Here is a 115,343-nt window from a genome sequence, read left to right as displayed (position 1 = left end):
ACCGGCTGATCGGCCGCGGCGGCATGGGCCAGGTCTATCTGGGGCATCGCGCCGATGGCGCCTACGCGCGCGAGGTGGCGATCAAGCTGATTGCCGCGACGGGACTGGATGCGCAGCAGCGGGCGGTGTTCGAGTTCGAATGCCGTCTGCTGGCGCAGATGCAGCATCCGGCGATCGCGCAGATCCACGACGCCGGCACCGATGCGCAGGGGCGGCCGTACCTGGTGATGGAATACATCCGCGGCGAGCCGTTGACCCGCTGGTGCGGGCAGCGGGGGCTGTCGCTGCGCGCGCGGATCGAGCTGTTGGTGCGGGTCGGCGAGGGCGTGCAGCACGCGCACCAGAAGGGCGTGATCCATCGCGATCTCAAGCCGAACAATGTGCTGGTCGGCGAGGTGGATGGGCGCCCGGCACCGAGCATCATCGATTTCGGCATCGCCGTGGAGACCGCGCAGCCGTCGCGCAATCCGGCCGGCGCCAGCGGGACGCCTGGCTACATGAGTCCGGAGCAGGCGCAGGGCGACGATGGCGGAGTGGATGCGCGCAGCGATGTGTATTCGCTGGGCGCGCTGCTCTACGAGCTGATCTGCGGGGTACGCCCGGAGCTGTTCGAGGCGGGCGTGCCGGAAGCGCCCTCGCGCTGGATCCAGGCGCAGCCGCTGCCGCAGCAGCGCGAGCTGGCGCAACAACGCGGGGTGTCGCTGGCGCAGTTGCTGCGCGGACTGCACGACGGCCTGGACGCGATCGTGCTGCAGGCGATGGCGCCGGATCGTGCGGCGCGTTACGCGTCGGTGTCCTCGTTGCTCGACGACCTGCGTCGCTGGCTCGGCGACTATCCGCCGCGCGCGCTGCCCCGCTCTTTGCGCCGCGACGCGCGCAAGTTCGTACAGCGCAACCGCGGTGCGGTGTTGGCCTCGCTGCTGGTGTTGACCGCGTTGTTCGGCGGGCTGGCCAGCACGCTGTGGTCGTTGCGCAATGCGCAGCGCGAGGCGCAGCGGGCGCAGGTGACGGCGGACTTCCTTGGCTCGCTGCTGTCCAGCGTTGATCCGTCGGTCGCCCAGGACAAGGACAAGACCCTGCTGTTGCAGGTGATGGACCAGGCCTCGCAGCGCGCCACGCGCGAACTGGCAAGCCAGCCGCAGGCCCTGGTGGAGGTGGAACTGACCATCGGCACCAGTCTGATCGCGCTGGGCGAGTACAAGCGCGCGGTGACCCAGCTCGAGGCGGCGCGGCGCCATGCACAGGCGGACTCGGGCGCCTACAGCGAAGACGAGCTGCAGATCATGCGGCTGCTCGGCGAGGCGCTGGTGAACGTGGGCGCGCCGAAGCGCGCGGAAGCCATCCTGCGCGAGGGCATCGCGCAGGTGCGCCTGCGCCTTGGCGCCGACGCGTCGCTGGGTTACGACATGCAGTCGCGGCTGAGTTGGGCGCTGCGCGCGCAGGGCGAGGCCAAGGCGGCGTTGCGCGAGAGCCGGCAGGCCTACACGGGCATCCTGCGGGTATTGCCGGCCGACGACCAGAGCGTGCTGAGCGCGGGCGATCGCTACGCCGCCACGCTGGCCGACGGCGGCGACTACGACCAGGCGATCGCCCTGATCCGTGACCTGATCGCGCGCCGTAGCGCGCGCCTGGGTGCGGACCATCCCCTGACCCTGTCGATGCGCAACAGCCTGGCGGTCTATCTGCTGATGAAGCGCGACTACCCCGCCGCCGAGCGCGAACTGAGGGCCTTGCAGCCGATCATGATCCGCCTGTACGGGGAGAACGGCTGGGATACCCAGATGATCTACAACAACCTGGCCGGGGCGCTGCGCCAGCAGGGCAAGGTCGCCGAATCCGGACCCTACTACCGCAAGGCGCTGGACAGTGCGCGCGCGCGCTACCCCGAGGACCATCCCACCACCATCATGGCGCGCACCAACCATGCGTTCTGGTTGCTTGACGACGGCCAGGCGCAGGCCGCCGCCGCCGAGCAGCGGGCGGCCCTGGCCGATGCCGAGCGTGTCCTCGGCGACAAGCACGAGGTGACCGCGGAAATCCTGCGCGGCCTAGCCGAGGCGGAGATCGCCCTGGGGCAGCGCGCACAGGCGCGCGCGCATGCCGAACGCACGCGCGACATCCTGGTCGGGCTGTACGGCGATGCGCCCGGGCCGCTGGCGCAGGTGCGCGAGACGCTGGCCAAGCTGGACGCGCCGGATGCGCCGCGCTCGGCAGTGGTGGCTGAGACGAAATGACGGGTCGCGCGCCGCCGCGCGCGCCAAGCTGGACGCCTGGCCACTGCGCTATCGGCTCCGCATGCAACCTGCCGCCCGCCTCACCGATCTGCACGTCTGCCCGATGGTCACCGGCGTGGTGCCGCACGTGGGTGGGCCGATCACGGCGCCCGGTGCGCCGGCGGTGCTGATCGGCGGGCTGCCGGCGGCGCGGATCGGCGACATGGCGGTGTGCGTGGGGCCGCCGGACAGCATCGTGTCCGGCGCACCGACCGTGCTGATCGCGGGCATGCCTGCGGCGCGGCTGGGCGACAGCACCGCGCACGGCGGGGCGATCGTGCTGGGGTGTTTCACCGTCTTGATCGGATAAGGGGAGCGGGGCGATGCAGCAGGCGGGGGCCGCGCTGGCGCGGCATGGGGATGCGGAAGCGGTCGCGGCCGGCATGGGGATGCCGGCCGCGCCGACGCTGGCGCAGACGATCGCCGTGCACCGGGCCGGCGACCTGGACGCGGCCGAGCGCGGCTATCGCGACCTGCTCGCGCAGCACGCCGCGCATGCCGACGCGCTGCACTTCCTCGGCGTGCTGTGCCACCAGCGTGGGCGCAGCGACGAAGCGCAGCGACTGATCGAGCGCGCATTGACGCTGATCTCCGCCTACCCGGACGCGCACAACAACCTCGGCAACGTGCACAAGGAATGCGCGCGCCTGGCCGAGGCCGAGGCCTGCTACCGGCGCGCGCTGGCCTGCGCGCCGTCGCACCACAACGCACTGAGCAACCTGGCGGTGGTGCTGGAAGCGCAGGCGCGGCTGGACGAGGCGTTCCTGGCCTATGCGCAGCTGCTGCAGCAGGTGCCCGGGTTCGCGCACGGCCACTATCTGTTCGGCTTGTTCCTGCGCAACCACGCGCAGCAGCACGAGCATCTGGAGCAATCGGCCGAGTGCTTCCGCACCGCGTGGCAGCTGGATCCGGCCAACCTGCGCGCGCTGGAGGCGCTTGGCACCGCCTGGTATCTGCTCGGCCGCCACGACGAAGCGGTGGCGGTGTACCGCGACTGGCTGGTGCGCGATCCGCACAATGCGGTGGCCCGGCACATGCTGGCCGCGTGCGGCGGCAGCGCCGCGCCGCCGCGCGCCGACGACGCCTACGTGCGCGAAGTGTTCGATGGCTTCGCCGAGAGCTTCGACGAGCAACTGCTGAACAATCTCGAGTACCGCGCGCCACAGCTGCTGGCCACGGAGCTGGCGCAGGTACTGCATGCGCCGAGCGCGGCGCTGGACGTGCTCGACGCCGGCTGCGGCACCGGCCTGTGCGCGCCGCTGCTGCGGCCGCATGCGCGGCAGCTGGCCGGGGTGGACCTGTCCGGCGGCATGATCGACAAGGCGCGCCAGCGTGGCGGCTACGACGCGTTGGTGGTCGGCGAACTGACCGCGTATCTGCAGGCGCAGCCGCAGGCGTGGGACGTGGTGGTCTCGGCCGATACGCTGGTGTACTTCGGCGATCTGCGCGAGGTCTGCGCGGCCGCGCACGCGGCATTGCGCGGCGACGGCTGGCTGGCCTTCACCGTGGAGGCGCTGGACGCTGCGGACGATCGGGTGCAGCTCGGTGCGAGCGGGCGCTACCGGCACAGCCGCGCGCACGTGCAGGCCGCGCTGGCGCAGGCCGGCTTCGCCCGCGTGCAGCTCCGCGCCGACCAGTTGCGCAAGGAGGGCGGTGCGCCGGTGCAGGGCTGGGTGGTGCTGGCACGCCGCTAGCGCCGCGCGCTCCGGCACCGGTATGCGGCGAGGACGCGCGCCGCATACCGCTGCAGCGCTGAGACGAAATGTCGGCTTTCGCGCCGGGCGCCGTGTGAGTATCGCCCTGCCGGCAGCGCACGGGGGCGGCGTTCGGGCCGGTGCCGGCGTTGCGCGCCGCACCGCGAACGCCGCTCGCGATCGCCGGCCCAGGTCCGCATTGCGCGGCGCTCGACTTCCCGGACACCACGATGCCCACGCCCATGATGACGCTGCACTCCGACCTTGGCGATGCGCTGCTGTTCTGGCGCATGCAGGCGACGGAAGCGTTGGGCGACCTGTTCGAGTACCGCCTGACCGCGCTCAGCACGCAGCCGCGGCCGGACCTGCGCGCGCTGCTCGGCACCTCGATGGCGGTGCAGCTGAAGGCGGGCGAGGGCCATGTGCGCTGGTACCACGGCATCGTCGCGCACGTCGCGCAGACCGGCTTCCATGTCGTCGACCGGCTCAGCTACGCGGTGCTGGAGGTGACCCTGGTACCCAAGCCGTGGCTGCTGACCCAGCGCCGCGACTGCCGCATCTTCACCGCGCAGAGCGTGCCGGAGATCGTGCGCACGGTGCTCGACGGCATCGGCTACGGCGATGTGACCCTGAGCCTGAGCGGCACCTATCCCAAGCGCGACTATTGCGTGCAGTACCGCGAGGACGATTTCAATTTCATCAGCCGCCTGCTCGAGCAGGAAGGCATCTATTACTTCTTCACCCACAGCCAGACCACGCACACGCTGGTGCTGGCCGATGCGCTGGGCGCGCACGCCAGCAGCAGCGGTTTCGAGACCCTGCCGTACGTGCCGCCAGGGCAGCATGCCAACGGGATGGGCGCCACCATCAGCCAATGGCAGCTGGCGCGCCGCGTGCACACCAGCGCGCAGCAGCTCACCGACTACGATCCGTTGCGCCCGCGTGCGTCGCTGGCGGTGGACGAGGACATCGGCCACGGCGGCGATTTGCATCCGGTCAGCGGCTTGACCGCCTTCGACTACCCCGGCGCGCATGTGCTGGTCGCCGATGGCAAGCGCTACGCGCAGGTGCGTGCGGAAGCGCACAACGTGCAGCGTTCGCGCTATCGCGGCGACAGCGACGCGGTGGGGTTGCGCGTGGGCGCGCTGTTCTCGCTGAAGGCGTTCCCGCGCCCGGAATGGAACCAGGAATACCTGGTGATCGGCGCGCAGACCGCGCTGGAAGCGCCAGGCTACGCCTCCGGCGAAGGCAGCGGCGCGGCGCCATTCGCGTGCCGCTTCGAGGCGATCGAGAGCAAGCTGCCGTTCCGCAACGCGGCGCGGGCGCGGCAGCCGCTGATCGCCGGCCTGCAGACCGCGGTGGTGACCGGCAGCGACACCGACGAGGACATCGTGGTCGACCAGTACGGGCGCATCCAGGTCACCTTCCATTGGAACACGTCGGCGCGCGACGGCAGCAAGCCGTCGTGCCCGGTGCGGGTGGCCTCGTCGTGGGCCGGCAAGGGCTGGGGCGCGATGAGCCTGCCGCGGGTCGGGCAGGAGGTGGTGGTCAGTTTCCTGGAAGGCGACCCGGACCGCCCGCTGGTGATCGGCAGCGTCTACAACGCCGATCACATGCCGCCGTTCGCGCTGCCGGACAACAAGACCCAGAGCGGGGTGCGCAGCCGCAGCGCCGGCGGCGGCGCCGCGGACTTCAACGAGATCCGCTTCGAGGACAAGCTCGGCAGCGAGGAACTGTTCGTGCATGCGCAGAAGGACCTGCGCGAGGAAGTGGAGCACGACCACTTCGCCACCGTCGACAACGACCAGACCAGCACCGTCAAGCACGACCGCAAGCACAAGGTCGACAACGACGAGACGCTGGACGTCGGCAACAACGCCACGCACGCGATCGGACAGAAGTTCAAGCTCAGTGCGGGCAGCGAGATCGAACTGGTCACCGGCGCGTCGAGCATCGTGATGAAGAGCAGCGGCGAGATCGAGATCAAGGGCGTGACCATCACCGTCACCGGCAACAACGCGGTGAACGTGGAAGGCAAGGTGCAGGTGGCGATCAAGGGCGGGGCGACCGTGGACATGGGCGCCGGCGCCAGCGTCAAGGTGCACTCGGACGCGATGCTGGCGCTGGAGGGCGGGGCGATGGGCACGCTGAAGGCGCCGATGCTCAGCCTCAAGGCCGACGCGCTGCACCAGATCGGTGGCGCGCTGATCATGATCGGTTGAGGGCACGGCGATGAATGCGATCGAGAAGGCCTGCGTGGACATGGAGCTGTCGGCGCCGGCGCGCGCGCAGCTGGACACCGCGCAGCCGGCGCAGGCCGCGGTGCGCGTGCTGCTCGACGGCGGCCAACCGCAGGATGCGCTGAAGCTGCTGGCGCGGTTGCTGCCCAAGCGCTACGTGGTCGCCTGGCTGTGCCAGTGCGCGCGCGGCGAAGCCTTGTCGCCGGAAGACCGCGCCGGCGCGGCGCTGGCGGAGAAATGGGTACGCGAGCCGAACGAAGCCAATCGCCGCGCCGCGTCTGCCTTCGCCCAGGCCGGCGGCTATGCCTCGCTGGGCGCGTGGCTGGCGGCGGCGGTGGCCTGGTCAGGCGGCAGCCTGGCGCCGCCGACCCAGGACACGCCGGTACCGCCGGCCGAGCACCTGACCGCGCGCGCGGCGGTGGCGGCGATCAACCTGCTCGCCGCGCAGCAACCGGCGCAGTTCGAGGCGCGCCGCCATGGCTATGCGCTGCACGCGCTGGAATTGCTGGCCGGCGGAGCGGCGGCATGAGCGCGGTCATGCTGCGCCGCCGCGCGCACGCGGCAATGCCGCGCCGATCCGTACCAGCGTGTCCGCGGCTGCGCCGCGCCACCCGATCCGAAGGAAGCGCCACGTGTCCCTACCGTCCAAACTGACTCTCACCGTCGCCGGCCAGGCCGCCGCCCAGTTCGGCGCGCGCGCGCAGATGGCGTTCGCGCAGCGCGGCGGCAGCATCGGCCGCGCCGACGACAGCGACTGGGTGCTGGCGGCGCCCGGCGTGTCGCGCACGCATGCAGTGGTGCGCTATCTCAACGGCATGTATTTCATCGAGGACCGCAGCACCAACGGCATGCTGCTCAACGGCGCCGCGCTGCAACGCGGCGACCCGGCCGCGCTCGGCGACGGCGACCGCCTGCAGCTGGACAGCTTCGAGATCCAGGTGCAGCTGCAGGCCGACGCGCCCGCCGCCCCGCCGCCGCCCGCCGTGGCAGTGCCGGACGACGCGTCGGACCTGACCCAGGTGGTGCCGGCGCCGCTGCCGCCGCACCCAGCCAGCAGTGCACCCGGCGCCGCCGGCGCGTTCGATTTCGACTTCGGCCTGCCGGGATTCGGCAGCGCTGCCGCGCCCGCGGGCGGCGCCTACGACGATGCGCTGCTCGGCGATCTCGGCGTGCCGGGCGCGGCCGGCGAACTGGACCCGCTGCGCCTGCTCGATCCGCTGCCGGCACCGCCGGTGCCGCCGCAGCCGACGCACAGCTGGAACCACAGCGATGCGGGCCACGACCATTTCCGCGTTCCAGCGCCGCCCGCAGCGGCCGCGGCGCGCGGCTTCGAACTGCCGGAAAACTGGGATCTGACCACCGGCGATTTCGCGCCGGCGGCGCCGCCAGTGGCGAGCGCAGCGGCCACGCCTGCCGCACCTCCACCGTTCGCGGCGCAGGCCGCGCCATCCGCGCAGATGCCGGACGACGTGGCGCGGATCTTCGAGATCGTCGTCGATGGGGTGATGGAGGTGCTGCGCGCGCGCGCCGAGATCAAGAACACCTTCCGCCTGCCGGTGACGGTGATCCAGCGTTCGGAGAACAACCCGCTGAAGTTCGCCGCCACGCCCGAGGACGCGCTGCAGAAGCTGCTGGCGCCGCCGAGTCCGGCGTTCCTGTCCGGCGTGGCCGCGTTCGACGATGCGTTCGACGACATCCGCTGCCACCAGATGGCGATGCTGGCCGGCATGCGCGCCGCGTTCGAATCGATGCTGTTCCACTTCAGCCCCGACCGGCTGGAGCAGGAGGTGGACGCCAGCGGCAAACGCCTGGCGTTCGCCGGCAAGGGCCGCTACTGGGAGCGCTATCGCGACAACTTCCAGGCCCTGGCCAAGGACCCGGACGAATGCTTCCGGCGCCTGTTCGGCGACGAGTTCGCCCGCGCCTACGAGGCGCAACTGGCGCGGCTGAAGTCGGCGCGGCGCGCGGGGAAGTCCCCCCTGTAGGAGCGGCTTCAGCCGCGACAGGGAGTGTCCGCAGCACGTGTCGCGGCTGAAGCCGCTCCTGCAAAAAGCCGCCGTGGCGGCAGCTACAGGAACGTACGCACGGCGCATGCCGCCGGCGCCGTGGTGCAGGTGGCCTGCAGGGCGTCGGCCGCGGCATCGGCGATATGCGGCAGCGGCAACGCACCGCGTCGGCGCCGCGGTGCATGTCGGCGCACGACACCAGGACATCGGCGGCGCCGGTCTGCAATGCGCGCGCAGCGGTCGGCATCGTTGCGTAGACGATCTTCTCGAGCGCAGCGCAGCGCCGCGGCGTCCCCGCCGCCCTGAGACGAATTGTCGGGTAGCGCGCATCCGCGCTGGCCACACTGCATCCCGCCAGCCTGGACTGCGCGCGCCGCGCGCCGCGTCCGGGCCGTCGGCAAGGGGATCGCACATTGGGGTCGGCTGCTGCGTCCATCGCCGCGGCCGCATCGCCATCGACAGCAGCGGACACGGCGGATCATGCACAACAACAAGGTCGTCTGGAGCGAGGGGCTGTTTCTGCGCCCCCAGCATCTGCAGCAGCAGGAGCGCTACCTGGAGCGCTACGTGGAGCTGCGCGCCGGCGGCCTGCATCCCCATGCCTGGGGCTTCTCCGAACTGGAACTGGAAACCGATCTGCTGGCGATCGGCAAGCTCGGCATCCGCCGCGCGCGCGGGGTGTTTCCCGACGGCACGCCGTTCGCGATGCCGGGCGACGATCCGCTGCCGCCGGCGCTGGACGTGGAGCCGAACTGGCGCGACCAGACCGTGTACCTGACCCTGCCGCTGCGCGCGGCGGCGCAGGCCGACGTGGGCCGCGCCGAGGCGCCGCCGGACCAACTGTTCCGCTACCGGGTGCGCGAGACCGAAGTCGACGACGCCTCCGGCAGCATGCAGGGCGCGGTGCTGATGGAAGTGGGCGGGATGAGCACGCGCCTGCTGCCGCAGTCGCAGCCGCTGGACGGGCTGACCCGGATGCCGCTGGCGCGCATCGTCGAATCGCGCGCCGATCGCCAGGTGACGCTGGACGAGGCGTTCGTGCCGACCGCGCTGGCCTGCCAGGCGGCGCCGCGGCTGGCCACGTTCCTGGTCGAGCTGCTCGGCCTGCTGCACCAGCGCGGCGAAGCGCTGGCCGCGCGGGTGTCGGTCGGCGACCGCGGCGGCGCGGCGGAAATCGCCGATTTCCTGCTGCTGCAGGTGGTCAACCGGTGGCAGCCGCTGGTCGCGCACTGGGCGTCGGCGCCGCTGCTGCATCCGCAGGATCTGTATGCGGCGCTGATCGCGCTGGCCGGCGAACTGAGCACCTTCACCACGCCGGGCAAGCGCCCGCCGGCATGGCCGGCGTATCGCCACGACGCGCTGCAGCCGAGCTTCGAGCCGGTGATCGCCAGCCTGCGCGGCAGCCTCAGCGCGGTGCTCGAACAGACCGCGCTGCCGATCCCGGTGCAGGCGCGCAAGTTCGGCGTGTGGGTGGCGATGGTGCCGGATGCGGCCTTGTTCGACAGCGCCGCGTTCGTGCTCGCGGCCAAGGCCGACGTGCCCGCCGAAGAGTTGCGCCGGCAATTGCCGCTGCAGGCCAAGATCGGCCCGGTGGAGAAGATCCGCGACCTGGTCAATCTGCAGCTGCCCGGTATCGCGGCGATGCCGATGCCGGTGGCGCCGCGGCAGATTCCGTACCACGCCGGCTATCTGTATTTCGAATTCGACAAGCAGTCGCCGCTGTGGCGCACGTTGAAGGGCTCCGGCGGCATCGCGTTCCACTTCGGCAGCGAGTTCGCCGGGCTGGACCTGCAGCTGTGGGCGATCCGGAGCTGAGCGCATGAATGCACGACCGCCTGTCGATCCGTTGAGCGATGCCACCGTCATGCGCCCGCAGCGCGGCGCCGCGCCGTTCGCCACGCCAACGGGCGCGGCGGCGCCCGCTGCCGGCGATGCCGACATCAGCGAATTCCTCGGCCGCAGCGTCAATCCGCTGGTGCAGGCGGCCAGTCCGCTGTTGCTGCTGGCGGTGCAACTGCGCCACAGCGTGGCGTTGCCGGACGTGGCGCGGCTGCGCGAGCAGGTGACCGCGCAGGTGCGGCGCTTCGAGCAGCGCGCGCGCGACGGTGGCGCGGCGCCGGAAGCGGTGACCGCGGCGCGCTACGTGCTGTGCGCGATGCTCGACGAGGCGGTGCTCAATGCGCCGTGGGGCGAGCACAGCGGCTGGTCGCAGAAGACCTTGCTGGTGGTGTTCCATGGCGAGTCCTACGGCGGCGCCAAGTTCTTCCAGATCCTCGAACGCCTGTGCGCGGACGTGCCGCGCCACGTCGACCTGATCGAGCTGATGTACCTGTGCCTGGCGCTGGGCTTCTGCGGCCGCTACCAGATCGAGGCCGGCGGCCGCGCCAGGTTGGCCGAGATCCAGGACGACCTGTACCGGCGCATCCGTGCCCAGCGCGGCGCCGCGGCGGACACGCTGGCGCCGCATTGGCAGGGCGTGGACGACCGCCGCCGGCGCCTGGCGCGCTACCTGCCGCTGTGGGTGGCCGCGTTGGGCATGGCCTGCATCGTGCTGCTGGCGTTCGCGTGGTTCAACGCGCGGCTCAATGCGCTGTCGGCGCCGATCAGCGCCGCCGCCGCGCAGATCGGCCTGCAGCGCGGCACGCCGCCGGACGCGCTGCGGCCGCCGCCGCCGCGGGTCACGCTCAAGCAGCTGCTGGCGCCGCAGGAGCGCGCCGGCCTGCTCGTCGTCGAAGAGCAGGCCAACGGCCAGGCGCGGGTGCGGCTCAACGCCAACGCGATGTTCGCCTCCGGCGGGGTCGAGGTCGATCCGGACCAGCTGCCGTTGCTGGGCAAGATCGCCGCGGCGCTGGAGCAGTTGCCGGGGCGGGTGATCGTGGTCGGGCATACCGACGACCAGCCGCTGCGTTCGCTGCGCTTCAAGGACAACTACGCGCTGTCGGCGGCGCGCGCCGACGCGGTGGCGCAATTGCTGGGACAGCGCCTGTCGGTGCCGGGGCGGATCGAATCGGCCGGCGCCGGCGATTCGCAGCCGGTGGCCGTGCCGCCGGACCTGGCGGCCAACCGGACGCGCAACCGCCGCGTCGAAATCCTGTTCCAACCGGGGGAGTGAGCGCCGTGGGCAAGCTGCTGGGAACGCTGCGATCCGGCTGGGTCGTGACCATGGTCGGGCTGCTGCTGGCGGCGCTGCTGATCTGGCTGATCGGCCCCTACATCGGCATCGCCGGACACCAGCCGCTGGCCGGCGCGGTGCCGCGGCTGCTGCTGATCCTGCTGCTGGTCGGCGCGTGGGCCGGCTGGCTGCAGTGGCAGCAACTGCGCGCGCGCCGGCACAGCCGCCAGCTGGCCACCGAGATGGCCACGCCGTCGGCGCTGGACGCGCTCGGCGACGACCGCCAGGCGCGCGGCGCCGACGAACGCGAGCAATTGCAGGCGCGCTTCCACGAGGCGGTGCAGGTCCTGCGCAAGCGCCGCGGCGGCGGCGACCTGTACACGCTGCCGTGGTACGTGGTGATCGGCCCGCCGGGCTCGGGCAAGAGCACCTTGCTGCAGCATTCCGGGCTGCATTTCCCGCTCGCCGCGCGTTTCGGCCAGCAGGCGCTGCGCGGCATCGGCGGCACCCGCAACTGCGATTGGTGGTTCACCGACGAAGCGGTGTTCCTGGATACCGCCGGCCGCTACACCACGCAGGATTCCGACCGCCAGGTCGATGCCGGCGCGTGGATCGATTTCCTGCGCCTGCTGCGCCGCTACCGCCGCCGCCGTCCGCTCAACGGCGTGCTGGTGACGATGAGCATGTCCGACCTGCTGCTGCTCGACGATGCCGAGCGCGACCTGCACGTGCAGGCGATCCGGCGCCGCCTGGACGAACTCAGCGAGCAGCTGAAGATGAGCGTGCCGGTGTACCTGGTGTTCACCAAGTGCGACCTGATCGGCGGCTTCGGCGAGTTCTTCGACGATCTCAATCCCGAGCAGCGCGCGCAGGTGTGGGGCGTGTCGTTCCCGCTGCCGCGCAGCCTCGACGGCAGTGCCGCGCGCGGCTTCGCCGACGAATACGCGCTGCTGCAGGAGCGGCTCAACGCGCGCCTGTTCGAACGCATGCACGTGGAGCGCGACCGCGCCCGGCGCGCGGCGATCCTGTCGTTCCCGCAGCAGTTCGCCGCGCTCGGTGAAGCGGCGCGGCAGTTCGTCGAAGGCGTGTTCGCCGGCACCGCCTACGGCACGCCGCCGCTGCTGCGCGGCGTGTACCTGACCTCGGGCACCCAGGAAGGCACCCCGATCGACCGCATGATGGGCGCGGTGGCGCGCACCTTCGGCCTGGCCGAGGCCAGCGTGCAGGCGCCGGGCGCGCAGCGCCGCACCTTCTTCGTCGAACGCCTGCTCAGCCAGGTGCTGCTGCGCGAATCCGGCCTGGCCGGGCGCGCGCCGGCGCTGGAGCGGCGCCGCGCCTGGCTGCAGGTCGCCGGCTACGCCGGTATCGCGCTGCTCGGCGCGCTGCTGCTGGGCGGACTTGCCGGCAGCTATCTGGGCAATCGCGCCTACCTGCAACAGGTGCGCACGGCGCTGGATGCGCGCCCGCACAGCCCGGATCCGGACAGCGCGGCGACCACGCCGCAGTACTTCGCGCTGGCGCTGCAGCAACTGGAAGGCACCCGCGCGCTGGCGCAGGTCGCGCAGCAATACCGCGACGGCGCGCCGTGGTCGATGCGGATGGGCCTGTACCAGGGCGATGCGGTCGGCGAGGAACTGCACGACGCCTACCTGCGCCAGCTCAATGGCACCCTGGTGCCGGGCGTGGCGCTGCGCCTGCGCCAGGGCATGGCCGAGAACGCGGGCGCGCCGCAGGCGCTGTACTACTACCTCAAGGGCTACCTGATGCTGGGCCAGCCGCAGCATCTGGACGCGCCGCAGCTGACCGCGCTGAGCGCGATCGAATGGCGCAAGCTGTTTCCCGCCGACACGGTGCTGCAGCAAGCCCTGGCCGGGCATTTCCAGGCGCTGCTCGACGAACCTGGACGGCTGCGCGCGTTGTCGCTGGATCCGGCGCTGCTGGAGCAGGCGCGCAACACGCTGCGTTCGGCCGACCTGGCCACGCTGGTGTACGGCAACCTCAAGCTGTCGCAACCGCAGGCCGGCGCCGAGCCGCTGCAGCTGGACAAGGCGCTGGGCCTGCTCGGCAACGTGTTCCAGCGCAGCAGCGGCACCGCACTGTCCGAACCGTTGCCGGCGCTGTACACGCAACCGGTGTTCGCCGCGTTGGCCGGGCAGGGCATCGGCGAGGCGGTCGAACAGTTCGTGCGCGACGACTGGGTGTTCGGCCCGCGCCGCATCGACGCGCTGGGCAAGGCGCGGTTGGCGCAGCAGGTGCGCGTGCTCTACGAACAGGACTACATCCGCTACTGGGACGGACTGCTGGCCGACCTGCAGCTGCAGCCGGCCGCCGACCTGCAGCAGGCCAGCGCGATCGCGGCCAAGCTGGCCGGGCCCAGTTCGCCGCTGCGGCTGCTGCTCGGCGTGGTCCGCGACAACACCCAGCAGTTGCTGCGCGCGCCGCCGCCCAAGCCGGGGCAGGACGCGGCGAGCAAGGCCGCGGGCAAGGCCGGCGCGAAGCTGGTGGCCAAGCTGCCCGGCGGCAACGCGGCCATGGCCGCGGCGCTGGCCGCCAGCGGCGACGCCGGCGATGCCGGTGCCGCGCCGCCCGGCGAGGCCATCGCCAGCCATTTCGCCGCGCTCAACGCGCTCGCCAGCGGTGCGCCCGGCGCCACGCCGCTGGACCACCTGCTCGGCGTGCTCGACCAGCTCAGCAAGACCCTGCTGACCATGACCGATCCGGCCACCGCCACGCCGCAGCCCAATGCGCAATTGCTGCTGGCGCGGCAGGAAGCGGCGCAACTGCCGCCGCCGCTGTCGGGCTGGCTGCAGGCGTTGACCGGCAGCAGCGCCGCGCTGATGACGCGCGGCGCGCAGACCGCGCTGGACGCGCAGGTGCAGCAGGCGGTGGGCGTGGTCTGCGCCGAATTCGTCAAGGGCCGCTATCCGTTCGATCCGGCCAGCGCGCAGGAGATCCCGCTGCAGAACTTCGGCGAGCTGTTCGGCGTCGGCGGGCGCTTCGACGCGCTGTACCGCGACGCGCTGCAGAAGCTGCTCGACACCAGCGGCCGCGACTGGCGCTGGAAGAGCGGCCCGGATGCGCTGGCCGGCGCGCCGGGCTTGCCGGCGCAGCTGCAGCTGGCCGAGCGCATCAAGCAGAAATACTTCCGCGGCGCGGCGCAGCCGGAGGTCGGCTTCACCGTGCTGGCGCCGATCCTGGATGCCGGTGTGGCGCGGCTGACCGTGGACATCGAAGGCCAGCGCTTCGACTACACCGCCGGCGGCGTGGACAGCATGCCGATGAAATGGCCCGGGCCCACCCCCGGCCACGTCAGCATCGCCGCCTTCGGCGCCGATGGCGCGGCGCTGGGCCGGCTCGACTACCAGGGCGACTGGGCGCTGTTCCGCGCCCTGCAGGCCGGCGACCTGCAGAACCCGTCCGACCTGCGCTTCGTCGCCCATTTCGATGTCGGGGGACATGCGGTGCAACTGCCGCTGCGCGCCGGCAACCTGCGCCATCCCTTCCTCGACGCCGACGTGCGTCGTTTCGCGTGTGGGGGTTGAGGATGCCGCAGGCCATGCAGCCCGGATTCTTCGGCAAGCTGCCGAGCGCCGGCGACTTCGTGCAGCGGCGGCTGCCGCCGGCGTTCGTCGAACCGTGGGACCGGCATTTTTCGCAGCTGATCGCCGGCGCGCGCGACCAGCTCGGCACGCAGTGGGCGCCGGCCTACCGCGGCAGCGGCCTGCATGCGTTCGTGCTCGGCAGCGGCCTGTGCGGCGCGGGGGCCTGGGCCGGCGTGCTGGGGCCGGGCGAGGACCGGGTCGGCCGCTGCTTCCCGCTGGCGATCGCGCTGCCGCTGGCGCAGGCCGCGCCGGACCGCAGTTGGTATGCGCGTGCGGCCACGCTGCTCGGCCAGGCGCTGGCCGACCGCACGCTGGGCGTGGAGGCGTTCGACGCGCAGCTGCAGGCGCTGGCGCCGGATCCGGACGCCACCGCCATTCCCAATGCGCCGCGCGCGTTGGCCGGGCAGGCGTTGTGGTGGAGCGGCGACGGCGTGGTGCAGCACAGCGTCGGCCTGTTGTCCGCGCACGACTACCTGGGCTGGCTGGCGCCGGCCGCGCTCGCGCTGCCGGAGGCCACGCGCTGATGGCCGCGCTGCACTACCGCTCCGCCGGACATACCGAAGTCGGCAAGGTGCGCCGCCACAACGAGGACGCGCTGCTGCTGCGCGACGACGCCGGGCTGTGGGTGGTCGCCGACGGCCTCGGCGGGCATGCCGCCGGCGACTACGCCAGCGGCTTGATCGTCGAGCGCCTGGCGACGCTGCCGCGCGCGGCCGACGTATGCGATTTCATCGAAGCGATCGAAGACGCGCTGGCGCAGATCAACACCGAGTTGCTGCGCTGCGCCGAGCAGCGCCAGGTCGACATGATCGCCTCCACCGTGGTGCTGCTGGTGCACGATCCGGATTTCATGCTGTACGGCTGGGTCGGCGACAGCCGCGGTTACGGCCGCCTCGAGGGGCCGCTGCGCCAGCTCACCCGCGACCACGTGCACGGGGTCAAGGACGACGCCACCCAGTTCGCGCAGGCCGGCGCCAGCGCCGAGCCGGCCGCCAACGCCGGCGTGCTGACCCGCGCGGTCGGCGCGCAGGAACCGCTGTTCGTGGACTGGGTGCTGGCGCCCAGCGCGTCCGGCGCGCAGTTCCTGCTGTGCAGCGACGGCATCAACAAGGAAATCCCCGACCCGGAGCTGGATGCCGAGTGCCGCCTGCATGGCGAGCCGCAGGCGCTGCTGACGCGGTTGTTCGAATTGGCGATGGGCCGGGCGGCGCGCGACAACGTCACCGCCGTCGTCGTCCGCCTGCAGGAGTGAAGGACGTGCATGAAGATACCGCTACCGTCGTCGAGCTGGTCGCCGCGATGCGCACCGGCGAGCTGGACCTGAAGGCCGTGCTCGACGCATTGGCCAGACGCAGCGCCGTGCCCGAAGCCGATTACCGGGCCGGGGTGGAAACGCTGTGGCAGCTGCGCCAGCAGCACCTGCTCGACGACGTCACCGTGACCACGCTGGTGACCCGCCTCGACGCCTTGCGCGCGGACGGCGGCAGCGCGCCCGTGGCCGCGCCGATCGACGACGACGCCACTGTGGTGATGCCGCGCCGCATCGCGCCGCCGCCGGCGGCCGCGGTCGAGGACGATGCCACCCGCGTGCAACCGGCGATGCCGCTGCCGCAGGCCGGCGCCGACAGCACCGGCGCCACCGGCACCGGCGGGGCGACCGGCACCGCGGGCACCGCCAGCCTGTCCAGCTGGCAGCGCCTGGCCGATGCCGCCGGCGGCGACTACGCCACGGTTGGCACGCTGCTGAAGGGCCGCTTCTACCTGAAGCGCGAACTCGGCCGCGGCGGCATGGGCGTGGTCTACCTGGCGCGCGACGAACGCAAGGTCGAGGCGCGCGACCGCGACCCGTGGCTGGCGGTGAAGGTGCTCAGCGACGAGTTCCGCCGCCATCCCGATTCGTTGATCGCGCTGCAGCGCGAGGCGCGGCGCTCGCAGAAGCTGGCCCACGACAACATCGTGCGCGTCTACGACTTCGACAAGGACCGCACCCTGGTCTTCATGACCATGGAGTACATCGACGGTTGCGACCTGAAGACGCTGATCCGCGAGCAGGCCTACAACGGCATGCCGCTGGCGCGCGCGCGGCCGCTGATCGAAGGCATGGCCCGGGCCCTGGCGCGGGCGCATGCCGCCGGCGTGGTGCATTCGGATTTCAAGCCGGGCAACGTGATGGTCACCCGCGACGGCGTGGCCAAGGTGTTCGACTTCGGCATCGCCCGCGCCGGCAAGCACGCCGCCGACGTGGCCGGCGAGCAGACCGTGTTCGACGCGGCCACGCTCGGCGCGCTGACCCCCGCCTACGCCAGCCTGGAGATGATCCGCGGCCAGGAACCCACGCCGGCCGACGACATCTACGCGCTGGGCTGCGTGTGCTTCGAACTGCTCACCGGCAAGCATCCGTTCGACAAGCTCAGCGCCGAAGTGGCCTTGCGCGACAAGCGCGTGCCGCCGCCGGTGCCGGGCCTGACCAGGCGCCAGTACCAGACCCTGTGCGCAGCGGTGGCGTTTCCCGCCGCGCAGCGCCTGAGCAAGGTGGAGGCGCTGCTGGACGGCCTGCGCGAGGTGCCGCTGCGCGAGCGCGCGCTGCCGCTGCTCGGCTACGGCACCGCGGCGCTGGTGCTGGTCGGGGCCGGCGGCTGGGGCGTCTCGCGCTATCTGCACCAGCGCCATCTGGAGCAGGTCACCGCGCGCTTCGGCGCGGCCGATCCGCAGCGCTACGTCGACGAGACCCAGGCGATGCAGGCGCTGGCCAGCCTCGACGACGACGACCGCCGGCGCCTGCTGGTGGACCGCGGCGACCTGATCCAGGATTTCCTGCTGCGCCGGCTGGATGCGCTGTGGAACCCGGCCAGCGGGCGCTACGACTACCGCGGCGCGCTGCAGGTGTTCGCGTTGCGCGACCGGCTGCGGCTGTATTCGCCGGCGCTGGACGCGCGCCGCGAGAGCATGGAGCGCGAGAAGAACGAACGCCTCAACGCGCTGGATACCGCGCTCAACGCGCAGATCGCCGCCGGCGCCATCTTCCGCGACCGCGCCGACAACGCATTGGCCACGCTGGACCAGGTGCGGCGCATCGATCCGAACAGCGCCCTGCTGCGCCACCCGGAACTGGAGTTGCGCCTGGACGCGGCGATCCAGCAGTCGGCCGACACGCAGCAGTGGGCGCAGGCGCGCACCCGCCTGCAACAGGCGCGTGCGGCGCTGCCCGATTCGCTGCGCCTGCAGTTGCGCGGCGCGCAGCTGGAACTGGCGCAGCACCATGCCAGCCAGCCCGCGGCAGCGGCGTTGCACGATCCGGCGCAGGCGCGCAAGGCGCTGGCGACGCTGCTGGCCGAGCCTTCCGCCGACCCGGACTGGCAGGACAACGTGGAAGCGGCGCTGGCGGTGCTGCCGGCGGCCGAGCGCGATGCGCAGGACGCGGCGCTGGCGGCGGCGATCGCCGCGACGGTCGCGCCGCAGAGCGATCCGCTGCAGTTGCCTGGCGCGCAGGCCCTGGTCGATTTCGGCCTGACCCAGGCGCCGCAGGCGCCGCAGCTGCTGGCCCAGCGCGCGCGCCTGCAGACCCTGCAGCAACAGTTGCAGACCATGCTGGCGCGCGAGAGCGCCGAGGCCGAAGTGACCTCGCGGATCGAATCGATGCGCCGCGCCGCGGCCGCCAACGACCTGGACAAGGCGCGCCAGGCGCTGGCGCGCATCGGCGCGCTGCAGCCGCAACATCCGTTCCTGCAGAAGGAAGCGCCGCAGCTGCTGGCCGGGGTCTATCTCGGCAACGCCGCCGGCGCGTTCCGCCAGGGCCGTTATCGCCAGGCCGCCGACGTGCTCGGCCAGGGCGTCGCCGCACTCGGCGACCGCGCCGAACTGCGTGCCGCGCAGGCCCGCTACGACGTCGTCGCGGCGGTGATGGACGCTGCGACGCCGTCCCTGCCCGCTGCCGAACGGCAGCGCCTGGGCCAGCGCCTGGAGGAGCTGTACCGCAGCGATGCGCAGGCGATGGCGCAGCTGGAGGCCGACCTGAAGGCGCGCGGGCAGCTGCCCGAAGGCACGCTCGGCGCGCGCCTGCAGCGCCAGGCCGGCAGCGATGCGCCGAGTTCCGATGCAGTGGTGCCGACGGCGGCCGCGGCGACCGAGCCCGTCGCCAAGGATGCCATGCGCAAGCCGGCGACCGGCAAGCCCGCCGCCAAGCCGGCGACCGCGCCTGCGGCCAGCGCACGCGCGCCCGCCGCCGGCGCGGCGAGCGACGAGGACCCGTTGCCGCCGGTGCCGACCGGCCCCGATCCTTGCGCCGCCGCCGCACCCGGACGCGGCAGGGCCTGCTTCGATGCGCTCGGCGCGCAGCGCGGGCCGATGCTGGTGGTGGTGCCCGGCCTGGCCGGCGGCAAGCCCTACGCGCTGTCGCGCGCGGAAGTGGCGGTGGCCGATTTCAACCTGTTCTGCCAGGCCACCGGCAAGTGCACCGCGCAACCGGCCGGGGACCTGGAACTGGCGCGTGCGCCGGTGCGCAACATCAGCCTGACCCAGGCCCGTGCCTACCTGCGCTGGCTGACCATCGCCAGCGGCGGCTGGCGCTATCGCCTGCCCACCGATGCCGAATGGCAGCACGCCGCGCAGGCCGGCAGCGACTGGCGGCAAGCGGAGGACAGCAATTGCGTGCCGCCCACCGCCAGCGCCGGCGATGCCAGCCGCGCACCGTTGCCGCCGCGCGGCCGCGAACCTAATCCGTGGGGGCTGGTCAATGTCACCGGCAACGTCTGGGAATGGGTGTCCAGCGGCGCCGGAGTGCAGGCGCGCGGCGGCAGTTTCGCCAGCTATTGGGCCGATTGCACGGTGCAGGCGCGGCGCGCCGACAACGGCTCGGCGCAGCCGGACGTGGGCCTGCGCGTGCTGCGGGAGCTGCCATGAACGAGGCCCAGCAACTGGCCAACGCGCACTTGCAGGCCCTGGCCGAGGCCTACCAGCACGGCCGCATCGGCCGCGACGAATACCGCGCGCGCCGGCGCAACGTGCTGGCCTCCGTGCGCGGCGCCGGGCAGGGGGTGACCCATCGCAATGCGTTGCGGCCGACCATCGTCGTCGCCGCGCCGGACGCCACGCGCGCCGCGCACGAGCCGCTGCGGGCGCTGTTCGCCGACGCGCCGGCACGCCGCCGCCGGCGCTGGCTCGTCGTGTTTATTTTCGTGACGCTGCTCGCATTTCTGCTGCTATTCTTCGCTGGCGCCGTGCCCGCATTCGCAGGGCAGGCGCAAGCGACGGCCGCTCCCGATCCGCGCGCGCATCGCCTCGTCGATGCCGCAAGGCCCGGGACGCAGTGGGGCGAGGCCGGCGCACGACAGGGAATCGTTCCAGGGGAAATCGCATGCGTATGACGTGTCTGGCCGCGGCCGTGTCCGCGTGGCTCGCCGCCGTTCCGGCGTGGGCGCAGTTGCCGCCTGCCGCCGCCGACACCGGCATAGCGGCCAGCGGCGCCAGCGCCACGCTGCCGCCGCTGAAGGATCGCGAGGACAACGCGGTGACCTTGCAGGTCCGCGGCTTCCGCGTGCGCGACGTCGGCGAACACGCCAAGGCCGGCATCACCCCGGCCAGCGTGCAGGCGCTGGCCGATGCGCAATTCCAGGCACTGGCGCAGGGTCAGCCGGTGGTGGCGCTGCGTTTCGAACAACTGCAGGCGGTGGCCGACGCGATCACCCGCGCCTACCGCCTGTCCGGCTTCATCGTCAGCACCGCCTACCTGCCGGCGCAGACCCCGGGGCTGGAACAGATCGTCGAGATCCGCGTGCTCGAAGGCCGCGTCGGCCAGGTCGAGGTTAAGGGCGCATCGCGTTACCGCGCCAGCACCCTGGCCGCGCCGCTGCAGGCATTGCAGGGGCGGGCACTGCGCAAGCAGGACGTGGACAGCGCGTTGCTGTACGTGCGCGACCTGCCGGGCGTGTCGGTGTCCTCGGTGCTGCAGCCGGGCCAGCACGAAGGCGAGACCGACGTGCTGCTGGTCGCCAGCGAAGCGCCGCGCCCGTATGCGATCAGCCTTGGCGGCAACAACTACGGCACCGAGTTGACCGGCCGCTACCGCGCCCAGCTCGGCCTGGCCTGGAACAGCCCGCTCGGCCTGGGCGATGTGCTTTCCGCCAACTACGCCTATTCGCTGGACCCGCGGCAGAGCCGGATCGGCGCGCTGTCCTACGCGCTGCCGGTGCCGGCGGTGCCCGGGTTCGGCGCGGTGATCGGTGCCAGCCGCAGCGAACTGGAAGTGCGCAACGGCGTGTTCGCCACGCTCGGCCTGCAGGGTCCGACCTCGGTGGTCTACCTCGGCAGCGACTGGAAGTTCGTCAATCGCGAGAACCTGCAATGGCAGGCCTCGGCGCGCTACCTGCGCGAGCAGTCGCGGCTCAGCGCCGCCGGCATCCAGCTGTCCGACCAGAAGTTCGACGTGGTCGAGCTGAGCACCGCGCTGCGCCGCACCGACCTGCGCTGGCGCGGCATCGACCTGCTGCAGCTTAGCCTGCGCCAGTCGCTGAAGGACCGCTCGGCGACGCCGGACCTGGTCAGCCCGGAGCACGACAGCCACTTCAGCATCGCGCGGCTGAGCTATACGCGCATGCAGTACCTCAGCCGCACCCAGCGCCTGTACCTCAAGCTCAACGGCCAGTACAGCGACGACGCGTTGACTCCGATGGAACAGTTCGCGGTCGGCGGGCCGGACAGCGTGCGCGCCTACCCGGTGTCCGACGCGCTCGGCGACCGCGGCTACTACGCCGCGCTGGAGTACCACGTCGATGCGCCCGGCTTCGCCGACGCCGCCTCGCCGTTCAACGGCCGGCCGTGGCGCGAGGTGCTGGAGCTGGACGTGTTCGCCGACCACGCGCAGGTCTATCCGGCGGGCGGCAACCGCGCGACCACCGCGGCGGTGACCACGTTCGACGGCGTCGGTGCCGGCGTCACCGTGCGCGTGCCGCAATGGAAGAGCTTCGAGCTGCGGCTCAGCGCCGCAAAGCCGACCGGCGGGCGCGATGCGTCCGACGGACGCGACGTCCGTTTCTATTCGCGTTTCGGTTTCACCTTTTGAGGAATCCGCTCATGTCCGCCATCGCCCAGACTTCGCTCGCCACCCGTGCCGCACGCTCGCGCGCGTTGCGCCATTCGCCGCTCGCGCTGGCCCTGGCGGTCGCGCTCGGCGCGGCGCCGGGCATGGCGGCGGCGCAGGTGGCGAGCACCCAGCTGCCGACCGGCGGCAGCATCGCCGGCGGCACCGGCACCATCAACGCGGCCAGCGGCGCGACCCTGACCATCGACCAGACCTCCAGCCGGATGGCGTTGAACTGGTCCACGTTCGACATCGGCTCGGCGGCGACAGTGACATTCAACCAGCCGTCCACCAGCGCCGCGGTGCTGAACCTGGTGCAGGGCGGCAATCCCACGCAGATCTTCGGGAATCTCAACTCCAACGGCCAGGTGTTCCTGATCAACCCCAACGGGATCATCTTCGGCAGCACCGCGCAGTTCAACGTCGGCGGGCTGGTGGCCAGCACCCTGGGCACCACCGCCTCCAACTTCATGAGCGGCAACGACGTGCTCGACGCCGGCGGCAACACGGTCGCGCTGATGTCCAACAGCGGCACCATCAACGCCGCCGCCGGCGCGGTCGACCTGATCGGCGGCAAGGTGGTCAACAGCGGCACCATCACCGCCAGCGCCGGCAACATCAACCTGGTCGGCGCCGACAAGGTCACCCTGACCTTCGAAAGCGGCGGCTTCGGCGTCGTCGTCGACAAGGCGCTGCAGCTGCAACTGGACACGCTGGCGGTGGACAACAGCGGCAGCCTCAGCGCGCCCGGCGGCATCATCACCCTGCAGGCGCGCGCCGCGCAGGGTATGTTCGACCAGTTGATCAACAACAGCGGCACCATCACCGCCGCCGCCCTCAGCAGCGGCAGCGACGGCAGCGTGTCGCTGGTCGCCAACGGCGCCGGCCAGACCGGCATCGGCGGCAGCGGCAGCATCGACGTGGGCAGCGGCGCGATCAGCATCAGCACCGAGCGCAGCGTGCAGCAGAGCGGCACCTACACCGCCGGCACCCTGAGCGGCAGCATCGGCGGCAACGCCAGCTTCAGCGGCAGCAACCGCATTGCCGCACTCGGCACGCTGGACGTGAGCGGCAACCTGAGCCTGTCCAATGCCATCGACCTGACGCAGTCGGGTGCGTTGACGGTGGGCGGCAGCAGCAGCTTCTCGCTGGGCAGCCATGCGCTGACGCTGGACAATGCCGGCAACGACTTCGGCCAGGCGGTCGGCCTGAGCAGCGGGACCACCACGATCGTCGACAGCAACGCGCTGACCCTGGGCACGCTGGCCACCGGCAATCTCACGGCGACCAGCAGCGGCGCACTCAATCTCGGCAGCGGCACGGTGAGCGGCACGCTGGCCGCGACCAGCAACGGCGGCGCAATCACACAGTCCGCGAGCAATGCGCTGACCGTGACCGGCACCAGCAATCTCAACGCCGGTACCGGCTCGATCACTCTGCAGCGCGCCGCTAACGATTTCGGCGGCGCGGTGTCGCTGACCGGCAGCGGTATCGCCCTAACCGACGCCAACAACCTGACCATCGCCGCGTTGACCCTGGGCAGCAACAGCGCGCTGTCGCTGTCCGCGGCCGGTACGCTGACCTTGCCGGGCAGCGCGATCGCCACCGGCAGCGCCAACCTGAGCCTGCACAGCGGCAACGTCCTGGCCACCGCCGCGGCGCTGTCAGGCAGCAACGTGAGCCTGAGCGGCGACGCCGGCATCGCCCTGGCGCACGACGTCACCGCGACCGGCACGCTGGCGCTGAGCGCCGTCAACAGCGCGATCGTGCAGAGCGCCGGCGCAGTGACGGTGACCGGCACCAGCAGCGTCAACGCCGGCAGCGGCACGATCGCCTTGAGTGGCGCCGGCAACCACTTCGGCCAGGCGGTCAGCCTGACCGGCGGCACCACCGCGATCACCGACAGCGGCGCGCTCACCCTCGGCACGCTGGCGACCGGCAACCTGACCGCGACCGGCACCGGCGCGCTCAACCTGGGCCGCGGCACGGTGACCGGCGCGTTGTCGGCGACCAGCAACGGCGGTGCGATCACCCAGTCCACCAGCAACCCGCTCACCGTCACCGGCACCAGCACCCTCAATGCCGGCACCGGCGCCATCACCCTGACCACCAGCGGCAACGATTTCGGCCAGGCGGTCAGCCTGACCGGCGGCATCACCCAGATCACCGACAGCAATGCGCTGACCCTGGGCACGCTGGCCACCGGCAACCTCACCGCGACCAGCAGCGGCGCCTTGAACCTGGGCGGCGGCAGCGTGACCGGCACGCTGGATGCGACCAGCAACGGCGGGGCGATCGGTCAAAGCAACGCGCTGACCGTCACCGGCCTGGCCGAGATCGACGCCGGCACCGGCGCGATCGCGCTGGGTAACGCCGGCAACGATTTTCAGGCGGCGGTGACGCTGACCGGCGGCACCACGGCGATCACCGACGGCGGCGCATTGACCCTCGGCCCCCTGACCACCGGCAATCTCACCGCGACCAGCACTGGCGCACTGAACCTGGGCCACGGCACGGTGACCGGCACCTTGGCTGCGACCAGCAACGGCGGCGCGATCACCCAGTCCGCAAGCAATCCGCTGACCGTCACCGGCACCAGCACCCTCAATGCCGGTAGTGGCGCGATCACACTGGACGACGTCGCCAACGACTTCGGCGGCGCCGTGTCGCTGACCGGCAGCGGCATCCGCCTGGCCGACGGCAACGACCTGGACGTGTCCGCGCTGACCCTGGGCAACAACAGCGCGCTGTCCCTGTCTGCGGCCGGCACGCTGACCTTGCCGAGCAGCGCGATCGCCACCGGCAGTGCCAACCTGAGCCTGCACAGCGGCAACGCGCTGGCCACGGCCGCAGCGCTGTCCGGCAGCAACGTCAGCCTGAGCGGCGACGACGGCCTCACCCTGGCGCACGACGTCACCGCCACCGGCACGCTGACGCTGACCACCGTCGACAGCGCGATCGCCCAGAGCGCCGGCGCAATCACCGCCTCCGCCACCAGCAGCGTCAATGCGGGCAGCGGCGCGATCACGTTGACCGGCGCGGGCAACCACTTCGGGCAGGCGGTCAGCCTGACCGGCGGCGCCACGGCGATCACCGACAGCGGTGCACTGACCCTGGGCACGTTGAGCACCGGCAACCTCGCTGCGACCAGCAACGGCGCTTTGAACCTGGGTAGCGGTACGGTGACAGGCACCTTGGCCGCGACCAGCAATGGCGGCGCGATCGTTCAATCCACCAGCAACCCATTGACGGTCACCGGCACCAGCAATCTCAATGCCGGTAGCGGCGCGATCACCCTGACCACCAGCGGCAACGACTTCGGCCAGACGATCAGCCTCACCGGCGGCACCACCCAGATCACCGACAGCAATGCGCTGACCCTGGGCACGCTGGCGACCGGCGATCTCACCGTCACCAGCAGCGGCGCCTTGAATCTGGGCAGCGGCAGCGTGACCGGCACCCTGGCCGCGACCAGCAACGGCAATGCGATCACCCAATCCACCACCAACGCACTCGGCGTCACGGGCACCAGCAATCTCAACGCCGGCGCCGGATCGATCACCCTGACCACCAACGGCAACGACTTCGGCCAGGCGATCAGCCTCACCGGTGGCATCACCCAGATCACCGACAGCAACGCGCTGACGCTCGGCACGCTGGCCACCGGCAACCTCACCGCGACCAGCAGCGGCGCACTGGACCTGGGCAGCGGCACGGTCAACGGCGCGCTGACTGCGACCAGCAACGGCGGCGCGATCACCCAGTCCACCACCAACGCACTCGGCGTCACCGGCACCAGCAACGTCAATGCCGGCAGCGGCGCCATCACCCTGACCACCAGCGGCAACGATTTCGGCCAGGCGGTCAGCCTCACCGGCGGCGGCACCCAGATCGCCGACAGCAACGCGCTGATGCTCGGCACGCTGACCACCGGCAACCTCACCGCGACCAGCGCCGGTGCCTTGAACCTGGGCAGCGGCACGGTGACCGGCACCCTCGCCGCGACCAGCAATGGCGGTGCGATCACCCAGTCCACCACCAATGCACTGGTCGTCACCGGCGCCGGCACCCTCAACGCCGGCGCCGGATCGATCACCCTGACCACCAGCGGCAACGACTTCGGCCAGGCGGTCAGCTTGACCGGCGGCAGCGTCGCGATCGCCGACAGCAACGCGCTGACGCTCGGCACGTTGACCACCGGCAACCTCGTCGCGACCAGCAACGGCGCGCTGAACCTGGGCAGCGGCACGGTCAATGGCGCATTGACCGCGACCAGCAACGGTGGCGCGATCACCCAGTCCACCATCAACGCATTGGCCGTCACCGGCAGCAGCAACCTCGACGCCGGTAGCGGATCGATCACGCTGGCCACTGCCGGCAACGACTTCGGCCAGGCGGTCAGCTTGACCGGCGGCAGCAGCGCGATCACCGACAGCAACGCGCTGACCCTGGGCACGCTGACCACCGGCAACCTCACCGCGACCAGCAGCGGCGCGCTGAATCTGGGCAGCGGCACGATCAACGGCGCGCTGACCGCGACCAGCAACGGCGGCGCCATCATCCAATCCGCCAGCAGCCCGCTCACGGTCGCCGGCACCAGCACGCTCGATGCCGGCAGCGGGTCGATCGTGCTCGCCAACGCCGGCAACGACTTCGTCGGCGCGGTCGATCTCAGCGGCAGCGGCATCCAGCTCGCCGACCGCAACGACCTGAGCATCGCCGCCGTCCACAACGGCAACAACGCCGCGCTGTCGCTGCTCGCCGACGGTTCGCTCGACCTGCCGGGCGGCGCGATCGACACCGGCAGCGGCGATCTGAGCCTGATCGCCCGCCACGGCACCCTGCATCTGGGCGGCGCGCTGAGCGGCCACAACCTGACCCTCGGCGGTGGCAGCGGCCTGAGCCTGGCCGACGACGTCGCCGCGACCGGCACCCTGCAGCTGAGCACGGACAACGCGGCCATCGTGCAGTCGGGCGGTGCGCTGACCGTCGGCGGCAGCAGCACCCTGTCCACCGGCAGCGGCAGCATCGCCCTGACCGGTGCCGGCAACCATTTCGCCGGCAGCGTCGACATCGCCGGCGGCGCGGTGCAACTGCATGACAGCGGCGCGCTGACGTTGGGCACGCTGTCGGTCGACAGCCTGGCGGTGAGCAGCGGCGGCGCGCTGAACCTCGGCAGCGGCAGCGTACGCGGCGCCCTGCAGGCCGACAGCGGCAACGCCGCGATCGGCCAGAGCGGCGCGCTCGACATCGGCGGCGCCACCCGCCTGGCGGCCGGCAGCGGCGCGATCACGCTGGACCAGGCCAACCGCTTCGCCGGCACGCTGGCATTCGACGGTGGCGCCGTCCGCATCGACGCGCTCGACGCGCTGACCCTGGGCGCCTCCACCGCCACCGCGTTGCAGCTCGCCACCACCGGTGCGCTGAGCCAGAACGGCGCATTGATCGTGACCGGCGATACCGCGATCGCTACCGGCAGCGGCGCCATCGCGCTCGACAACGCCGGCAACGACTTCCAGGGCCTGCTAGCGCTCAGCGGCGGTGCCGCGCGCATCCGCGACGTCAACGCGTTGTCCCTGGGGACGCTGTCGCTGGGCGCGCTGGACGTCGGCAGCCAAGGCGCACTGAACCTGGGCGAAGGCAGCATCGCCGGCGACCTGGTCGCCGCCAGCGGCGGCGGCGCAGTGACCCAGCGCGGCGCGCTGCAGGTGGGCGGCAGCACCACGATCGACAGCGGCGGCGGCGCGATCGCGTTGGACACGGCCGGCAACGACTTCCAGGGCGAGGTGAACCTCGCCGGCGGCGCCGTTACCCTGCGCGACCGCAACGCACTGGCGCTGGGCAGCGTGGCGGTCGCCGCGCTGAACGTGACCAGCGGCGGCGCCTTGTCGCTGGGCCAGGGCCGCATCGGCGGCGATCTGGTCGCACGCAGCGACGCTGGCGGCGGCACCACCTCCAGCATCGTCACCGCCAGCGCCGCCACGCCGGCGGCGAGCGGCGGCGGCATCGGCCAGCGCGGCGCGCTGACCGTCGCCGGCGCCACCACCCTGGATGCCGGCAGCGGCGCGATCGCGCTGACCGATACCGGCAACGATTTCCAGGGCACAGTGCAGGCCAGCGGCGGCGACATCGCCATCGCCGATCGCAACGATTTGACGGTGGCGGCGCAGGCCAGCGGCAGCCTGGCGCTGAGCGCGGCCGGCGCGCTGCGCACGGCCGGCGCGTTGCGCGGCAGCAGCATCGGCTTGAGCGCCGGTGGCGACCTGGGCCTGGGCCACGACGTGAGCAGCGGCGGCAGCCTGCAATTGCACAGCGGCGGCGCGATCGCGCAGACCGCCGGCACGCTCAGTGCCGCGTCGCTGAGCGGCAGTTCCGGCGGCGCCACCAGCCTGACCGGCGCCAACGCCATCGCCGCGCTCGGCGCCTTCGACGCAACCCAACTGAGCCTGCGCACGCTGGGCGACCTGAGCGTGACCGGTCCGGTCGCGGTCGCCGGTGCGCTGCGCCTGGATGCGGGCGGCGATCTGGCGATCGGCAGCGCGCTCAGCGGCCAGAGCGTCTGGCTGCAGGCCGGCGGCGACCTGAGCGAAACCGGCGGCGGCCGCATCAGCGCCGACACGCTGAGCGGCAGCGTCGGCGGCAGCACCCGGCTGGGCGCCGCCGGTGCGGCGATCGACAACCGCATCGGCACCCTGGGCGATTTTTCCTCGCCCGGCGGCTTCAGCCTGACCAATGGCCAGAGCCTGACCCTGTCCGCGCTCAACGGCAGCGCCTACACCGTCAATGCCGGCACCTCGGCGCTGTACCTGGCGGTGCTCGGCGACCTGCTGCAGGCCGATACCACCTGGCTGTACGACGGCGCCGGCACCTTCTCGGCCAGCGGCCGCATCGGCACCGCCGCCAATCCGATCTACGTGCTGGGCGTGCGCAACCAGACCGTGGCGGCGATCGGCCTGCCGCCGGCGTACTTCTACGCGCTCGCCGCCGACGGCAGCCTGCTCGGCGTGGTTGGCGAGTCGGGCATCAACGTACCGACCTCGGCGTTCGCCAGCCGCGCGCAGAGTTCCAGCAACCGCACCATCGCCTACGTGGACCTGAGCGCGGCCAACGCCAACTACCGCGCGTTCGGCCTGGTCAAGCCGGGCCTGCGCCTGCCGGCCGACCAGCAGCCGGCCTGCGACGCCGACGATCCGGATGCGCAATGCACGCAGGAATGAGCGCACCGCGCCGCCGTCCCGTTTCCCTGCCGGCGTGTGCCCTCGCCACGCCGGCCGCATCCGCCCCGGAGTGATTGCGCATGAGCACCGAACAGACCCTCGAGACGCTGCTGGCGCCGATCGCCGACGACGCGGCGTCCGGCCCGGACCTGGAATACGACCCCGACTTCCTGGCGCTGGACCGCGCCGCGGCGAACAAGGCCGAGCGCGCGGTCGGCGACAGCGTGATCGCCGCCGAGGAGCCGGACTGGGACAAGGTGCAGACGCTGGCGCTGACGCTGTTCCGCCGCAGCCACGACCTGCGCGTGGCGATCCACCTGAGCGCGGCCTGGCTGCGCCTGCGCGGCCTGCCCGGCTGGGCCGACGGCCTGGCCCTGGTGCACGCGCTGCTGGCGCAGCGCTGGGACAGCGTGCACCCGCAGCTGGACGCCGAGGACGACGACGACCCGACCGCGCGGGTCAACGCGGTGGTCGCGCTGGGCGATCCGCTGGGCCTGCTCGGCGCGCTGCGCAGCACCGCCTTCGTGCAATCGCCGCGGCTGGGCCGCTTCAGCCTGCGCGACCTGCGCGTGGCCAACGGCAGCGTGAAGCCGGCCAATGCCGGCGACAGCGTGCCGTCGCTGACCGAGATCGAGGCCTGCTGCCTGGACTGCCCGCTGGAAGCGCTGGGCGAGACCGTGGCCGCGGTGCAGCGTGCGCAGCAGCTGGCGCGCGAGGTGGACGCGCTGTTCGCCGAACGCATCGGCAGCGCCGCGCCGGACCTCAAGCCGCTGCTCGGCGACCTGCGCGACCTGGAGCGCTTCCTGCTGCCGCAATGGACCGCGCGCAACGGCGGCGCAGCCGAGGGCGACGCGGCGGGCGAGGCGCCGGCCGACGGCCAGGGCGGCACTGCCGCACCCGCCGGAGCCGGCGGCAATGCCCGCATCGCCAGTCCCGACGACGTGATGCGCCGGCTCGACGAGATCTGCGCCTACTACGCCAGCCACGAACCCTCCAGCCCGGTGCCGCTGCTGCTGCGCCGCGCGCAGCGCCTGGTCGGGCGCAACTTCCTGGACCTGCTCAAGGAACTGGCCCCGGCCGGGGTCAGCGAACTGCAGCACGTGGCCGGCGTCCGCGACGAGGACGCCTGAGCCGGCGCGTGCCGCCGGCTGCGGTGCCGGCGTTCCCCCGGTGCAGGCAGCTTCGGCCCGGCACCGCCGAAGTCGGGGGCGTTTCAGGCGCCGTGCGTCGCGACTGAAGTCGCTCCCACAAGGGGCTTGCGGCGTGCCGGCCGGTGCACTGTGGGGGACTTCAGCCCCGCCTGCTGCCGAAGCCGGATAGCTGGACGACTTCGCTCGTCGCGGTTGAAACCGCGCCTACGGGAAACGGCCGGCGTGTCGGGTGTACTGCAGGAGGGGCTTCAGCCCCGACATGGCGCCGAAACCGCTGTTGTTGCCGACTCCGTGCGTCGCGATTGAAGTCGCTCCCGCAAAGGCCAGCAGCGCGCTGGTTGGGCGCACTGCGGGAGCGACTTCGGTCGCGACGTGCGGAGCATCCGAAAGCGCGCCAGGTTTCCGTTTGTGGCAGCGGTGCGCGGCCGGCGCTGGATCGAGCATTCCCGATCCGGCGTCACCAGCTATACAGCTTCCAGTACACCGGCGACACATTGTCCTTGCTGCCGTCCATGTGCCCGTCGCCGTTCTGGTCGTAGAGGTAGTAGGCCGGGGCGTTGGCCGGGGTCACCTTGACCGCGCGCAGCTGGCCGGAGACCCGGTATTCGTCCACGCTGTCGCCGTTGTCCATCGTGCGATGGATCACGTCCGCGCCGCGGACGTCCACCGGCGGGCCGTCGGGGCCGATCCCGGTCGAGGCGCAGCCCGCCAGCAGCAACAGTGGAACCAGCATCAGGGCTTTCATTGCAGCATTCTCCACGGCGAAGTCGTCGCACGGATTATGCGCCGAGAGGCCGCATTCGGCGCGTAACGGCTGGATGCGTGTAGCGCTTCACCCAACCCCTCTCTTGATGGGCTGGCGGCTGTTCCTTCTCCCACCGGGACCATGGCCCCCTTTTCGGGGGGAAGGTGCCCCGCAGGGCCGGATGAGGGTACGGGCGCAGCCTCGCGCACCCAATCTCAGCGAGTCGCTTCGCGCCGCACCCTCACCCCAACCCCTCTCCCGGCGGGAGAGGGGCTAGCGGCGGTCCCTTCTCCCACCGGGAGAAGGTGCCCCGCAGGGGCGGATGAGGGTACGGGCGCAGCCTCGCGCACCCAACCCCAGCGAGCCGTTTCGCGCCTTACCCTCACCCCAACCCCTCTCCCGGCGGGAGAGGGGCTAAGCGGCTGTTCCTTCTCCCATCGGGAGAAGGTGGCCCGCAGGGCCGGATGAGGGTACGGGCGAAGCCTCGCGCACCCAACCCCAGCGAGTCGCTTCGCGCCTTGCCCTCACCCCAACCCCTCTCCCGGTGGTAGAGGGGCTCTGGTCCCCGGTCCCGAGCCAGGTGCAGCGTAGAATTGCCCGATGAGCCGATTAGTCCTGATCGACGGGTCCAGTTACCTGTATCGCGCGTTCCACGCGCTTCCCCCGCTGACCAACCCCGCCGGCGAGCCCACCGGCGCGCTGTTCGGCGTGGTCAACATGCTGCGCGCCACGCTGAAGGAGCGCCCCGAGTACGTCGCCTTCGTGGTCGATGCGCCGGGCAAGACCTTCCGCGACGACCTGTACGCGCAGTACAAGGCCAACCGCCCGCCGATGCCCGACGAGCTGCGCGCGCAGGTCGAGCCGATGTGCCAGATCGTGCATGCGCTGGGCATCACCATCCTGCGCGAGGGCGGGGTCGAGGCCGACGACGTGATCGGCACCCTGGCCCTGCAGGGCGCCGGCGACGGCCTGGACGTGACCATCTCCACCGGCGACAAGGACTTCGCCCAGCTGGTGCGCCCCGGCGTGCAGCTGGTCAACACCATGAGCGGCAGCCGCATGGACTCCGACGCGGCGGTGATGGAGAAGTTCGGCGTGTGGCCGAGCCAGATCGTCGACCTGCTGGCGCTGATGGGCGACGCCATCGACAACGTGCCGGGCGTGGACAAGTGCGGCCCCAAGACCGCGGCCAAGTGGCTGGCCGAATACGGCTCGCTGGACGGGGTGATGGCCAATGCCGACGCGATCAAGGGCAAGATCGGCGAGAACCTGCGCGCGGCGCTGGCGCGGCTGCCGCTGAACCGCGAACTGGTCACGATCAAGACCGACGTGGCCCTGCCCGGCGGGCCGCGCACGCTGGCCCTGCGCGAGCAGGACCCGGACCTGCTGCGCGGCCTGTACCAGCGCTACGGCTTCACCCAGGCGCTGCGCGACCTGGACGGCGGCGTGGCCGCCCCGGCCGGCGCCGCCGAGGTGACCCCCAGCCTGCGCGGTACCGCCGCCGGCTACGCCCGCGCCGCCGCGCCGATCGACGACACCCTGGACCCGGCGCTGGCCGCCAAGGGCGAATACGCCGCGATCATGACCCCGGAGCAGTTCGAACACCTGCTGCAGCGCCTGCGCGCGGCCGCCGGCTTCGCCTTCGATACCGAGACCGACGCGCTGGACGCGATGCGCGCCAACCTGGTCGGGCTCAGCTTCGCGATCGAACCGGGCCGCGCCGACTACCTGCCGCTGGGCCACGACTACCCCGGCGCGCCGGTGCAGCTGGACCGGACCCTGGCGCTGGCGGCGCTGAAGCCGCTGCTGGAGGACCCGGCCAGGCCCAAGGTCGGCCAGCACGGCAAGTACGACCTGCACGTGCTGCGCCGCCACGGCGTGGACGTGCGCGGCTACGCCGACGACACCATGCTGGAGAGCTTCGTGCTCAATTCCACCGCCAGCCGCCACGACATGGATTCGCTGGCGCGGCGCTACCTGGGCTACGACACGGTTAAGTACGAGGACGTGGCCGGCAAGGGCGCCAAGCAGATCGCGTTCTCGCAGGTGGCCATCGACGACGCCACCGGCTACGCCGCCGAGGACGCCGACATCACCCTGCGCCTGCACCGCGCGCTGTCCGCGCAGCTGGACGCCGAGCCGGCGCTGGCCAAGGTCTACCGCGAGATCGAGATGCCGCTGGTGCCGGTGCTGGCACGGATCGAGGCCAACGGCGTCAGTGTGGACATGGCCGAACTGCGCAGGCAGAGCCAGGACCTGAGCCAGCGCATGCTCGCCGCGCAGCAGAAGGCCACCGCGCTGGCCGGGCGCACCTTCAACCTGGATTCGCCCAAGCAGCTGCAGGCGGTGCTGTTCGACGAACTGAAACTGCCGGCGCTGATGAAGACCCCCAAGGGCCAGCCCAGCACCAACGAAGAGGCGCTGGAGGCGATCGCCGACCAGCACGAACTGCCGCGGGTGATCCTGGAATACCGCGGCCTGGCCAAGCTGCGCAGCACCTACACCGACAAGCTGCCGGAGATGATCAATCCCGACACCGGCCGCGTGCACACCAGCTACCACCAGGCCGGCGCCGCCACTGGACGGCTGTCCTCGGCCGATCCGAACCTGCAGAACATCCCGATCCGCACCGACGACGGCCGCCGCATCCGCCGCGCCTTCGTCGCCCCGCCCGGGCGCAAGCTGATCGCCTGCGACTACTCGCAGATCGAACTGCGGATCATGGCCCACCTGTCCGAGGACCCGGGCCTGCTGCGCGCCTTCGGCGCCGGCGTGGACGTGCACCGCGCCACTGCCGCCGAGGTGTTCGGGCGCAAGCTGGAGGACGTCACCAACAACGAGCGCCGCGCCGCCAAGGCGATCAACTTCGGCCTGATGTACGGCATGAGCGCGTTCGGCCTGGCCCGCAACCTGGGCATCGGCCGCGGCGAGGCGCAGGACTACGTGGCGCTGTACTTCAGCCGCTACCCGGCGGTGCGCGACTTCATGGAGCGCATGCGCGAGCAGGCGCGCACCCAGGGCTACGTGGAGACCCTGTTCGGCCGCCGCCTGTACCTGAACGACATCAACGCCAAGCAGCAGGGCCTGCGCGCCGGCGCCGAGCGCGCGGCGATCAACGCGCCGATGCAGGGCACCGCGGCGGACATCATCAAGCGCGCCATGGTCACCGTGGACGCCTGGCTGGAGCCGCACCGCGAGCGCGCGCTGATGATCCTGCAGGTGCACGACGAACTGGTGTTCGAGGCCGATGCCGACTTCGTCGACACGCTGCTGCCCGAAGTGACCCGGCTGATGGCCGGCGCCGCCGCGCTGAAGGTGCCGCTGGTGGTGGACAGCGGCGTCGGCGACAACTGGGACGAGGCGCATTAGTTGGGGTCAGGGAATCGGGAGTCGAGAATCGGGAACGGGAAGTCCGGGCCGGCCAGTGGCCGGGGCCTGGTGTGGTGAACGGGGATGGGGGCGCGTTGCCGTGGGCGGCCCGATTCGCGGGCGCAGGAGTGGTGGCCAGGCCGCGCTCGTGATGTTGCGGCACGCCTGAACGCCTTTATTCGAAATCGCGCGGCGTGGCGATCGGCCGGCCGGGAGCGTCGCAGCGCAACTGTCTACGCGCTGCTCCCAGCGTTGCTCGCGTAGCGAAGCAGACGGTTTCGCAGCGGTTTTGGAGCATCCATGCGCCAGACCGGCGAACAGCGCACGGTTTCGGGATCCACTCCGCATCACAAACGATCGTTCGCCGCGTTCTTGCGCACGGATCCACCCTATAAAAAGCAGTTGTTTCTGGAACCCTGCGTTGCGCTGGATTTCGTGAATGAATCGGTCCTTAATTCGATGAATTTTTAACTAAAATCTTCACGAACTAGCAAGGTGCAAAATGTTTTTATATCCCTCGACAGGCGCAATACCTGTCGCGGATCTCCTCCCATCCCCTGGAGCAGATCTAGGAACGGCGACTCCTCCCCAAGTCTCCGTTCCCTGGCCCCGCCGACCTCCCCCTGGTCCGCGGGGCTTTTTTATTGCCTGCGAAAAAATCCAGTTCAGCGCCATCGCCGCCGGCACACGCCGGGGCGCAACCACCAACCTGCGAGCCGCGCGATGCCCGATCTTTTTCATCTGTCGATGCCGTGGTGGGAATTCATTTTTCGCGCGGTGGTGGTGTATGTGGCGGTGCTGACCATGGTGCGGGTGTCGGGCAAGCGCGCGATGGGGCAATTGACACCGTTCGACATGCTGCTGATCGTGCTGCTCGGCAATGCGGTGCAGAACGCCCTGCTGGGCCAGGACACCTCGCTCGGCGGCGGCCTGTTGCTGGCGGCGACGCTGATCGCGTTGAACTTCGGGGTCGGCCTGATCACCTCGCGCAGCGATCGCGCCGAGCGCCTGATCGAAGGCGAGCCGGTGGTGCTGGCGCGCGACGGCCATGTGTTCCGCCAGGTGCTGCGCCGCGAACTGGTCAGCAACGCCGACTTCGAGGCGGCGATGCGCCAGCAGGGCTGCCCGGGCCTGGACAACGTGCGCCTGGCGCTGCTGGAGACCAACGGCCACATCACCATCCTGACCGCCAAGGACGGTTGATCCCTGTAACCCCCTGTAGGAGCGGCTTCAGCCGCGACCGGGGCTTTCCCAGTAACGCCCGGTCGCGGCTGAAGCCGCTCCTACAGGAAGCGGCGGCGTCGCCGCGACTAGCGGCGCGTCTCGGTCGGTTGCTCCAGCTGGTACAGCGCGTCGTCCAGCACGTCCCACTGGGTGGCCAGCTGCGCGCGCGCATCCTGCAGGCCGCGATTGTAGAACTGCGCGCCGATGCGCTCGGCGACGAAATCGAGCAGGAATTCGGCCTCGAAGCTGCCGATCTGCTGCTGCAGTTCCTCGCGCAGGTAGCGCTGCAACTGCTCGGCGATGCGCGCCTTGTCCTCGCGCCCCAGCACACCCGACGGCAACGGCGTGCGGCTCATGCCAGCCAATCGCGCGGCACCAGGTACTCGGCCAGGCGCGCCTCGGCGCTGTCCGGCTCGGGCTGGAAGCCGTATTCCCAGCGCACCCGCGGCGGCAGGCTCATCAGGATGCTCTCGCTGCGGCCGCCGCTCTGCAGGCCGAACAGGGTGCCGCGGTCGTAGACCAGGTTGAACTCGACGTAGCGCCCGCGCCGGTACAGCTGGAACTCGCGCTCGCGCTCGCCCCAGGGCAGCGCGCGGCGGCGCTCGACGATCGGCAGGTAGGCATCCAGGAACCCGTCGCCGACCGCGCGCTGGTAGGCGAAGTCGCGCTCGAAGTCGGCGTGCAGGTCGTCGAAGAACAGCCCGCCCACGCCGCGGGTCTCGTTGCGGTGCTTGAGGAAGAAGTATTCGTCGCACCAGCGCTTGTGCGCGGCATAGCGGTCTTCGCCGAACGGCGCGCACAGCGCCTGCGCGGTGCGGTGCCAGTGGCGCACGTCTTCGTCGAACGGGTAATACGGGGTCAGGTCGAAGCCGCCGCCGAACCACCAGGCCACGGTTTCGCCGTCGCGCTCGGCGCGGAAGAAGCGCACGTTGGCGTGGGTGGTGGGCAGGTAGGGGCTGTGCGGGTGGAACACCAGCGACACGCCGGTGGCGCGCCACGAGGCGCCGGCCAGTTCCGGGCGGTTGGCGCTGGCCGAGGGCGGCAGGCGCGTGCCGGACACGTCGGAGAAGCCGATCCCGGCCTGCTCGAACAGCGCGCCGTCGCGCAGGATGCGGGTGCGCCCGCCGCCGCCCTCCGCACGCTGCCACAGGTCCTCGGCGAAGCGGGCGCGGCCGTCGGCGGCCTCGATGGCGGCGCAGATGCGGTCCTGCAGGCCGGTCAGGTAGTCGCGTACTCGGTCGAACTCGGTCATGGTGGCGGTAGGCAGTCGGGCGGGGGAGGGGCAGCCATCTGGAGCTGGGCGACAGGCAGCGGCGTGCCGCACATTATTGCGTGCCGATCGCCGGGGGCTGTTAACGCGGTCGGATGACCGCATTGCCGCGCGCTGCGTTCGAGCGTCGAGGCGTGGCACCGCGGCTGGCTGGGCGCACGGGGGCCTTTCCGGGCCGCCCGTGTCGTGTGCCTGGGGGTGTCATCCATGTCAGAGCAGGTCGCAGTCCCAACCCGCAGGACTACGCCCGCGCGTGCGCGCTGCCGTGTCGGCGCCGACGTGGACACGCATGCGCGGCGGCGGCGCGGGTCGCCCGGGGAGGGAGGACACGCCCTAGGGCGCCGTGGCCCCGCAGTGGTCGGCCGCGTCGCCGAAGAACACCACGAAGCGGTGCGCGCGATCCAGGCCGAGCAGCCGCTTCGCGCCGAGCGGACGCAGCCGCCATGGCTGTCCATCCTGCTGGCGCAGCGCGACCTGCCCGTCCTGCAGACGCGCTTCCATCACGTTGCCGTTGCCGTCGCGCACGCTGCCATCGGCGCCGAACTGCAGGCTGATCGCGTCGCCGATGGGGGCGATGAAACGGCCGCATGGCAGCCGCGTGGTCGGCGGCGACTGCAGCAGCGCCGCGTCCACGTCTTCCAGTGCCGTGGTGCGGCCGCAGGCCACCGGATCGGACAGGGCGCAGGCCTGTTCCAGCAGCGCCTTGGCGCGCAGGAACTGGCCGTCGTCCCACTGCCGTTCCGCCGCCGCCGTGCAGATCTGCGGGGAGGCGCTGCGCTGGCATACGGCTTCGGGCTGCACGGCAGCCCCGGCCTGGTCGGGGGCGGTGGTCGCCGTCGCTGCGGGATCGAGCAGCGCACGGCAGGCGAACGGCAACTGCGGCCCGCACAGCGCCGCGGCTTGCGCTTGGTCGCCTGACGCCAGCCGCTGCGCGCAGGCCGGCAGGTCCGCGCGGCATTGCGCGATCGCCGCTGTCGCCGCCGGGACGGAGGCGGCGCAGGGCGCGCTGCTGCCGCGCCGATAGACGGTGCCGTCCGCCGCACGGACCTGCGCGGCGTCCGCCGACAGCGTGTAGCGCTCGCTGCGGCCGCTGGCCAGATCGAACAGCTGCAAGGCGTTGCCCTCGCGCTGCAGATGGAAGCGCCGCGGCGTGTCCTGCTCGGGTTCCAGCCGCGCGCTGTCGGCGCTTTCCAGGTACAGCGCGTTCTGCGCGCCGTCCACGTACAGCCCGCAGACGGGGGCGGCGGGCGCGGCGGCGGCGCAGGCGGCGATGCCGAACCAGGCCAGCGCGAACAGGGTGGCGCCGGCCAGGAAGCGGCGGCTGGGGCAATGCGATGTCATCGGAAATCCTTTTCGAAGCCGGCGATGCCGGCGGGTGGGATCAGCTGCGGAACTCGGCGCGGATCGCCGGCCGGTACAGCTGGTAGACGATCCAGCCATGCAGCGCGGCGAAGACCAGGGAGGTCACTGCGGCGGTGGCCATGCTGATCATGCGTCCGGACTGCAGCTGAGCGAGCAACTGCGCGCCGTCGGCGCTCTGCAGCAGCGCCTTGGGCAGCATCTGGTGCATCGCGCCGAAGAAGTGCCACATCAGCGGCAGGCTGGCGAAGTTGGCCAGTCCGGTGACGACCAGGAAGGCGACGAAGCTCAGCCGTGCCCATTCGCGCCGTTGCTGCAGCCCCCACGCGGAGGCGCTGAACAGCAGCGCCAGCAATGCCGACAGCAGCGACAGCGCGAGCATGTGGTCCAGGCACCATTGCCACAGCGCCGGCGGCGTGATGCCGACGCGCGCGAACAGCCCTTGCAGCGCGCCATCGGGCAGCAGCGCCAGCACCGCCACCTGGCACAGCGCGTACAGCAGCCAGACCACGCCGACCACCAGCGAGATCTTCGCCATCGTGTCGATCATCGGGTTGCGTGCGGAGGGCAGGGGCGGGGGTGGCATCGGCGGTCCTTCGATGGGGTGGCGGCACGAGGGGGCCGCGAAGCGTCCGGCAAGGATAGGGCGGGTGGCTGCCGGCGCAAGCGAGCGGTGCCCCTTCGCCCGCCGGTCAGCGGCAAGCCGGCGCTTCGCTCGTCGCGACTGAAGGCGCTCCCACAACAGCCCCTGCGTTCCGCAGGCAGTCCTGTAGGAGCGGCTTCAGCCGCGACCGCTTGCCGAAAGGCAGACCTATTTCAACTGCTGCTCGAACAGCTTCAACACCCGCTTGTATTCGTCCAGCCACGAATCGGCGCGGGTGAAGCCGTGCTTTTCCAGCGGGTACGGGGCGATCTCCCAGTTGTCCTTGTGCAGCTCGATCAGCTTCTGGCTCATGCTCACCGAATCGCGGAAGAACACGTTGTCGTCGACCATGCCGTGGGCGATCAGCAGGTGGTCGCGCAGGCCGGCGGCGTATTCGATCGGCGAGGAGGCGCGGTAGGCCTCCGGGTCCAGCTCCGGGGTGTTGAGGATGTTGGCGGTGTATTCGTGGTTGTACTGGGTCCAGTCGCCGACCGGGCGCAGCGCGGCGCCGGCCTTGAACGTGCCGGGGCTGCGGAACAGCGCCATGTAGGTCATGAAGCCGCCGTAGGAGCCGCCGTAGATGCCGGCGCGGTCGCGGTCGCCCTGCTTGTCGGCGACCAGCCAGTCCAGGCCGTCCAGGTAGTCCTCCAGCTCCGGATGGCCCATGTTGCGGTAGATCGCGGTGCGCCAGTCGCGGCCGTAGCCGGCGCTGGCGCGGTAGTCCAGGTCGAGCACCACGTAGCCCTTCTGCACCAGCAGGTTGTGGAACATCTGCTCGCGGAAGTACGGGGTGTAGCGCGCCGACACGTTCTGCAGGTAGCCGGCGCCGTGCACGAACATCACGATCGGGTAGCGCTTGCCGGGTTCGGGGTGCTGCGGGCCGTAGTACTTGCCCCAGACCACGCCGGCACCGTGCTTGGACGGCACCTGCACGTACTGCGGCTGGATCCAGGCGCGCGCCTTGAACGCGGCGCTGCGGGTGTCGGTGAGGGTGCGCGCGCTGCCGCCGGCCACCGGCACGACCGCCAGCTGCGGCGGCAGGTAGCTGCCCGAATAGCGCACCAGCAGCTGCTGGCCGTCCGGCGACAGCGCGAAGTCTTCCACGCCGTCGAGCGCGGTCAGTTCGCTGACGCGGTCGTCGCGCAGGTCGAGCTTGCACACTTCGTAGTCGCCCGGCCACTTGCGGTTGCACAGGAACAGGAAGCCCTGGCCGTCGGCAGTGGCGATCGGCGCGGAGACTTCCCATTTGCCCGAGGTGCGTTGCCGCGGCTTGTCGTTGCCGCGCTGGGTGTACAGGTGCGCATAGCCGGATTGCTCGGACAGCAGCCACAGCGTCTGGTTGTCCGCCAGCCAGCCGAAGTCGTTGAAGCTCCAGCCGATCCAGGCCGCGTCGGTGAGACGGTGGCGGTTGAGCAGGGTGGCCTTGCCCAGGTCGACGCTGGCGATCCAGCGGTCCTTGTTGTCCACTGCGCGCAGCATCACCGCGACATTGCGGCCGTCGTCGCTCCAGTGGATCGCCGGACCGGCGCCGTCGCCGTCGGTCTCCACGCGGATCGCGCGCGGCCCCTTCAGCGGTTCCTGCTTGGCCGCCTTGCGCAGCGCCGCCAGCGGATCGGCGTCGATGCCGGGCAGGGCGGCGACGTCGAGCTTGCGCGCGCTGCCGGCGCTCACGTCGACCAGCCACAGCGTCTGCGCCAGCGGCGGGTTGCGGCCGACGCGGGTGCGGGTTTCCTGGAATTCCTCGTAGCCCGATTCGGTCACGTACTTGGGCATCTTGCCGTCGCGGCCTTCGTCGCCGCTCTTGGCGTGGGTCACCACCAGCAGGTGGCGGCCGTCCGGCGACAGCGCGCTGTCGTCGATGGCCACGTCTTCGCCCAGGTACACCGGCGCCGGCGCACGGCTGCCGTCGGCGCGCCGCCAGGCCTGCTCCTGCTGCCGCGCCAGGTCGCGCTGCGCGCGATCGCGGGCCAGGGTTTCCAGGGTGCGCAGCTGCTGCTCGCGCAGCGCATCGGGCTTGGGCGCGGCGTCGGGATCGCGGTCGGCCTTGAGCACCGCCGCCTGCAGCGTGCCGCCGCCGGCGCTCCAGCGGTACCAGTCGTTGCCGACCCGCCACAGCGCGCCGCCGTCGGTGGTGAACTGCGGGCGCGCCGCGGCGTCGTTGCTGCGGGTCAGCTGGGTCAGCGCGCCGCTGCGCAGGTCGCGCAGGAACACGTCGCCGTTGCGCACGAACAGCATGCGCTGGCGACGCGCGTCGTAGACCGGATCGGCCGCATCCAGGGTGCTGCGCTGGGTGTCCTCGACGCGCTGCGCAGCGGCGCCATCGACGCCCTGGCGGTAGGTGTCGCGCACCGGGCTGCCGGCGCGCTTGAGCTGGTACTGCACCTGGCGCCCGTCCCAGGCCCACCAGGCGGCCTCGACCGGCGGCCCGATCCAGTCCGGATCGGCCATCGCCTGCTCGATCGTCAACGGAGCGGCGGTTTCCTGCGCGGCGGCCAGCGGCGCCAGGCAGGACAGGGACAGCAACACAACGCACAGGGTTACGCGACGCATCTGGATTCCGGACGAACGGGCAAGCGGGGAGGGTAGCAGCCGCGATGGCGCGGCGACTGCGCCGTTGGTCATGGGGCGGCCGGGATTGGGGATTCGGCATTGGGGATTCGCAGAGGCCTCTCGCTTTGCCAATCCCGAATCCCCAATCCCCAATCCCGGCCCTGCGACAAGACGTCACACGCAATTTCGCCCGGCTGGGCCAACAATGGCGGCCAGTTACGGTTTCACGAGCGACGTCCATGGACGCAGTGCTGCTCTCGCGTATCCAGTTCGGATTCGTCATCAGTTTCCACGTGTTGTTCCCGGCCTTCACCATCGGCCTGTCGAGCTGGCTGGCGTTCCTGGAGTGGCGCTGGCTGCGCACCCGCGACACGCTGTGGCGCGACCTGTATTTCTTCTGGCTGAAGATCTTCGCGGTGTCGTTCGGCATGGGCGTGGTCAGCGGCATCGTGATGAGCTTCCAGTTCGGCACCAACTGGTCGGTGCTCAGCGAGCGCGCCGGCAACATCCTCGGCCCGCTGCTCAGCTACGAAGTGCTGACCGCGTTCTTCCTGGAGGCCTCGTTCCTCGGGGTGATGCTGTTCGGCTGGCGCAAGGTGCCGGAGAAGCTGCACTTCCTGTCCACCTGCCTGGTCGCGCTGGGCACGCTGATCTCCACCTTCTGGATCCTGTCGGCCAACAGCTGGCTGCACACGCCGGCCGGCTACGCCATCGTCGATGGCGTGTTCCAGCCGGCGCACTGGCGCGAGGTGATCTTCAATCCGTCGTTCCCGTACCGGCTGGCGCACATGGTGCTGGCCGCGTTCATCACCACCTGCTTCGTGATCGGCGGGGTCAGCGGCTGGTACCTGCGCCGTGGCGTGCACGTGCAGGTGGCGGGGCGGATGCTGAAGCTGGCGGTGGCGTTCGCCGCGATCGCGGTGCCGCTGCAGATCGCCGCCGGCGACGCGCATGGCCTGAACACGCTCGAGCACCAGCCGATCAAGGTGGCGGCGATGGAGGCGCACTGGCATGGCGAGGCGCCCGGCGCCGGCGTGCCGCTGGTGCTGTTCGCGGTGCCCAACGAACAGGCCGAGCGCAACGACTACGAGGTCAAGATTCCGCGCGTGGGCAGCCTGATCCTGACCCATACCCTGGACGGCGAGATCGCGCCGCTGACCTCGGTGCCCGCCGACGAACGGCCGCCGGTGAAGCCGGTGTTCTACGCGTTCCGGATCATGGTCGGCCTGGGCATGGCGATGCTGCTGCTGGCCTTCGTGTCGCTGTGGTTCTGGTGGCGCGGCACGTTGTTGCGCCGGCGCTGGCTGCACGTGGCCTGGAACGCGATGCTGCCGGCCGGGTTCTTGGCCTTGCTGGCCGGCTGGTTCGTCACCGAGATCGGGCGCCAGCCATACGTGATCTACGGGCTGTTGCGCACCCGCGATGCGGTCAGCGCGATCAGCCCGGCGATGGTGTGGGTGTCGCTGGGCGTGTATGTGGCCGCCTACGCCTTCGTGTTCGGCTTCGGCGGCTGGTACATCCTGAAGATGCTGCGCAAGGGGCCGCTGCCGCACGAGCCCGAGCCGCAGCTGCACGATGGCGACAGGACGCCGGCGCGGCCGATCTCGGCGGCCGGCGACGATCTCGAGGAGACACGCTGATGGACATGGCCACCGTGCTGCCGGTGATCTGGTTCGGGGTGATCGGGTTCGGCGTGCTGATGTACGTGCTGCTGGACGGCTTCGTGCTCGGCCTGGGCATCCTCGCCCCGTTCGCCGAGGACGAGGACCAGCTCGACCTGATGATGAACACCGCCGCGCCGATCTGGGACGGCAACGAGACCTGGCTGGTGCTCGGCGGCGCCGGCCTGCTGGCGGCGTTCCCCAAGGCCTATGCGCTGATCCTGTCGGCGCTGTACCTGCCGGTGCTGCTGATGCTGATCGCACTGGTGTTCCGCGGCGTGGCGTTCGAGTTCCGCTTCAAGGCGCATCGCTCCAAGTACCTGTGGGGCTGGGCGTTCGCGCTGGGCTCGCTGTGCGCGGCGTTCTGGCAGGGCGTGATCCTCGGCGCGCTGGTCGAGGGCATGCCGCTGCAGGGCGGCAAGTACCTCGGCGGCGTGCTGGGCTGGTTCAGCCCGTTCTCGATGCTGACCGGCGCGGCGGTGGTGTTCGGCTATGCGCTGCTCGGCGGCAGCTGGCTGATCCTGAAGACCGAAGGGCCGATGCAGCGCATCGCGCGTTCGCTGACCCGGCCGCTGGTGCTGGTGGTGGTGGTGTTCATGGGCCTGGTCAGCGCCTGGCTGCCGTTCCTGGACTCGCGGATCATGGCGCGCTGGTTCCACGGCGGCAATTTCTGGTGGCTGTCGCCGGTGCCGCTGCTGGTGCTGGTCAACGCGTTCGCGCTGTGGCGCGCGGCGATGGCGCAAGGCCGCGACGCGCGCCCGTTTGTGCTGACCCTGTGCTTCTTCGTGCTCGGTTTCTTCGGGCTGGTGCTGGGCATCTGGCCGAACATCGTGCCGCCGGGGCTGACCATCTGGGAAGCGGCGTCGCCGCCGTCCTCGCAGGGCTTCGTGCTGGCCGGGCTGGTGGTGCTGTTGCCGGTGATCCTGGGCTATACCGCATGGTCGTACCGGGTGTTCCGCGGCAAGATCACGGCCGACAGCGGCTACCACCACTGAGTTCTTCGGTGGAGTCGCGGCGCGCGCGCGGCGTGCCGCCATCGCGTGGGCAGTGCGCCCGGCTTGCCAGCGACGGCGGTGGCCGCCAAGCTACCGATTCGCGCTGCCCGTTGCGGGCCAGTCGCCCGCCGAGCCTTCGCCACGCATGCCTGTCGCTTCGTCCGCCGTTTCCCCGCCGCTCCTGCATCCGCTTGCCGTCGGCGACCTGCACCGCCCGCTGGCCTACGCCGGCGGCCAGCACATCGATCTGGCCACGTTCCTCGGCCATGTGCGCGGCCTGGCGGCGGTGCTGCCGCCGGGCCGGCATGCGCTGAACCTGTGCGAGGACCGCTACCGGTTCATGGTCGCGTTCTGCGCGGTGGCGCTGCGCGGGCAGACCTCGCTGCTGCCGTCCTCGCGCGCGCCGGCAGTAGTCGCCGAGGTGCAGCGCAGCCATGCCGACAGCTATTGCCTGGGCGACCTGGCGCTGGCCGAGTCGCCGCCGCGCTACTGGCAGCTGCCCGATCCGTTGCCGAGCCTGGACGGCGACATGCCGCAACTGGCGGCCGATGCGCTGGTCGCGATCGGCTTCACGTCCGGCAGCACCGGCACGCCGAAACCCAACCCCAAGACCTGGGGCAACTTCCTGACCAGCACCCGCCAGGATCTGCTGGCGCTGGTCGGATTGTGGGAGGCGGACGCGGTACCGCAGGTGGTGGCGACGGTGCCGCCGCAGCACATGTACGGCATGGAGCTGTCGATCCTGCTGCCGCTGGTGACGCCGCTGGCGGTGCATGCCGGGCGGCCGTTCTTCCCCGAGGACGTGGCGCGCGCGCTGGCGCAGGTGCCGGCGCCGCGGCTGCTGGTGACCACGCCGGTGCACCTGCGTGCGCTGGTCGAATCCGGCGTCGCCCTGCCGCCGCTGGCCGGCATCGTCTCGGCCACCGCGCCGCTGGCGCAGGAACTGGCCGCGGCCGCCGAGGCGCGCTTCGGCGGGCAGGTGCGCGAAATGTTCGGCTCCACCGAAACCTGCGTGTTCGCCAGCCGCCGCACCGCCTGCGAGGCGCAGTGGACGCCGCTGCCCGGCGTGCGCGTGGCGCCGCAACCGGACGGCACCCTGGTGCACGCGCCGCACCTGCCGCAGCCGGTGCTGCTGGCCGATCTGATGGACGTGGACGCCGACGGCCGCTTCCAGGTGCGCGGCCGCCAGGCCGACCTCCTGGAGATCGCCGGCAAGCGCGCCTCGCTGGCCGACCTGACCCGGCGCCTGCTGGCCGTGCCGGGCGTGGTCGACGGTGCGATGCTGCAACTGGAGCCGGAACCCGGTCAGGCGGTCGGCCGCATCGCCGCCGTGGTGGTCGCGCCGAGCCTGGACGAAGCCGCGATCCTGGACGCATTGCGCCGCGAACTGGACCCGGTGTTCCTGCCGCGCCGCCTGCGCAAGCTCGATGCCTTGCCGCGCAATGAGACGGGCAAGCTGCCGCGCGACCGCTTGCTGGCGCTGTTGGCGGGCGAGCGCGAGAGTTAGGGTCGATTGGCGCCGGATGCCGTAGCGTTCCGGTGACTGCCGCATCTGCGCAGCATGGCGCTGCATCGGCCGGGAAATCCGTTGCGGGTCCTGATCGGCCAAGCGGATACGGTACGCATCCCGCACGCCTGGCGGTCGTCGCTGCCTTTGGCACTCGGCTTGGCCTCAACGCCGAATGGAGCAGCCGCCGTTCTTCAGGATAAAGCGCTCAGGACCTCCGCCACCAGGCGCTCCAGGTCCACCGGCACGCGCGTATCCACCGCGACCACCGTCCCTAGTCCCACCGGCCCGGCGTACTCCGCAAGCATGTCCGGCGGCAGTTCTTTCAACGGATGCGCGGCGTGATGTGCGCTGGCCGCGGCGCGATCCCGGAAACGCCGGGCGGTTTCGTCGGGGCCGCAGTCGCAGTGAACTTCGACGATGACCGCGTCCAGGCTGGCCAGTTTGTCGCGTTCGTATGCGCTGCGGGGCCGGAAGTTGGCTTCCAGCACCGCGTGCGGCGCGTGGCGCGCCAGCGACCAGAGCAGTTCCATCGCCGCGCCGCCAAGCCGGCGTGACGCGGCCAGATCGCCGCCGCTGTCGCCGAGGCTGTCGGTCAGCGTTTCCTTGATGACATCCTTGCAGAACAGCGGAAAGCCGAGCCGTTTGGCGAGCGGCATCGCCAAGGTGGTTTTTCCTGCGCCAGGGGCGCCGGACACGATCACGATCTTGCGGCGACTGTCGGACATGGCGTGCCAGTGCGAGGATCTGGGGCGGACACCGCCGAACAGCTTGCGATGCTATTTGGGATTGGGGCGCGCGCATCTGCAGGTGGCGAACCGCAGTGGCAGTGGCGACCGAACGTCCTGCATTGCTCGACGCCTGGTCGAACGAACCGCACCAGCCGTCGCGGCGATGGCGAGCTGGCGCTCAGCCGCGCGCACGCTCACCCATGTACGCCATCGATCTCCACCGCCAGTTCGTTGCGGCAGATCACCGCGTGCAGCAGCAGGCGCGGCACGCGGTCGCCGAAGCGGGCATCGAGCGCGGCGGCGACCAGCGGCAGGTCGGCGGCTTCGCGGACGTAGACCTTGAGCCGGGTGCCGTCGCCGAACTGCGCCGGCAGGTCGGGGCTGTGGGTGCGCGCGGCGGCCAGCAGCGCGTCGAAGTTGGCGAAGGTTTCCTCCAACTGCGCCAGCAGCTGGCCGGTGTGCATCGATGCATGGCCGACCACGCTGGCGGTGCCGGACAGCAGCAGCGGCATGTCGCTGCCGGCCGGCGGCAGCATCGCGCGGGCGAAGCTCGGCGATTGCGGCCCGTACTGGCGCGGGTAGCGGTAGGCGCTGACCTGGCGCGGGTTCTCCAGCGGCGTGCCGGCCTGCGCGGCGGCCAGCCAGTAGATCTGGATCACCCGCGCATCGTCGCAACGGCCCACCGCGGTGGCCGCCGGCAGTTGGCTGGCGTCGAAGTCGCCCAGGCCGCGCGCGCGGCCGACGCAGAACTGGCGGTAGCGCTCGCGGTCGCCGCTGCCCAGGGTGATCGCGTCGAGGTAGTTCCAGATCCGCAGCAGGCGCGGCGTGGCGCTGCCGGCGACGAAGGCGGTGATCTGCGCATAGGCCAGGGTCGAGGCCTCTTCGATCTCCAGCGCCTGCTCGTCGATCTCGATCACGCCGAACTGCAGGCGCCCGTCGCTGGCCCAGGCGATGTCGCCGTCGCGGCCGCTGCTGACCGGCGCGTCGGTGCGCCAGACCTCGAGCATGCGCGGGCCGTGCGGCTGCAGCGGCACGCGCAGGTAGCGCGGATCGGCGTGGTGCGGGGCGTCGTTGCCGAAGCCGAACACCGCCAGTACCCGGTCGTCGCGCAGCAGCTCGCCCGGATCGGTCTCGGCGACGTAGTCCACCTGCAGCTGCGGATGCCGCTGCTCGTGGTGCGGGAACTGCGGGTGCGGCCGGCTCATGATCTGTCTCCGTGCAAGGTGTCGCCCTGGAAGTGTTCGCGTGCCTGGCGCCGCCGCTGGCGCCAGGAGTGCCAGGCGCGCGGCAACATCGCGGCCGCGGACATGGCGTAGATCGCGCGGAACACGCGCAGCCGGCGCAGCACCGCGCGGTTGTCGAACACGTCGCCGGCCAGCATCGCCACCACTGCCTGTTCCACCTGCAGCACGTTGCGCGGCTGCGCGAACAGCTCGCGCATGGTCGGCGAGGTGAAGCGGTAGATGAACCATTTGAACTCGCTCAGGCCGCGCCGCAGGTGCTTCTCCAGGCCGCGCTGCAGCCGCGCCTCGCGCGCCGGATCGCGCAGCGCCGCATCGACCATCGCCGCGCCGCGCTCGGCGCTGTGCATGGCCAGGTACACGCCGGAGGAGAACATCGGATCGACGAAGGCATAGGCGTCGCCGAGCATCAGCCAGCGCGGCCCGCTCATGCGCGTACACTCGTAGGCGTAGTTGCCGGTGGCGTGCACCGGCGCCACGCGCTGCGCGCCGGCCATGCGTTCGACCACGTCGGGGTTCAACGCCAGGGTGCGCAGCAGGAACGCCTCGCTGTCGCCCTGGCGGGTCTTCATGTATTCCGGGTAGCACACCGCGCCGACGCTCATCACGTCGTCGGGCAGCGGGATCAGCCACATCCAGCCATGCGGATGGCGGTAGATGCTGATGTTGCCGGCGTCCTCGCCGGGGCGCCGCGCCACCCCGCGGAAATGGCTGAACAATGCCGCCGACTGGTGCCGGGCGTTGGCGCGCTTGAGCTTGAGCTTGTTGCCGAGGAAGGTGTCGCGGCCGCTGGCATCGATCAGGTAGCGCGGGCGGAAGGTGTGCACGCCGTCGGCGCTGCGCGCCTGCACCAGCGGTTGCTCCCCGTCCAGCTGCACCGTCTCGACCTTGGTCTCCTCGCGCAGGTCGGCGCCGGCGGCGCGGGCGTGAGCGAACAGGACCCGGTCGAAGTCGGCGCGCGGGACCTGGAACGCGTAGTCGGACTGCGCATCCAGCGCCTTGGCGAAGCGGAAGGTGTTGTAGCCGCCGCTGTCGTTGGGGAAATCGGCGCCGAGCTTGAGCACGCCGATCGCTCGCACCTGCTCGAGCACGCCCAGCCGCTGCAGGATCGGGATGTTCATCGGCAGCAGCGATTCGCCGATGTGGAAGCGCGGATGGCGGTCCTTTTCCAGCAGGGTCACCTGCCAGCCCTGCTGCGCCAGCAGGGTCGCCGCGGCGCATCCGGCGGGGCCGCCGCCGATCACCAGCACGTCGGGCGTTTCCGCCGCGGGCGCCTGTGGGGCGGCGGGGGACGGCGCGGGCGCGCTGACAGGGGCGGTGGAATTCATCCTGAAAAACCTGCGGTGGACATGTAAGACGAATGCCATGATAGCTTGCCTGCCAGGGTCGGACAGTTGCGTCGCTGCGCGCGATGCACCATCTTGTCGCACCTGTCCTCACCGCCTGGAAGCCCCTGGATGTCTTCGCAAACCGCCGCCGAACGTGAACTGGCCGAGCTGCTGGTCGAGAGCCTGAACCTGGAAGACGTGCAGCCCGGCGACATCGATCCGGAGGCGCCGCTGTTCAATACCGGGCTGGGACTGGACTCGATCGACGCGCTGGAACTGGCGCTGGCGATCAGCAAGCGCTACGGCTTCCAGCTGCGCTCGGACAACGACGAGAACCGCCGCATCTTCGCCTCGCTGCGCGCACTGTCGGCGCATGTCGAAGCCAACAAGACCAGCTGACCCGGCCGCCGCCGCGCCGTGGGCGCTGGCGCTGGGGGTGCTGCTGGCGCTGGCGTATTCGCCGCTGGCGCACTGGGCCAACGCCGCGCACCGTCCCGATCTGGCCGTGCTGGCGGGCGCGGCGCTGGTGCTGATGGTGCTGGTGGAGCCGATGGCGCGGCTGCGGCCGTGGGCCTGGGCGCTGGCGCTGCTGGCGCTGGCCGCCCTGGTGCCGTTGTGGCGCTCGCCGCACGCGCTGCTGCTGCTGGCCGCGCCGCCGGTGCTGTTCACCGCCTGGGTGGCCTGGTTCTTCGGGCGCAGCCTGCAGCGCGGGCGCACTCCGCTGATCTCGCGCATCGTCGAGGCGCTGTACCGCCAGGCCGGATTGCCGCTTGTGCCCGAGCAGCTGCGCTACACGCGCCGGCTGACCCTGGCCTGGACTCTGCTGCTGGCCGCCATGACCTTGCTGAACCTGTTGCTGGCGCTGTGCGCCGTGCCGAGCGGGGTGTTGGCGCAGCTGGGGCAGGCCTCGCCGGTGCCGATCGGCGATGCGCGCGCCTCGCTGATCGCCAACCTGCTGGGCTACGGCGTGATCGGCGGCTTCTTCGTCGGCGAGTACTTCCTGCGCGGGCGCTGGTTTCCGCAGCGTCCCTACCGTAATCTGCCTGACTTCCTGCACCAGCTGGCGCGGCTGGGGCCGGTTTTTTGGCGCGATCTATTGCGCTGACGCGCGCATCGGGGGATGCAGAGGCTTGTGCAGATCATCAAGGACAAACTGAAGATGCCGCAGGCAGGGATGCCGTCGCGCATGGCCTGGGCCGTGTGGAATACCTTGCAACTGCTGTTCACGCTGGCGTTCACCGGGTTGGGCATCGTCGTGGCGCTGGGCCTGTTGCTGCTGGCCGGGCCGCGGCTGCCGCTGCGCATGGGCGCGCGGGTATGGGCGCCGGTGCTGTTCTTCGGCGCCGGCGTGCGCTTCGAAGTGGAAGGCCAGGAGCGGGTGGACTGGTCGCGCAACCACCTGTTCGTCAGCAACCACCAGTCGATCATCGACATCTGCGCGCTGTTCGCGGCGTTGCCGGTGCCGCTGCGTTTCCTGCTCAAGGACGAAATGCTGCAGGTGCCGTTCGTGAGCTGGTATGCGCGCGCCACCGGCATGCTGTTCCTGGACCGCGACAGCCGCCGCGCCGGCGCCATGGTCCGGCGCCAGGCCGCGGCGCTGCTGCGCCAGGGCCAGGACCTGTGCCTGTTCCCGGAAGGCACCCGCAGCCGCAGCGGCGAACTGGCCGAATTCAAGGCCGGGCTGCTGCAGGCCGCTATCGATGCTGGCGTGGACGTGGTGCCGGTGGCGTTGGACGGAGCGGGCAAGGTGCTGCCGTCGACCAGCCTGTTCCGGGTGCGGCCCGGGGTGATCCGGGTGCGGATCGGCACGCCGATCAACGTGAACGGCGCCGATGGCCCGCTGGACCGGCAACAGCTGACCCAGCGCGCACACCAGGCCGTCCGTGCCATGCTCGAACCCAGGATCTGAGTCGCCAGCCTTATGGATTTCGTCGTACCGCATGATCATCCCAGCCTGCCAGGGCATTTCCCGGGCCACCCGGTCGTGCCCGGCGTGGTGGTGCTGGACCACGTGCTGCAGGCCGTGGAGGCCGCACACGGTGCGTGCGGGCCGCTGCGCCTGCCGCAGGTGAAGTTCCTGCAGCCGCTGCTGCCCGGGCAGCCGGCGCGGGTGGAACTGGACGGCGTCGCGCCGCGCTGGCGTTTCCGCGTGCGCCGCGGCGAGGACCTGCTGGTCAGCGGCGACCTGGTCGCCGAGGCGGCCCCGTGAGCGCCAGCTGGAAACACCGCCCCGAGGGCGGCGGCCGCTTCGCGCTGTGGCTGATCCGCAGCATCGCCCGCTACGGCGGCCGCGCGCTCGGGCGCCTGCTGCTGTATCCGATCACCCTGTATTTCCTGCTGGTGCGCGGCCCGGAGCGGCGCGACTCGCGCGACTACCTGGGCCGCGTGTTCGCTCGCCCGGCCACGCTGCTGGACGTGGCCCGGCACATCCACACCTTCGCCTCGACCATCCTGGACCGGGTGTTCATGCTGTGCGGGCAGATGCACCGCTTCCGGGTCGACATCCAGGGCCTGGAGCAACTGCATGCGCAGATGGACCGCGGCCGCGGCGTGCTGATCTTCGGCTCGCACCTGGGCAGCTTCGACGCGCTGCGGGTGCTGGCCACCGAGCGCCCGGACGTGCAGGTCAAGGTGGTGCTGGACAAGGCCCACAACCCGGCGATGACCGAACTGCTGGGCGCGCTGAACCCGCAGCTGGCGGCCAACATCATCGATGCCGGCATGGACAGCACCTCGATCGTCATGGCGATCAAGCAGGCCACCGACGAAGGCGCGCTGGTCGCGCTGCTGGTCGATCGGCCGCGCCCGGAAGACCCGGCGCTGCCGGCCGCGTTCATCGGCCAGGGCGCGATGTTCCCGACCTCGCCGTGGCTGATCGCCGCGGCGCTGAAGGTGCCGGTGGTGCTGGCGTTCGGCCTGTACCGCGGCGGCAACCGCTACCAGCTGGTGTTCGAGACCTTCAGCGAAGGCCTGGACCTGCCGCGCCGGCAGCGCGCGCCGGCGTTGGCCGCGCTCATCCGCGATTACGCCGCCAGGCTGGAACATTACACGCGCTCCGCGCCGTACAACTGGTTCAACTTCTACGATTTCTGGAACAACCGCCATGCCGATGCGCCGCCTCTTGCCGTGGATGCTGATACTGCTGTGCAGCGCCGCACCGCTGTGCGTCGCGTCGCCTGAGCCGCTCGACCCCGGCTGGATCCTGCAGAAGCTGGCGCGGCCGGTCCCGGTCAGTACCGATTTCGTCGAACTGCGCGGCTCGGCGCTGCTGAAGGCGCCGTTGCGCGTGCAGGGCCAGTACCGGCGCCCGGACACCGACACGCTGGTGCGCGAGGTCACCGCGCCGTACCGCGAGACCACCACCCTGCGCGGCGGCGAAGCCACGCTGGAGCGGGCCGGCAAGGCGCCGCGGCGTTTCTCGCTGGCGCGGGTGCCGGAACTGGCGGGCCTGCAGAACGGCTTCGGCGCGCTGCTGTCCGGCGACCGTGCGCAGTTGCAGCAGCACTACACGCTGAGCAGCAGCGGCACGCGCGAACGCTGGCAACTGCAGCTGCAGCCCAAGGACCCGGCACTGGCCGCGCAGGTGCGCAGCCTGCGCCTGTACGGCCGCGGCGCCGAGCTGCGCTGCATCGAGACCACTCCGGCCAAGGGCGACGTGCAGCGCACATTGCTGGCCGGCGCCGCGCGCGACGCGGCCAGCCTGGCCGAGACCGAGGCGCTGACCGCGCTGTGCCACGGCGACGCGCGCTGATGTCCGCTTGCGATCGCGGCGGGCGGGCCGTGCTGCGCGTGGCCCCGGGTAAGAATGTGCTGGCGCTTGCGTGGTCGCAGCGATGAAACGTGGATTGAGCTCGACGGCGCGCATCTCGCTGGCGCTGCTGTGGCTGGCGCTGTTGACCATTGCCGGCGTATGGCTGGGCAACGTGCTGCAGGTATCGGGCGATCTGCGCAAATTCATGCCCGAAGCCCAGACCCCCGCGCAAAGATTGCTGCTCGACGAACTCGGCGAAGGCCCGGGCTCGCGGCTGCTGCTGATGTCGCTGTCCGGCGCCGATGCGCCGACGCTGGCGCGGCAATCGCAGGCGCTGCGCGCGCAGCTGGCCGCGCAGCGCGACACCTTCGAGTTGGTCGCCAATGGCGCCGATGCCGGCCTGGACGCGATTCCCGAGCGGCTGCTGGCCTACCGCTACCTGCTCAGCGACAGCTTCGACGCCCAGCCGCTGGATGCGGCGACGCTGGCCGATGCGCTGCAGGCGCGGCTGCAGGACCTGGGCTCGCCGGCCGCGGCGATGGTCGAGCCGCTGCTGCCGCGCGATCCGACCCTGGAAGTGCTGCACCTGGCCGAGAGCCTGCAGCCGGCTGGCGGCCCGCAGCAGCGCGACGGGGTCTGGTTCGACCGCGCCGGCAAGGACGCGCTGCTGGTCGCGCAGACCCGCGCCGCCGGGTTCGATCCGACCGGGCAGCAGCACGCGGTGGACGCGATCCATGCCGCCTTCGCCAAGGCCAGCGCCGGCAGCGCCAGCCGCCTGACCCTGACCGGCCCCGGCGCGTTCTCGGTGGAGATCGGCGGGCGCACCCAGAACGAGGCGCAGTGGATCGGCATGCTGGATACGCTGGGCCTGATCGTGCTGCTGCTGGTCGCCTACCGCAGCTGGAAGATCCCGGTGCTCGGCGTGCTGCCGCTGGCCAGCGCCGGCCTGGCCGGGCTGGGCGCGGTGGCGCTGCTGTTCGACGGCGTGCACGGCATCACCGTGGCGTTCGGCTTCACCCTGATCGGCGTGGTCCAGGACTATCCGATCCACCTGTTCAGCCATCAGCGCCCGGGCCTGGATCCGCGCGCCAACGCGCGCCACCTGTGGCCGACGCTGGCCACCGGCGTGGTCTCCACCTGCATCGCCTACGTCACCTTCCTGTTCTCCGGCGTGGACGGCCTGCGCCAGCTGGCGGTGTTCACCATTGCCGGGCTGCTGGTGGCGGCGCTGACCACGCGCCTGCTGTTGCCGGCACTGATCGACCCCTCGCCGCGCGACCATGCCGATTCGCCGGCGCTGGCGCGGCTGTGGCACGGCATCGCGCGGCTGCCGCGGCCGCGCTGGTCGTTGCTGCCGCTGGCGCTGGTCGCCGCGGCGGTGATCGCGTTCGCGCCGGGCCCGTTCTGGCAGAACGACCTGTCCAAGCTGACCCCGGTGCCGGCCGACGGCCTGGCCCGCGACGCGCATCTGCGCAAGGAACTGGGCGCGCCCGACGTGCGCTACGTGCTGGCGCTGCCGGCCGCCTCCGCCGACGCCGCGCTGGCCGCCTCCGAGCGACTGCGTCCGCGCCTGGATGCGCTGGTCGCGCGCGGCGAGCTGGCCGGCTACGACATGGCCGCGCGCTACCTGCCCAGCGCGGCGACCCAGCAGCGGCGCCAGGCGGCGTTGCCGGATGCGGCGCAGGCGCGCGCGCTGACCGCCGCCGCGGTGGCCGCCACGCCGTTCCGTGCCGACGCCTTCGCGCCGTTCCTGGCCGACCTGGAGCGCGCCCGCAGCGCGCCGCCGCTGACCGCGCGCGACCTGCATGGCACGCCGCTGGCAACCACGGTCGATGGCTTGTTGCTGGACCGCGCCGACCATGCCACCGCGCTGGTATCGCTGACCGGCCTGCGCGACCCGGCACTGCTGGCCGATGCGGTAAAGGGCAGTGGCGCGCAGCTGATGGACCTGAAGGAGGCCTCCGAATCGCTGGTCGCCGCCTACCGCGGCCGCGTGCTCGGCGCGCTCGGCATCGCCGCGCTGCTGCTGGCGCTGACCGTGGCGATCGCGCTGCGCACGCCGCGCCGGATCGTGCGCGTGCTGCTGCCGATGGCGCTGACCACGCTGCTGATTCTGGCCATCCTGCGCGGCTGCGGCGTCGAACTGAACCTGTTCCACCTGATCGCGCTGATCCTGGCCGCCGGCCTGGGCCTGGACTACGCGCTGTTCTTCGACCACGCCGGCGACGACCGCGCCGACCAGTTGCGCACGCTGCACGCGCTGATCGTGTGCAGCCTGATGACGCTGCTGGTGTTCGCGCTGCTGGCCGCCTCCAGCATCCCGGTGCTGCGCGCGATCGGCAGCACGGTGGCGCTGGGCGTGCTGTTCAACTTCGTGCTGGCGCTGCTGATCTCGCGCGAGACCGCCAGCGGCGCGCCCGCAGCCACCGCACATTAGGAGACGCTGCATGACCGAACTTCCGTACGGACGCGACGCGATCGCGGCGCTGATCCCGCACCAGGGGCTGATGTGCCTGTGGGAAGAAGTGGTGGCCTGGGACGCGCAGCGCATCGTGCTGCGCAGCCAGGCGCACCACGCCGCCGCGCATCCGCTGCGCAGCGGCGGCCGCCTGCGCGCGCTGCACCTGTGCGAATACGGCGCGCAGGCGATGGCGGTGCACGGCGGCCTGCTCGGCCGCGCCAGCGGCAAGCCGGTGCGCCCGGGCATGCTGGTCGCGCTGCGCGGCGTGCAACTGCACGTGGCCGATCTGCATGAGCTGCCGGAGGCGATCGAGTGCGAGGCCGAAGTGCTGCTACAGGCCGAGGACAGCCAGCAATACGGCTTCCGCATCGTGCATGGCGCGCAACTGCTGGCCGAAGGGCGCGCCACGGTGATGCTGGGCGCGGCGTAGCGGCGCCCGGTACCGATCATGCATGCGGGAACCCCCCCGATGAAGGCGCTAAGAGCACCGAAACCGGGCGATCTTTTCTATATCCCCGCCGTCGATGCCGCCGATGCGCCCGGCTTCGTGATCGCGCGCTACATCGAGCTCATACCGCCTGCGCTCGGTCATCTGGTCGAGGTGTTCGCCGATTTCCATACGCAGATCCCGGCATCCATCGCCCAGGTGGACAGGTCGCGCCGCCTGTTCCGGCCGATCTTCTGCAGCCTGCGGTTTTCGGCGATTCCGCGCTGGAAGATCCTCTTCAGCGATCCCGGCTATACAAAAGCCGACTCCCGTTACGATGCGATCCAGTTCGCCTTCGAGACGGATCTCTGGATCGGAGGGACCAGCCATCCGGCGACGGCGGAGCGGCTTGCCGGCATCGAACCGTCCATCTGCTGGCGGATGGACCATCTGATGATCCGCGTCATTGCGCACTTGCGCGGGGCCATCGCCGAGAACGCATGCATGGAGCACTTCGCCCTGCCGGAAGACCTGCGTGTGGATAGCGAGGTCGCGCTCGAACGGGTAAGGAAGGCTGCGCACAACATGCAGACGCTGCTCGGCAGCAAATAATCGATCGCCCGATCCTGGCGCCGCAAGATGCATCCGCCGCACCGTGGAGGCGCGCCCGGCGGGTGCCGGCCACTGACCCTGCACATCGCCGTGTTCTACGATGAAGGGTCCCGCAGCCAACGCAACACGGAGAATGTGCGCATGACCGATCCTTCGACGAAACGCCGCGCCCTGGTCACCGGCGGCAGTGGCGACCTTGGCGGTGCGATCTGCCGGCGCCTGGCCACGGACGGGCTGCATGTGATCGTGCACGCCAACGGCAACGTGGCGCGCGCCGCCGCCGTGGTGCAGGACATCGCCGCGGCCGGCGGCAGCGCCGAGGCGGTGGCGTTCGACGTGGCCGATGCCGATGCCAGCGCCGCGGCGCTGGCGGTGCTGCTGGAGGCCGGTCCGATCCAGGTGGTGGTCAACAACGCCGGCATCCACGACGACGCGCCGATGGCCGGGATGCGCGCGGCGCAATGGCACCGGGTCATCGACGTGTCGCTGCACGGTTTCTTCAACGTGACCCAGCCGCTGCTGCTGCCGATGGCGCGCACGCGCTGGGGGCGAGTCGTCAGCGTGTCGTCGGTGGCGGCGGTGCTCGGCAATCGCGGGCAGACCAACTACGCCGCGGCCAAGGCCGCGCTGCACGGCGCCAGCAAGTCGCTGGCGCGGGAGATGGCCAGCCGCGGGATCAGCGTCAACGTGGTCGCGCCCGGGGTGATCGAAGGCGCGATGGCCGGCGAGGCGTTCGCGCCGGAGGCGATCAAGCAGCTGGTGCCGGCCGGCCGCCCCGGCAAGGCGGATGAGGTGGCCGCGCTGGTGGGCTTCCTGTGCTCGGACGCGGCCGGTTACATCAACGGGCAGGTGATCGGCATCAATGGCGGCATGGGCTGAGGCCCGCGGCGCGGCACTTGGAATGCGAGCGGGCCGGGCCTATAGTCGGGGCATGTCCGCTGTTCCTGCCATCAAGAAGCGCCCTAGCCGGGTCCCGGGCGGGACGGTCGCGACCGTGTCCGAACTCAAGAACCGCACCTATGCCGTGTTCACCGGGTCCGGCGTGCGCGTGGACCTGCAAGCGTTCTTCAACAGCGAGTCCGGACGCCAGGCGGTGAGCAAGCTGGCGCGGACGGTCAGGGGCCACGTCGAGGCGAAGCGCTCCAAATAGCCGCAGGGGCAAGGAATGCCTTTCAACCAATTGCTGTTGCCGCTGATCGGCGGCTACCTGTTCGTCAACTTCACCTTCATCACCTCCTACTGGGCATCGCGCCAGGGCAAGGAGCAACTGCTGTTGGCCTCGGCGTTGGTCGGCATCGTCGCGCTGGCGGTCGCGCGGGTGCTGGCGGTGCTGTTGATGGCCACCGCCTGGGGTCAGGAGGCCTGGCGGCTGCTGCATCTGGTCGCGCCGTATCCGGGCATCGGCACCGCCTTGCTCGCCTTCCTCGTCTGCCTGGCGCTGCGGGTGTGGATCAACTGGTTCTGGCCGCGCGACGAAGCGGCGCTGTGGCTGTATGGCACCGGCACCTACAACAGCCTGGAGCGGTTGTTCTTCCTCAGTGTGCTGCGTGTGGAGCAGGTCCGGACCCGCGGCTTCGTCGCCGAACTGGCGATCCGCATGCTGTGGCATCCACCGCTGCGTCTGGGCCGCTGGCTGTCGCGCCTGCTGCCGCCGCGCTCGGCTTCGGAACAGGCTGCGCTGGATGCGCAGGTGCATCCGGCCGATCGCCTGGACGCACTGGAGACTAGCGACGGCCTGCTCGCGCCGGTGCCGGTGCTACTGTCGCTGAAGGACCGCAAGGTCTATGCCGGCTGGCTGGAGTGGATCCCGCCGCTGCGCGCGGACGCCTCGCCGTACCTGCGCTTGGTCCCGGTGTGGAGCGGCTACCGCGACGCGCAGACATTGCGGGTGGTGGTGACCGAAAACTACTCCGAGGACATCTTCTCCGGTTCCGAACTGCCGGCGGCGAAGGTGATCTCCACCGGCGACATCGCCAACGCCAGCCTGTTCGATCCGGATGTGTTCGATCGCTTCGGCGGCGAGCCGGACGAGGCGGAGCAGGGCGAACCGGGTGCCGCCGAGGGTTCGGCCCAGGCAACGCCGCCTGCATCGCCCAAGCAATGACCCGGCCAGGGGTGCGCTGCGCACGCTGGCAGGCCGGCGCCCGCCCGCCAGCTCACGCGGCGCGCGCGTACCAGGTGTCGGCCAGCGAGCTCTCGCCTTCCAGCATGTCGGCGAGCAGCGCGTCCAGGCCGTGGTCGTCGATCTGCGGATGCTGCGCACGCGCCTGGCTCAGCACTTCGCGCGCCAGCCAGCCCATCCGCGCGACGTTGCCGCGCAGGCGCGCCAGGAACGCCGCGTCGTCCAGCTCCTCGCGCAGTGCCGCGTTGAGCTGGTGGAACCAGCCGATCAGGTACTGGTCGAGCAGCCGGCCATCGGCGTCCGGCCGGCCTTGCGCGTCGTTGTGCCGGCCCCAGTCGCGCAACAGCGCCTGCATGCCCAGGTTGAGCGCGCGCGCGCGGGTGAACTCCGGCCGCAGCCGGCCCAGCATGGGCAGATCGGCGATGCGTTCGGAGAAGTACAGCGGCGCCAGCAGCGCCCAGTAGTAGGTGTAGTCCCAGATCACCTTGACCGGCATCACCTGCGCGTCGCCGAACAGCGGGTACTGGTCCTGGTACAGGGTCAGGGTGTTCTCGTAGAACGAGAAATACAGCTGCTGGTACAACTCGGCGTAGGGCGCGATGTTGCGGCCGGCGCGATCGAGTCCGATCAGTTCGCAGATGTAGGTGTTGGAGATGGCGATGAAGTCGCTGCCCGGCGAATAGAACGGATCCAGGAACACGCCGGCTTCGCCGGTCAGCGCCCAGCGCTGCGCCGAGAACACCTGCTTGCAGCCGTAGGAGAACTTGCGCAGGAACAGGAAGTCCTGCAGCGCGTGCTGGCTCTGATCGAGCGTGCGCGCGACCTGCGGCTGGTGCGTGCGCAGCCAGGCCATCGCTTTTTCGTGCGTGTTCATCGTCTCCAGCGGGTGCATCTGCGCATCGCAGACGATGCCCAGCGAATGCGCGCCGGACGACAGCGGAATCAGCCAGAACCAGTAGCCCGGGCCGCACATGTGGTTGGTCGAGCGCCAGCGGTCCGGCGGCGTGCAGCGCTGCAGCCAGGCGCTGTCCTGCGACCAGGCATTGGGATCCACCAGCCCGTCCACCCGCCACCACACCGCGTTGGCGTTGTGCGCGTTGTCCTGGGCCAGGCCGAGCTTGCGCTTGAGCAGGCCGGCGCGGCCGCTGGCATCCACCACCCAGCGCGCGCGCAGCGTCGCCGCGGCGCCGTCGCGCTCGTAGCGCACCTGGTGGTCGGCGTCGTCGTCGGCCAGGTCGATGCCGCGCACCGTGCAGCCGTCGATGAACTCGATGCCCAGCGCGCGTGCGCGTTCGCCGAGGAAATTCTCGAAGCGGCCGCGGTCGATCTGCCACGACGGCGTCGGCAGCAGCTGACTCACGCCCAGCTCGGTGCAGCGGTCGATGTCCTCGCGCCCGTCGGAGAAGAAGAAGCGGAAGCCGAACTTGCGGATCTGTTCGCTCTCCAGATGCTCGTGCAGGCCGAGCACGTTGGCGAAGTAGTGCGCGCCGATCTCCACCGAGGATTCGCCGACCTTGAACGCGGCCTCGCGCACCGGATGCGCGCGCCGTTCCAGCACGCTGATGCGCAGCTGCGGATCGCGCTGGCGCAACTGCAGGGCCAGGGTCAGCCCGGCCAGGCCGCCGCCGGTGATGACCACATCCGCATGCTGCTGGTTCATGGCGTTTCTTCCTTGTCGAAAGGGGTGGGCACCGCGGGAAATTCGCCAGCGGCGTCGTCGATCAGCACCGGATTGGCGCGCACGCGACGGTATTCGCGCACGACATGGCCGTATTGCCACACCTGCACGACCACGTGCGAGGTGATCTTCCACAGATCGCGCACCAGGCGGAAATGGCTCTTGCGGAACTGCCCGGGGGTCTGGTCGGCGTAGCGCGTCTCGATCGGCACCGCGACCACGCGCGCGCCGGCCTGGCGCGCGGCGGAGATCAGCAGTTGCGCCTCGAACACGAAGCCCTCGCCGGGCACGTTCGGCAGGGTGTACACCGCCTGCGGATACAGGCGCTGCCCGCTCTGGCTGTCGACCAGGCGGAAGCCGCAGCCCCAGGCGATGCCCCAGTCGCCGAAGTCGTTGCCGATGCGGCGGATGGTCGGCTGGCTGGCGCGCTTGCGCAGGCGCGCGCCGACGATCACGCAGCCGGGATGGCGATTGGCTGCGGCCAGCAGGCGCGGGAAATCGGCGGCGCTGTGCTGGCCGTCGCCGTCCATGGTCATCACCGCGCGCGCGCCCTGACGCTGCGCTTCGGCGAAGCCGCTGCGCAGCGCGGCGCCCTTGCCGCGCCGCTGCGGATGGCGGATCAGGGTCACCGGCAGGTCGGCGATGCAATCGCTGGTGCCGTCGTCGGAGCCGTCGTCGACCACGATCACGCGCGGGCAGTGCGCCAGCGCATCGCCGACCACTTCGCGGATGCGCAGCGCTTCGTTCAGCGCCGGAATCAGGATCGCGGCATCGGCGGCGATCAGCGCGATCCGGCTCACGCCTGCAGCTCCACGTGCAGGCAGCGGCCGCCGCCTGCATCGAGCGTGCAACTGGCGGCGCCGGCGGCCAGTGCGTCGAACAGCACCAGCATCGGCGCCATCGCGTTGCCCGCGGCATGCCGCGCCAGTGCGCCGTCGCCGGCGCTGGCGTCGCCATCGGCCAGGTGCACGCGCAGGCGCGGCTTGCCGGGCAGCGCCGCGGCGCCGAGCACCAGCGCACCGCCGAGCAGGCCGTCGCTGTGCGAGACGCGGCCGAGCGGACCGGTCGAGCGGCTGTCGTAGCCGGCCAGCAGCACCGCCGCCTCGCCGGCGGCCAGCTGCGACAGCGCTTCCAGCAGGCCCTGCGCGAAGCTGGCGCTGTGCGCGCTGATCGCGGTCGCCGCGGCGGTGGCGCCGGCGCCGATGGTCCAGTAGCCGGCGGCGGCGTTGTGCACCGAGTTGTGGAACTTGGTCGGCGAAATCGCCAGCGGATCGCTGGCCAGCGTGGTGCACATGTAGTCGGTGATCGCCAGGTCGCCGTGGGTGGAGGTGAACACCGACGGCAGCGCGGCCGGATCGCGGCCGGCGTCCTGGCACGCGGCCAGCGCCACTTCCAGCGACACCGCCACCGTGTCCGGCGCGCGGCGCCGCTCGTTGGGCGCCAGCAGTTGCGAGGCCGGTCGCGCCGGCGTCTCCATAATGCCGCCGCTGCCGGCGGCGAACGCGCGCGCGGCCGCCCAGCTGGGCAGGCCCGCGGTCCAGAAACCGATGCCTTCGAGGGTCGCGGTCAACATCGGCGTGCTCATGCGCGGCCGAACAGCAGCGAGCAGTTGTTGCCGCCGAAGCCGAAGGAATTGTTCATCGCGTAACGGACCTGTGCATGGGCATTGGCGAAGCGGATCTGCGGGCCGCACTCGGGATCGGGCTGTTCGCTGTTGAGGGTGCCGGGGAGCAGGCCGTCGCGCAGCGCGAGCAGCGCGAACACCGACTCGACGATGCCCGCCGCGCCCAGCGTATGCCCGGTCCAGGCCTTGGTCGAACTGGCATGCAGGGTGGCCGGGAACAGCGCGGCGACCGCGGCGGCCTCGACGCTGTCGTTGGCCGGGGTGGCGGTGCCGTGCAGGTTCAGGTAGCCGATCTCGGCAGCGTCCACGCCCGCGCGCTGCAGCGCGCCGCCCATTGCCAGGCGCGCGCCCAGGCCCTGCGGGTGCGGTGCGGACATATGGTGCGCGTCGCTGGATTCGCCATAGCCGCACAGCAGCGCCAGCGCCGGCGGCGCGGCGGCGGCATCGGTGCGCTCCAGCAGCGCGTAGCCGCCGGCTTCGCCCAGCGACAGCCCGATCCGGCGCACGTCGAACGGCCGGCACAGCTCCGGCGACACCAATTGCAGCGCATTGAAGCCGAACAGCACGCTGCCGCACAGCGTGTCCACGCCGCCGACCAGGGCCGCATCCACCACCCCGGCGGCGATCAGCCGCGCCGCCTGCGCGAACACCTTGGCGCTGGACGAACACGCGGTGGCCACGGTGATGCACGGGCCGCGCAGGCCGGTGGCGGCGCGCACGAAATCGCCCAGCGAATGCGGCGTGTGCACGATCGGCCGCTCCAGGTCGGCGGGAAAGCGCGCGCCCTCGGCGTCGTGGTCGAGCCGGGTATAGGCCTCTTCGCTGGCGCCGATGCTGGAAGTGGAGGTGCCCATCACCACCGCCACGCGCTCGGCGCCATGGCGCTGCGCGGCGGCGGCGACCGCCTCGCGCAGGCCGTCCTGCTGCAGCGCCAGCCAGGCCAGGCGGTTGTTGCGGCATTCCCATGCGGCCAGCGCCGGCGGCAGCGGCAAGGTCTCCAGCGCGTCCACGCGGCCGATCCAGCAGGGCAGCGGCTGCGCGCCGAAATCGTTGCGGCGCAGGCCGCTGCGGCTGTCGCGCAAGGCCGTGGCCTGGGCCTGCAATCCGCTGCCGAGCGCGGTGGTCGCGGTGTACGCACGAATTGCGACGGGTGCCATGCGGGGCGACGGGGACGCTTCGGTCACGCGATATTCCGTAAAGAATGGATCAGGGGAGTATATCGACGCGGTCCGCGAAGCCGTGAAGCGCGCGCGCCCACGCTGAACGTGAACGGGCACGGCGCGTGCGTTTATAAATGCAGCGCGGCGCGCGCGCTTTCGCCGCTGGCGCATTTCCTCCACAATCGCTTGCCTTTCCACGCCAGGCGCACGCCACGGGCATGCAAGCCTACGTCTACAAAAGCCAACGCAAGCCGGACACCTATCTCTACCTCGCCAAGCGCGACGACTTCGGCTGTCTGCCGCCGCCGTTGCTGGCGTCGCTGCAGCCGCTGGTGTTCGTGCTGGACGTGGCGTTGACCGCCGAGCGCACCCTGGCCCGGACCGACCCCGCGGCGGTACGCGCGAACCTGGCCGGCTGCGGCTTCCATCTGCAATTGCCGCCGCTGCCCGACGGCCGGACCGATCGACACGATGACTGAATCCCCCTTCCGCGCGCGCGCTCCCTGGATCGCCGCCGCGCTGGGCGTGCTGCTGGCGCTGGTCGCCGGGTTCGGCCCGCTGGCCGCGGCGCTGGGCGCGTGGCTGGCGCAGCCGGCGTTCGCGCTGGCGCTGTCCTGGTCCCGCGGCAGCCGGCCGCGGCCGGCCAGCGTGCCGGCGCTGGGCCGCGAACTGCTGCCGCTGCTGGCGCTGTGGGCCGGCGGGTTGGGCCTGGTCGCGCTGCTGGTGGCCTGGCCGCTGGCGGCGCTGCGCGACAGCGGCAGCCTGGCCGCCGCCCTGGCCCTGAGCGTGGCCGCCAGCGCGGCGCTGCTCGGGCTGTGGCGCACCTGGCCGCTGTGGCACGGCAGCGAGTGCGAGGGCGGCGCGCTGGGCGCGCGCTGGCATGCGCTGGCGCAGCAGGACGTGCAGGCCTGGCGCGGCCTGGCGGTGGCGGCGCTGGTGCTGCTGCTGGCCGGGGTCGGCGTGCTGCTGGCCTGGCCCGGGCTGCTGGCCGCCGCGGCGCGCTGGCCGCTGGCGCTGGCCTATGCGCTGCTGTCGCCGCTGCTGCATGCCTTGCTGCAGCGCGTGGCGCCGCCGCAGGCGCTGCCGGTGCGGGCGACCTCGGCGGACCTGTTCGCCGAACTGAGCGCCAAGGCCGCGCCGCGCGAGGACGAAGCGGCGCCGGCGGCGGACGAACTGCATGCGGCGCTGTACGACGCCGCGCGCGGCGGCCGCGTGGACCGCGCGCTGCAGCTGCTGCAATCCGGCGCCGACCCTCACGCGCTGCCGGCGCCGGACTGGCGCGACCAGCGCAGCCTGCCGGTGCTGGCCGCGGTGTTGCCGGACCTGCGCCTGCTGCGCGAGTTGATCGTGCGCGGGGTGGACGTCAACCAGCCGCACCTTGGCATGACCCCGCTGCTGGCGGCGACCCGCGACAGCTGGCACGGCCGCCCCGAGGCGGTGATGACCCTGCTCGCCAACGGCGCCGATCCGCGCGCCAGCGACAGCGACGGCAACACGCCGCTGCACCACGCCGCGCGCAGTTCCGATCCGGGCGTGGCGGCCCTGCTGCGCGATGCCGCGGCCGAGCTGGACGCGCTGAACCGCGACGGCCTGACCCCGCTGGCGGTGGCCTGCCACGTCGGCAACTGGCGCATGGGCAAGTTCCTGCTCGAGCGCGGCGCCAAGCCCGAGCCGACCGACGGCAGCCCGGTGCTGCTGGCCGCGGCCGGCACCGAGGAAGACGATCCGGCCGGCGTGCAGATGCTGCTCAAGCACAAGGCGCGGGTCGATGCGCGCGACCGCCAGCGCCGCAGCGCCCTGCACGAGGCGGCGCAGGCCGGGCATGTGGAGATCGTCGATGCGCTGCTCGGCGCCGGCGCCAACCTGGAAGCGCGCGACGCGCTGGGCCGCACGCCGTGGCTGGAAGCGGCGCGGCATGGCCGCGTCGCGGTGCTCGAACACCTGTTGCCGCACAAGCCGGACCTGGTCGCGGTCGATGGCGACGGCCGCAACGCGGTGCTGCTGGCCTGCACCGCCGACCAGGTCTCGCCGGGCCTGATCCGGCGCCTGCTGGAACTGGGCATCGCGGCCGCGCAGCCGGACCAGAGCGGCCGCCGCGCGGTCGATCTGGCCGCCGAGGCCGGGCGCTGGGCGATCGTGTCCGCGCTGGACCCGGACTACCCGCTGCCGGCCGCGGTCAGCGACGGCCAGGGCGAGGTCGGCAGCGCCAGCCTGCCCGACCGGCCGCCGCTGGAACTGCTGCGCGAAGGCCTGCAACTGGGCCAGCGCGACGGCCTGGCGGCGCTGGCGCGGCTGTGCGCGGCCGAGGAACTGGGCGCGCTGCTGCACGATCCGCACCTGGCGCTGAACCCGCAGGCGGTGGAGTGGCTGCTGGCGCATGGCGCCGCGCCGGAAGTGCTCGATGCCTGCGGCGACACGCCGATGTTCGCGCTGCTCTCGCGCGGCGTGGAAGCGGTGCCCAGTCTGCAGGCGATGCTGCGCCAGGGCGTGTCGCCGGCCGGGCGCGGCGGCCTGACCCGTCTGCTGGCCGCCTGCGCCCAGCACGACCATGCCTCGCGCGCGCTGGAGCAGTTCGCGCTGGAATTGCTCGAACGCGGCGCCGACCCGTTCGCGCCGTCGCCGGCCGGCGATCCGCCGCTGTCGCTGGCGGTGCGCCTGGGCTGGCTGCGCCTGCAGCTGCAATTGCTGGAACGCGGCGCCGACCGCGAGGCGCGCGACAGCCACGGCATGACCGCGCTGCACCTGGCTGCGGCGCTGGGCCGCGAGGCCTCGCTGAAGCTGCTGATCCAGCAGGGCGCCTCGCCGGAGGCGCGCGCCGCCGACGGCCAGACCCCGCTGGGCGTGGCCCTGGCCAGCGGCCGCCGCGACCTGGCCGACTGGCTGGACTGGCGGATCTGGCCGTTGCCGCGGCGCCCGCTGCGCGAGGCCGACCTGCCGGCCGCGGCGATGGTCGGCGACGCCGACGCGATCCGCCGCCTGATCGACCTGGGCCTGCCGGTGGACGCGATCGACGCGCAGGGCTGCACCGCGCTGCTGCGCGCCGCCGGCGGCGGCCATGCCGCCGCGGTGGACCTGCTGCTGGCGCGCGGCGCCAACCTGCAGCACGCCGCGGGCAGCGGCGCCACGCCGTTGTCGGCGGCGGTGAGCATGCGCCAGACCGAGATCGTCGCCGCGCTGCTGGCCGCCGGCGCGCAGATCGAACACCGCCTGCCCGGCGGCGTCACCGTGCTGATGCTGGCCTGCGCGCTGGGCCTGCCGGACATCGCTGCGCGCCTGCTGGCGGCCGGCGCCGACGTGCATGCCGGCGACGCGCAGCAGCTGGCGCCGCTGCACTGCGCCGCGCTGTACGGCTTCACCGCGCGCGACAAGTCGCGCCTGCTGGCGCTGCTGGACACCTTGCTGCTGGCCGGCGCCGAAGCCGACCGCAGCGCTGCCGGCGGGGTCACGCCGCTGCTGCTGCTGCTCGGCGCACGCGCCGAACCGGGCACCGCCTGCGAAGAGCCGGTGGTGCTGGCGGGCGTGGAGCGCCTGCTCGACGAGGACGTGAGCCTGGACGTGCAGGACCCGCGCGGCTTCGGCCCGCTGCACCTGGCCGCGCTGCACGGCCTGCCGCTGCTGGTGCAGCGCCTGTTGCGCGCCGGGGCCGACCCGGACCTGCGCGACACCTTGAACCGCCCGCCGCGCGAGATCGCGGTGATGCGCGGCTTCGTCGACGTCGCCGGCCAGTTCCAGCCGGCGTTGCCGGGGGTGTCGTCGATGGCGCGGTTCCTGCGCGAGAGCCGTTAGCGGCCGGTCTTCGATCCGGGCGGCTCGCGCCGCGCTTGCGCGTGCGTGGTGCAGCGTCGCCTTGGAAGGTCGCTGCTGCGCCACCGGCCACTTACTTCGCTTTGCCGTGGCCTTGCGTGCCCTCTCTTGCGTCGAATGCTTCCCGGGCGGCATCGATGTCCGCGATATGGCGATTGGCCCAGCTTCCCAACGCGATGACGGGTTCGGTGAGCGACTGGCCGAGTGGCGTCAGTTCGTATTCGACATGTGGCGGCATGACGGCGATGACCGTTCGCTTGATCAGGCCGTCGCGTTCCAGGCCGCGCAGGCACAGCGTGAGCATTCGCTGCGAGATGCCGTTGATCGCCCGCTTGATCTCGGTGAAACGGTGCGGGCCCCCTGCCAGGAGCATGATGATGAGGATGCTCCATTTTTCCCCGACGCGCGCCAGCACCTGACTGACCTTGTGGCAGTCCGTGCTGTGCAGATCATGGAGCGCGTTAGTCACATTCATAGCACCGAGTTCCCTTGATGTGCCTTATTGCCCGCGTTCGAGGGCGTGGTTACATTGCTAGCCAGGGTCACAATTTTATACCAAGGCTTGGCCATGACGCTCCTCCATATCGATGCCAGCATCCTCGACGAACAGTCGGTCAGCCGCCAGCTCACGGCGGCGATCGTCAAACGGTTGGCCGCGGCCAAACCGGGAACCCGGGTCATCCATATCGATCTTGCCGCCCAGCAGGTCGGCCATCTTTCCAGCGCGGAATTTCTGGCTGTTCAGGGCGTCGAACCGCAAGGCGACGACGCGAGGCAGGCCGTCGCCCGCAACGCGAAGCTCCTGAACGACTTTCTGGCAGCCGACACCTTGGTCGTCGGTGCGCCCATGTACAACTTCGCGCTCCCGACGCAGCTGCGCGCCTGGCTCGACCGGCTCGCCGTGCCCGGCAAGACCTTCCGCTATACGGAAAACGGTGCGGAAGGACTTGCCAAGGGCAAGCGCGTCATTGTCGCGTCCACCCGCGGTGGCCTGTACGGCGAAGGCACGCCGCACGCCTTCCTCGATCATCAGGAAACCTACCTGCGTGGTTTCTTCGGTTTCCTCGGCATCACCGACATCAGCTTTGTCCGGGCCGAAGGCTTGGCGATCAGCCCGGAACGCCGCGCCGCCGCCATCGACGCAGCGGTAGCCGAAGCCGAGCAGCTCGCCGCCTGACGCCGGCAATGCGAGAAAGCACCATGTCCATCACCCAAACCAATCCGCAGGTTGTCATCCACGGCGGGGGGATGGCCGGTGCCTTGCTTGCCAAGGCCCTGTCACCGCGATTGCGCGTCGTGCTGGTTGATCCCAACGAATACTTCGAGATCCCGATGGCTGCTCCGCGCAGCGTGGTCGATCCCGATTTTGGCGATAGCGCGATCATTCCGTTCGCCCAAGCGTTGCCCGGCGTCGAGCATGTTCGCGGTGCGCTGACCGAACTGCGCCAGGATGGCGGCAGCGTTCGGTTGCAGGACGGGCAAGAGCAACGGCTGACGGGCGACATCATCGTGCTGGCGACGGGAAGCGTATTTTCCAATGCGCTGGTGCGCGCCGTCGGCGGCACCTCGGTCAGCGAGCGCAGGGAGTTCTATCGGCGGTATCAGCACCGTATCGTCGAGGCGCGGCGCATCGTCATCGTTGGCGGCGGCCCGATCGGCGTCGAGCTGGCGGGCGAGATCGTCGAGCGCTACCCGGACAAGCAGCTCACGATCCTGGAAGCCGGCCCGCGCCTGCTGTCGGGCACGTCGGAAGCGGCGGCGGACTATGCCAACGCGTTCCTGCGAAAGCGTGGCGTCACCATTCTGGCCGACGAACGCTTCGACAACCTCGGTAGCAGCACCGATGCGTTTGCCGCCGGCGGTGAAGCCCGCACCAACCGTGGCCGCAGCATCGCCTACGACCTGCTGATCTGGTGCATCGGCGGCAGGCCGAACACCGGCTACATGCAGGCGCATTTCGCATCCGCGCTCAATGCCGCCGGCCGTATCCGCGTCACGCCCGAATTGCGTGTGGCCGGTCTTGAAACCGTATTCGCTCTGGGCGACATCACCGACCTGGACGAAAACAAGATGGCCTGGCACATCAACGGCCACGTCAAGACTGCCGCGCACAACATTCGCGCCTTGCTGGCCGACGGCAAGGCCGCCCCGAAGCTCAAGGCGTACAAGCCGCAGACGGGCAATCCCAAGATGGCCGTGACCCTCGGCAGCCGCCACGGCGTCGTGCATCTGCCGGGCGTGGGCGTCGTGCGCTGGCCGGCCTTCGTGCGGATGGCGAAATCCGGGCACATGCTCGTTCCCCAATATCGCAAGGCGCTTGGCGTGTAGTCCAGGTCCACACTCAGGTCGGAGATCCCCACTGATGAACGCACTCCTTTCCAGCGCAGCCGCGACCATGGCGCGGAACATCGTGCACCGCACGCGCGGCCACGGCGGCGGCCCGATCGTCCGCTTGATGAGTCCTTCCGATCTGGGCCGCGTGCTGAAGCCTTTCGTGTTTCTCGATCTGATCGAGGCCACCCGCGACACCATGCAGGCGATGGCGAACATGCCGCTGCACCCGCACTCCGGCATCGCCACCGTGACGGTGCCGGTCGAAGGCGCCTTGCGCTATGAGGACCCGATCAGTGGCAGCGCCGGTACGCTCCACTACGGCGGCGTGGAATGGACGTGCGCCGGCAACGGTATCTGGCACGGCAAGGAACTGTCGGCGGCCGACACGCCGCGTCTCCAGGGCTTTCAGCTCTGGCTGGCCTTGCCCGCCGAACTCGAGAATGGCGAGCCGGACAGCCGCTACATCGAGGCCGAGCACATCCCGCAAGTCGGCCCGGCGCGGGTGATCGTCGGTCGCTACGACGGCGCGCAAAGTCCGGTTCCGGCGCCGCAGGGCATCAATTACCTGCTTGTCACCCTGCGTCCCGGCGAACGCTGGACCTACCAACCGCCGGCCGGGCACCGCGTTGGCTGGTTGGCGCTCGCCAAGGGCAAGCTCCAAGCCGGCGCCCCCGTCGACGCTGGCGAAATGGTGGTGTTCGCCGAGGGCGAAGCGCCCATCACCCTCGAAGCCTCCGGCGATCGGGATGCCGTGTTCGTGCTCGCCTCGGCGGTGCCGCATCCGTACGATCTGTACATGGGCAATTACTCGGTGCATACCTCGATGCAGGCCCTGGAAAAGGGCGAGCGCCGCATCGCCGAGTTGGGCCGCTTGATGCGGGATGCCGGCAACCGGCGTACCGCGTCGGGAACGATTCCGGTGTTCCGCTGAGCGACACGGATCCCTGAGCGACGCGGCGAAGGCCGCGACTGATCGCACGGGGCATGGCCGCGCAGCTCCCGCTCCCCGCATCTCGCTGCGAATTCAGCACAAAAAAGCCCGCCGGATGGCGGGCAAAGCGCTGCTGCCTGGGAAACGCGCGCGGGAGGAGAGGTTCTCCCGCGCGCGCCGGTGCGGCGGCGAACGGCGCCGCCGCGGACCGCCGTGTGCGGCTTACTGCCGCGCCACCAGGGTCAGACCGCTGTAGCTGCCGCTCAGGCGCACGTAGTAGGTGCCCGCGCTGGACGGGGTGATGCGGACCGTCTGCGTGGTGCCGGCGCGGGTGGAGCGGGCGGCGTAGCTGCTGCTGGTCGGCACCGTGCCCGCCGACACGTACATCGCCACGTTGCCGTTGCCGCCGAAGGTCATGAAGGTGACCGCCGTGCCGGCGGTGGCCTGGAAGCTGTACAGCGCGTCGCCACCCTGGCTGCCGAGACCGCGCATCTCGACCTTGTTGGTCAGGGTCTTGGTCGGCGGCACGCAGCTGCTGTCCGACGGCTGGCAGGGCGGCGTGGTCGCCAGCTGCAGCAGCATGTCCACGTCCAGGATGCCGGCGCCGATCGGCGTGGTGGTGGCGATCGCCACCGGGAACGGCCGCGCGCTGGCGCGCAGCAGGTCGCGCATGCCGCTCCAGGTGAACGGGGTCGTGGCCACGCTCTGCACCATCGCCACCGCCGCGGCCACGTGCGGGGACGCCATCGAAGTGCCGGCCATGCCGCCGATCTGCCAGTCGCCGGTCGGGCCCTGCGTGCCGCCGTTGAGCACCTGGAAGATGTAGCCGTTCGGGTTGCCGTCGACGTCGCCGCCGCCGCCCGGCGCGGCGATGTCCACGCGGGTGCCGTAGTTGGAGTAGCTGGCGCGGCCGCCGTTGACGCGCGTGGCGCCGACGCTGATCACGCCGTTGCAGGAGGACATGGTGTAGGTGGCGGCGTTGGCGTTGGAGTTGCCGGCGGCGACCACGATGATCGTGCCCTTGGCGTTGATCTGGTCGATCGCGTCCTGGTAGATCTGCGGGCAGGTATCCGGGCCGCCGCTGCCCAGGCTCATGTTGATCACCTCGGCCGGATTCGGATTGGTCGGCAGGCCGGCCACCGGCAGGCCCGCGGCCCACAGCATGCCGTCGGCGATGTCGCTGCCGAAACCGCCGCAGGAACCGAGCACGCGCACCGGGACGACCTTGGCGCCGTACGCCAGGCCGGCGGTGGCCAGGTTGTTGTTGGTGACCTGGGCGATGGTGCCGGAGACATGGCTGCCGTGCCAGGAACTCGGCTCCGGGGCGTTGCCGGATGCGCCGAGCGCGGTGCAGTAGTCGGCCTCGACCCAGTCGCCCAGATCGTAGCCGCCGGGCACGCGGCCGTCGCTGTCGCGGCGCGAGACGCGGTGGTCGGTGATCATGTCGTAGCCGGGCAGCAGGTTGGCGGCCAGGTCGGGGTTGTCCTTGACCACGCCGGTGTCGACCACCGCCACCACCACGCCCTGGCCGGTGGAGCGGGTCCAGCCCTGTTCGGCATTGACCCCGCCGACCGGGTCGTGGAAGTTCCACTGCAGCTGGGCGTAGGCCGGATCGTTGGGCGTGGTGGAGGCGGCAGCCGCGATGGCGGCCGGCAGGCGCACGCTGGCCTCGTCCAGGCGCCGGTACAGGCGGTCGACCTGTACCGACACCACCGACGGGTCGGCCTTCAGTTCGTTGATGAAGGCGGTGCGCTCGCTGTCGCTGAGGTGGCGCGAGGTCTGCACCACGTGCCAGCCCGGCACCGCCATGTCGCGCAGCACGGTGGCGCTGACCGCGCTGCGCGCCGGCACGCCGGCGCTGGCGCTCTTGGCGCGCTGCATGCCGCTGCGCGCGACCGCGCTGCTGAGGGTGGTGGCCAGCAGGCTGCGCGCCTGGGCGCCGCCCTCGCGGGTCTTGACGATGAAGCGCTGGCCCAGGTCGTTGGCGGTGGCCGCCTGCGGCGCCGGGCCGCGCACGCCGCCCAGGCCGATGGTGGGAGAAGCCGCCTGCGCGGCACCGGCGAACAGGACAGCGGCAAGCGCGGCGGCGAGCGTGTTGGAGGACGTCATCTGCAGATCCTAGAAATGAAGAGGGGTAAGGAAAGAATCGCGGCGCGCGGCGCCGCGGCGGGTCACAGGTCCACGCCCACGCCGATGCCGGCGGAGGATTCGCCGCTGCTGAAGGCGCCGCCCAGGCTGAAGGACGCGCGCGCGCCGATCTTCTTGGCATAGCCGATCGACAGCGCCTGCTGGCCGCCCTGGAAGCCGGCGCCGACCGACACGCGCCCGCGCGGGCTCTGCGTGCCGGCGGCGTTGACCGCCATGTTCAACATCGCCGCGCTCATCGCGCCCAGCTTGTCCATGCGCCGGTCCATGCCGTCCAGGCGATGTTCGGTGTCGGTGCGCAGCTGCTCGAAGCTGTCGTCCAGCGCGGTGATGCGGGTATTGGTGTAGGCATTGGCGCTGCTCAGAGTGGCGCTGTCGCCGGCGCGCATCTGCGCCACGTTGGCCGCATCGGTGCCGGCGCTGCCGGCGGCGACGTTGCTGATCTGGCGTTCGTTGCCGGCGCTGCCGACCGACACGGTGTTGGCGCGATCGGCGACCGAGCCCTGGCCCAGGGCGACCGCATTGTTGGCGGTGACCGACGCGCCCTGGCCGAGCGCGGTGCCGGACGCGGAACTGACGCTGGCGCTCTCGCCCACCGCCACCGCATTGGTCGCGACCGCCGCGACGCGCGCGTTGGCGCCGACCGCGGTGCTGCCGTCGGCGTTGACCTTGGCGTTGGCGCCGATCGCGGTGTCGTTGGGGCCGTAGGCCAGCGCGTCGGCGCCCAGCGCCAGACCGTTCTCGCCATTGGCGGTGGCGCCGGAGCCCACGGCCACGGCATTGGTGCCGGCGCCGGTGCTGGGCGCGGTCACCTCGCCGCTGCTGCCGCCGCCGACACTGACGCCACCGGAGTTGCCGGAGCTGCCGATGGCGTTGATGCGGCTATCGAAGCCCGTCAGCGCGTTATCGATCGCCCCCATCGCTGAGCCCAGGTCGGTGTAGTGGCTGCCCTGCACCAGATAGTTGCCGCCGATCAGATTGCCGTTGGCATCGACCACGCTGCCGGCGCCGAACGCGGCGGCGACGTTGCGCAGCTGCGCCAGGTTGACCGCATCGGTGTCCTGGGTGCCGGCGGCCAGGTTGGTGAGCTGGCGTTCGCTGCCCGCCGCGCCGATCGACACGGTGTTGTCGCGTTCGGTGACCGAGCCGGCGCCCAGGGCCACGCTGCGGTTGGTGATGGTGGTCTGGTCGTTGACGAACTGGGAATTGCCGACGCGGGCGCCGGGGCCGATCGCGATCGACTGGTCGCCGAACACGTCCGCGCCGGTGCCCACGGCGATGCTGTCGTAGAACAACACCGGAGTCTCGCGGAAGAATTCGCCGTTCCACACCATGCCCCCGCCGAGGGCCAGGCTACGGGTGCCGCCGGCCCAGGAGCCGTTGCCGAGCGCGGTGGAGCCGACGCCGAGGGCGAGCGCGGCCGGGCCGACCGCCGTGCTGTCATCGCTCTGCGCGAACGCGCTGGGACCCATGGCCACACTGTGGGTGCCCCAGGCGCGTGCGCCATTGCCGAAGGCGGTGGCCCACTCGGCGATGGCCTGGCTCTGCGCGCCCACGGCCACGGCGGCGTATTGGTTGGCGACCGCGGTGGAACCCACGGCCACGGTGCGGTTGGCGCTGGCTTCGGCCAGGGCGCCGACCGCAGTGGAACTGTAGGCGGTGGCCAGCGCGCCGCCGCCCAGCGCGGTGGACAGCGGGCCGGTGGCCTGGGTGGCCTGCAACTGCATGCCTTCACTGCTCAAGCCATCTTCGCCCACGTCGACGATGCCGCCGACGGCGACGCTGGAACTGTCGCTGGCGATCGCGCCGGCGCCGGCGGCCACGTTGAACTTGCCGCTGGCCTGGGCACCGGCGCCCAGTGCGGTGGCGGCCATGCCAGTGGCGGAGGTCTGCTGCAGGATCACCACGCCGCCGGACAGGTACGAGTAATCCACGTCGAGCATGCCGCCGATCGCGGTGGTGGAGATCTCGGTGGCCAGGCTATTGTGGCCGACCGCCAGCGCGTGACTGGCGTAGCTGACCGCGCCGGCGCCGAGTGCGACGGTGCCGGTGCCGACCGCGGAGGCGGCTTCGCCCGCCGCCAGCGCCTCTTCGCCGTCGGCATAGGCGCCGGCGTTGCTGCTGTCGCTGCCGGTGGCCTGCAGATAGAAACTGGCGTCGGCGCTCGCGTCCGCTGGCGCCGCGTTCGTGTCGGTGGCCGTCGCATCGGTCGCGGCCTGCGCCAGCGCCGGCGGCGCCAGGCACAGCGCGCAGGCCAGGGCCAGCACGTTGCGGGCGCGGACGGTGGAAGCGCCGAGCGCGGCGCTGAGGGTCGGTCGATGGGCGGCGGTGCTGTGGATGGACATGCATGCGTTCATGGCGATCTCTGATGTGCGTGGCGACAGGGCAGGACGCGACGTCAACGGCGCGCGGGCGCCGCTTCGGTCCGAGTGGTCTTGGGAAGCGCGCCGTGATTCCCCCTGCGCGCGCTCCGTACAGCGAACTTATGCGCGGCGTCATTTACTTGTCACCCGCAAGTTCTCGCACGATCATCACCGGGTTCTCACCGAGTCGAGTGGGATGGGGAGCGCATTCGGATGGTGAGGGCGTTGTTGAACTGGTTCGACCGGGCGCCGGTCGTGGACGAGGTGGACCGGCGCAACGTGCGGGTGATCCAGCTGTTGCTGCTGTTCCTGGCGATCACCATTCCGGCTACGTTCGCAGTCGCGCTGCCGCTGGCCTGGCCGCAGCTGCGCGGACGCGCGGTGCCGCCCGGCCTGGTGGTGTCGCTGACGATGAGCCTGCTGATCGCGGTGTGCGCCGCGATCGGTTTCGTGCGCGTGCGCCGCGGCGCGCTGCGCGGGGGCGTCGGCTTGCTGTTGGCCGCGATGCTGGCGTCGCTGCTGGTCAATGCCGCGGTCAACGGCCTGCAGCGTCAGTTGCCGGATCAGTTGGCGCAGATGCTGGTGCTGATCCTGGCCGGGCTGGTGCTCGGGCGCCGCGCGCTGTGGATCACCTTCGGCGCACTGCTGCTGATGCTGGGCCTGGGCGTGGGCCACGATGCGCTGCTGGAGTTCGCCGACGAGCCGGGGCGCGCGTTCTACAACCTGCCGTCGGTGCTGTTCAGCTACCTGCTGGTGACGCTGCTGCTGGATCGCACCACCGAAGCGCTACGCGAGAGCCTGCGCGAATCCAATGCGCGCGGCCATCGCCTGCAGCAGGAAATGCTGGCGCGCGAACGCGCGCAGGCGCAGCTGATCCATGCGCAGAAGCGCGAGATCGTCGAGCGCATGGCCGGCGGCCTGGCGCACGATTTCAACAACGTGCTGGCGGTGATCGTCGGCTTCTCCGCCACGCGCCACGACGACGATGCCGGCAGCGACGGCGAGCGCATCGCGCTGCTGGAAGACAGCCTGGCGTCGGTGGAGGAATCGGCGCGGCGCGGCATGGCGGTCATCCGCCGGCTGCTGCGCTTCAGCCGCCGCGATGGCGAACAGGCCGAGGACTTCGACGCCGCGGCCGCCATCGATGCGTTGCAGCCGATGCTGCGGCAACTGCTGGAAGCGCGCATCGTGCTGCGCTGCGCCTTGCCGGCGACGCCGGCGCCGATCCACCTGGATCGCAGCCAGTTCGAATTGATGCTGCTCAACCTGGCCAGCAACAGCCGCGACGCCATCGCCGACCGCGGCCATCTCGACATCGCCGTGCGCAGCGAAGCGGCGTGGACGATCATCGAGGTCGCCGACGACGGCCAGGGCATGCCGGTGGACGTGGTGGCGCGCGTGTTCGAGCCGTTCTACAGCACCAAGCCCGCCGACAGCGGCACCGGGCTCGGCCTGGCGGTGGTGCACGACCTGGTGGCGCGCGCCGGCGGCCGCATCCAGGTGCACAGCGAACTGGGCGTGGGCACCCGCTTCCGCATCGCCTTGCCGCACGCGGCCGTGGCGGCCGGCACGGCGCGCGTGGCCGCCGCTCAGCCGGACGGATCGAAGATGTAGCCCTTGCCGTGCACCGCGGCCAACGGCAGGGCGGCGCCGCAGCGGCGCTGCGCCTTGCTGCGCAGGCGGTGCACCATCGAGTCGAGGCGGTGCGCGTCGAAGTCGTACACGCGGTCGGTCAGCGCCGCGATCAGCGCCTCGCGGGCGACCAGCAGGCCGGGCTGCTCGAGCAGGCGCCGGCACAGGCGGCGTTCGCTCGCGGTCAGCGCCGCCGCCGCGCCGGACGGCGCCAGCAGGCACCAGCCGTCCTCGCTGAGCTGCCAGCGGCCACGCGCCGGTTCCATCGGGGCGCCGCCCAGGCGCCGGGTCAGGCTGTGCAAGGTCGCCGCCAGCAGGTCGATCTCCACCGGCTTGGCCAGATAGGCATCGGCGCCGCCGGTGAGTCCGCGCACGCGGTCTTCGGTCTGGCCCAGGCTGGTCAGCATGACGATGCCGATGGCCGGATACTGTTGGCGCAGTTCGCGCGCCACGGTGAAGCCGTCGGTGTCGGGCAGGCCGACGTCGAGCACCACGATGTCGGCGGGGGCGGTCAGCAGCCGCGCCTGCAGCTCGGCGCCGCTGCCGCAGCCCTGGGTGTCGAAGCCGAAACGGCGCAGGCCCGGGATCAGGATGCGCTCGCGCAGCATCGGATCGTCCTCCAGGACCAGAACGCGCAGGGCGGCGGCAGCGATAGTGGCATTCATGCGCCGGCGCAGTGTAGCGGCAGCCGCCCGATTGCGTCTGCCCATGGAGCGCGCCGTCGATCCCCGAGCAGACCCACTCGGGGATTAACGGCACGCTGTGGCCGGTCGGCGGCACTTACGCAAAGCAAACGCCGGCGCTGGCAGACTCGCGCTTTCCTGGCGAACGGCGGACATGATGGCAGCACGAATCGAGGACTACGCCATGCTCGGCAACTGCCGCAGCGCGGCGTTGGTGGACAGGCACGGCTCGATCGACTGGCTGTGTCTGCCGCGCTTCGATTCCGACGCGCTGTTCGCCGCGTTGCTGGGCACCCCGGAGCACGGCCGCTGGTCGATCGCGCCGGTCGCCGACTTCACCAGTACCCGTCGCTACCGCGACGGCAGCCTGGTGCTGGAAACCGAGTTCGAGACCGACCAGGGCGCCGTGGCGGTGCTGGACTTCATGGTCGCCAGCCACGACGACGACGTGCACAACCACGTGGTGCGCATCGTGCGCGGGCTGCGCGGCCGCGTGCCGCTGCGCATGCAGCTGCAGCTGCGCTTCAATTACGGCCGCACCATTCCCTGGGTGTCGCAGATCGAGGGTGGCCTGCAGGCGATCGCCGGGCCGGACCAGATCGCGCTGCGCAGCCCGCAGCCGATGCATGGCCACGGCTTCGCCACCGAGACGGATTTCGCGTTGGAGCCCGGCGACAGCACCTGGTTCGTGCTCAGCCATGGCGCCTCGCACCTGGAACTGCCGCCGCCGCTGGCGCCGGAACAGGCGCTGGCGCAGACCGAGGCGTTCTGGCATGGCTGGTCGCACCGCTGCGTGCAGGCCGGCCCGTGGACCGAGGCGGTGCGGCGTTCGCTGGTGGTGCTGAAGGGGCTGAGCTACCTGCCCACCGGCGCGATCGTCGCCTCGCCCACCACCTCGCTGCCGGAACGGCTCGGCGGCGAGCGCAACTGGGATTACCGCTTCTGCTGGCTGCGCGATGCGGTGTTCACCCTGACCGCGCTGCACGCCGCCGGCTATTCCGACGAAGCGGCCGCGTTCCACGGCTGGCTGCAGCGCACCGTGGCCGGCTCGCCCGACCAGTTGCAGGCGCTGTACGGCATCGGCGGCGAACGGCGCATGTCCGAATGGGACGTGGACTGGCTGCCCGGCTACGAAGGCGCGCTGCCGGTGCGCGTGGGCAATGCCGCCGCCGGCCAGTTCCAGCTGGACGTGTACGGCGAGGTGATCGCCGCGTTCCATCGCGGCCACCACGAAGGCATGGCGACCGCGGCGCATGGCCGCTCGCTGGCGCGGCAGCTGCTGGAAGTGCTGGAGCAGCGCTGGCGCGAGCCGGACGAAGGCATCTGGGAGATCCGCGACCAGCGCCGCCATTTCGTGCATTCCAAGGTGATGGCGTGGCTGGCGTTCGACTGCGGCGCGCGCGACGGGGTCACCGACGCCGACGCCGCGCAGCGCGCGCACTGGCGCGCGCTGGCCGACGAAGTGCATGCGCAGGTGCTGGAGCAGGGCGTGCACCCGGACGGCTATTTCGTGCAGAGCTACGGCAGCGATCGGCTGGACGCGGCGACCCTGCTGATTCCGCTGGTCGGGTTCCTGCCAGCCGACGATCCGCGCGTGGCGGCCACCGCCGATGCGATCGCGCAGCGGTTGAGCATCGATGGCCTGGTCGAGCGCTATCGCGCCGACGACGACAGCGGCGACGGCCTGCCGGCCGGCGAGGGCACCTTCATCGCCTGCAGCTTCTGGCTGGTGGAGAACTACGCGCTGCTGGGCCGCACCGAACAGGCGCGCACGCTGTTCGAACGCCTGCTCGGCCTGTGCAACGACGTCGGCCTGCTGGCCGAAGAATACGATCCGCGCAGCGGCCGCATGCTCGGCAATTTTCCGCAGGGTTACTCGCACGTGGCCCTGGTCCACGCCGCGTTGCGCCTGCATGGCTTACTCGGCGAACAGGACACCCCTCCATGAGCGAAGCGACGCAAACCACTCCTCCCTGCCTGATCGTGGTGTTCGGCGCGCGCGGCGACCTGACCCGGCGCCTGGTGCTGCCGGCGCTGTACAACCTGCGCCGCAGCGGCGCATTGCCCGAACAGTTCGCGGTGATCGGCGTGGACCACGGCGACATCAGCGAAACCACCTGGCGGCGCCTGCTCGGCACCGCGCTGCATGGGCTGATGGCCGACCGCGACGCCGAGTTCAAGGCCGACGGCCTGGACGAGGACGTGTGGAACTGGCTGCGCACGCGCCTGCACTACCTGCGCGGCGATTTCGCCGATGCGGCGACCTATCGCGCGCTGGGCGAGGTGATCGCCAAGTACGACGCGCAATACCAGACCGGCGGCAACGTGCTGTTCTACCTGGCCACCGCGGCGCGCTTCTTCGCTCCGGCGATCGAGCAGCTGGGCGCGGCCGGGCTGGTCAAGCAGACCGCCGGCGGCGGCTGGCGCCGGGTGATCGTGGAGAAACCGTTCGGCCACGACCTGCGCAGCGCCAAGGAACTCAACGCCATCGTCGGCCGCGTGCTCGACGAGGACCAGGTGTTCCGCATCGACCATTTCCTGGGCAAGGAGACGGTGCAGAACATCCTCGCCTTCCGTTTCGCCAACGGCCTGTTCGAGCCGGTGTGGAACCGCGACCGCATCGACCACGTGCAGATCACCGCCGCCGAGACCATCGGCGTGGAAGGGCGCGGCGGCTTCTACGACCCCACCGGCTGCCTGCGCGACATGGTGCCCAATCACCTGTTCCAGCTGCTGGCGATGATCGCGATGGAGCCGCCGGCGGCGTTCACCCCGGCCTCGATGCTGCGCCGGCGCGCCGAGGTGATCGAGGCGGTGCGGCCGCTGGCCCCGGCCGACGTGGTGCGCGGCCAGTACGCGGCCGGCGCGATCGGGCGCATCGCGGTGCCCGGCTACCGCGAGGAAGACACGGTGCCGTCCGATTCCAACACCGAGACCTACGTGGCGATGAAGCTGCAGGTGGACACCTGGCGCTGGGCCGGCGTGCCGTTCTATCTGCGGACCGGCAAGCGCCTGCGCGAACGCACCACCGAGATTGCGATCCGCTTCAAGCCAGCGCCGCTGGCGCCGCTGCGCAGCGCCGAGATCGGCGGCTATGGTCCCGACTGGCTGGTGCTGCACATCCAGCCCGACGAAGGCATCTCGCTGCAGTTCGACGTCAAGCGACCGGGCGCGCGGGTCAGCCTTGCGCCGGTGCGCATGGACTTCCGCTACCGCGACTGGTTCCCGAAGGAATACACGGTCGGCTACGAGCGCCTGCTGCAGGACTGCATGAACGGCGAGGCCGGGCTGTTCCAGGACGCGACGATGGTCGAGGCGGCCTGGCGCATCGTGCAGCCGATCCTGGATGCCTGGCAGGCCTCGGCCGACGAAGTGGCGCAATACCCGGCCGGCAGCGCCGGCCCGGCCGCGGCCGATGCGTTGCTCGCGCTCAACGGCGGCCACAGCTGGCGCACCCTGACCGCCGGCCGCCGGCCGCCGCCGCGGCGCCCGGCGGAAGGCGGCGCCGACGCCAGGCCCGCAGCGCCGCCGAAGCGTGCTTCGGCTTCTGCCAAGCCTGCCGTTTCGAAAGCCAAGGCGGCCGGCGCCGGCAAGCCCAGCAAGGCTGCGGCGGCGAGGACTGCGTCGGCCAAGAAAGCGGTCGCCTCGCCGAAGGCGACGGAGGGCAGGAAGACAACGGACGGCAACAAGACGGCCGCGTCAAAGAAGGCAGTCAAAGCCTCTGCAGGAAAAGCGAGCAAGCGCGTGGCGAAGAAGTCGCCCGCAGCTGCGGCCAAACGACCGGCGGCGAAGCGCTGACCCGCAATGCGCGTAGCCCGTGTGGGAGCGACGTCAGGTGGCCTTGTGCCGCCGTCGAGACGAGACTTGGCTACGTCGGGACTGAAGTCCCTCCCACAGTGCACCCGGCGCACCAGCCGCGAGTGCTGCAGCAGCGCGTCCGCTGCAGTTCTGTAGGAGCGGCTTCAGCCGCGACGAACGAAGCGGCGCACCTGGCAGGTTCGGCATTCTGTCGGGGCTGAAGCCCCTCCCACAAGGGCAGCCACCACTCGCAAATCCCCTGTAGGAGCGGCTTCAGCCGCGACAAACGAAGCCGCTAAATCGTCAGGTTTCGGATCCTGTCGGAACCGATGGCCCAAGACCGTCAAGATTCCCTCCCGCCACAGCACCTCGGCATGCCGGCCGCACGTTGTGGGAGCGACTTCAGTCGCGACGAACGCAGCGGTGGAGCCCGCCGGCTTCGCATCCTGTCGGGGCGAAAGCCCGCCTGCAAGCGCTCCAGAATAGCTCGCGAAACCTGCAGGAGCGGCGTCAGCCGCGACGAACGAAGCGAGGATCCAACCGGCATCCGGCACCGCCACGACCGACATCCCTGCCGCCAGTCCTCCCGCCGCACACGCTACGCAAGCGCCGCACCATCAACACCAATACGGCTACGACTGCGGCTTCGCCGTCGCCGCATCGTCCGCCGCGTCCCGGGGCGCGTCGCTCACATCCGCCTCGAACAGCTGCATCAGGTCCGCGCGCGCATCGCGCGAGGTCTGCACCACCGCCGCCTCGTCGTCGTACACCAGGTGCTGCGCGCGTAACAGCTGTTCGTCGTGCTGGCGGAAGCGGGCGATGCGGTCGCGCGCGGTCTCCGGGCTCAGGCCCAGGTTCACCAGCACCTTCTCGCTCAGTTCCAGGCTCGAGGCGAACACCTCGCGGAACGGTTCGGCGCCCAGATCCATCAGCCGCCAGGCGTGCTGGCGGTTGCGCGCGCGCGACAGCACCTGCGCCTTCGGATACAGGCGGCGGATCAGCCGCGTGGTCTTGATGTTGGTCTCCGGGTCGTCCATCGCCACCACGAAGATGCCGATGCTGTCGCTGCCGGCCGCGCGCAACAGGTCCGGGCGGCTGGGGTCGCCGTAGTAGATCTTGTTGCCGAAGCGGCGCAGGTCTTCCACCGTGTCCGGGTTGTGCTCCAGCGCCACGAACGGGATGCGCTGCGCGGTCAGCAGGCGCGCCACGACCTGGCCGAAACGGCCCATGCCGGCGATCAGCACCTGCGCGCGCTGCTCGTCCACGGTGTCGTAGTGGGCGGCCGGCGGCGGCGTGCGCCTGGCCTTGGCCGCCTCGCCGCCGTCGAGCAGGCGCTGGATGCCGATCAACAGCAGCGGCGTCAGCGCCATCGACACGCCGACCACCGCGACCAGGCGATCGTGGTTGGCGTCGTCGAGCAACTGCACGCGCTGCGCTTCGGTGAACACCACGAACGCGAATTCGCCGCCCAGCCACAACAGGCTGCCCAGCAACAGCGCGCTGCGCAGCGGCAGCCGCGCCACCCGGCCGATGCCGACCAGCAGGCTGAACTTGACCAGCAGCAGGGTGGCCACGCCGCCGGCGATCAGCCACGGCTCGGCGACGATGCGGTCCAGGTCGATGCCCATGCCCACGGCGATGAAGAACACGCCCAGCAACAGGCCCTGGAACGGCTCGATCTGCGCCTCCAGCTCGTGCCGGAATTCCGAGTCGGCCAGCAGCACCCCGGCCAGGAACGCGCCCAGGCTCGGGCTCAGCCCGGCCTTCTGCAGGAACCACGCATTGCCCAGCACCACCAGCAGTGCGCTGGCGGTGAACACCTCGGGCATGCGCGTGCGCGCCACGACGCGGAACAGGTGGCGCAGCGCGAAGCGGCCGCACAGCACCACCACCGTCAGCGCGCCCAGCGCCTGCGCCACCTCGGTCCAGGTCAGGGTGTCGTTCTTGGCGCCGCCGAGCAGCGGGATCGCGGCCAGCAGCGGGATCGCGATCAGGTCCTGGAACAGCAGGATGGCGAAGCCGAGCCGGCCATAGTCGCTGTTGAGCGCCTTGCGCTCGGCCAGCAGCTGCAGGCCCACCGCGGTGGACGACAGCGCCAGCGCCAGGCCCACCACCAGCGCGCTCTTCCAGTTCAGGTCCAGGCACAGCAGCAGCACGCCCAGCGGCAGCGCGGTCAGCACCACCTGCGCGGTACCGGCGCCGAACACCGCGCGCCGCATCAGCTTCAGCCGCGCCGGCGACAGTTCCAGGCCGATCAGGAACAGCAGCATCACCACGCCGATCTCGGCGGCGTTGAGGATGCGCTCGGTGTCCTGCACGAAGCCCAGGCCGTCCGGACCCAGCACCACGCCGGCGGCGAGATAGGCCAGCACCGCGCCCAGGCCCAGGCGCTTGAACACCGGCACCGCGATCACCGCGGCCAGCAGCAAGACCAGCGCCAGTTCCAGGCCGCCGCTATGCATGAGTCGTCTCCATCGCGCCATTATGCGGCCGCCACGCGACCGTCCGCTTACCCGGATTGGGGGAAGACGCAGGCGGGTGCCGATCTTCGGCGTCGTCGGGATGCCAGGCGGGCCAGGGGAGATCGGCACCTTGGCGGCTTCGGGCCATCGGCGCCGGCAAGGCGCGAAGCCGGCAAGCGTCCCCGCTTCGTTCGTCGCGACTGAAGTCGCTCCCACAGGAACCTGCGGCCAGTGTCCAGGTGCGCTGTAGGAAGGGCTTCAGCCCCGACAGGAATCGGTGCCGGAATGCTCAACGCTGCATTCGTCGCGGTCGAAACCGCTTCTGCAGGGAACTCGCGATCGGCCGTGGTGCACTGTGGGAGGGACTTCAGTCCCGACGCGTGGACGCCGGAACCCACCGTCATTCCCGCATCGACCAAAGCCGCGACGCCGCAGGCCGCGGATCGTCCGCATCTTCCGATCATCCCCGCGCCAGCATCACCCGTGTACCGTTGTCGCACCGCTTGCCCGCCCCGCGTCCGCCATGAGCACCTACCACCTGCAGTCCGTGTTCCGCCCCGCTTCGGTCGCCATCGTCGGCGGCAGTCCGCGCGAGCGCTCGGCCGGGCGCGCGGTGGTGCGCAACCTGCGCGCCGCCGGCTTTCCCGGGCAGATCGGCTGGGTCAGCCCGCGCTACCGCGAGATCGACGGCGTGCCCACCGTGCGCCGGCTCACCGATCTGGCGTGGGTGCCGGACCTGGTGGTCATCACCGCGCCGGCGCGGATCGTGCCGCGCATCGTCGCCATCGCCGCGCGGCGCGGCGTCGCCGCGGCGATCATCCTCACCGCCGGCCTGGGCGAAGGCCCGGGCTCGGCCGCGGCGCGGGTCGAGGCGGCGGCGCGCGCCAAGGGCCTGCGCATCCTTGGTCCGCACTGCCTGGGCGTGATCGCCCCGCACGCCAAGCTCAACGCCAGCATCGCCGCGCATTGCCCGCAGCCCGGCGACCTGGCGCTGATCTCCGAATCCAGCGCCATCGCCGCCGCCCTGGTGGAGTGGGGCGTGGCGCGCTCGGTCGGCTTCTCCGCGGTGGTCTCGCTGGGCGATGCGCTGGACGTGGACTTCGGCGACCTGCTCGACTACTTCGCCACCGACTACCGTACCCGCGCCATCCTGCTGTACGTCGAACACATCCACGACGCCCGCAAGTTCATGTCCGCCGCGCGCGCCGCGGCGCGCGCCAAACCGGTGGTGGTGGTGAAATCCGGGCGCCTGCTGCGCATCGACCCCAACGCCGACACCCATGTGCAGGCGCTGGCCAGTTCGGACGCGGTCTACGGTGCGGCCTTCGCCCGCGCCGGCCTGCTGCGCGTGCGCGCGCTGGACGAACTGTTCGCCGCGGCCGAGACCCTGGGCCGGCTCAGCACCTTCCCCGGCCGCCGCCTGGCGATCCTCAGCAACGGCGGCGGCGTCGGCCGCCTGGCGGTGGACAAGCTGGCCGACCTCGGCGGCACCCTGGCCGCGCTGTCGCCGCAGACCCTGCAACGCCTGGAGCGGGCGCTGCCGCAGGAGTGGTCGCACGCCAACCCGGTGGACATCGTGGTCGACGCCGACGGCGAGCGCTATGCCGCCGCCGCCGAAGCGCTGCTGGCCGACCCGGAGAACGACGCGGTGCTGGTGGTCAACGTGCCGACCGCGTTCACCTCTTCGGCCGATGCCGCGCAGGCGCTGACCCGCACCCTCGGCCTGCGCCCGCGCCACCACCGCGACAAGCCGGTGTTCGCGGTGTGGCTGGGCAACGACGAAAGCGCCACCGCCACGCTCAACGCCGCGCATATTCCCACCTACGCCACCGAGGCCGACGCGGTGCGCGGCTTCATGCACCTGGTGCGCTACCGCGAAGCGCAGGCAGCGCTGATGGAGACCCCGCCGAGCCTGCCCGAGGATTTCGTGTTCGATGCGGCCACCGCGCGCGGCATCGTCGACGCCGCGCTGGCCGCCGGCCAGACCTGGCTGGATCCGCTGGCCACCACCCGCCTGCTCGCCGCCTACGGCATCCCCACCGCGCCGGTGGTGCATGCCGCCAGCGCCGCCGACGCCGCCGTGGCGGCGGCGCCGATGCTGGCGCAAGGCCTGGCGGTCGCGGTGAAGATCCATTCGGCCGACATCCCGCACAAGTCCGATGTGGACGGCGTGCGCCTCAATCTGGTCAGCGCGCAGGCGGTGCAGGACGCCGCCGAAGGCATCCTCGCCCGCGCGCGCGCCGCGCGTCCGGATGCGCGCATCGACGGCGTGCTGGTGCAGCCCACGCTGCTGCGGCCGAAGGCGCGCGAACTGATCGCCGGCATCGCCGACGACCCCACCTTCGGCCCGGTGATCGTGTTCGGCCGCGGCGGCACCGCGGTGGAAGTGATCGACGACAAGGCGCTGGCGCTGCCGCCGCTGGACCTGCGCCTGGCCCACGAACTGATCGGCCGCACCCGCGTCAGCCGCATCCTCAAGGCCTACCGCGACGTGCCCGCGGCCGACGAGCGCGCCGTGGCGATGGTGCTGGTCAAGCTGGCGCAGCTGGCGGCCGACCTGCCGGAAATCCGCGAGCTGGACATCAATCCGCTGCTGGCCGACCGCGACGGCGTGATCGCGGTCGACGCCCGCGTGGCGGTGGCGCCGTCGCGGCGCCTGCACAAGGGCCGCGGCCACCCGCGCTTCGCGATCTTCCCGTATCCGAAGGAATGGGAGCGGCGCATCGTGCTCAACGACGGCGCCGCCGCGTTCGTGCGCCCGGTGCGCCCGGAAGACGATGCGCTGTTCCGCAGCTTCTTCGCCCGCGTCACCGACGAGGACCTGCGCCTGCGCTTCTTCCAGGCGGTGAAGCACTTCAGCCACGAATTCATCGCCCGCCTGACCCAGCTCGACTACGCCCGTTCGATCGCCCTGGTGGCGATCGAGCCCAGGACCGGCGACATGCTCGGCGCGGTGCGCCTGCACGCCGACGCCGACTACGACCGCGGCGAATACGGCATCCTGATCCGCTCCGACCTCAAGGGCCACGGCATCGGCTGGCAGCTGATGCGGATCATGATCGAATACGCCGGCTGGCTGGGCCTCAACGTCGTCGAAGGCCAGGTCCTGCGCGAGAACCGCACCATGCTGGCGATGTGCGAACACCTGGGTTTCAAGGCCACGCCGGACCCGGAAGATGCGACGCTGATGGATGTGGTGTTGCCGGTGGGGAAGGGGTGAGGGGGGGAGTGCCTGCATCGCTGGCAGAAGGAGTCCGATGCCGCGTCGATCGGCGCCATGGCTGCGTGTTAGGGGCAGGGGGGGCGCCCAGGACATCCGCAAAGCATCGCAGACGTCGCCTGCCCCGGCGTTTGAAGCTGGGCCACGATGCGCGATACTGGCAATGCCGCCGCTGCAATGCGGCCCAGGGGTCGCTCGCAGGCAGATGGGAATCGCTGAGTCTTCGATCGTTTCGTTCCGGGTCTTCGGAGATGATCTCGTGCCCGCCGAGGTGACCGCACTGTTGCAGTGCGAGCCGACCCGTGCGTTCGCAAAAGGCGATGTGCGTATCGGCAAAAAGACCGGAAACCGTTACGTGGAAAAGACCGGGCGTTGGAGCGTGTCTGCTGCCGATCGGCACCCCGAAGACATCTCTGCCCAGATTTCCGAAATCCTCGGCAAGTTGAGCGCCGATCCGGCGGTCTGGGATCTGCTCGCGTCACGGTTCACGCTCGATATCTTCTGCGGGGTCTTCATGGGCTCGTCGAATGATGGGCTTGAATTCAGTCCGGGCGTGCTCGGGGAGCTCTCCAAACGTGGCATCTCGCTGTGCTTGGACATCTATGACAAGTCCGAAGACTGATATGGCTTGCATGAGCGCCTGCACGCCAGCGCCGCGTAGTGGCACAACGCGATAGGGGATTGCGATGGAGACCGCAGAAAAATTCTTTCCCCACTATTTGATTGCTCATGCGTGCTTCGAATGCCGCAAGAGTTTCAAGATCGCTCCGCGGCCGGGCTATTCTGCAGTGTGCCCGAATTGCGCCGGCGAGATCCATGAGATGAGACGCTCGTTCAAGGCGCCACGCGCCAAGGACACAGAGCAGTGGGCGAAGGTCCAGGCGCTCTACGAGGCTGGCTTCCGCTTCTCCAGCTACCGCAGCACGTCTGGACCAGCGCTGCCCGACAGGCTCGCGCAAGTGCCGGCATTCCTCAGAGACAATCCGGCACATCCATTGCGTGTGGCAACGCCGCGCAACGCGCGTTAGGCGCCCTGATGCGCCGTAAAGTGCCGCAAGACATCGCAAACGAGCTCTGCCAGATGATGGCTGGTTGGCGCATGGGCGACGACTATGAACTGATGGCCGAGATTCCTGATGGAACGCTCTACTTCGATCTCCTGGAAAAGACGGTCACGCATGGCGCCGGTCACAGTCCGACGCTGTGGATAGCGGATGAGTTGAACGCATGGTTGGAGCACAGGCTGAGCGACGAGAAGATCGCCGTAACCAACTGATGCACGCCAAGCTCGAACTCCGGTATGAGACGAGCCGCATAAGAACGGATCGAAGAAGCTCGTCTCGTTCGACTTCGCGTGTCGTTCGTCGCCCCCAACCGACGAAGTGGAGTACGGCGGAAGCGTCGTCGAACGCCACGCCTATCACCAGCGCGTTGCGTCTGGCCCATCTTCCAGGCGAGTGATTGACGGCGCCGCTTAGCGGGCATCCATCCAGCGCAGCTGCATGCTGCTGCGCAGCAACTCGGGTGCGATTTTCCCTGCCATGCCACGGTTGAAGGGCGTGCACTGCATTTGTCTTGCGAACTGGACGATTCCCTGCCTATCGTCCTGGCTGGTGCGGGTCGCTGCAGGGGAGCGCGCGAGTGCCGCTCCAACGAGGCCCGAAGACGGCATTGCCGCTGGATGTCACTGGTTGTTTCACTCCATTCGCCACTCGAATCGCATCCCATGACCGAATCGAATTCTTCCTTCCTCCTCTCGCGCCGCGACTTCCTGGTCGGCGCGGGGAGCGCGGCGATCTTCGCGTCGCCGCTGCGCGCCATGGTCATTTTTGATAGCGCTAACAATGCGTTTCGGCTCGCGGGCGACGGGGGCGTCGCGCCGATCCAGGTGGACGTGCAGGATTTCCCTGGCGTGGCCAGGGCGGCGCGCGATCTCGCCGAGGACATCGGCCGCGTGTTCGGAACGCCGGCCGCGCTCGTCAGCGAACCGAACCGGCTTGATCGCCCGGTCGTACTGATCGGCACGCTCGGCAAAAGTGCGGTCGTCGATGCGCTGGTCGCCGACGGCAAGCTCGATGTCGCGCCGATCCTCGGGCAGTGGGAGTCCTACACGCTGCAGACCGTGGCCGATCCGATGCCTGGCGTGGCCGAAGCGCTGGTGATCGCCGGCAGCGACAAGCGCGGCACCATCTACGGCATCTATGCGCTGTCCGAACAGATCGGCGTGTCGCCCTGGTACTGGTGGGCGGACGTGCCGGTTCGGCGCCGGTCGGCGATCTCGATCCGGCGCGGCACGCATTTCGAAGGGCCGCCGGCGGTGAAGTACCGCGGCGTGTTCCTCAACGACGAACAGCCGTGTCTGGGAAAGTGGACCACCGAGAAGTTCGGCGGGATGAATTCCAAGTTCTACGCACGCCTGTTCGAGGTGCTGCTGCGCTTGCGCGCGAACTACCTTTGGCCGGCGATGTGGGACAACGCGTTCGCGCAGGACGATGCGGACAACGCCCGGCTCGCCGACGAATACGGCATCGTGATGGGCACCTCGCACCACGAGCCGATGATGCGCGCGCACAAGGAGTGGACCGACCACCGCACGCAGTACGGCAACGGCGAATGGAACTACGCCACCAACAAGGAGGCGCTGCAGACCTTCTTCCGCGAAGGCATCGCGCGCAACCGCTCGCACGAGGTGCTGGTGACGGTGGGCATGCGCGGCGACGGCGACGTGGCCATGGCCAGCGCCGGCGATCTGCAGGCCGATCTGCGCCTGCTCGAAACCATCATCGCCGATCAGCGCAAGATTCTCGCCGCGGAACTAGGTGCCGATGCGAGCCAGGTCCCGCAGCTGTGGGCGCTGTTCACCGAGGTGCAGAAGTTCTACGACGCCGGCCTGAAGGTGCCGGACGACGTGACCTTGCTGTTCACCGACGACAACGTCGGCAATCTGCGGCGGCTGCCGAAACCCGACGAGCGCCAGCGCGCCGGCGGCTCCGGCATCTACTACCACATGGACATGAACGGCGGGCCGTTCTCGTACAAGTGGCTCAACAGCAATCCGCTGCCGAAGATCTGGGAGCAGATGACCCTGGCGCACCGCTATGGCGCCAACCGGATCTGGATCGCCAACGTCGGCGATTTCAAGCCGTTGGAGATCCCGATCGAGTTCTTCCTGCGGCTGGCCTGGAATCCGGACGCGATCACCAAGGACGATGTCGCCGGCTGGACGCAGCGCTGGGCGAGCAGGGAATTCGGCGCCGAGCACGCCGTGCAGATCGCGGACATCGTCGCCAAATACGCCAAGTACAACGCCTGGCGCAAGCCGGAACTGGTGAAGCCGGAGACCTTCAGCCTGCTGCACTACCGCGAGGCCGAGCGCGTGCTGGACGCCTGGGCCACGCTGGTGGCGCAGGCCGAAAGGATCCAGTCGCGGTTGCCGGCGGATGCGCACGACGCGTATTACCAGTTGGTGCTGCATCCGGTGAAGGCCTGCGCGACGGCGACGGAATTGAACATCGCCGCGGCGCGCAATGCGTTCTACGCGCAACAGGGCCGGGCGAGCGCGAATGCCGAGGCCGACTACGTGCGGCAGCTGTTCCAGCGCGACCGCGAACTGACCGACTACTACAACACGCGCCTGGCGGGCGGCAAGTGGAACCACCTGATGGACCAGGTGCATCTGGGCTACTTCGACTGGTATTCGCCGCCAGCGAACATCATGCCAGCCGTGACGACGCTGCGGATCGAAGACACCGCCGATTATGCGGTGGCAGTCGAAGGTGCGGTGCCGGGCTGGCCGGGCTACTGGCTCGACCCGGAGCTGCCGACGTTCGACAGCCTGTGCCGGCAGCGGCACTACGTCGACGTGTTTCCGCGCGGCGCGCGCCCGATCGCGTTCGAGGTGGCCGCGGCCGAGCCGTGGATCGTGATCGCCGAGGGCAAGCCGTTCGGCGTAGGACGCCACGATCGGCGCTTCTGGGTCGAGATCGATTGGGACCAGGCCGGCGTCGGCGAGCAGGCCGGGACGATCGTCGTGACCGGCGCGCAAAAGACGCAGACGATTCACGTCAAGGCGATCAAGGCCTCCGCGGCGCAGCGGCGCGAAGCGCGTGCCGCATTCGGCGGCTTGCAAGGGCCGATCGCGATCGCCGCCGACGCGTTCGAACGCAACGTCGATGCCGGCGGCGTGCGCTGGGAGCGCATCCCCGACTACGGCCGCGCACGCGCCGCCATGTCGGTCTTTCCCGTCACCGCGGCCTCGTTCTCCGACCCGCGCACTGCGCCACGCCTGGAGTATCCGGTCTATCTGGCCAAGGCCGGCCGTTACGACATCGATCTGATCACCAACCCGACGCTCAACGTGAACACGGCGCACCAGCTGAGCGTGGCCGTGGCCTTCGACGATCAGCCGCCGCAGGTCATCAGTGTGTTCACGCCGGAGCAGCGCGTGTCGCAGGATTTCCTGGGCGAGGCGTTCTACGAGAACGCCAGGAACAATGCGCGCACCCTGACCGCCTCGCAGTCCGTGTCCACTGCGGGGCGGCATGTGCTGAAGATCATGATGGTCGATCCGACCATGGTCGTGCAGAAGATCGTGATCCGCAGCGCGCCGTTGCCGAACTCTTACTTCGGCCCGCCGGAGGTCCCGGCGCATCCAGGTTGAGCCGCTGACATTTGCGCGCCTGAACCATCATCGGGCCAGCGCATCGCGGTTCGCTTTCTACCGCCGCATGCCGGGCAGGGCAATGCGCCCCGCCCGACATACAAACGGAGCGCGCCGGGACTATTCCAGTTCCTGGTTGTCCACGCCGCGTTCGACCGGGTAGACCGTCGCTGGCGGGGTGGTGGAGCGCATCAGTTTCAGCGGCAGCGCGCTCTGCTGGCAGAGGTTGCCGCCGCTGACGAACACGCCGTCCTGGGTGCACTTCCAGTCGTAGAAGTTGGCGATGCCGCCGGCCAGCTGCAGGCTGAAGTCAGTGCTCTGGGCCGCCGCGTCGAACGGCGTGCCGGCCGCGTTGTTCTGGAACCAGCGCATCCATTCCTTGGAACCGACCGGCGGGATCTTGCTGGCCGCCTGGAAGGTCGGGTTCATCGGCGAGAGTTGCGGCGACTCGGCGGTCATATGGCAGCTCAGGCAGGAACTGATGGGATTGTCGACCGGGCCGTTGAGGCGGCCGTTCCAGCCCAGGTGGGTCGCCGGCAGTTCGGGCCGGGCGTTGATCGCCGACTGCAGGATGCCGGGATTGATCCGGGTCTGGGTCGGCTGCTTGTTGGTGTAGTCGTTGCCGGTATTCTGCGGGTCGTTGCCCCACATCACCCCGACCGGGACCAGGTTCTGCCAGCCGGGCTTGCCGCTGACCGCGCCGTTGTACTGGAACGTGCCGAAGATCCAGCCGGTGCCGGGAATGCGCCGGTCGCGCACGGCGAAGTCCATCTGGATCAGGGCCACCTGCTTGAGCGTTCTGTCCGCCGAGCTGAAACTGTTGGTGACGTACGCCGTCCACAGCACCGGGTTCTGCAGGAACGGCACCTGACTCCTGTCCACGTCGGCGAACAGCGCCTTGCACACCACGGTGCCGTCGCGGAAGCTGTTCGGCTTGGAGGTGAAACTGGGATCGGGATTCTGCGGATCCTTCCACACCTGGCCGAAGGTATAGGCGCCGATGTCGTTGTAGATGCCCACCGCGAAGGTCTGCCCGGTGGTGAGCTGGGTCGGTGCCAGCTGCTTCACCTGGATCTGCGCTTCCTTGGTGAGGCCGTGCACGCCTTCGCGGCCGAGCGGCCCGTAGTGCTGCCACGGTGCGTGGTACCAACGCCGGACCTTGTTGTTCTGCACGTACCAGTCGCTTTCCACGTTGCCTTCCAGGCAATAGGTCTTCACCGCGTCCACGTAGCCGCGCCAGGTCTCGAAATTGTTGCTCAGCGGCTTGGGCAACTTCTGGAAGAACGCCGGCGGCGGCCCGCTGGGCGCTTGCTGCGGAAAGTCCTGGCTGAGCTGGAACAGCGGGCCCTTGTAGGTCTGTGGCGGCGCGTAGCCGAAGTCGGGAAACTTGCCGGCGGTCGCGGTGCCGCTGGCGAGCGCCAGCGCGGCTGCAGCGGCGATGATGCGCAGATGAGGCAGGTGCATGGTGTACTCCCTGTTGTGTGCGTCGGTCCCACGCGGACGTGGCCTGCGTGCTGGGTGTGTCCGGACTCTCCCCGGCCCCGGACCGGCCACACGACCATGCCGACGGCACGGTCGAGAATGCAGAGGCCCGTTGCGCGAGGACGGACCTTGCGCCGGGCGCGCCGGCCCGGGGTGCGGGCATGCACGCCCGCAACCGCGGCGACGGCTGTGTCGAAACAGAGTGGTTCGGGCAGCCGCACACCGGCGCGGCACGTGCGCGCCTGGCCGCGGCGGTGGACAGCGCCCTGCGACGCTGCGCTTACGGGATCGAAGAAGAAATATCCATGTCGCTCTCCTGACCGGCGGGTGAAGGCAACTGCTGTGTGATCGTCCCAGGTGCGTCGAGCGCAGGGGGAACGCGCCAGCGTGGCAGGCAGCATCGGGGGACGAATGCTGCGGGGCGGGCGGTGACGCTGCCGCGCGGGTGCCAGGTGACGCGTCAGATGCTGCGTGCGCGGCTATCGCGCGATCCGCAGCGTTGCTCGACGCGTTCGACTCTAGCCGATCGCCCCGGCACAAGTAGTAGACAGTTGTGCTGCCGCGCAGGCGCTGGGATGCGTACCGCAACCCGGGTCGGGAGTGCGCTCGGGCATGGCTGCACCCGGGAGGTCGTTCGTCTGCCCCGCCAGCGCGGCTCGGTCTCGTTGGTACTAGCCGTTGCGCCGGGAAGAAGCGGCAGAACGGTTCGCCGGCGTCGAAGCGCACGCATCCGGGGCGGCGAACTGCCGGTTCAGTGTGGATGCGAACGCGCTTTGGCAGTGCCCAGCCGGCCTGCATGCATCGATCGCGGCCCCAGCCAGCGGCGGTCGCACTACCCTGGCAGAATCGGCCTGCGCCATCGTCGGCGCTGCGCGGAGGGGGACGCCGCATGTCTGCTGCCGAGCAGCCGCCAATATCCGTGCGGGGACGCAGCCGGGAAGTGCTGGGGGTGTTCCTGCGCCTGGGGCTGACCAGTTTCGGCGGCCCGCTCGCGCACCTGGGCTATTTTCGCGAGGAATTCGTGCGCCGTCGCGGCTGGCTGGACGAATCGGGCTTCGCGCAGTTGCTGTCGCTGTGCCAGGTGCTGCCCGGCCCGACCAGCAGCCAGCTCGGCGTCGCGATCGGCTGGCAGCGCGCGGGCTGGCGCGGGGCGTTGGCGGCGTTCGTGGGCTTCACCCTGCCGTCGGCGCTGCTGATGTTCGCGCTGGCGCTGTCTGCGCCGCGATGGCTGCTGCATCCGCTCGGCGCGGACGTGCTGCACGGGCTCAAGCTGGTCGCGGTGGTGGTGGTCGCGCATGGCGTGTACGCGATGGCGCGCACGCTGACGCCGGACCTGCTGCGGATGCTGCTGGCGGTGACGGCCGCGGCCCTGGTGCTTGCGCTCGACCGCGCCTGGGGCCAGCCGCTGGTGATCGGACTGGGGGCGCTGGCCGGGATCGCCTGGTGCCGGCCGCCGTCGGTGCCGATGGCGGCTGCAGCGCCGCGGCGCTGGCGCCGCGATGTGGGGGTGTGCTGTGCGCTGGCGTTCGGCGGCTTGCTGCTGGCGGCGCTGTGGGTCTCTTCACGCCATGCCGCGATGCCGACGCCGGTGCCGCTCGCCGCGGCGTTCTACCGCGCCGGGGCGCTGGTGTTCGGTGGCGGCCACGTGGTGCTGCCGTTGCTGCAGCGCGAACTGGTCGCCAGCGGGTGGATGTCCGCGGACACCTTCCTCGCCGGCTACGGCGCGGCACAGGCGATGCCGGGTCCGATGTTCGCGCTGGCCACCTATCTGGGGGCCAGCGCCGGGAGCGGCATCGCCCCGGGGGCAGCGGCGATGCTGGCGCTGGCGGCGTTGTTCGCGCCGGGCCTGCTGGCGCTGGGCGCGGCGTTGCCGCTGTGGCAGGCGCTGGCCGGGCGTGGATCGGTGGCGCGGGCGTTGGCCGGAATCAACGCCGTGGTCGTCGGTGTGCTGGCCGCGGCGCTGTACGACCCGCTATGGCGCGACGGCATCCGCAGCCCGCCGGATCTGCTGGTGGTGGCGCTGGGGCTGGTGTTGATGGCACGCCTGCAGCGCCCGGCGCTGTGGGTCGTGGCATGGTGTGCGGCGGCGACGCTCGGCCTCGGCGCGTTGGGGCGCTAGGCGCCGTTGGCGATGGCCGCAACCGGGCATCGCCCACGTTATTGTCGGCGGTAGACAGAGGAATACGGGTTCGCTTCGAGGTGGTCCCATGCGCACGCACGGAACGTTGATCAAGTGGGACGATGAGCGGGGTTTCGGCTTCGTGCGCTCGGCGCATGGCGATGCCGAGATATTCGTGCACATCGCGGCGTTCCCGCGCGACGGCGTGCGTCCGCGGCTCGGCGAGCTGATTTCGTTCGACCTGGAACAGGACGCGGAAGGACGGCCGCGCGCGGTGCGGGTGATGCGCCCCGGACGCGCGCCGACCACGCCGGCGCGCCGCGCCGCGGCTGACGCGCATTCCGGCAGCGCGTTCGGACGCGTGCTGGCCGTGCTGCTGGTGATCGGCATTGGCGCCTATGCGTACTCGCTGCTCGCACCGCGCTTCGCTGCCACGCCGGCGCCGGGCACAGGCGTGGCACCGGCCACACCCGCTGCGCCCGGCGTCCCGGCCGCCGCGTCATCCGGGCAGCGCTTCCAGTGCGATGGACGCACCCACTGCGCGCAGATGACCTCGTGCGAGGAGGCGACCTATTTCCTGCGCAATTGTCCCGGCGTGCAGATGGACGGCAACCACGACGGCGTGCCATGCGAGCGGCAGTGGTGTCACTAGCGTGAAACGGATGCGGCATGTGCTGCGGCGTGCGTCTGCGGACAGCAGCGTTGACGCATACGCTTGCGCGCCCACACACTCGCCGCGCCCACTGCGGCGCCCGCGCCACGACTAGGAAGATGGAATGAGTTACGACCTGGCGGTATTCGACATGGATGCGGCACCGCGAGAGCGCGAGCAGTTCCTGGCCTGGTACGACACCCAGACCGAATGGAGCGAGGAGCACGGCTACGACGATCCGGCAGTGAGTTCGGCGCCGCTGCGCGCATGGTACCTGGACATGGTCGCTGCGTTTCCGCCGATGAACGGCCCGCTGGCCGCGGACGACGTCGACAAGGAACCTGGACGTGCCACCGACTACAGCGTCGGCCGTTCGCTCATCTATGCGGCATTCGCCTGGTCGCAGGCGCAGGACGCGTACGCCACCGTGTTCGGCCTGGCCGCCAAGCATGGCGTGGGCTTCTTCGATGCCAGTTCCGAGTTGGGCGAAGTCTGGTGGCCGGATGGCCAGGGCGCGCTCATGCTTGCCCATGCGGAGTAGCCGCTTCGTTGCGACCGTTCAACACCCGTTGCAGGGTGCGTTCTTCCCGCTGGACACTTCTGGCCGGCGTTGCGCCCTTCTTTTTTTGCCGGTCCAGGCTGCGCATCCAGGCGCGGCCTCTGCACGGATCGCCGCGTCGCTGGAGGTTTCCGGAGAGCCGCTTGGTGCGCGGCGTCATTCCGGTGCTGGCTGGACCGGCTGTGGATCCTCGTGCTGCGCACGGGTGAACGGCGCCAGCCGCAACTTGACCCGATGCTCGACGCCCGCCGGGCACTGCCCCGGCGCCGGTCCGCGGAAATAGCTGCGCTGCCAGCCTGCGCGTTTGGCCTCTGGATCGTCTTGCTCCAGGTCGTGCAGGAACTGGCCGCGGCTGCGCATCCAGGCCTGATAGTCGCGCTCCAGTTCCGGGGTCTGCGACAGCGGCTGCCAGCGCGGTTCGGTCTCGGCCAGCACCCGCCGCTGCACCGGGAAGAAGTGGCAGAACGGTTCGCCGGCGTCGAAGCGCACGCGTCCGGGGCGGGTGAACTGCCAGTTCATGGTGAAGGTGTAGGGACTCCAGTCGGTCTCGATCAAACCGGTCAGCCCGGCGATGCCGTCCTTGGGCCGGTTGACCGGCGCGGTCACGTACAGGTCCATGCCCGGCTCGGTGCGGAACAGGCAGGGCACGTGGAAGGTGAGCACGCCGTAGCCGAAATGGCTGACCGCCGGTGCGTGGCTGCCGGCGTCGGCGTGGAGGCGGATGGCGTCGAGCGCGTTGCCGCCGTTCCATTCGGCCTCGAACCCGCTCTGGCACAGCAGTTCCCAGCCGTGCGCGTTGGCGATGTCCAGCGGCAGGCAGCGGTAGGCGTAGCGCTGGTCGGTGCGGTCCATCCACGGCCGCTCGCGCGGCGCCGGGCGCACGTCGAGGGTGTGGCCGTCGAGAACGTGGGCGGTGAGCTTCATGGCGGCGGGCTTGGCTGGGGGGGCGTGCGCCGAGTGTGACGCGTCGGCGCCGGCATGGCGACCGTGCGCGGCTGCCGAGGTACGCTCGCTGCGGCCGGTCGCGCATGATCGCAACGGAGCGCGATCGTGTGCGCTCGATGGTGCGCCGCAATTGGTGGCGAATTTTGCGAGGCGTGCGCGATGCCCGGCGCGCGGGCCCGTGCTCAGTCCGCCTCGAACTCCAGCAGCGCCACGCCATCGCCGACCAGTTCGCCTTCGCGCACGCGGTAGCCGTGCACCACGCCATCGGCAGGAGCCTGCAGGGTGTGCTCCATCTTCATCGCCTCCAGCACCAGCAGCGGCGTGCCGCGGGCCACGCGGGTGCCGGGCGCGACCAGCAGCGCGACGACGCGGCCGGGCATCGGCGCGGTCAGCCCGCCGGCATCGGCGATCGGCTGGTCGGCCTCGGCGACCGGGTCGTGCAGGTCGAACAGGTGCGCCTGGCCAGCGACGAACAGATGCAGGCGGCTACCGGCGAACACCGCGTCGGCGCGCACGCGCTGCCCGTCGAGCTGCGCCTGCAGGCGTTGCTCCTGCAGGCTGCCGGCGGCGAGGAGCACGGCATCGGTGGCGCTGTCGTGGATGCGCCAACCGGCGTCGGTCGCCGCCGCGCGCAGCGTGCGGCGCGTCTCGCCCTGCTGCAGGATCAGGTTGCGTGGCGCGGGTTCGCCCAGGCGCCAGCCGTCGCGCAGATCCCAGGGCGAATGCGGGTCGCCCGGCTGCGCGGCGTCGGCGCGTGCGTACAGCAGCCAGGCCAGCGCGGCCAGGGTCCAGGTCGGCTCGGCGGTGGCCGGCGCGGTGTCGAACAGTGCCGCATGCTCGCGCTCGATCAGTGCGGTATCGAGATCGGCCTGTGCGAACGCCGCGGTGCCGATCAGGCGCTGCAGGAACGCGGCATTGGTGGCCACGCCGACCACCTGGCACGCCGCCAGCGCCGCCTGCATGCGCCGCAGCGCGCGTTCGCGGGTCTCGTCCCAGACGATCAGCTTGGCGATCATCGGATCGTAGTGCGGGCCGATGACGTCGCCCTGTTCGACGCCGGCATCGACGCGGGTGTGCGCGTCCGTCGCCGGCAGCCGCAGATGCTGCAGCGTGCCGGTCGAGGGCAGGAAGCCGCGCGCCGGATCCTCGGCATACAGCCGCGCCTCCAGCGCATGGCCGCGGATCGCCAGTTCGTGCTGGCGCCTGGGCAGCGGCTGGCCGGCGGCCACGCGCAGCTGCCACTCCACCAGGTCGGTGCCGGTGATGCACTCGGTGACCGGATGTTCCACCTGCAGCCGCGTGTTCATTTCCATGAAGTAGAACGCGCCGTCGGGCGCGACGATGAACTCCACCGTGCCGGCGCCGACATAGCCGACCGCGCGCGCGGCCTCCACCGCGGCCTGGCCCATCGCGGCACGGCGTTCGGCGCGCATGTCCGGCGCCGGCGCTTCCTCCAGCACCTTCTGGTGGCGGCGCTGCACCGAGCAATCGCGTTCGAACAGGTAGACCAGTTCGCCATGCGTGTCGCCGAACACCTGGATCTCGATATGCCGTGGGCGCAGCACGTATTTCTCCACCAGGACATGCGCGTTGCCGAACGCGGCCTGGGCTTCGCGCTGGCAGGCGGCCAGGGCGGCAACGAACTCCTCGCTGCGGTCGACCCGGCGCATGCCCTTGCCGCCGCCGCCGGCGCTGGCCTTGATCAGCACCGGATAGCCGATGGCGTCGGCCTGTTCGCGCAGGAACTCCGGCTCCTGGCGTTCGCCGTGGTAGCCCGGGGTCAGCGGCACGCCGGCGGCGTGCATCAGCGCCTTGGCCGCGCTCTTGTCGCCCATGGCGCGGATCGCCGCCGGCGGCGGCCCGATGAACACGATGCCGCGTGCGGCGCAGGCCTCGGCGAAGTCGGCGTTCTCCGAGAGGAAGCCGTAGCCGGGGTGGATCGCCTGGGCGCCGCTGGCCAGGGCGGCGTCTAGGATGCGTTCGCCGCGCAGGTAGCTGTCGCGTGCAGGTGCGGGGCCGATGTGGATCGCTTCGTCGGCCAGGCGCACGTGGCGGGCGTCGCGGTCGGCATCGGAGTAGATGGCGACGCTGGCGATACCGAGTGTGCGGCAGGTGGCGATCACGCGGCAGGCGATCTCGCCGCGGTTGGCGATCAGGATCTTGTCGAACATCGGCAGGTCGGGCGTGGCCATGGTCAGTTGCCTGGAAAAGGGGTGTCGTGTCTTGCAGTTGCAGTTGCAGTTGCAGTTGCAGTTGCAGTTGCAGTTGCTGTGGCGGTTGCCGTTGCCATTGCTTTTGACTTACCGGGTTCCCTTCCGAAGCGGCGGCCATGCCGGGGAAAAACCCCGAAGGGGCGGCGCACAAGGATGTGCGCCGTTCGCGGCAGGGGCAGGATGCCCCTTCCGCGAATCCCCGGTATGGACGCGGACCCGGAGCGCGCAGCGCGGAGGGCGCTCGGCAGGGCGCGCTTTCTTTTGGTTACTTTTCTTTGCGCGAGCAAAGAAAAGTGACTCGCCGCAAGGCGAAAGCTTTTTGCCTTTGCGGTTGCCGTTATCTTGGCTCTGGCATTGGTGTTTTGAAGCTTTGAAGCTTTGAAGCAAGAGCAAGAGCTTCCGCTGGCGCGGGTCACTTTTCTTTGCTTGTGCAAAGAAAAGTAACCAAAAGAAAGCACACCCCGCAGCGCGCCCTCCGCGCTGCGCGCTCCGGGTCCGCAGCCCCAACGGGCATTTTTCGATGGCACATCCATGTGCCAACGAAAAACGTCGCGCATCCTGCGCGCCGCCCTTCGGGTATTCGCCCGCTGGGTCTGCCGCGCTGAGGGGACCCCGTAGATCAAAAGCAAAGCAAAGGCGACAGCAACAGCAGAAGCAACGGCAGAGGCAGAGGCAGAGGCAACAGCAATAGCGGAGCTGTCGGCCATGGTCGGTGGGACTACCGCCGACCGCGATGCGTGCAAAGCAGGGCGGTCGCGCCCGCTCACATCCGGAACACCCCGAACCGGGTCGGTTCCGCCGGCGCATTCAACGCCGCCGACAGTCCCAGCCCCAGCACCCGCCGCGTCTGCGCCGGATCGATGATCCCGTCGTCCCACAACCGCGCACTCGCGTAGTACGGATGGCCCTGGCGTTCGAACTGCTCGCGGATCGGCGTCTTGAACGCCGTCTCGTCCTCCACCGACCAGGCGCCGCCCTTGGCCTCGATGCCGTCGCGGCGCACCGTCGCCAGCACGCTCGCCGCCTGTTCGCCGCCCATCACCCCGATCCGCGCGTTCGGCCACATCCACAGGAAATTCGGCGAATACGCGCGGCCGCACATGCCGTAGTTGCCGGCGCCGAACGAACCGCCGATCACCACCGTGAACTTGGGCACCTTTGCGCAGGCCACCGCCATCACCAGCTTGGCCCCGTCCTTGGCGATGCCGCCGTGTTCGTACTTGCGCCCGACCATGAAGCCGGTGATGTTCTGCAGGAACACCAGCGGGATGCCGCGCTGCGCGCACAGTTCGATGAAGTGCGCGCCTTTCAATGCCGACTCGGAGAACAGGATGCCGTTGTTGGCGACGATGCCGACCGGATAGCCGTGCAGGTGCGCGAAGCCGGTGACCAGGGTGGTGCCGTAGCGCGCCTTGAACTCGTCCAGGCGCGAACCGTCGACCACCCGCGCGATCACCTCGCGCACGTCGAACGGCTTGCGCGGGTCGGCCGGGATCACCCCGTACAGTTCCTCGGCCGGATACAGCGGCGGCTCCGGCGCGCGCAACGCCAGCGCCGGCTCGGGCTTGCGCCAGTTGAGCTGGGCCACGATCGCGCGCACCCGCGCCAGCGCCTGCAGGTCGTTGTCGGCGAAATGGTCGGCCACACCGGAGATGCGCGTGTGCACGTCGGCGCCGCCCAGATCCTCGGCGCTGACCTCCTCGCCGGTGGCCGCCTTCACCAGCGGCGGGCCGCCGAGGAAGATGGTGCCCTGCTCGCGCACGATCACCGTCTCGTCGCTCATCGCCGGCACGTAGGCGCCGCCGGCGGTGCACGAGCCCATCACGCAGGCGATCTGGGCGATGCCCTGCGCCGACAGGTTGGCCTGGTTGTAGAAGATCCGGCCGAAATGGTCGCGGTCGGGGAACACCTCGTCCTGCAGCGGCAGGAACGCGCCGCCGGAATCGACCAGGTAGATGCACGGCAGCCGGTTCTGCTGCGCGATCTCCTGCGCGCGCAGATGCTTCTTCACCGTCATCGGGTAGTAGGTGCCGCCCTTGACCGTGGCGTCGTTGGCGACGATCACGCATTCCACCCCGGATACGCGGCCGATGCCGGCGACCACGCCAGCGCACGGGACCTCGTCGGCGTACAGGCCCAACGCGGCCAGCGGGGCGATTTCCAGGAACGCGCTGCCCGGGTCGAGCAGCGCGTCGATGCGCTCGCGCGCCAGCAGCTTGCCGCGCGCCTGGTGCTTGGCGCGCGCCGCGTCGCTGCCACCCTGGGCGATGCGCGCCTGGGTCTGCTGCAGGTCGTCGACCACCGCGCGCAGCGCCGCGACGTTGGCGGCGAAGGCGTCGCTGCCGGGTTGCAACTGGGTCTGGATCACGCTCATGGCAGGGCCATCGAAAAAGAGGAAAAGGGAGTCCGTGCAGGAGCGGCTTCAGCCGCGACGCTTTGCCGGGAACGTGTCGCGGCTGATGGCCCGAGGCCACGTAGAGCCGCCCCTACACGAAGCGCATCGCATCACTTGGTCCGCTCGAACAGTTCGCGGCCGATCAGCATGCGGCGGATTTCCGAGGTGCCGGCGCCGATCTCGTACAGCTTGGCGTCGCGCCACAGGCGCCCGGTCGGGTAGTCGTTGATGTAGCCGTTGCCGCCGAGCACCTGGATCGCCTGGCCGGTGAGCCAGGTCGCCTTCTCGGCCGCGTACAGGATCGCGCCGGCGGCGTCCTGGCGGGTGGTGCGGCCGGCGTCGCAGGCGCGCGCCACCGCGTACACGTAGGCGCGGCAGGCATTGAGGCCCACGTACATGTCGGCCAGCTTGCCCTGCATCAGCTGGAAGCTGCCGATCGCCTCGCCGAACTGGCGGCGCTCGTGCACGTATGGCATCACCACGTCCATCGCTGCGGCCATCAGCCCCAGCGGGCCGCCGGACAGCACCAGCCGCTCGTAGTCCAGGCCCGACATCAGCACGCGCACGCCGCCGCCGACGCTGCCCAGCACGTTCTCCACCGGCACCTCGCAGTCCTGGAACACCAGTTCGCAGGTGTTGGAGCCGCGCATGCCGAGCTTGTCCAGCTTCTGCGCGGTGCTGAAGCCGGGCATGCCCTTCTCGACCAGGAACGCAGTGATGCCGCGCGCGCCGCCGGCCGGGTCGGTCTTGGCGTAGACCACCAGCACGTCGGCATCGGGGCCGTTGGTGATCCACATCTTGTTGCCGTTGAGCACGTAGCGGTCGCCGCGCAGCTCGGCGCGCAGCTTCATCGAGACCACGTCCGAACCGGCGCCCGGTTCGCTCATCGCCAGCGCGCCGACGTGTTCGCCGCTGCACAGCCGGGGCAGGTAGCGTGCCTTCTGCGTTTCGCTGCCGTTCTTGCGCAGCTGGTTCACGCACAGGTTCGAATGCGCGCCGTAGGACAGGCCGATCGCGCCGGAGGCGCGCGAGATCTCCTCCATCGCCACCACGTGCGCCAGGTAGCCCATCGCGCTGCCGCCGTACTCTTCCTCCACGGTCAACCCGAGCAGGCCCTGCTCGCCGAGCTTGCGCCACAGCGGCGCCGGGAACGCGTTGTCGCGGTCGGCCTGCTCGGCCAGCGGCGCGATCTCGCGCGCGGCGAAGGCGGCCACCGTGTCGCGCAGCAGGTCGATGTCCTCGCCCAGTTCGAAATTCAACGACGGCATCAGCATGGCGGGCGGCTCCGGAAGCAGGCGTGCGGCGAATGGGGCGCCTAGAATCCAGGCGGCGCCGGGGAATGGACGCCAGCGTAGCCGGGAACGGCGAAGAAGTGAACAATAATTCATTAATTGAACCTAGAATCACCCCATGGCCTACAAACGCTCCGCCCTGATGGAAGAACGCCTCGCCGGCAACCGCCAGCGGATCCTGCTGGCGGCGCGGCGGCTGGTTGCCGCCGGCGGCTTCCGCGGCGCGCCGGTCACCGCGGTGGCGGCCGAGGCCGGGGTGTCCACCGGGCTGATCTACCGCCACTTCCCGTCCAAGGCCGAGCTGTTCGTGGAAGTGCTGACCGCGGCGGTGGACCACGAACTGGCGATCCTGCACGGCATCGCCGCCGAACCGGCGCCGGCGACGCAGCGCCTGCGCGCGGCGATCGCCTCGTTCGTGCGCCGCGCGCTGGCCGGACCGGGACTGGCCTACGCCTTCATCGCCGAGCCGGTCGAGCCGGAGGTGGATGCCGAGCGCATCCGCTGCCGGCGCCTGTTCGGCGACCTGTTCAAGGGCATCCTCGCCGAGGGCGTGGCCGCGGGCGAATTCCCGGCGCAGGACCTGGATGCGGCCGCGGCCTGCCTGGTCGGCGCCTACACCGAAGCCCTGGTCGGGCCGACCGCGCCCAGCCGCGACGGCCCGCGCGACAGCGAGCGTCTGGTCGAGGCGGTGTGCGGGTTCTGTCTGCGCGCGGTCGGCAGCGCGCAGGCGCAATAGGCGCGTCTTACCGGCCACGCCGTTTCCGACATCTGCGCAGTGCGGTTCCGGCGGCGAATCGACAGCGCGAGAGGGCAGGGGGTGGCGCAGTGCTCCGGCCGCCATGTCGTGCGAGCGACGATGCGCCAGGGCAGCCTTCATGCCGAAGCCGTGCCCCGGCGCGCGGCAAAACTGCTGCGATGCAGCACGCATCGTCTGCGATTCGCTGTGTCGCCGGACTGCCGTGCGCGGCAAACGCTGGCTATACTCGGCCGCGTAGCGGTGGTCCGGTCACCACGTGCCAAAGGGGTGTGATGTGCGGAATTACGACCTCGAATTTCTCAAGCGGTTCTCGATGGTGATCGGCCTGTTGGTCGTCATCACCCTCGGGCTGATCGCGTTCGCGGCCTATTTGCAGCGGGCGATCCCGCCGGAGGTGTCGCCGGTGGCGCTCAAGCGCACCGAGGAACGCATCGCCCCGGCGGGCGCGGTGTATGCCGGCAGCACCGGCGCTGCGGCGCAGGCCGCCGCGCAGGCGGCGGCGCTGGCCAAGGCGTCGGCGCAGGTCGCCTACGGCGGCACCACCGACGGCAAGGTGATCTTCGACAACCTGTGCACCGCCTGCCACACCACCGGCGTCGGCAAGGCGCCGACCCTGGACCATTCGCACTGGGATGCGCGCATCGCGCAGGGCAAGGACACGCTGTACAAGCACGCGATCGAGGGCTACACCGGCCCCGATGGCGGGATCATGCCGCCCAAGGGCGGCAACCCGGCGCTCAGCGAAGCGCAGATCCACGCCACGGTCGATTGGATGCTGTCCAACCTGAAGTAACCTGCGCTTCCTGCGGGTTTTTCCAGCGCCGCCTCCGGGCGGCGCGTTCGTATTCGATGCCGGCCCCATGCCGGCGAGCTAAGGAGAGTGATCGCATGCGCCTGTTGCCCCCGCTGTTGTCGTTGCTGCTGGTTGCCGGCGCACCCGCCGCGCATGCGTTGACGCCGCCGCAGATGGTGCCGATCGGGCAGCTGCGGCCGGCCGACAGCGCGCAGGGCGTGGTGTTCGAAGGCGTGGTCACCGCGCGCGTGCAGGCCGGCGGCGACGGCTATCTGGTGCAGGACGCCGGCGATGGCGATCCGCTCACCGCCGACGCGCTGCTGGTGCAAGGCGATGCCGACGCCTCACTGGTGCCGGGCGACCGGGTGCGGGTCTGGGGCGAACTGGCGCCGCGGCGCGCGGCGAGCCTGGCGTCCGCCGGCACGCCGTTCGCCGGGCGCAGCGTACGCGCCGCCGGGCACACCGTGCTGGCGCGCGCGCAGCCGCTGCCGCTGCAGGTGCTCGACGCCGTACCGGCCGACTGGTCGGCGCTGGCCGGCATGCGCGTGCGCATCGATGCGCCGCTGACCGTGGTCGACACCGATGCGCTGGCCAAGGCCGGCGAACTCGGCGTCGCCTTCGGCGGACGCCTGTGGCAACCCTCCGAAATCGCCGCGCCGGGCAGCGCCGAGCTGGCCGCGACGAACGCCGACAATGCGCGGCGCCTGCTGCTGCTGGGCGAAGCCGGCACGCATGCGCCCGACAGCCTGCCCGCCTACCTGGGCAGCGGCGAAGCCGCCGCGGCGCCGCGCGCCGGCACCACGCTGCAGGGCGTGGAAGGCATCGTCGGCGGCGTGGTCGAGGGCGCGGCGCGGCTGTATCCGACCGCGCCGTTGCAGCTGGCCCCGCCGCCGGCACCGGCGCCGCCGCAGGTCGCCGGCACGCTGCGCGTGGCCGCGTTCAACCTGGAGAACTTCTTCAACGGCGACGGCCGCGGCGGCGGTTTCCCGACCCTGCGCGGGGCGCGCAACGCGGCCGAATTCCAGGCGCAGCTGGCCAAACTGGTCGCCACCATCCGTCCGCTGCAGGCCGACGTCGCCGCGCTGATGGAGCTGGAAAACGACGGCTACGGGCCGACCTCGGCGATCGCCACGTTGGTCGCCGCGCTCAATGCCGGCGATGGCGGCGACTGGCGCTTCGTCGATGCCGGGCGCGGCCCGGGCGACAACCCGATCCGGGTCGGCCTGATCTACCGCGCCTCGCGGGTCAGCCCGGTCGGCAAGCCGGCGGTGCTGGAAGGCGGCCCGTTCGCCGCGCACAGCCGGGTGCCGCTGGCGCAGGCGTTCCGGCGCGGCACCGGGCAGCCGTTCGTGGTCGTCGCCAACCACTTCAAGTCCAAGGGCTGCGGCGACGCGGCCGGCGACGATGCCGACCGCGGCGACGGCCAGGGCTGCTGGAACGCCACCCGCACCGACTCGGCGCGGCGCCTGGATGCCTGGCTGCGCAGCGACCCGACCGGCAGCGGCAGCACCGTCAGCGTGCTGCTCGGCGACTTCAACGCCTATGCGATGGAAGACCCGCTGCGCCTGCTGCGCGACGCCGGCTGGCGCGATGCGCTGGCGCAGGCGCACGTCGAACAGCCCTACAGCTTCATCTACAGGGGCCTGAGCGGCCGCCTGGACCACGCCCTGCTGAGTCCGGCGCTGGCACCGCTGCTGCGCGGTGCCGCCGAATGGCACATCAATGCCGACTCGCCGGACGCCGACGGCTATCGCGAGCGCAACCTGCCGGGTCCCTGGCGCAGCTCGGATCACGATCCGCTACTGCTGGGCTTTGAGCTTTGAGAGCCGGGATGACCAGCCGTTCGGCTGTGGAAAAGCGGGGATTCGGGATTGGGGATTGGTTGAAGCGCGGGGTCGCGGTCGGTCGGTTTTGAGGTCTGCGTTTCGGAAAAGAGCGTGGAATGACCAGCTGTTCGGCAGTTGAACAGTCGGGATTGGAATTGGGATTGGGATGGGGCGGGCCGCAGGCCGCGAATCCCGCTTTTGCCAATCCCGAATCCCGAATCTCCAATCCCTGCTACTAACAGTGCCTGCTGCGCCGCCAGTTCCACACGTGCGCGCTCGCCAGCAGCAGGCTGCCGGCCACGGTGACCGGGGTTTCGGCCTGCGCGCTGGGGAATCCGATCGCGCCGGCCAACAGGCCGCACAGGCCCAGCACGGCCATCGTCCACAGCGGCCACGGCAGCGGGCGCTGCCGCTGTGCGCGCCACAGCGCCAGCCCGGCCAGCGGCAGCGCGATCGCCACGAACAGCCCATGCACCCATTCGGCCTGCGCCCACACGCCGAACAGCGGCAGGGCCGCGGCCAGCAGCGGCAGCGCCAGGCAATGCAGCAGGCACAGCCCGGACAGGAGCACGGCTGAGGCATCGAAGAACGGCTGGGGCAGGGATTTCATGGGCGGCGATTCCGGCATTGAAGTGTTATATAGTAACATTTCTCCCGCCACGTCCAAGCCGCCATGCCAACGTCCGCCGTGCTCGACCGCCGCCTCCCCGTCACCGTCCTGTCCGGCTTCCTCGGCGCCGGCAAGACCACCTTGCTCAACCGCGTGCTGCGCAACCGCGACGGCCGCCGCGTGGCGGTGATCGTCAACGACATGAGCGAGATCAACATCGATGCGGCGCTGATCCGCGACGGCGGCGCCGCGCTCAGCCGCACCGAAGAGACCCTGGTCGAGTTCAGCAACGGCTGCATCTGCTGCACGCTGCGCGAGGACCTGCGCCAGGAGGTGCAGCGCCTGGCCGACAGCGGGCGCTACGACTACCTGCTGATCGAATCCACCGGCATCTCCGAGCCGATGCCGGTCGCCGCCACGTTCGCGGTGCGCGACGAACACGGCCGCAGCCTGGCCGACGTGGCGCGGCTGGACACCATGCTCACCGTGGTCGACGGAGTGAGCTTCCTGCGCGATTTCGGCTCGGCCGAACGGCTGGCCGAGCGCGGCCTGCAGGCCGGCGCCGACGACGATCGCGGCCTGGTCAACCTGCTGGTGGAGCAGATCGAATTCGCCGACGTGATCGTGATCGGCAAATGCGACCTGGCCACCGCGGACACGGTGGCGCGTACCCGCGCGGTGCTGCGCGCGCTCAATCGCAACGCGCGCATCGTCGAAGCCAGCCACGGCGACGTGCCATTGGACCTGGTGCTGGACACCGGCCGTTTCGACTTCGTGCGCGCGCAGCTGGCGCCGGGCTGGATGCAGGCGCTGCGCGGCGACCATGTGCCGGAGACCGAGCAGTTCGGCATCGGCAGCTTCGTCTACTGCGCACAGCGTCCGTTCCATCCCTTGCGTTTCGCGCGGCTGGCGCAGCGCGGCCTGCGCGACGTGGTCCGCAGCAAGGGCTTCTTCTGGCTGGCCAGCCGCATGGACTGGGTCGGCGAGCTGTCCATTGCCGGCGCGGCCACCCAGACCCAGGCCGCCGGCTTCTGGTACGCCGCGCGCGAACGCGTCGAACAGGGCTTGCTGGATGCGCCGCTGCCATTGCCGCCGCAGCCGTTGCCCTACACCGAGCTGGGCTGGCAGCGGCAGCACAGCGCGTGCTGGAGCGCGCCGCCGCCGCGTGCCGAGGAAGTGGGCGATGCGCGCGAATACGCGGCGCTGCGCGCGCTGTGGCACCCGCTGTGGGGCGACCGCCGCCAGGAGCTGGCGGTGATCGGCGTCGATCTGGACGAGGCGCGGGTGCGCGCCGAACTCGACGCCTGCCTGCTCGACGACGCGGAACTGCGGCGCGGGCCGCTGGCCTGGCAGGCGCTGGCCGATCCGTTCCCGCTGTGGCGGCGCTGAGTCGTTGGCGATGACATCGATGTTTCGGGCCTGGCGTGGGGGAAGCCTTCGCCCGGACACCGACCCAGGGCGGATGGGTCCGCGCTGCGCTCGTCGCGGCTGAAGCCGCTCCTACAGCAGCCATCAGCACCCGGCTCCTGTAGGAGCGGCTTCAGCCGCGACAGAAACCCACGCCGCCCACGGCCCCACTAACCGCGCGCACCCACAGCGATCAGCACGATCGCCAGCAACGCCAGCCCCAGTCCCGCGCGGTTCCAGGCGCTGGTCTTCTCGCCGAAGGCCAGCACGCCGAGCAGCGCGCCCAGCACGATCACGCCCAGGTTCATCGCCGCGAACACCACCGCCGGGCTGTCCGGCAGCGCCTGGTGCGCGCGCACGTAGAGCGCGATGTTGCCGAAGTTGAGCGCGCCCAGCAGCAGCCCGGCGCCGAGGTTGCGCCAGGCCAGCGGCGCGCTGCCGCGCAGGTGCCGCCACAGCTGCACCCCCAGCAGCAGCACGAAGGCGATCGCGAAGGCGACCAGCAGCGAGGCGGCGAACGGCGTGCCGGCCTGGGCGATGCGCTTGAGCGACACGTCGATCAGGGCGAAGCCGGCCCACACCAGCAGCAGCCACGGCGCGGCGCGCGCGGCGCCGGCCGGTGCCGCTGCGGGCCGGTGCACGATGCCGGCGATGGCCAGCAGGCCCAGCGCCAGCCCGGCCAGCTTGTAGCCGTTGGCGCGCTCGCCGAACAGCGCGAACGCGGCCGCCAGCGACAGCAGCAGCGACAGCCGCTGCGCCGCGTCGGTGCGCACGATGCCGGCCAGCGCCACCGCGCGGCCCAGCACCAGGAACAGCGCTGGCAATAGCACCGACAGGCCGAGCAGCGCCGCCCATGGCGCCTGCGCGCTGCGCAGGGTGGCCAGCGGCGGTTGCAGCACCGCCGCGCACAGCAGCGCCGCCGCCAGATAGTTCCAGGTCACGGCCTGGGCCAGGTCGATACGCCGCCGCGGCGCCAGCTTCAGCAGCGCCGAGACCAGCACGCTGCACATCACACTCAGGAGAACGAACGCCACGCGCAGGGATCCGGTCGGGGGAGAGAACGCTGCGTGCGCGTGGCCGGCATGTGGCCTGCACCCAGCCCCGGTATTATGAGCGCATGACCTCTCCCGCTTTCCCTACCGAATCCGGCGCCTTGACGCTGGACGGCCCCGCCGGCCCGCTCGAGGCCGCGGTCGATCTGCCCGATGCCGCGGTGGCCGCCTTGCCGGTCACCGCGATCGTCTGCCACCCGCTGTCCACCGAGGGCGGCACCATGCACAACAAGGTGGTGACGATGGTCGCGCGCGCGCTGCGCGAACTCGGCGTGCACGTGGTGCGTTTCAACTTCCGCAGTGTCGGCGCCTCCGCCGGCAGTTTCGACCACGGCGACGGCGAGCAGCAGGACCTGGCCGCGGTGGCCGCCTGGGTGCGCGCGCAGCGCCCGCACGATGCGCTGTGGCTGGCCGGCTTCAGCTTCGGCGCCTACGTGTCGCTGCGCGCCAGCGCCGCGCTGCAGCCGCAGGCGCTGGTGTCGATCGCGCCGCCGGCCGGGCGTTGGGATTTCGCCGGTGTGGAACCGCCGCCGCAGTGGCTGGTGATCCAGGGCGACGCCGACGAGATCGTCGATCCGCAGGCCGTGTACGACTGGCTGGAGACGCTGGAGCAGCAGCCCGAGCTGGTGCGCATGCCCGACACCAGCCATTTCTTCCACCGCAAGCTGATCGACCTGCGCGGCGCCTTGCAGCACGGGGTCAAGGCATGGCTGCCGGCGCACCAGGCGTGAGCGCGGTGCGTCGACAGGCGGCCGCATGGCCGCAGGCAGGGCGCTGCGCGGGCGCGCGCCGATGAGCGCCGCCGCCACGCCTTCGCAACGCTACGCCGCCGGCGTGGCACGCGGCGACTGGCGCGACGACCCGGCGCAGCACGCCGCGCTGGCCGAGCTGGACCGCATCCACGCCGCGATCGTGGACAGCGACCAGGACGGCTGGCTGGATCGCCTGGCCGCGTTCTGGAAAAAGCCCGAGCCGGTGCGCGGCCTGTATTTCTGGGGCGGCGTGGGCCGCGGCAAGACCTTCCTGGTCGATCTGTTCTACGACGGCCTGCCGATCGAGCAGAAGTACCGCACCCACTTCCACCGTTTCATGCGCGGCGTGCACGAGCGCCTGCGCGAGCACGCCGGGCAGAGCGATCCGCTGGCCAAGATCGCGCAGGAATGGCGCACGCAATTGCGCGTGCTGGTGCTGGACGAATTCTTCGTCACCGACATCGGCGATGCGATGCTGCTGGCGCGGTTGCTGGAGCGCCTGTTCGCCGAGGGCGTGACCCTGGTCACCACTTCCAACACCGCGCCGCAGAACCTGTACCTCAACGGGCTGCAGCGCGAGAGCTTCCTGCCGGCGATCGCGCTGCTGCAGAAGTACTGCGTGGAGTTGTACGCCGAAGGGACCGAGGACTACCGCATGCGCGCGCTGACCCGCTCGCCGGTGTACCGCGCGCCGCTGGACGCGCAGTCCGACGCGTGGCTGGACGGGCGCTGGGGCGAGCTCAGCGGCAACGAAGCCGCGCGCAGCGGCAACATCGTCATCGAGGCGCGCAAGATCCCGGTGCGCGGCCGCGGCAAGAGCATCGCCTGGTTCGATTTCGCCGCGCTGTGCGAAGGCCCGCGCGGGCCGGCCGACTACATCGAGATCGCGCGCGAGTTCAACACCGTGCTGCTCGGCGGCATCCCGCACTTCGACCGCATGAACGAAGACGCGGCGCGGCGGTTCGTCAACCTGATCGACGAACTGTACGACCGCCAGGTCAACCTGGTCTGCACCGCGCAGGATCCGCCGCCGCAGCTGTACAGCGGCGAGCGCCTGGCCGGCGCCTTCGAGCGCACTGCCTCGCGCCTGATCGAGATGCAGAGCGCCGAGTACCTGGCCACTGCGCACCGCGCCTGAGGGAGCGAGGCGATGGCCTCGGCGAGAGAGCGGCATGCCGTTTTCTCGCCAGGCCTCCTCCTGGAAACCCACGTTACGTTGACTCGGGTCCTCGGCCGCGAAAGTGTGGCGCACACGGAACGCTTGCCGCTTGCGTTCGTCGCGGCTGAAGCCGCTCCTACAGTGCACCCGGTGAGTCTGCCGCGGCTTCTGTAGGAGCGGCTTCAGCCGCGAAGAACGAAGCAATGCGGCCGGCAGATGTCGCATTCCTGCCTGGGCCGACAGCCGCAACGAACCAAACGGCGCATGTCCGACCTGTCTGATTGAAAAAGTGCTTGCAATTAAATAGCGCGCTATGTAAATTGCGCCCATGCCGAAGAAGCGCACCCCTGCCGAGATCCCCAGCCGCGACGCGGCCCTGCAGTTGGATCAGCAACTGTGCTTCGCGCTGTACTCGGCCAACCTGGCGATGCACAAGCTCTATCGCGGTCTGCTGAAGGCGCTGGACCTGACCTATCCGCAGTACCTGGTGATGCTGGTGCTGTGGGAAGAAGACGCGCGCACGGTCGGGGCGATCGGCGAGCGGCTGTTCCTGGATTCGGCCACGCTGACGCCGCTGTTGAAGCGCCTGCAGGCCGGCGGCCTGGTCACGCGCGAACGCTCGGCCGACGATGAACGCCAGGTCGTGGTGCGCCTGACCGCGGCCGGCCGCGCCTTGCGCAACAAGGCCGGTGCGGTGCCCGAGCAGGTGTTCTGCGCGGCGGCGTGCTCGCTGCAGGACCTGCGCCAGCTCAAGCAGCAACTGGAAACCTTGCGCGGCAACCTGGGCGGCGGCTGATGCCGTTGCCACGGAGCCGACACGGGTCCATGACGTTCCGTTAATTAAGTAGTGTGCTATTAAATAGCTGTCAATCAACCGGCGCGACGCGCCTCACCAGGAGCAACCACCATGGCCTCACCCGAAAAGATTCTCTACACCGCCCACGCCACCGCGACCGGCGGCCGCGAAGGCCGCGCCGTGTCTTCCGACAAGGCGCTGGACGTGAAGCTGTCCACCCCGCGCGAGCTGGGCGGCGCCGGCGGCGACGGCACCAATCCGGAGCAGCTGTTCGCGGCCGGCTATTCGGCCTGCTTCATCGGCGCGATGAAGGCGGTGGCGGCGCAGGACAAGCAGAAGCTGCCGGGCGAGGTCAGCATCGAAGGCAGCGTCGGCATCGGCCAGATCCCGGGCGGCTTCGGCATCGCGGTGGAACTGCGCATCGCGGTGCCGGGCATGCCGCGCGAGGAGCTGCAGGCGCTGGTCGACAAGGCGCACCAGGTCTGCCCGTACTCCAACGCGACCCGCGGCAACATCGACGTGAATCTGGTCGTCCTCGACTGATCGATGCGGCTGGTCCGAAGACCCCGTCGCGCGACTGCGCGGCGGGGTTTTTTGCTGTCTGCCATACGGCAGTGGTCGAGCCACCATGCCGTACGCGACGCGACGGCATCGAGAGCAAGGCCAGCAGTTGGTCGGCCGAGAACGAAACGGCTTTCAAGACGACGATCCGCGAACAATTCGAACAGCAGGGCCATCCGTGCCACGCGAGCGCGCGGTTGTGTGGTGACAGCAGCGAGATCCGGTGCAGACGCGGTGGGATGCTGGGACTGGGGCTGTCGGCGGTGTTGAACGAGCCGGAAACTGATCCGATTCGGAGTACTCCGTAACTGAGCGAGCGCGATAGCTCCGCGTTGCATGCGCGGCAGTCACTGGCCGTTCCATCGATCGTGCCTATCAGCTCGGCTGTTGTTTCTGCTTCCGCTTCCGCTTCTGCTGTTGCTTTTGCTTTGCTTTTGATCTACCGGGTCCCCTCAGCGCGGCAGACCCGGCGGGCGAATACCCGAAGGGCGGCGCGCAGGATGCGCGACGTTTTTCGTTGGCACATGGATGTGCCATCGAAAAATGCCCGTCGGGGCTGCGGACCCGGAGCGCGCAGCGCGGAGGGCGCGTTGCGGGGTGTGCTTTCTTTTGGTTACTTTTCTTTGCACAAGCAAAGAAAAGTGACCCGCGCCAGCGGAAGCTCTTGCTTCAAGCTTCAAGCTTCAAGCTTCAAAAGCTTCAAAATCTCAATGCCAGAACCAAGGCAAAGGCAAAGGCTTTCGCCTTGCGGCGAGTCACTTTTCTTTGCTCGCGCAAAGAAAAGTAACCAAAAGAAAGCGCGCCCTGCCTAGCGCCCTCCGCGCTGCGCGCTCCGGGTCCGCGTCCATACCGGGGATTCGCGGAAGGGGCATCCTGCCCCTGCCGCGAACGGCGCACATCCTTGTGCGCCGCCCCTTCGGGGTTTTTCCCCGGCATGGCCGCCGCTTCGGAAGGGAACCCGTTAAGTCAAAAGCAATGGCCACAGCCACAGCACCAGCAACAGCCACAGCCACAGCCACAGCACAGCCACAGCCACAGCCACAGCCACAGCACCAGCACCAGCACCAGCACCAGCAACAGCAACAGCCACAGCACCAGCACAGCCACAGCCACAGCCACAGCCACAGCAACAGCAACGCCTCACGCAATTACGATGACGACACGACCGCACCGACGGCAGCCGGTCGCATGTCATGGCGACAGCGATCGCATCGCCTTCGTCTCGAAACTTGTGTCGCATCCACAGCCGCGGCGGCATTGCTGTGCTGCAGATTGAGGTGGAACTGGGTCAATGTAATAGTGCGAAGACCATCACCTTTGTGTGCGCCATGCTCAGCTCCGCCTACAACGCCGATACCGTTGCCGCCTTCATCCAGGGCGCGCGCCGCCTGCTGGTCCTCACCGGTGCGGGCATGTCCGCCGAAAGCGGCGTGCCGACCTTCCGTGGCCAGGACGACAGCCTGTGGGCGCGCTTCGATCCGCAGCAGCTGGCCACCGAAGAGGCGTGGCGGGCGGACCCGGCGCTGGTCTGGGGCTGGTATCGCTGGCGCATGGCGATCGTCGCCCAGGCGCAGCCGCATGCCGGACACCACGCGCTGGTGCGCCTGGCCGCGCGGAAAAGCACCACCCTGGCGACCCAGAACGTGGACGACCTGCACCAGCGCGCCGGCAGCGAGGTCGCCGCGCATGTGCATGGGCGGCTGTCGGCGTTGCGCTGCGGCGACTGCGGCCAGGCCTGGCACGGCCTGCTGCCGCCGATCGACGTGCAGGCCCCGACACAGCGTCTGACCCCGCCGGCGTGCGCGGCCTGCGGCGGCGCGGTGCGTCCGGGCGTGGTGTGGTTCGGCGAGGCGCTGCCGGCCGCCGACTGGGCGCGCGCCGAGAGCGCCGCCGATGCGGCCGACCTGGTGCTGGTGATCGGCAGCTCCGGCCTGGTCTATCCGGCGGCCGGGCTGCCGCTGCGCGCCAAGGAGCGCGGCGCCTACGTGGTCGAGATCAACCCCGAGCCCAGCGCGCTGTCCGCACGCGCCGACCTGCACTGGCGCGACAGCGCGGCAGTGGCCTTGCCGCTGTTGTTGCAGCGCTGGCCGGCGGGCTGACGCCAGGCGCAGGCGATCCGCGCCCGCAAGCGCTCAGCGCAACCTACGCAGGAACGCGTCCACCGCGTCGGTATAGGCCGAGGGCAGGCCCAGGTCGTGGTTGATCTCGGCGTGGCTGCGGTCCTGCGGCAGCACCTCGACGCGGATCCGCCGCGCCGCCGCCTTGTCGGCCAGGTGCCGGGCCTGCGCGCAGGCATCGGCGCGGCGGCTGGAGCACACCGCCAGCAGCGGCGGCGCGGCGGTGCCCATCTGGTGATACGGCGAGGCGGCGATCCAGTCGCTGCGCTGGCTGCCGAAGGCGCGGTCGTACAGCGGCAGGTGCCGCGCCTGCATCACCTGCTCCACGTCCATCGCGGCGCTGTCCAGCGCCACGGTAGCCAGCGGCGCGTGCGCGCCGGCCTGCGCCAGCAGCGTCGGCGACAGGTCCAGCAGCGCCACCAGGTGCGCGCCGGCCGAGTGCCCCATCAACACCATCCGTGCTCCATCGGCGCCCCAGCCAGCGGCCAGCGCCTGCACCTTGGCCACCGCTAGGGCGACATCGCCGGCCTGCTGCAGCGGCGTGGCCTGCGGCAGCAGGCGATAGTTCACCGACACCAGCGCGTAGCCCTGCGGCAGCCAGTGCGCGACCTTGTTGGCGGCGACCCCGGGATTGTCCTTGTCGCCGTTGGCCCAGCCGCCGCCGTGCACCATCACGATCAGCGGCGCGTTGCGCGCATTGGCGGGCAGGTAGACATCGAAGCGTTGCGCCGGATCGGCGCCGTAGGCGACATCGCGCAGCACGCGCGCTCCCTCGGGCAGCGGCGCGCGCGGCGCGGCGGCCGACTGCGCCAGCCGCGCGCGCAGCCGTTCGCGCAGGCGGCCATCCTGCGCTTGCAGCGTTGCCGCAGATAGCGCGGTCAGCAGCAACGAGACGCCGAGCAGGGTGCGGGCGAGCGAAGTCATTGGCGGAGTCCTTGGAGGGCGGCGGCTGGGCCAACGGCGACAAGGACAATCCCGGGGTCGCCGCCAACAAGG

85 protein-coding genes and 1 pseudogene (1 of these 86 running past the window's edge) are annotated in these 115,343 nt (G+C 70.7%); 59 read left to right on the top strand and 27 right to left on the bottom strand.

Going from position 1 to position 115,343, the window contains the following annotated elements; all coding sequences use genetic code 11:
* The 16 genes and pseudogenes from JR064_RS09330 to tssA all read left to right on the top strand — a co-directional run.
* Positions 1 to 2,234, top strand: the 3' portion of a protein-coding gene (locus JR064_RS09330; protein ID WP_206229544.1) for a serine/threonine-protein kinase. Its footprint begins 262 nt before the window's first position; the window shows 2,234 of its 2,496 coding nt (coding positions 263-2,496); its start codon lies beyond the left edge, outside the window; it ends in the stop codon at positions 2,232 to 2,234.
* 61 nt (positions 2,235 to 2,295) lie between these two features.
* Complete coding sequence (locus tag JR064_RS09325; protein ID WP_179569904.1) at positions 2,296 to 2,583, top strand: PAAR domain-containing protein; 288 nt, start codon at positions 2,296 to 2,298, stop codon at positions 2,581 to 2,583.
* A 73-nt stretch (positions 2,584 to 2,656) separates the two neighbouring features.
* A complete protein-coding gene (locus JR064_RS09320; protein WP_241092969.1) occupies positions 2,657 to 3,967 on the top strand; it encodes a tetratricopeptide repeat protein in 1,311 nt (436 codons plus the stop codon).
* 230 nt (positions 3,968 to 4,197) lie between these two features.
* Entirely contained in the window at positions 4,198 to 6,189 is a 1,992-nt protein-coding gene (tssI, locus tag JR064_RS09315; protein ID WP_241092961.1) for a type VI secretion system tip protein TssI/VgrG, read from the top strand.
* A gap of 10 nt (positions 6,190 to 6,199) precedes the next feature.
* Complete coding sequence (locus tag JR064_RS09310; protein WP_179569900.1) at positions 6,200 to 6,736, top strand: DUF6931 family protein; 537 nt, start codon at positions 6,200 to 6,202, stop codon at positions 6,734 to 6,736.
* Positions 6,737 to 6,839: 103 nt separating this feature from the next.
* Complete coding sequence (gene tagH, locus JR064_RS09305) at positions 6,840 to 8,192, top strand: type VI secretion system-associated FHA domain protein TagH (RefSeq protein WP_338123882.1); 1,353 nt, start codon at positions 6,840 to 6,842, stop codon at positions 8,190 to 8,192.
* 501 nt (positions 8,193 to 8,693) lie between these two features.
* Positions 8,694 to 10,028 (top strand): type VI secretion system baseplate subunit TssK, encoded by a 1,335-nt coding sequence (tssK, locus tag JR064_RS09300; RefSeq protein WP_206229542.1) that lies wholly within the window; start codon positions 8,694 to 8,696, stop codon positions 10,026 to 10,028.
* Positions 10,010 to 11,325 (top strand): annotated as a pseudogene (icmH, locus tag JR064_RS09295) (type IVB secretion system protein IcmH/DotU). The gene tssK and the pseudogene icmH overlap by 19 nt, the downstream one beginning before the upstream one ends.
* A gap of 50 nt (positions 11,326 to 11,375) precedes the next feature.
* Positions 11,376 to 14,867 carry a type VI secretion system membrane subunit TssM gene (gene tssM, locus JR064_RS09290; protein WP_206229588.1) on the top strand — a complete coding sequence of 1,164 codons (3,492 nt, stop codon included), beginning with the start codon at positions 11,376 to 11,378 and terminating at the stop codon, positions 14,865 to 14,867.
* Entirely contained in the window at positions 14,864 to 15,451 is a 588-nt protein-coding gene (gene tagF / locus JR064_RS09285; protein WP_406848136.1) for a type VI secretion system-associated protein TagF, read from the top strand. The genes tssM and tagF overlap by 4 nt, the downstream gene beginning before the upstream one ends.
* Positions 15,451 to 16,179 (top strand): PP2C family protein-serine/threonine phosphatase, encoded by a 729-nt coding sequence (locus tag JR064_RS09280; RefSeq protein WP_179569886.1) that lies wholly within the window; start codon positions 15,451 to 15,453, stop codon positions 16,177 to 16,179. The genes tagF and JR064_RS09280 overlap by 1 nt, the downstream gene beginning before the upstream one ends.
* A gap of 5 nt (positions 16,180 to 16,184) precedes the next feature.
* Positions 16,185 to 19,826, top strand: a complete 3,642-nt coding sequence (locus tag JR064_RS09275; RefSeq protein ID WP_206229540.1) for a protein kinase domain-containing protein — start codon at positions 16,185 to 16,187, stop codon at positions 19,824 to 19,826.
* On the top strand, positions 19,823 to 20,290 hold the full coding sequence (locus JR064_RS09270; RefSeq protein WP_206229539.1) for a hypothetical protein: 468 nt from the start codon (positions 19,823 to 19,825) through the stop codon (positions 20,288 to 20,290). Before JR064_RS09275 ends, JR064_RS09270 begins: the two co-directional genes overlap by 4 nt.
* On the top strand, positions 20,287 to 21,984 hold the full coding sequence (locus JR064_RS09265) for a ShlB/FhaC/HecB family hemolysin secretion/activation protein (RefSeq protein ID WP_206229587.1): 1,698 nt from the start codon (positions 20,287 to 20,289) through the stop codon (positions 21,982 to 21,984). Before JR064_RS09270 ends, JR064_RS09265 begins: the two co-directional genes overlap by 4 nt.
* Before the next feature lie 11 nt (positions 21,985 to 21,995).
* A complete protein-coding gene (locus JR064_RS09260; protein ID WP_241092960.1) occupies positions 21,996 to 29,219 on the top strand; it encodes a two-partner secretion domain-containing protein in 7,224 nt (2,407 codons plus the stop codon).
* 80 nt (positions 29,220 to 29,299) lie between these two features.
* Positions 29,300 to 30,349, top strand: a complete 1,050-nt coding sequence (gene tssA, locus JR064_RS09255) for a type VI secretion system protein TssA (RefSeq protein WP_206229537.1) — start codon at positions 29,300 to 29,302, stop codon at positions 30,347 to 30,349.
* Positions 30,350 to 30,827: 478 nt separating this feature from the next.
* Here the strand turns inward: tssA and JR064_RS09250 are convergent, their stop codons facing one another.
* Positions 30,828 to 31,115, bottom strand: coding sequence for a DUF2782 domain-containing protein (locus tag JR064_RS09250; protein WP_206229536.1), 288 nt, complete (start codon positions 31,113 to 31,115; stop codon positions 30,828 to 30,830).
* A 600-nt stretch (positions 31,116 to 31,715) separates the two neighbouring features.
* Here JR064_RS09250 and polA point away from each other — a divergent pair.
* Positions 31,716 to 34,484, top strand: coding sequence for a DNA polymerase I (gene polA, locus JR064_RS09245; protein ID WP_206229535.1), 2,769 nt, complete (start codon positions 31,716 to 31,718; stop codon positions 34,482 to 34,484).
* Between the two features lie 723 nt (positions 34,485 to 35,207).
* A complete protein-coding gene (locus JR064_RS09240) occupies positions 35,208 to 35,687 on the top strand; it encodes a DUF421 domain-containing protein (protein WP_185824843.1) in 480 nt (159 codons plus the stop codon).
* A 107-nt stretch (positions 35,688 to 35,794) separates the two neighbouring features.
* Here the strand turns inward: JR064_RS09240 and JR064_RS09235 are convergent, their stop codons facing one another.
* The 5 genes from JR064_RS09235 to JR064_RS09215 form a co-directional block, all read right to left on the bottom strand.
* A complete protein-coding gene (locus JR064_RS09235; RefSeq protein WP_206229534.1) occupies positions 35,795 to 36,064 on the bottom strand; it encodes a DUF2164 domain-containing protein in 270 nt (89 codons plus the stop codon).
* Positions 36,061 to 36,960 carry an oxygen-dependent coproporphyrinogen oxidase gene (gene hemF, locus JR064_RS09230; protein ID WP_206229533.1) on the bottom strand — a complete coding sequence of 300 codons (900 nt, stop codon included), beginning with the start codon at positions 36,958 to 36,960 and terminating at the stop codon, positions 36,061 to 36,063. Before hemF ends, JR064_RS09235 begins: the two co-directional genes overlap by 4 nt.
* A 351-nt stretch (positions 36,961 to 37,311) precedes the next feature.
* Positions 37,312 to 38,319, bottom strand: a complete 1,008-nt coding sequence (locus tag JR064_RS09225) for a hypothetical protein (protein WP_206229532.1) — start codon at positions 38,317 to 38,319, stop codon at positions 37,312 to 37,314.
* Positions 38,320 to 38,359: 40 nt separating this feature from the next.
* The gene (locus JR064_RS09220; RefSeq protein WP_206229531.1) at positions 38,360 to 38,923 is read right to left on the bottom strand and encodes a hypothetical protein; all 564 of its coding nucleotides are present in this window, start codon (positions 38,921 to 38,923) and stop codon (positions 38,360 to 38,362) included.
* Between the two features lie 225 nt (positions 38,924 to 39,148).
* The gene (locus JR064_RS09215) at positions 39,149 to 41,530 is read right to left on the bottom strand and encodes a S9 family peptidase (RefSeq protein WP_206229530.1); all 2,382 of its coding nucleotides are present in this window, start codon (positions 41,528 to 41,530) and stop codon (positions 39,149 to 39,151) included.
* Between the two features lie 239 nt (positions 41,531 to 41,769).
* On the opposite strand from JR064_RS09215, the gene JR064_RS09210 reads away from it, so the two are divergent.
* The 3 genes from JR064_RS09210 (at position 41,770) to JR064_RS09200 (ending at position 45,693) form a co-directional block, all read left to right on the top strand.
* Entirely contained in the window at positions 41,770 to 43,170 is a 1,401-nt protein-coding gene (locus JR064_RS09210) for a cytochrome ubiquinol oxidase subunit I (RefSeq protein ID WP_206229529.1), read from the top strand.
* Positions 43,170 to 44,186: a cytochrome d ubiquinol oxidase subunit II gene (cydB, locus tag JR064_RS09205; protein ID WP_179569855.1), complete on the top strand. Its 1,017-nt coding sequence runs from the start codon at positions 43,170 to 43,172 to the stop codon at positions 44,184 to 44,186. The genes JR064_RS09210 and cydB overlap by 1 nt, the downstream gene beginning before the upstream one ends.
* Before the next feature lie 145 nt (positions 44,187 to 44,331).
* Entirely contained in the window at positions 44,332 to 45,693 is a 1,362-nt protein-coding gene (locus JR064_RS09200) for an AMP-binding protein (RefSeq protein WP_206229528.1), read from the top strand.
* Between the two features lie 194 nt (positions 45,694 to 45,887).
* Here JR064_RS09200 and JR064_RS09195 read toward each other — a convergent pair whose 3' ends face one another.
* The 3 genes from JR064_RS09195 to JR064_RS09185 all read right to left on the bottom strand — a co-directional run bounded on the left by JR064_RS09195 (position 45,888) and on the right by JR064_RS09185 (position 48,993).
* The gene (locus JR064_RS09195) at positions 45,888 to 46,421 is read right to left on the bottom strand and encodes a P-loop nucleotide/nucleoside kinase family protein (RefSeq protein ID WP_191826018.1); all 534 of its coding nucleotides are present in this window, start codon (positions 46,419 to 46,421) and stop codon (positions 45,888 to 45,890) included.
* A gap of 197 nt (positions 46,422 to 46,618) precedes the next feature.
* Positions 46,619 to 47,629, bottom strand: coding sequence for a chorismate transformation FkbO/Hyg5 family protein (locus tag JR064_RS09190; RefSeq protein WP_179569849.1), 1,011 nt, complete (start codon positions 47,627 to 47,629; stop codon positions 46,619 to 46,621).
* A complete protein-coding gene (locus tag JR064_RS09185; protein ID WP_206229527.1) occupies positions 47,626 to 48,993 on the bottom strand; it encodes an NAD(P)/FAD-dependent oxidoreductase in 1,368 nt (455 codons plus the stop codon). The genes JR064_RS09190 and JR064_RS09185 overlap by 4 nt, the downstream gene beginning before the upstream one ends.
* Before the next feature lie 129 nt (positions 48,994 to 49,122).
* Here JR064_RS09185 and xanC point away from each other — a divergent pair, with 129 nt between their 5' ends.
* From xanC to JR064_RS09125, 12 genes are all read left to right on the top strand, one after another.
* A complete protein-coding gene (gene xanC / locus JR064_RS09180) occupies positions 49,123 to 49,392 on the top strand; it encodes a xanthomonadin biosynthesis acyl carrier protein XanC (protein WP_003470209.1) in 270 nt (89 codons plus the stop codon).
* On the top strand, positions 49,367 to 50,098 hold the full coding sequence (locus tag JR064_RS09175; protein ID WP_206229526.1) for a COG4648 family protein: 732 nt from the start codon (positions 49,367 to 49,369) through the stop codon (positions 50,096 to 50,098). The genes xanC and JR064_RS09175 overlap by 26 nt, the downstream gene beginning before the upstream one ends.
* A 54-nt stretch (positions 50,099 to 50,152) precedes the next feature.
* Entirely contained in the window at positions 50,153 to 50,902 is a 750-nt protein-coding gene (locus JR064_RS09170; protein ID WP_179570538.1) for a lysophospholipid acyltransferase family protein, read from the top strand.
* A gap of 12 nt (positions 50,903 to 50,914) precedes the next feature.
* The gene (locus JR064_RS09165) at positions 50,915 to 51,202 is read left to right on the top strand and encodes an ApeI family dehydratase (protein WP_191826015.1); all 288 of its coding nucleotides are present in this window, start codon (positions 50,915 to 50,917) and stop codon (positions 51,200 to 51,202) included.
* Positions 51,199 to 52,173 (top strand): lysophospholipid acyltransferase family protein, encoded by a 975-nt coding sequence (locus tag JR064_RS09160; RefSeq protein WP_179569842.1) that lies wholly within the window; start codon positions 51,199 to 51,201, stop codon positions 52,171 to 52,173. The genes JR064_RS09165 and JR064_RS09160 overlap by 4 nt, the downstream gene beginning before the upstream one ends.
* Entirely contained in the window at positions 52,097 to 52,744 is a 648-nt protein-coding gene (locus JR064_RS09155) for a LolA-related protein (protein WP_338123881.1), read from the top strand. The genes JR064_RS09160 and JR064_RS09155 overlap by 77 nt, the downstream gene beginning before the upstream one ends.
* A gap of 94 nt (positions 52,745 to 52,838) precedes the next feature.
* A complete protein-coding gene (locus tag JR064_RS09150; protein WP_425510286.1) occupies positions 52,839 to 55,181 on the top strand; it encodes an MMPL family transporter in 2,343 nt (780 codons plus the stop codon).
* 10 nt (positions 55,182 to 55,191) lie between these two features.
* Positions 55,192 to 55,635: a hotdog family protein gene (locus JR064_RS09145; protein WP_206229524.1), complete on the top strand. Its 444-nt coding sequence runs from the start codon at positions 55,192 to 55,194 to the stop codon at positions 55,633 to 55,635.
* 39 nt (positions 55,636 to 55,674) lie between these two features.
* Positions 55,675 to 56,244, top strand: coding sequence for a hypothetical protein (locus JR064_RS09140; RefSeq protein WP_206229523.1), 570 nt, complete (start codon positions 55,675 to 55,677; stop codon positions 56,242 to 56,244).
* A 141-nt stretch (positions 56,245 to 56,385) separates the two neighbouring features.
* Positions 56,386 to 57,123, top strand: a complete 738-nt coding sequence (gene fabG / locus JR064_RS09135) for a 3-oxoacyl-ACP reductase FabG (protein ID WP_206229522.1) — start codon at positions 56,386 to 56,388, stop codon at positions 57,121 to 57,123.
* A 115-nt stretch (positions 57,124 to 57,238) separates the two neighbouring features.
* Positions 57,239 to 57,394, top strand: a complete 156-nt coding sequence (locus JR064_RS09130) for a hypothetical protein (RefSeq protein WP_179569830.1) — start codon at positions 57,239 to 57,241, stop codon at positions 57,392 to 57,394.
* A 15-nt stretch (positions 57,395 to 57,409) separates the two neighbouring features.
* Positions 57,410 to 58,348 (top strand): hypothetical protein, encoded by a 939-nt coding sequence (locus JR064_RS09125; RefSeq protein ID WP_206229521.1) that lies wholly within the window; start codon positions 57,410 to 57,412, stop codon positions 58,346 to 58,348.
* A gap of 52 nt (positions 58,349 to 58,400) precedes the next feature.
* Here JR064_RS09125 and JR064_RS09120 read toward each other — a convergent pair whose 3' ends face one another.
* Genes JR064_RS09120 through JR064_RS09105 form a run of 4 tightly spaced genes read right to left on the bottom strand, consistent with a single transcriptional unit; the run spans position 58,401 to position 62,825 of the window.
* The gene (locus JR064_RS09120; protein ID WP_191826009.1) at positions 58,401 to 60,026 is read right to left on the bottom strand and encodes an NAD(P)/FAD-dependent oxidoreductase; all 1,626 of its coding nucleotides are present in this window, start codon (positions 60,024 to 60,026) and stop codon (positions 58,401 to 58,403) included.
* The gene (locus tag JR064_RS09115) at positions 60,023 to 60,844 is read right to left on the bottom strand and encodes a glycosyltransferase (protein WP_179569822.1); all 822 of its coding nucleotides are present in this window, start codon (positions 60,842 to 60,844) and stop codon (positions 60,023 to 60,025) included. Before JR064_RS09115 ends, JR064_RS09120 begins: the two co-directional genes overlap by 4 nt.
* Positions 60,841 to 61,617 carry a beta-ketoacyl synthase chain length factor gene (locus JR064_RS09110; RefSeq protein ID WP_206229520.1) on the bottom strand — a complete coding sequence of 259 codons (777 nt, stop codon included), beginning with the start codon at positions 61,615 to 61,617 and terminating at the stop codon, positions 60,841 to 60,843. The genes JR064_RS09115 and JR064_RS09110 overlap by 4 nt, the downstream gene beginning before the upstream one ends.
* Before the next feature lie 8 nt (positions 61,618 to 61,625).
* Positions 61,626 to 62,825, bottom strand: coding sequence for a beta-ketoacyl-[acyl-carrier-protein] synthase family protein (locus JR064_RS09105; RefSeq protein WP_206229519.1), 1,200 nt, complete (start codon positions 62,823 to 62,825; stop codon positions 61,626 to 61,628).
* A 221-nt stretch (positions 62,826 to 63,046) separates the two neighbouring features.
* On the opposite strand from JR064_RS09105, the gene JR064_RS09100 reads away from it, so the two are divergent.
* Together JR064_RS09100 and JR064_RS09095 are read left to right on the top strand one after the other, a co-directional pair.
* Positions 63,047 to 63,307, top strand: a complete 261-nt coding sequence (locus tag JR064_RS09100) for a YcgL domain-containing protein (protein ID WP_179569816.1) — start codon at positions 63,047 to 63,049, stop codon at positions 63,305 to 63,307.
* On the top strand, positions 63,300 to 66,614 hold the full coding sequence (locus JR064_RS09095; protein ID WP_206229518.1) for an ankyrin repeat domain-containing protein: 3,315 nt from the start codon (positions 63,300 to 63,302) through the stop codon (positions 66,612 to 66,614). The genes JR064_RS09100 and JR064_RS09095 overlap by 8 nt, the downstream gene beginning before the upstream one ends.
* Positions 66,615 to 66,705: 91 nt before the next feature.
* Here the strand turns inward: JR064_RS09095 and JR064_RS09090 are convergent, their stop codons facing one another.
* On the bottom strand, positions 66,706 to 67,107 hold the full coding sequence (locus tag JR064_RS09090) for a winged helix-turn-helix transcriptional regulator (RefSeq protein ID WP_206229517.1): 402 nt from the start codon (positions 67,105 to 67,107) through the stop codon (positions 66,706 to 66,708).
* Positions 67,108 to 67,200: 93 nt separating this feature from the next.
* Here JR064_RS09090 and JR064_RS09085 point away from each other — a divergent pair, with 93 nt between their 5' ends.
* From JR064_RS09085 to JR064_RS09075, 3 genes are read left to right on the top strand one after another with little or no spacing between them, the layout of a single operon-like run.
* Entirely contained in the window at positions 67,201 to 67,809 is a 609-nt protein-coding gene (locus JR064_RS09085) for an FMN-dependent NADH-azoreductase (RefSeq protein WP_206229516.1), read from the top strand.
* Positions 67,810 to 67,832: 23 nt separating this feature from the next.
* Positions 67,833 to 68,960, top strand: a complete 1,128-nt coding sequence (locus JR064_RS09080) for an NAD(P)/FAD-dependent oxidoreductase (RefSeq protein WP_206229515.1) — start codon at positions 67,833 to 67,835, stop codon at positions 68,958 to 68,960.
* 34 nt (positions 68,961 to 68,994) lie between these two features.
* Positions 68,995 to 69,897, top strand: coding sequence for a pirin family protein (locus JR064_RS09075; RefSeq protein ID WP_206229514.1), 903 nt, complete (start codon positions 68,995 to 68,997; stop codon positions 69,895 to 69,897).
* A 222-nt stretch (positions 69,898 to 70,119) separates the two neighbouring features.
* On the opposite strand, the gene JR064_RS09070 is transcribed toward JR064_RS09075, so the two are convergent.
* Positions 70,120 to 72,006, bottom strand: a complete 1,887-nt coding sequence (locus JR064_RS09070) for a S8 family serine peptidase (RefSeq protein WP_206229513.1) — start codon at positions 72,004 to 72,006, stop codon at positions 70,120 to 70,122.
* 62 nt (positions 72,007 to 72,068) lie between these two features.
* Positions 72,069 to 74,399: a YadA family autotransporter adhesin gene (locus tag JR064_RS09065; RefSeq protein WP_206229512.1), complete on the bottom strand. Its 2,331-nt coding sequence runs from the start codon at positions 74,397 to 74,399 to the stop codon at positions 72,069 to 72,071.
* Positions 74,400 to 74,633: 234 nt separating this feature from the next.
* On the opposite strand from JR064_RS09065, the gene JR064_RS09060 reads away from it, so the two are divergent.
* Positions 74,634 to 76,019 (top strand): sensor histidine kinase, encoded by a 1,386-nt coding sequence (locus JR064_RS09060; protein ID WP_241092958.1) that lies wholly within the window; start codon positions 74,634 to 74,636, stop codon positions 76,017 to 76,019.
* Here JR064_RS09060 and JR064_RS09055 read toward each other — a convergent pair.
* Positions 75,995 to 76,702, bottom strand: coding sequence for a response regulator transcription factor (locus JR064_RS09055; RefSeq protein WP_206229510.1), 708 nt, complete (start codon positions 76,700 to 76,702; stop codon positions 75,995 to 75,997). The two genes, JR064_RS09060 and JR064_RS09055, sit on opposite strands and share 25 nt — an antisense overlap.
* Positions 76,703 to 76,877: 175 nt before the next feature.
* On the opposite strand from JR064_RS09055, the gene JR064_RS09050 reads away from it, so the two are divergent.
* Together JR064_RS09050 and zwf are read left to right on the top strand one after the other, a co-directional pair.
* Positions 76,878 to 78,668 (top strand): glycoside hydrolase family 15 protein, encoded by a 1,791-nt coding sequence (locus JR064_RS09050; RefSeq protein ID WP_206229509.1) that lies wholly within the window; start codon positions 76,878 to 76,880, stop codon positions 78,666 to 78,668.
* Positions 78,665 to 80,518 carry a glucose-6-phosphate dehydrogenase gene (gene zwf, locus JR064_RS09045; protein ID WP_206229508.1) on the top strand — a complete coding sequence of 618 codons (1,854 nt, stop codon included), beginning with the start codon at positions 78,665 to 78,667 and terminating at the stop codon, positions 80,516 to 80,518. The genes JR064_RS09050 and zwf overlap by 4 nt, the downstream gene beginning before the upstream one ends.
* 632 nt (positions 80,519 to 81,150) lie before the next feature.
* Here the strand turns inward: zwf and JR064_RS09040 are convergent.
* Positions 81,151 to 82,980, bottom strand: a complete 1,830-nt coding sequence (locus tag JR064_RS09040; RefSeq protein ID WP_206229507.1) for a monovalent cation:proton antiporter-2 (CPA2) family protein — start codon at positions 82,978 to 82,980, stop codon at positions 81,151 to 81,153.
* Positions 82,981 to 83,503: 523 nt separating this feature from the next.
* Here JR064_RS09040 and JR064_RS09035 point away from each other — a divergent pair.
* From JR064_RS09035 to JR064_RS09015, 5 genes are all read left to right on the top strand, one after another.
* The gene (locus tag JR064_RS09035; RefSeq protein WP_206229506.1) at positions 83,504 to 86,200 is read left to right on the top strand and encodes a bifunctional acetate--CoA ligase family protein/GNAT family N-acetyltransferase; all 2,697 of its coding nucleotides are present in this window, start codon (positions 83,504 to 83,506) and stop codon (positions 86,198 to 86,200) included.
* A 163-nt stretch (positions 86,201 to 86,363) separates the two neighbouring features.
* Complete coding sequence (locus JR064_RS09030; RefSeq protein ID WP_241092957.1) at positions 86,364 to 86,822, top strand: DUF4279 domain-containing protein; 459 nt, start codon at positions 86,364 to 86,366, stop codon at positions 86,820 to 86,822.
* Between the two features lie 64 nt (positions 86,823 to 86,886).
* On the top strand, positions 86,887 to 87,228 hold the full coding sequence (locus JR064_RS09025) for a hypothetical protein (RefSeq protein WP_206229505.1): 342 nt from the start codon (positions 86,887 to 86,889) through the stop codon (positions 87,226 to 87,228).
* 8 nt (positions 87,229 to 87,236) lie between these two features.
* Positions 87,237 to 87,476, top strand: a complete 240-nt coding sequence (locus tag JR064_RS09020; protein WP_206229504.1) for a hypothetical protein — start codon at positions 87,237 to 87,239, stop codon at positions 87,474 to 87,476.
* A gap of 450 nt (positions 87,477 to 87,926) precedes the next feature.
* Complete coding sequence (locus JR064_RS09015; protein WP_206229503.1) at positions 87,927 to 90,860, top strand: glycosyl hydrolase 115 family protein; 2,934 nt, start codon at positions 87,927 to 87,929, stop codon at positions 90,858 to 90,860.
* A gap of 120 nt (positions 90,861 to 90,980) precedes the next feature.
* Here the strand turns inward: JR064_RS09015 and JR064_RS09010 are convergent, their stop codons facing one another.
* Complete coding sequence (locus JR064_RS09010; protein WP_179569786.1) at positions 90,981 to 92,324, bottom strand: type 2 periplasmic-binding domain-containing protein; 1,344 nt, start codon at positions 92,322 to 92,324, stop codon at positions 90,981 to 90,983.
* 179 nt (positions 92,325 to 92,503) lie between these two features.
* Here JR064_RS09010 and JR064_RS09005 point away from each other — a divergent pair, with 179 nt between their 5' ends.
* From JR064_RS09005 to JR064_RS08990, 4 genes are all read left to right on the top strand, one after another.
* Positions 92,504 to 92,662, top strand: coding sequence for a hypothetical protein (locus tag JR064_RS09005; RefSeq protein WP_179569784.1), 159 nt, complete (start codon positions 92,504 to 92,506; stop codon positions 92,660 to 92,662).
* Between the two features lie 569 nt (positions 92,663 to 93,231).
* On the top strand, positions 93,232 to 94,461 hold the full coding sequence (chrA, locus tag JR064_RS09000; protein ID WP_206229502.1) for a chromate efflux transporter: 1,230 nt from the start codon (positions 93,232 to 93,234) through the stop codon (positions 94,459 to 94,461).
* An 88-nt stretch (positions 94,462 to 94,549) separates the two neighbouring features.
* Positions 94,550 to 95,113 carry an excalibur calcium-binding domain-containing protein gene (locus tag JR064_RS08995; protein ID WP_206229501.1) on the top strand — a complete coding sequence of 188 codons (564 nt, stop codon included), beginning with the start codon at positions 94,550 to 94,552 and terminating at the stop codon, positions 95,111 to 95,113.
* Positions 95,114 to 95,237: 124 nt separating this feature from the next.
* On the top strand, positions 95,238 to 95,654 hold the full coding sequence (locus JR064_RS08990) for a hypothetical protein (RefSeq protein ID WP_179569780.1): 417 nt from the start codon (positions 95,238 to 95,240) through the stop codon (positions 95,652 to 95,654).
* A 174-nt stretch (positions 95,655 to 95,828) separates the two neighbouring features.
* Here the strand turns inward: JR064_RS08990 and JR064_RS08985 are convergent, their stop codons facing one another.
* The 4 genes from JR064_RS08985 to JR064_RS08970 form a co-directional block, all read right to left on the bottom strand.
* Complete coding sequence (locus JR064_RS08985) at positions 95,829 to 96,596, bottom strand: DUF6065 family protein (RefSeq protein ID WP_206229500.1); 768 nt, start codon at positions 96,594 to 96,596, stop codon at positions 95,829 to 95,831.
* A gap of 203 nt (positions 96,597 to 96,799) precedes the next feature.
* Positions 96,800 to 98,809, bottom strand: coding sequence for an acetyl/propionyl/methylcrotonyl-CoA carboxylase subunit alpha (locus JR064_RS08980; RefSeq protein ID WP_206229499.1), 2,010 nt, complete (start codon positions 98,807 to 98,809; stop codon positions 96,800 to 96,802).
* Positions 98,810 to 99,593: 784 nt separating this feature from the next.
* A complete protein-coding gene (locus JR064_RS08975) occupies positions 99,594 to 101,204 on the bottom strand; it encodes a carboxyl transferase domain-containing protein (RefSeq protein ID WP_206229498.1) in 1,611 nt (536 codons plus the stop codon).
* Positions 101,205 to 101,335: 131 nt separating this feature from the next.
* Entirely contained in the window at positions 101,336 to 102,499 is a 1,164-nt protein-coding gene (locus JR064_RS08970; RefSeq protein ID WP_179569772.1) for an isovaleryl-CoA dehydrogenase, read from the bottom strand.
* A gap of 136 nt (positions 102,500 to 102,635) precedes the next feature.
* Between JR064_RS08970 and JR064_RS08965 the strand changes: the two genes are divergently transcribed.
* The 3 genes from JR064_RS08965 (at position 102,636) to JR064_RS08955 (ending at position 105,890) form a co-directional block, all read left to right on the top strand.
* Positions 102,636 to 103,253: a TetR/AcrR family transcriptional regulator gene (locus tag JR064_RS08965; RefSeq protein WP_206229497.1), complete on the top strand. Its 618-nt coding sequence runs from the start codon at positions 102,636 to 102,638 to the stop codon at positions 103,251 to 103,253.
* A 295-nt stretch (positions 103,254 to 103,548) separates the two neighbouring features.
* Positions 103,549 to 104,067: a c-type cytochrome gene (locus JR064_RS08960; RefSeq protein WP_179569768.1), complete on the top strand. Its 519-nt coding sequence runs from the start codon at positions 103,549 to 103,551 to the stop codon at positions 104,065 to 104,067.
* A gap of 95 nt (positions 104,068 to 104,162) precedes the next feature.
* The gene (locus JR064_RS08955) at positions 104,163 to 105,890 is read left to right on the top strand and encodes an ExeM/NucH family extracellular endonuclease (RefSeq protein ID WP_206229496.1); all 1,728 of its coding nucleotides are present in this window, start codon (positions 104,163 to 104,165) and stop codon (positions 105,888 to 105,890) included.
* A gap of 238 nt (positions 105,891 to 106,128) precedes the next feature.
* Here the strand turns inward: JR064_RS08955 and JR064_RS08950 are convergent, their stop codons facing one another.
* A complete protein-coding gene (locus JR064_RS08950; RefSeq protein ID WP_179569764.1) occupies positions 106,129 to 106,503 on the bottom strand; it encodes a MerC domain-containing protein in 375 nt (124 codons plus the stop codon).
* 63 nt (positions 106,504 to 106,566) lie between these two features.
* Here JR064_RS08950 and JR064_RS08945 point away from each other — a divergent pair, with 63 nt between their 5' ends.
* A complete protein-coding gene (locus tag JR064_RS08945) occupies positions 106,567 to 107,892 on the top strand; it encodes a GTP-binding protein (protein WP_206229495.1) in 1,326 nt (441 codons plus the stop codon).
* A gap of 188 nt (positions 107,893 to 108,080) precedes the next feature.
* Here JR064_RS08945 and JR064_RS08940 read toward each other — a convergent pair whose 3' ends face one another.
* Positions 108,081 to 108,944, bottom strand: coding sequence for an EamA family transporter (locus tag JR064_RS08940; RefSeq protein WP_191827036.1), 864 nt, complete (start codon positions 108,942 to 108,944; stop codon positions 108,081 to 108,083).
* Positions 108,945 to 109,027: 83 nt separating this feature from the next.
* On the opposite strand from JR064_RS08940, the gene JR064_RS08935 reads away from it, so the two are divergent.
* The 4 genes from JR064_RS08935 to JR064_RS08920 all read left to right on the top strand — a co-directional run bounded on the left by JR064_RS08935 (position 109,028) and on the right by JR064_RS08920 (position 112,212).
* On the top strand, positions 109,028 to 109,693 hold the full coding sequence (locus tag JR064_RS08935) for an alpha/beta hydrolase (protein WP_191827035.1): 666 nt from the start codon (positions 109,028 to 109,030) through the stop codon (positions 109,691 to 109,693).
* Between the two features lie 61 nt (positions 109,694 to 109,754).
* Positions 109,755 to 110,852 (top strand): cell division protein ZapE, encoded by a 1,098-nt coding sequence (gene zapE / locus JR064_RS08930; protein ID WP_185823535.1) that lies wholly within the window; start codon positions 109,755 to 109,757, stop codon positions 110,850 to 110,852.
* Between the two features lie 349 nt (positions 110,853 to 111,201).
* On the top strand, positions 111,202 to 111,669 hold the full coding sequence (locus tag JR064_RS08925; protein ID WP_191827034.1) for a MarR family winged helix-turn-helix transcriptional regulator: 468 nt from the start codon (positions 111,202 to 111,204) through the stop codon (positions 111,667 to 111,669).
* A 111-nt stretch (positions 111,670 to 111,780) separates the two neighbouring features.
* Positions 111,781 to 112,212, top strand: a complete 432-nt coding sequence (locus JR064_RS08920; protein ID WP_145703847.1) for an organic hydroperoxide resistance protein — start codon at positions 111,781 to 111,783, stop codon at positions 112,210 to 112,212.
* 984 nt (positions 112,213 to 113,196) lie between these two features.
* On the opposite strand, the gene JR064_RS08915 is transcribed toward JR064_RS08920, so the two are convergent.
* Positions 113,197 to 113,343: a hypothetical protein gene (locus tag JR064_RS08915; protein ID WP_206229494.1), complete on the bottom strand. Its 147-nt coding sequence runs from the start codon at positions 113,341 to 113,343 to the stop codon at positions 113,197 to 113,199.
* A gap of 215 nt (positions 113,344 to 113,558) precedes the next feature.
* Here JR064_RS08915 and JR064_RS08910 point away from each other — a divergent pair, with 215 nt between their 5' ends.
* Positions 113,559 to 114,329 carry an SIR2 family NAD-dependent protein deacylase gene (locus tag JR064_RS08910; protein ID WP_206229493.1) on the top strand — a complete coding sequence of 257 codons (771 nt, stop codon included), beginning with the start codon at positions 113,559 to 113,561 and terminating at the stop codon, positions 114,327 to 114,329.
* Positions 114,330 to 114,362: 33 nt separating this feature from the next.
* On the opposite strand, the gene JR064_RS08905 is transcribed toward JR064_RS08910, so the two are convergent.
* Complete coding sequence (locus JR064_RS08905; RefSeq protein WP_191827026.1) at positions 114,363 to 115,271, bottom strand: alpha/beta hydrolase; 909 nt, start codon at positions 115,269 to 115,271, stop codon at positions 114,363 to 114,365.
* Between the last annotated feature and the right edge of the window lie 72 nt (positions 115,272 to 115,343).

The sequence above is a fragment of the Xanthomonas bonasiae genome (assembly GCF_017163705.1).
Taxonomy (GTDB): domain Bacteria; phylum Pseudomonadota; class Gammaproteobacteria; order Xanthomonadales; family Xanthomonadaceae; genus Xanthomonas_A; species Xanthomonas_A bonasiae.
The sequence above is the reverse complement of the archived record's forward strand: the minus strand, read 5'-3'. Positions and strand labels throughout refer to the sequence as shown.

Excerpts from the sequence above, each read along its gene's own strand:
- JR064_RS09325 (WP_179569904.1), top strand. The coding sequence starts at position 2,296 with ATGCAACCTGCCGCCCGCCTCACCGATCTGCACGTCTGCCCGATGGTC.
- JR064_RS09320 (WP_241092969.1), top strand. The coding sequence starts at position 2,657 with ATGGGGATGCCGGCCGCGCCGACGCTGGCGCAGACGATCGCCGTGCAC.
- tssI (WP_241092961.1), top strand. The coding sequence starts at position 4,198 with ATGCCCACGCCCATGATGACGCTGCACTCCGACCTTGGCGATGCGCTG.
- JR064_RS09310 (WP_179569900.1), top strand. The coding sequence starts at position 6,200 with ATGAATGCGATCGAGAAGGCCTGCGTGGACATGGAGCTGTCGGCGCCG.
- tssK (WP_206229542.1), top strand. The coding sequence starts at position 8,694 with ATGCACAACAACAAGGTCGTCTGGAGCGAGGGGCTGTTTCTGCGCCCC.
- tssM (WP_206229588.1), top strand. The coding sequence starts at position 11,376 with ATGGTCGGGCTGCTGCTGGCGGCGCTGCTGATCTGGCTGATCGGCCCC.
- JR064_RS09280 (WP_179569886.1), top strand. The coding sequence starts at position 15,451 with ATGGCCGCGCTGCACTACCGCTCCGCCGGACATACCGAAGTCGGCAAG.
- JR064_RS09270 (WP_206229539.1), top strand. The coding sequence starts at position 19,823 with ATGAACGAGGCCCAGCAACTGGCCAACGCGCACTTGCAGGCCCTGGCC.
- JR064_RS09265 (WP_206229587.1), top strand. The coding sequence starts at position 20,287 with ATGACGTGTCTGGCCGCGGCCGTGTCCGCGTGGCTCGCCGCCGTTCCG.
- JR064_RS09260 (WP_241092960.1), top strand. The coding sequence starts at position 21,996 with ATGTCCGCCATCGCCCAGACTTCGCTCGCCACCCGTGCCGCACGCTCG.
- tssA (WP_206229537.1), top strand. The coding sequence starts at position 29,300 with ATGAGCACCGAACAGACCCTCGAGACGCTGCTGGCGCCGATCGCCGAC.
- JR064_RS09250 (WP_206229536.1), bottom strand. The coding sequence starts at position 31,115 with ATGAAAGCCCTGATGCTGGTTCCACTGTTGCTGCTGGCGGGCTGCGCC.
- polA (WP_206229535.1), top strand. The coding sequence starts at position 31,716 with ATGAGCCGATTAGTCCTGATCGACGGGTCCAGTTACCTGTATCGCGCG.
- JR064_RS09240 (WP_185824843.1), top strand. The coding sequence starts at position 35,208 with ATGCCCGATCTTTTTCATCTGTCGATGCCGTGGTGGGAATTCATTTTT.
- JR064_RS09235 (WP_206229534.1), bottom strand. The coding sequence starts at position 36,064 with ATGAGCCGCACGCCGTTGCCGTCGGGTGTGCTGGGGCGCGAGGACAAG.
- hemF (WP_206229533.1), bottom strand. The coding sequence starts at position 36,960 with ATGACCGAGTTCGACCGAGTACGCGACTACCTGACCGGCCTGCAGGAC.
- JR064_RS09225 (WP_206229532.1), bottom strand. The coding sequence starts at position 38,319 with ATGACATCGCATTGCCCCAGCCGCCGCTTCCTGGCCGGCGCCACCCTG.
- JR064_RS09220 (WP_206229531.1), bottom strand. The coding sequence starts at position 38,923 with ATGCCACCCCCGCCCCTGCCCTCCGCACGCAACCCGATGATCGACACG.
- JR064_RS09215 (WP_206229530.1), bottom strand. The coding sequence starts at position 41,530 with ATGCGTCGCGTAACCCTGTGCGTTGTGTTGCTGTCCCTGTCCTGCCTG.
- JR064_RS09210 (WP_206229529.1), top strand. The coding sequence starts at position 41,770 with ATGGACGCAGTGCTGCTCTCGCGTATCCAGTTCGGATTCGTCATCAGT.
- cydB (WP_179569855.1), top strand. The coding sequence starts at position 43,170 with ATGGACATGGCCACCGTGCTGCCGGTGATCTGGTTCGGGGTGATCGGG.
- JR064_RS09200 (WP_206229528.1), top strand. The coding sequence starts at position 44,332 with ATGCCTGTCGCTTCGTCCGCCGTTTCCCCGCCGCTCCTGCATCCGCTT.
- JR064_RS09195 (WP_191826018.1), bottom strand. The coding sequence starts at position 46,421 with ATGTCCGACAGTCGCCGCAAGATCGTGATCGTGTCCGGCGCCCCTGGC.
- JR064_RS09190 (WP_179569849.1), bottom strand. The coding sequence starts at position 47,629 with ATGAGCCGGCCGCACCCGCAGTTCCCGCACCACGAGCAGCGGCATCCG.
- JR064_RS09185 (WP_206229527.1), bottom strand. The coding sequence starts at position 48,993 with ATGAATTCCACCGCCCCTGTCAGCGCGCCCGCGCCGTCCCCCGCCGCC.
- xanC (WP_003470209.1), top strand. The coding sequence starts at position 49,123 with ATGTCTTCGCAAACCGCCGCCGAACGTGAACTGGCCGAGCTGCTGGTC.
- JR064_RS09175 (WP_206229526.1), top strand. The coding sequence starts at position 49,367 with ATGTCGAAGCCAACAAGACCAGCTGACCCGGCCGCCGCCGCGCCGTGG.
- JR064_RS09170 (WP_179570538.1), top strand. The coding sequence starts at position 50,153 with ATGCCGCAGGCAGGGATGCCGTCGCGCATGGCCTGGGCCGTGTGGAAT.
- JR064_RS09165 (WP_191826015.1), top strand. The coding sequence starts at position 50,915 with ATGGATTTCGTCGTACCGCATGATCATCCCAGCCTGCCAGGGCATTTC.
- JR064_RS09155 (WP_338123881.1), top strand. The coding sequence starts at position 52,097 with ATGCCGATGCGCCGCCTCTTGCCGTGGATGCTGATACTGCTGTGCAGC.
- JR064_RS09145 (WP_206229524.1), top strand. The coding sequence starts at position 55,192 with ATGACCGAACTTCCGTACGGACGCGACGCGATCGCGGCGCTGATCCCG.
- JR064_RS09140 (WP_206229523.1), top strand. The coding sequence starts at position 55,675 with ATGAAGGCGCTAAGAGCACCGAAACCGGGCGATCTTTTCTATATCCCC.
- fabG (WP_206229522.1), top strand. The coding sequence starts at position 56,386 with ATGACCGATCCTTCGACGAAACGCCGCGCCCTGGTCACCGGCGGCAGT.
- JR064_RS09125 (WP_206229521.1), top strand. The coding sequence starts at position 57,410 with ATGCCTTTCAACCAATTGCTGTTGCCGCTGATCGGCGGCTACCTGTTC.
- JR064_RS09120 (WP_191826009.1), bottom strand. The coding sequence starts at position 60,026 with ATGAACCAGCAGCATGCGGATGTGGTCATCACCGGCGGCGGCCTGGCC.
- JR064_RS09110 (WP_206229520.1), bottom strand. The coding sequence starts at position 61,617 with ATGTTGACCGCGACCCTCGAAGGCATCGGTTTCTGGACCGCGGGCCTG.
- JR064_RS09105 (WP_206229519.1), bottom strand. The coding sequence starts at position 62,825 with ATGGCACCCGTCGCAATTCGTGCGTACACCGCGACCACCGCGCTCGGC.
- JR064_RS09100 (WP_179569816.1), top strand. The coding sequence starts at position 63,047 with ATGCAAGCCTACGTCTACAAAAGCCAACGCAAGCCGGACACCTATCTC.
- JR064_RS09095 (WP_206229518.1), top strand. The coding sequence starts at position 63,300 with ATGACTGAATCCCCCTTCCGCGCGCGCGCTCCCTGGATCGCCGCCGCG.
- JR064_RS09090 (WP_206229517.1), bottom strand. The coding sequence starts at position 67,107 with ATGAATGTGACTAACGCGCTCCATGATCTGCACAGCACGGACTGCCAC.
- JR064_RS09085 (WP_206229516.1), top strand. The coding sequence starts at position 67,201 with ATGACGCTCCTCCATATCGATGCCAGCATCCTCGACGAACAGTCGGTC.
- JR064_RS09080 (WP_206229515.1), top strand. The coding sequence starts at position 67,833 with ATGTCCATCACCCAAACCAATCCGCAGGTTGTCATCCACGGCGGGGGG.
- JR064_RS09075 (WP_206229514.1), top strand. The coding sequence starts at position 68,995 with ATGAACGCACTCCTTTCCAGCGCAGCCGCGACCATGGCGCGGAACATC.
- JR064_RS09070 (WP_206229513.1), bottom strand. The coding sequence starts at position 72,006 with ATGACGTCCTCCAACACGCTCGCCGCCGCGCTTGCCGCTGTCCTGTTC.
- JR064_RS09065 (WP_206229512.1), bottom strand. The coding sequence starts at position 74,399 with ATGAACGCATGCATGTCCATCCACAGCACCGCCGCCCATCGACCGACC.
- JR064_RS09055 (WP_206229510.1), bottom strand. The coding sequence starts at position 76,702 with ATGAATGCCACTATCGCTGCCGCCGCCCTGCGCGTTCTGGTCCTGGAG.
- JR064_RS09050 (WP_206229509.1), top strand. The coding sequence starts at position 76,878 with ATGGCAGCACGAATCGAGGACTACGCCATGCTCGGCAACTGCCGCAGC.
- zwf (WP_206229508.1), top strand. The coding sequence starts at position 78,665 with ATGAGCGAAGCGACGCAAACCACTCCTCCCTGCCTGATCGTGGTGTTC.
- JR064_RS09040 (WP_206229507.1), bottom strand. The coding sequence starts at position 82,980 with ATGCATAGCGGCGGCCTGGAACTGGCGCTGGTCTTGCTGCTGGCCGCG.
- JR064_RS09035 (WP_206229506.1), top strand. The coding sequence starts at position 83,504 with ATGAGCACCTACCACCTGCAGTCCGTGTTCCGCCCCGCTTCGGTCGCC.
- JR064_RS09030 (WP_241092957.1), top strand. The coding sequence starts at position 86,364 with ATGCCGCCGCTGCAATGCGGCCCAGGGGTCGCTCGCAGGCAGATGGGA.
- JR064_RS09025 (WP_206229505.1), top strand. The coding sequence starts at position 86,887 with ATGGAGACCGCAGAAAAATTCTTTCCCCACTATTTGATTGCTCATGCG.
- JR064_RS09020 (WP_206229504.1), top strand. The coding sequence starts at position 87,237 with ATGCGCCGTAAAGTGCCGCAAGACATCGCAAACGAGCTCTGCCAGATG.
- JR064_RS09015 (WP_206229503.1), top strand. The coding sequence starts at position 87,927 with ATGACCGAATCGAATTCTTCCTTCCTCCTCTCGCGCCGCGACTTCCTG.
- JR064_RS09010 (WP_179569786.1), bottom strand. The coding sequence starts at position 92,324 with ATGCACCTGCCTCATCTGCGCATCATCGCCGCTGCAGCCGCGCTGGCG.
- JR064_RS09005 (WP_179569784.1), top strand. The coding sequence starts at position 92,504 with ATGCACGCCCGCAACCGCGGCGACGGCTGTGTCGAAACAGAGTGGTTC.
- chrA (WP_206229502.1), top strand. The coding sequence starts at position 93,232 with ATGTCTGCTGCCGAGCAGCCGCCAATATCCGTGCGGGGACGCAGCCGG.
- JR064_RS08995 (WP_206229501.1), top strand. The coding sequence starts at position 94,550 with ATGCGCACGCACGGAACGTTGATCAAGTGGGACGATGAGCGGGGTTTC.
- JR064_RS08990 (WP_179569780.1), top strand. The coding sequence starts at position 95,238 with ATGAGTTACGACCTGGCGGTATTCGACATGGATGCGGCACCGCGAGAG.
- JR064_RS08985 (WP_206229500.1), bottom strand. The coding sequence starts at position 96,596 with ATGAAGCTCACCGCCCACGTTCTCGACGGCCACACCCTCGACGTGCGC.
- JR064_RS08980 (WP_206229499.1), bottom strand. The coding sequence starts at position 98,809 with ATGGCCACGCCCGACCTGCCGATGTTCGACAAGATCCTGATCGCCAAC.
- JR064_RS08975 (WP_206229498.1), bottom strand. The coding sequence starts at position 101,204 with ATGAGCGTGATCCAGACCCAGTTGCAACCCGGCAGCGACGCCTTCGCC.
- JR064_RS08970 (WP_179569772.1), bottom strand. The coding sequence starts at position 102,499 with ATGCTGATGCCGTCGTTGAATTTCGAACTGGGCGAGGACATCGACCTG.
- JR064_RS08965 (WP_206229497.1), top strand. The coding sequence starts at position 102,636 with ATGGCCTACAAACGCTCCGCCCTGATGGAAGAACGCCTCGCCGGCAAC.
- JR064_RS08955 (WP_206229496.1), top strand. The coding sequence starts at position 104,163 with ATGCGCCTGTTGCCCCCGCTGTTGTCGTTGCTGCTGGTTGCCGGCGCA.
- JR064_RS08950 (WP_179569764.1), bottom strand. The coding sequence starts at position 106,503 with ATGAAATCCCTGCCCCAGCCGTTCTTCGATGCCTCAGCCGTGCTCCTG.
- JR064_RS08945 (WP_206229495.1), top strand. The coding sequence starts at position 106,567 with ATGCCAACGTCCGCCGTGCTCGACCGCCGCCTCCCCGTCACCGTCCTG.
- JR064_RS08935 (WP_191827035.1), top strand. The coding sequence starts at position 109,028 with ATGACCTCTCCCGCTTTCCCTACCGAATCCGGCGCCTTGACGCTGGAC.
- zapE (WP_185823535.1), top strand. The coding sequence starts at position 109,755 with ATGAGCGCCGCCGCCACGCCTTCGCAACGCTACGCCGCCGGCGTGGCA.
- JR064_RS08925 (WP_191827034.1), top strand. The coding sequence starts at position 111,202 with ATGCCGAAGAAGCGCACCCCTGCCGAGATCCCCAGCCGCGACGCGGCC.
- JR064_RS08920 (WP_145703847.1), top strand. The coding sequence starts at position 111,781 with ATGGCCTCACCCGAAAAGATTCTCTACACCGCCCACGCCACCGCGACC.
- JR064_RS08910 (WP_206229493.1), top strand. The coding sequence starts at position 113,559 with ATGCTCAGCTCCGCCTACAACGCCGATACCGTTGCCGCCTTCATCCAG.
- JR064_RS08905 (WP_191827026.1), bottom strand. The coding sequence starts at position 115,271 with ATGACTTCGCTCGCCCGCACCCTGCTCGGCGTCTCGTTGCTGCTGACC.